This window comes from Oceanicaulis sp. (assembly GCF_965284345.1).
In the GTDB taxonomy this organism is placed as follows: Bacteria; Pseudomonadota; Alphaproteobacteria; order Caulobacterales; family Maricaulaceae; genus Oceanicaulis; species Oceanicaulis alexandrii_A.
Genome location: NZ_OZ260073.1, coordinates 2,877,901 through 2,989,240, shown reverse-complemented (window position 1 = coordinate 2,989,240; position 111,340 = coordinate 2,877,901). Strand labels below are relative to the sequence as shown.

The 111,340-nt window shown below is 60.6% G+C and carries 109 protein-coding genes and 6 tRNA genes (2 of these 115 running past the window's edge); 42 read left to right on the top strand and 73 right to left on the bottom strand.

Translation table 11 applies throughout. The features are described 5' to 3' along the window. The 3 genes from ACQ66J_RS14510 to ACQ66J_RS14500 form a co-directional block, all read right to left on the bottom strand. On the bottom strand, positions 1-143 hold the start of the coding sequence (locus ACQ66J_RS14510; protein ID WP_430432181.1) for a CinA family protein. The gene continues 343 nt to the left of window position 1, outside the view; only the first 143 of its 486 coding nucleotides appear in the window; its start codon is at positions 141-143; the stop codon falls past the left edge of the window. Further along, on the bottom strand, positions 140-1,279 hold the full coding sequence (locus tag ACQ66J_RS14505; RefSeq protein ID WP_430432180.1) for a bifunctional 2-C-methyl-D-erythritol 4-phosphate cytidylyltransferase/2-C-methyl-D-erythritol 2,4-cyclodiphosphate synthase: 1,140 nt from the start codon (positions 1,277-1,279) through the stop codon (positions 140-142). The genes ACQ66J_RS14510 and ACQ66J_RS14505 overlap by 4 nt, the downstream gene beginning before the upstream one ends. Positions 1,280-1,416: 137 nt before the next feature. Beyond that, complete coding sequence (locus ACQ66J_RS14500; protein WP_375549042.1) at positions 1,417-1,620, bottom strand: hypothetical protein; 204 nt, start codon at positions 1,618-1,620, stop codon at positions 1,417-1,419. Positions 1,621-1,788: 168 nt separating this feature from the next. Between ACQ66J_RS14500 and dusB the strand changes: the two genes are divergently transcribed. The 9 genes from dusB (at position 1,789) to hflX (ending at position 13,324) form a co-directional block, all read left to right on the top strand. After that, a complete protein-coding gene (dusB, locus tag ACQ66J_RS14495) occupies positions 1,789-2,817 on the top strand; it encodes a tRNA dihydrouridine synthase DusB (RefSeq protein WP_430432179.1) in 1,029 nt (342 codons plus the stop codon). Further along, the gene (locus ACQ66J_RS14490) at positions 2,814-3,860 is read left to right on the top strand and encodes a two-component system sensor histidine kinase NtrB (protein ID WP_430432178.1); all 1,047 of its coding nucleotides are present in this window, start codon (positions 2,814-2,816) and stop codon (positions 3,858-3,860) included. Before dusB ends, ACQ66J_RS14490 begins: the two co-directional genes overlap by 4 nt. Further along, the gene (locus ACQ66J_RS14485; RefSeq protein WP_430432177.1) at positions 3,860-5,131 is read left to right on the top strand and encodes a response regulator; all 1,272 of its coding nucleotides are present in this window, start codon (positions 3,860-3,862) and stop codon (positions 5,129-5,131) included. Before ACQ66J_RS14490 ends, ACQ66J_RS14485 begins: the two co-directional genes overlap by 1 nt. Before the next feature lie 72 nt (positions 5,132-5,203). Continuing rightward, a complete protein-coding gene (locus ACQ66J_RS14480; protein WP_375549046.1) occupies positions 5,204-7,426 on the top strand; it encodes a sensor histidine kinase in 2,223 nt (740 codons plus the stop codon). A 5-nt stretch (positions 7,427-7,431) separates the two neighbouring features. Further along, a complete protein-coding gene (locus tag ACQ66J_RS14475; RefSeq protein ID WP_375549047.1) occupies positions 7,432-8,841 on the top strand; it encodes a sigma-54-dependent transcriptional regulator in 1,410 nt (469 codons plus the stop codon). A 20-nt stretch (positions 8,842-8,861) separates the two neighbouring features. Beyond that, entirely contained in the window at positions 8,862-10,235 is a 1,374-nt protein-coding gene (trkA, locus tag ACQ66J_RS14470; protein WP_375549048.1) for a Trk system potassium transporter TrkA, read from the top strand. A 4-nt stretch (positions 10,236-10,239) separates the two neighbouring features. Next, positions 10,240-11,634, top strand: coding sequence for a potassium transporter TrkG (locus ACQ66J_RS14465; RefSeq protein WP_430432176.1), 1,395 nt, complete (start codon positions 10,240-10,242; stop codon positions 11,632-11,634). A 104-nt stretch (positions 11,635-11,738) separates the two neighbouring features. Next, positions 11,739-11,996 (top strand): RNA chaperone Hfq, encoded by a 258-nt coding sequence (gene hfq, locus ACQ66J_RS14460; protein ID WP_009800894.1) that lies wholly within the window; start codon positions 11,739-11,741, stop codon positions 11,994-11,996. Further along, positions 11,993-13,324 (top strand): GTPase HflX, encoded by a 1,332-nt coding sequence (gene hflX / locus ACQ66J_RS14455; protein WP_430432175.1) that lies wholly within the window; start codon positions 11,993-11,995, stop codon positions 13,322-13,324. Before hfq ends, hflX begins: the two co-directional genes overlap by 4 nt. Positions 13,325-13,329: 5 nt before the next feature. On the opposite strand, the gene mazG is transcribed toward hflX, so the two are convergent. Continuing rightward, positions 13,330-14,181, bottom strand: coding sequence for a nucleoside triphosphate pyrophosphohydrolase (gene mazG, locus ACQ66J_RS14450; protein WP_430432174.1), 852 nt, complete (start codon positions 14,179-14,181; stop codon positions 13,330-13,332). Positions 14,182-14,320: 139 nt separating this feature from the next. Between mazG and ACQ66J_RS14445 the strand changes: the two genes are divergently transcribed. Together ACQ66J_RS14445 and ACQ66J_RS14440 are read left to right on the top strand one after the other, a co-directional pair. After that, the gene (locus tag ACQ66J_RS14445; protein ID WP_430432173.1) at positions 14,321-16,612 is read left to right on the top strand and encodes an ATP-binding protein; all 2,292 of its coding nucleotides are present in this window, start codon (positions 14,321-14,323) and stop codon (positions 16,610-16,612) included. A 12-nt stretch (positions 16,613-16,624) separates the two neighbouring features. After that, positions 16,625-17,020 (top strand): response regulator, encoded by a 396-nt coding sequence (locus ACQ66J_RS14440; RefSeq protein ID WP_430432172.1) that lies wholly within the window; start codon positions 16,625-16,627, stop codon positions 17,018-17,020. On the opposite strand, the gene ACQ66J_RS14435 is transcribed toward ACQ66J_RS14440, so the two are convergent. From ACQ66J_RS14435 to ACQ66J_RS14400, 8 genes are all read right to left on the bottom strand, one after another. Then, the gene (locus ACQ66J_RS14435) at positions 17,017-17,823 is read right to left on the bottom strand and encodes a response regulator (protein WP_430432171.1); all 807 of its coding nucleotides are present in this window, start codon (positions 17,821-17,823) and stop codon (positions 17,017-17,019) included. The genes ACQ66J_RS14440 and ACQ66J_RS14435 overlap by 4 nt on opposite strands. Positions 17,824-17,893: 70 nt before the next feature. Further along, positions 17,894-18,775, bottom strand: coding sequence for a response regulator (locus ACQ66J_RS14430; protein ID WP_430432170.1), 882 nt, complete (start codon positions 18,773-18,775; stop codon positions 17,894-17,896). 149 nt (positions 18,776-18,924) lie between these two features. Further along, positions 18,925-19,788, bottom strand: a complete 864-nt coding sequence (locus ACQ66J_RS14425; RefSeq protein ID WP_430432169.1) for an MBL fold metallo-hydrolase — start codon at positions 19,786-19,788, stop codon at positions 18,925-18,927. Continuing rightward, a complete protein-coding gene (locus ACQ66J_RS14420; protein ID WP_430432168.1) occupies positions 19,785-20,567 on the bottom strand; it encodes a TatD family hydrolase in 783 nt (260 codons plus the stop codon). The genes ACQ66J_RS14425 and ACQ66J_RS14420 overlap by 4 nt, the downstream gene beginning before the upstream one ends. A 7-nt stretch (positions 20,568-20,574) precedes the next feature. Continuing rightward, entirely contained in the window at positions 20,575-21,615 is a 1,041-nt protein-coding gene (locus tag ACQ66J_RS14415; RefSeq protein ID WP_430432167.1) for a DNA polymerase III subunit delta', read from the bottom strand. Continuing rightward, positions 21,612-22,247 carry a dTMP kinase gene (gene tmk / locus ACQ66J_RS14410; RefSeq protein ID WP_430432166.1) on the bottom strand — a complete coding sequence of 212 codons (636 nt, stop codon included), beginning with the start codon at positions 22,245-22,247 and terminating at the stop codon, positions 21,612-21,614. The genes ACQ66J_RS14415 and tmk overlap by 4 nt, the downstream gene beginning before the upstream one ends. A gap of 5 nt (positions 22,248-22,252) precedes the next feature. Continuing rightward, positions 22,253-23,401 carry a D-alanyl-D-alanine carboxypeptidase family protein gene (locus ACQ66J_RS14405; RefSeq protein WP_430432165.1) on the bottom strand — a complete coding sequence of 383 codons (1,149 nt, stop codon included), beginning with the start codon at positions 23,399-23,401 and terminating at the stop codon, positions 22,253-22,255. A 55-nt stretch (positions 23,402-23,456) separates the two neighbouring features. Then, positions 23,457-23,861 carry a septal ring lytic transglycosylase RlpA family protein gene (locus tag ACQ66J_RS14400; RefSeq protein ID WP_430432164.1) on the bottom strand — a complete coding sequence of 135 codons (405 nt, stop codon included), beginning with the start codon at positions 23,859-23,861 and terminating at the stop codon, positions 23,457-23,459. A 361-nt stretch (positions 23,862-24,222) separates the two neighbouring features. Between ACQ66J_RS14400 and ACQ66J_RS14395 the strand changes: the two genes are divergently transcribed. Next, positions 24,223-24,310, top strand: a tRNA-Ser gene (locus ACQ66J_RS14395). Positions 24,311-24,447: 137 nt separating this feature from the next. On the opposite strand, the gene ACQ66J_RS14390 is transcribed toward ACQ66J_RS14395, so the two are convergent. Continuing rightward, complete coding sequence (locus tag ACQ66J_RS14390; RefSeq protein ID WP_430432163.1) at positions 24,448-25,659, bottom strand: NAD(P)/FAD-dependent oxidoreductase; 1,212 nt, start codon at positions 25,657-25,659, stop codon at positions 24,448-24,450. A gap of 142 nt (positions 25,660-25,801) precedes the next feature. Here ACQ66J_RS14390 and ACQ66J_RS14385 point away from each other — a divergent pair, with 142 nt between their 5' ends. From ACQ66J_RS14385 to ACQ66J_RS14360, 6 genes are all read left to right on the top strand, one after another. Further along, on the top strand, positions 25,802-27,235 hold the full coding sequence (locus ACQ66J_RS14385; protein WP_375549062.1) for an NfeD family protein: 1,434 nt from the start codon (positions 25,802-25,804) through the stop codon (positions 27,233-27,235). 56 nt (positions 27,236-27,291) lie between these two features. Beyond that, a complete protein-coding gene (locus tag ACQ66J_RS14380) occupies positions 27,292-28,083 on the top strand; it encodes a slipin family protein (protein ID WP_375549063.1) in 792 nt (263 codons plus the stop codon). Positions 28,084-28,151: 68 nt separating this feature from the next. Then, on the top strand, positions 28,152-28,826 hold the full coding sequence (locus ACQ66J_RS14375) for a fumarylacetoacetate hydrolase family protein (protein ID WP_430432162.1): 675 nt from the start codon (positions 28,152-28,154) through the stop codon (positions 28,824-28,826). Between the two features lie 130 nt (positions 28,827-28,956). Further along, entirely contained in the window at positions 28,957-29,805 is an 849-nt protein-coding gene (kynA, locus tag ACQ66J_RS14370) for a tryptophan 2,3-dioxygenase (RefSeq protein ID WP_430432265.1), read from the top strand. Between the two features lie 20 nt (positions 29,806-29,825). Then, positions 29,826-30,092, top strand: a complete 267-nt coding sequence (locus ACQ66J_RS14365) for an Lrp/AsnC ligand binding domain-containing protein (protein WP_430432161.1) — start codon at positions 29,826-29,828, stop codon at positions 30,090-30,092. Positions 30,093-30,095: 3 nt separating this feature from the next. Next, positions 30,096-31,481 carry an L-serine ammonia-lyase gene (locus ACQ66J_RS14360; protein ID WP_430432160.1) on the top strand — a complete coding sequence of 462 codons (1,386 nt, stop codon included), beginning with the start codon at positions 30,096-30,098 and terminating at the stop codon, positions 31,479-31,481. 73 nt (positions 31,482-31,554) lie between these two features. Here the strand turns inward: ACQ66J_RS14360 and ACQ66J_RS14355 are convergent, their stop codons facing one another. The 4 genes from ACQ66J_RS14355 to ACQ66J_RS14340 all read right to left on the bottom strand — a co-directional run bounded on the left by ACQ66J_RS14355 (position 31,555) and on the right by ACQ66J_RS14340 (position 35,157). Beyond that, positions 31,555-32,202 carry a CoA transferase subunit B gene (locus tag ACQ66J_RS14355; RefSeq protein WP_430432159.1) on the bottom strand — a complete coding sequence of 216 codons (648 nt, stop codon included), beginning with the start codon at positions 32,200-32,202 and terminating at the stop codon, positions 31,555-31,557. Between the two features lie 17 nt (positions 32,203-32,219). Then, positions 32,220-32,915, bottom strand: a complete 696-nt coding sequence (locus ACQ66J_RS14350; protein ID WP_430432158.1) for a CoA transferase subunit A — start codon at positions 32,913-32,915, stop codon at positions 32,220-32,222. 76 nt (positions 32,916-32,991) lie between these two features. After that, positions 32,992-33,915 (bottom strand): YihY/virulence factor BrkB family protein, encoded by a 924-nt coding sequence (locus ACQ66J_RS14345; protein WP_375549069.1) that lies wholly within the window; start codon positions 33,913-33,915, stop codon positions 32,992-32,994. Positions 33,916-34,008: 93 nt separating this feature from the next. Further along, positions 34,009-35,157, bottom strand: coding sequence for a CaiB/BaiF CoA transferase family protein (locus ACQ66J_RS14340; protein ID WP_430432157.1), 1,149 nt, complete (start codon positions 35,155-35,157; stop codon positions 34,009-34,011). 103 nt (positions 35,158-35,260) lie between these two features. On the opposite strand from ACQ66J_RS14340, the gene ACQ66J_RS14335 reads away from it, so the two are divergent. Beyond that, a complete protein-coding gene (locus ACQ66J_RS14335) occupies positions 35,261-36,496 on the top strand; it encodes a diguanylate cyclase domain-containing protein (protein ID WP_430432156.1) in 1,236 nt (411 codons plus the stop codon). Here ACQ66J_RS14335 and mfd read toward each other — a convergent pair. Both mfd and ACQ66J_RS14325 read right to left on the bottom strand, forming a co-directional pair. Then, complete coding sequence (gene mfd, locus ACQ66J_RS14330; protein ID WP_430432155.1) at positions 36,493-39,981, bottom strand: transcription-repair coupling factor; 3,489 nt, start codon at positions 39,979-39,981, stop codon at positions 36,493-36,495. The two genes, ACQ66J_RS14335 and mfd, sit on opposite strands and share 4 nt — an antisense overlap. A gap of 193 nt (positions 39,982-40,174) precedes the next feature. Then, a complete protein-coding gene (locus tag ACQ66J_RS14325; protein WP_375549073.1) occupies positions 40,175-40,498 on the bottom strand; it encodes a succinate dehydrogenase assembly factor 2 in 324 nt (107 codons plus the stop codon). An 80-nt stretch (positions 40,499-40,578) separates the two neighbouring features. Between ACQ66J_RS14325 and recG the strand changes: the two genes are divergently transcribed. Then, the gene (gene recG / locus ACQ66J_RS14320; RefSeq protein WP_430432264.1) at positions 40,579-42,672 is read left to right on the top strand and encodes an ATP-dependent DNA helicase RecG; all 2,094 of its coding nucleotides are present in this window, start codon (positions 40,579-40,581) and stop codon (positions 42,670-42,672) included. A 186-nt stretch (positions 42,673-42,858) separates the two neighbouring features. Further along, entirely contained in the window at positions 42,859-43,071 is a 213-nt protein-coding gene (locus tag ACQ66J_RS14315) for a cold-shock protein (RefSeq protein WP_107713215.1), read from the top strand. Between the two features lie 79 nt (positions 43,072-43,150). Here ACQ66J_RS14315 and ACQ66J_RS14310 read toward each other — a convergent pair whose 3' ends face one another. Beyond that, positions 43,151-43,879 (bottom strand): DUF502 domain-containing protein, encoded by a 729-nt coding sequence (locus ACQ66J_RS14310; protein ID WP_430432154.1) that lies wholly within the window; start codon positions 43,877-43,879, stop codon positions 43,151-43,153. A gap of 118 nt (positions 43,880-43,997) precedes the next feature. On the opposite strand from ACQ66J_RS14310, the gene ACQ66J_RS14305 reads away from it, so the two are divergent. Beyond that, positions 43,998-45,212, top strand: coding sequence for a DUF3089 domain-containing protein (locus ACQ66J_RS14305; RefSeq protein WP_430432153.1), 1,215 nt, complete (start codon positions 43,998-44,000; stop codon positions 45,210-45,212). 3 nt (positions 45,213-45,215) lie between these two features. Here ACQ66J_RS14305 and rfaE2 read toward each other — a convergent pair whose 3' ends face one another. Next, on the bottom strand, positions 45,216-46,682 hold the full coding sequence (gene rfaE2, locus ACQ66J_RS14300; protein WP_430432152.1) for a D-glycero-beta-D-manno-heptose 1-phosphate adenylyltransferase: 1,467 nt from the start codon (positions 46,680-46,682) through the stop codon (positions 45,216-45,218). Between the two features lie 17 nt (positions 46,683-46,699). Continuing rightward, complete coding sequence (gene kdsA / locus ACQ66J_RS14295) at positions 46,700-47,560, bottom strand: 3-deoxy-8-phosphooctulonate synthase (RefSeq protein WP_430432151.1); 861 nt, start codon at positions 47,558-47,560, stop codon at positions 46,700-46,702. A gap of 123 nt (positions 47,561-47,683) precedes the next feature. Between kdsA and ACQ66J_RS14290 the strand changes: the two genes are divergently transcribed. From ACQ66J_RS14290 to ACQ66J_RS14275, 4 genes are read left to right on the top strand one after another with little or no spacing between them, the layout of a single operon-like run. Further along, positions 47,684-49,126, top strand: coding sequence for a cryptochrome/photolyase family protein (locus ACQ66J_RS14290; RefSeq protein WP_430432150.1), 1,443 nt, complete (start codon positions 47,684-47,686; stop codon positions 49,124-49,126). Continuing rightward, the gene (locus ACQ66J_RS14285) at positions 49,123-50,484 is read left to right on the top strand and encodes an NAD(P)/FAD-dependent oxidoreductase (protein WP_430432149.1); all 1,362 of its coding nucleotides are present in this window, start codon (positions 49,123-49,125) and stop codon (positions 50,482-50,484) included. The genes ACQ66J_RS14290 and ACQ66J_RS14285 overlap by 4 nt, the downstream gene beginning before the upstream one ends. A 1-nt stretch (position 50,485) precedes the next feature. Then, on the top strand, positions 50,486-51,307 hold the full coding sequence (locus tag ACQ66J_RS14280) for a DUF1365 domain-containing protein (protein ID WP_430432148.1): 822 nt from the start codon (positions 50,486-50,488) through the stop codon (positions 51,305-51,307). A 47-nt stretch (positions 51,308-51,354) separates the two neighbouring features. Next, a complete protein-coding gene (locus ACQ66J_RS14275; RefSeq protein ID WP_430432147.1) occupies positions 51,355-52,596 on the top strand; it encodes a class I SAM-dependent methyltransferase in 1,242 nt (413 codons plus the stop codon). A gap of 21 nt (positions 52,597-52,617) precedes the next feature. Here ACQ66J_RS14275 and ACQ66J_RS14270 read toward each other — a convergent pair whose 3' ends face one another. Genes ACQ66J_RS14270 through ACQ66J_RS14255 form a run of 4 tightly spaced genes read right to left on the bottom strand, consistent with a single transcriptional unit; the run spans position 52,618 to position 56,343 of the window. Beyond that, complete coding sequence (locus tag ACQ66J_RS14270) at positions 52,618-53,421, bottom strand: SDR family NAD(P)-dependent oxidoreductase (RefSeq protein WP_430432146.1); 804 nt, start codon at positions 53,419-53,421, stop codon at positions 52,618-52,620. Positions 53,422-53,430: 9 nt separating this feature from the next. Beyond that, complete coding sequence (locus tag ACQ66J_RS14265; RefSeq protein WP_430432145.1) at positions 53,431-54,960, bottom strand: cryptochrome/photolyase family protein; 1,530 nt, start codon at positions 54,958-54,960, stop codon at positions 53,431-53,433. After that, positions 54,960-55,661 (bottom strand): DUF6134 family protein, encoded by a 702-nt coding sequence (locus ACQ66J_RS14260; RefSeq protein WP_430432144.1) that lies wholly within the window; start codon positions 55,659-55,661, stop codon positions 54,960-54,962. The genes ACQ66J_RS14265 and ACQ66J_RS14260 overlap by 1 nt, the downstream gene beginning before the upstream one ends. Before the next feature lie 22 nt (positions 55,662-55,683). After that, entirely contained in the window at positions 55,684-56,343 is a 660-nt protein-coding gene (locus ACQ66J_RS14255; protein WP_430432143.1) for a cupin domain-containing protein, read from the bottom strand. Between the two features lie 141 nt (positions 56,344-56,484). On the opposite strand from ACQ66J_RS14255, the gene ACQ66J_RS14250 reads away from it, so the two are divergent. Beyond that, positions 56,485-57,492: a cysteine synthase A gene (locus ACQ66J_RS14250; RefSeq protein WP_430432142.1), complete on the top strand. Its 1,008-nt coding sequence runs from the start codon at positions 56,485-56,487 to the stop codon at positions 57,490-57,492. A gap of 9 nt (positions 57,493-57,501) precedes the next feature. On the opposite strand, the gene ACQ66J_RS14245 is transcribed toward ACQ66J_RS14250, so the two are convergent. After that, a complete protein-coding gene (locus ACQ66J_RS14245; protein ID WP_430432141.1) occupies positions 57,502-58,563 on the bottom strand; it encodes an amino acid ABC transporter substrate-binding protein in 1,062 nt (353 codons plus the stop codon). A gap of 67 nt (positions 58,564-58,630) precedes the next feature. Between ACQ66J_RS14245 and metC the strand changes: the two genes are divergently transcribed. Next, the gene (gene metC, locus ACQ66J_RS14240) at positions 58,631-59,776 is read left to right on the top strand and encodes a cystathionine beta-lyase (protein WP_430432140.1); all 1,146 of its coding nucleotides are present in this window, start codon (positions 58,631-58,633) and stop codon (positions 59,774-59,776) included. Positions 59,777-59,799: 23 nt separating this feature from the next. Here the strand turns inward: metC and ACQ66J_RS14235 are convergent, their stop codons facing one another. From ACQ66J_RS14235 to ACQ66J_RS14220, 4 genes are read right to left on the bottom strand one after another with little or no spacing between them, the layout of a single operon-like run. Next, positions 59,800-60,975, bottom strand: a complete 1,176-nt coding sequence (locus tag ACQ66J_RS14235) for an ABC transporter permease (protein ID WP_430432139.1) — start codon at positions 60,973-60,975, stop codon at positions 59,800-59,802. Between the two features lie 5 nt (positions 60,976-60,980). Then, positions 60,981-62,138, bottom strand: a complete 1,158-nt coding sequence (locus ACQ66J_RS14230) for an ABC transporter permease (protein WP_430432138.1) — start codon at positions 62,136-62,138, stop codon at positions 60,981-60,983. After that, the gene (locus tag ACQ66J_RS14225; RefSeq protein ID WP_375549092.1) at positions 62,135-62,827 is read right to left on the bottom strand and encodes an ABC transporter ATP-binding protein; all 693 of its coding nucleotides are present in this window, start codon (positions 62,825-62,827) and stop codon (positions 62,135-62,137) included. The genes ACQ66J_RS14230 and ACQ66J_RS14225 overlap by 4 nt, the downstream gene beginning before the upstream one ends. 35 nt (positions 62,828-62,862) lie before the next feature. Continuing rightward, positions 62,863-63,903 carry an efflux RND transporter periplasmic adaptor subunit gene (locus tag ACQ66J_RS14220; RefSeq protein WP_430432137.1) on the bottom strand — a complete coding sequence of 347 codons (1,041 nt, stop codon included), beginning with the start codon at positions 63,901-63,903 and terminating at the stop codon, positions 62,863-62,865. A 279-nt stretch (positions 63,904-64,182) separates the two neighbouring features. On the opposite strand from ACQ66J_RS14220, the gene ACQ66J_RS14215 reads away from it, so the two are divergent. Further along, positions 64,183-65,820 carry a SulP family inorganic anion transporter gene (locus tag ACQ66J_RS14215; protein ID WP_430432136.1) on the top strand — a complete coding sequence of 546 codons (1,638 nt, stop codon included), beginning with the start codon at positions 64,183-64,185 and terminating at the stop codon, positions 65,818-65,820. 5 nt (positions 65,821-65,825) lie between these two features. Here the strand turns inward: ACQ66J_RS14215 and ACQ66J_RS14210 are convergent, their stop codons facing one another. From ACQ66J_RS14210 to ACQ66J_RS14190, 5 genes are all read right to left on the bottom strand, one after another. Next, positions 65,826-66,245: a hypothetical protein gene (locus ACQ66J_RS14210; protein ID WP_430432135.1), complete on the bottom strand. Its 420-nt coding sequence runs from the start codon at positions 66,243-66,245 to the stop codon at positions 65,826-65,828. 23 nt (positions 66,246-66,268) lie between these two features. Continuing rightward, a tRNA-Arg gene (locus ACQ66J_RS14205) sits at positions 66,269-66,345 on the bottom strand. Between the two features lie 96 nt (positions 66,346-66,441). Further along, a complete protein-coding gene (locus ACQ66J_RS14200; protein WP_375549096.1) occupies positions 66,442-66,747 on the bottom strand; it encodes an ETC complex I subunit in 306 nt (101 codons plus the stop codon). Between the two features lie 70 nt (positions 66,748-66,817). Beyond that, positions 66,818-66,894 (bottom strand) — tRNA-Pro (locus ACQ66J_RS14195). 44 nt (positions 66,895-66,938) lie between these two features. Continuing rightward, positions 66,939-67,502, bottom strand: a complete 564-nt coding sequence (locus ACQ66J_RS14190) for a DUF192 domain-containing protein (protein WP_430432134.1) — start codon at positions 67,500-67,502, stop codon at positions 66,939-66,941. A gap of 162 nt (positions 67,503-67,664) precedes the next feature. Here ACQ66J_RS14190 and ppa point away from each other — a divergent pair, with 162 nt between their 5' ends. After that, positions 67,665-68,195, top strand: a complete 531-nt coding sequence (gene ppa / locus ACQ66J_RS14185) for an inorganic diphosphatase (RefSeq protein ID WP_430432133.1) — start codon at positions 67,665-67,667, stop codon at positions 68,193-68,195. Between the two features lie 130 nt (positions 68,196-68,325). On the opposite strand, the gene ACQ66J_RS14180 is transcribed toward ppa, so the two are convergent. From ACQ66J_RS14180 to ACQ66J_RS14160, 5 genes are all read right to left on the bottom strand, one after another. Continuing rightward, positions 68,326-68,400 (bottom strand) — tRNA-Glu (locus ACQ66J_RS14180). A gap of 168 nt (positions 68,401-68,568) precedes the next feature. Beyond that, a tRNA-Glu gene (locus tag ACQ66J_RS14175) sits at positions 68,569-68,643 on the bottom strand. An 89-nt stretch (positions 68,644-68,732) separates the two neighbouring features. Further along, the gene (gene recJ / locus ACQ66J_RS14170; protein WP_430432263.1) at positions 68,733-70,514 is read right to left on the bottom strand and encodes a single-stranded-DNA-specific exonuclease RecJ; all 1,782 of its coding nucleotides are present in this window, start codon (positions 70,512-70,514) and stop codon (positions 68,733-68,735) included. Between the two features lie 5 nt (positions 70,515-70,519). Next, a complete protein-coding gene (gene glpX / locus ACQ66J_RS14165) occupies positions 70,520-71,416 on the bottom strand; it encodes a class II fructose-bisphosphatase (RefSeq protein ID WP_430432262.1) in 897 nt (298 codons plus the stop codon). A 96-nt stretch (positions 71,417-71,512) separates the two neighbouring features. Next, entirely contained in the window at positions 71,513-71,821 is a 309-nt protein-coding gene (locus tag ACQ66J_RS14160) for a hypothetical protein (protein WP_375549100.1), read from the bottom strand. Positions 71,822-71,914: 93 nt separating this feature from the next. Between ACQ66J_RS14160 and phaC the strand changes: the two genes are divergently transcribed. Continuing rightward, positions 71,915-73,918, top strand: a complete 2,004-nt coding sequence (gene phaC, locus ACQ66J_RS14155; protein ID WP_430432132.1) for a class I poly(R)-hydroxyalkanoic acid synthase — start codon at positions 71,915-71,917, stop codon at positions 73,916-73,918. Here the strand turns inward: phaC and ACQ66J_RS14150 are convergent. Next, positions 73,915-74,541 (bottom strand): class I SAM-dependent methyltransferase, encoded by a 627-nt coding sequence (locus ACQ66J_RS14150; protein ID WP_430432131.1) that lies wholly within the window; start codon positions 74,539-74,541, stop codon positions 73,915-73,917. The two genes, phaC and ACQ66J_RS14150, sit on opposite strands and share 4 nt — an antisense overlap. A gap of 102 nt (positions 74,542-74,643) precedes the next feature. Here ACQ66J_RS14150 and ACQ66J_RS14145 point away from each other — a divergent pair, with 102 nt between their 5' ends. After that, positions 74,644-75,567: a LysR family transcriptional regulator gene (locus ACQ66J_RS14145; RefSeq protein WP_430432130.1), complete on the top strand. Its 924-nt coding sequence runs from the start codon at positions 74,644-74,646 to the stop codon at positions 75,565-75,567. Positions 75,568-75,608: 41 nt separating this feature from the next. Further along, positions 75,609-77,039 (top strand): alkaline phosphatase PhoX, encoded by a 1,431-nt coding sequence (locus ACQ66J_RS14140; RefSeq protein ID WP_430432129.1) that lies wholly within the window; start codon positions 75,609-75,611, stop codon positions 77,037-77,039. 69 nt (positions 77,040-77,108) lie between these two features. On the opposite strand, the gene ACQ66J_RS14135 is transcribed toward ACQ66J_RS14140, so the two are convergent. From ACQ66J_RS14135 to rplM, 3 genes are all read right to left on the bottom strand, one after another. After that, positions 77,109-77,939, bottom strand: coding sequence for a TauD/TfdA dioxygenase family protein (locus ACQ66J_RS14135; protein WP_430432128.1), 831 nt, complete (start codon positions 77,937-77,939; stop codon positions 77,109-77,111). 127 nt (positions 77,940-78,066) lie between these two features. Next, complete coding sequence (gene rpsI, locus ACQ66J_RS14130) at positions 78,067-78,570, bottom strand: 30S ribosomal protein S9 (protein WP_028284845.1); 504 nt, start codon at positions 78,568-78,570, stop codon at positions 78,067-78,069. Between the two features lie 5 nt (positions 78,571-78,575). After that, positions 78,576-79,040: a 50S ribosomal protein L13 gene (gene rplM, locus ACQ66J_RS14125; RefSeq protein ID WP_375550210.1), complete on the bottom strand. Its 465-nt coding sequence runs from the start codon at positions 79,038-79,040 to the stop codon at positions 78,576-78,578. Between the two features lie 262 nt (positions 79,041-79,302). Between rplM and ACQ66J_RS14120 the strand changes: the two genes are divergently transcribed. Continuing rightward, positions 79,303-80,328, top strand: coding sequence for a hypothetical protein (locus tag ACQ66J_RS14120; protein WP_430432127.1), 1,026 nt, complete (start codon positions 79,303-79,305; stop codon positions 80,326-80,328). Here the strand turns inward: ACQ66J_RS14120 and ACQ66J_RS14115 are convergent. Beyond that, positions 80,325-81,401 carry a COX15/CtaA family protein gene (locus ACQ66J_RS14115; protein ID WP_430432126.1) on the bottom strand — a complete coding sequence of 359 codons (1,077 nt, stop codon included), beginning with the start codon at positions 81,399-81,401 and terminating at the stop codon, positions 80,325-80,327. The genes ACQ66J_RS14120 and ACQ66J_RS14115 overlap by 4 nt on opposite strands. A gap of 163 nt (positions 81,402-81,564) precedes the next feature. Here ACQ66J_RS14115 and ACQ66J_RS14110 point away from each other — a divergent pair, with 163 nt between their 5' ends. Then, the gene (locus ACQ66J_RS14110; protein WP_430432261.1) at positions 81,565-82,746 is read left to right on the top strand and encodes an acyl-CoA dehydrogenase family protein; all 1,182 of its coding nucleotides are present in this window, start codon (positions 81,565-81,567) and stop codon (positions 82,744-82,746) included. Positions 82,747-82,776: 30 nt separating this feature from the next. Beyond that, complete coding sequence (locus ACQ66J_RS14105) at positions 82,777-83,901, top strand: acyl-CoA dehydrogenase family protein (protein ID WP_430432125.1); 1,125 nt, start codon at positions 82,777-82,779, stop codon at positions 83,899-83,901. Positions 83,902-83,957: 56 nt separating this feature from the next. Here the strand turns inward: ACQ66J_RS14105 and ACQ66J_RS14100 are convergent, their stop codons facing one another. The 7 genes from ACQ66J_RS14100 to ACQ66J_RS14070 all read right to left on the bottom strand — a co-directional run bounded on the left by ACQ66J_RS14100 (position 83,958) and on the right by ACQ66J_RS14070 (position 88,324). After that, entirely contained in the window at positions 83,958-84,500 is a 543-nt protein-coding gene (locus tag ACQ66J_RS14100; RefSeq protein WP_375549109.1) for a MarR family winged helix-turn-helix transcriptional regulator, read from the bottom strand. 73 nt (positions 84,501-84,573) lie between these two features. Next, positions 84,574-84,651 (bottom strand) — tRNA-Pro (locus ACQ66J_RS14095). A 126-nt stretch (positions 84,652-84,777) separates the two neighbouring features. Beyond that, positions 84,778-85,266, bottom strand: a complete 489-nt coding sequence (locus ACQ66J_RS14090) for a MerR family transcriptional regulator (protein WP_430432124.1) — start codon at positions 85,264-85,266, stop codon at positions 84,778-84,780. An 8-nt stretch (positions 85,267-85,274) separates the two neighbouring features. Beyond that, positions 85,275-85,577: an integration host factor subunit alpha gene (locus ACQ66J_RS14085; RefSeq protein ID WP_022702219.1), complete on the bottom strand. Its 303-nt coding sequence runs from the start codon at positions 85,575-85,577 to the stop codon at positions 85,275-85,277. Positions 85,578-85,667: 90 nt separating this feature from the next. Further along, positions 85,668-86,636 carry a beta-ketoacyl-ACP synthase III gene (locus ACQ66J_RS14080; RefSeq protein WP_375549111.1) on the bottom strand — a complete coding sequence of 323 codons (969 nt, stop codon included), beginning with the start codon at positions 86,634-86,636 and terminating at the stop codon, positions 85,668-85,670. Next, positions 86,633-87,691, bottom strand: coding sequence for a phosphate acyltransferase PlsX (gene plsX / locus ACQ66J_RS14075; protein WP_430432123.1), 1,059 nt, complete (start codon positions 87,689-87,691; stop codon positions 86,633-86,635). Before plsX ends, ACQ66J_RS14080 begins: the two co-directional genes overlap by 4 nt. Positions 87,692-87,790: 99 nt before the next feature. Then, complete coding sequence (locus tag ACQ66J_RS14070; protein ID WP_430432122.1) at positions 87,791-88,324, bottom strand: ubiquinol-cytochrome C chaperone family protein; 534 nt, start codon at positions 88,322-88,324, stop codon at positions 87,791-87,793. A 127-nt stretch (positions 88,325-88,451) separates the two neighbouring features. Between ACQ66J_RS14070 and ACQ66J_RS14065 the strand changes: the two genes are divergently transcribed. Continuing rightward, entirely contained in the window at positions 88,452-88,949 is a 498-nt protein-coding gene (locus ACQ66J_RS14065) for an outer membrane protein assembly factor BamE (protein WP_375549114.1), read from the top strand. 76 nt (positions 88,950-89,025) lie between these two features. Here ACQ66J_RS14065 and ACQ66J_RS14060 read toward each other — a convergent pair whose 3' ends face one another. From ACQ66J_RS14060 to glyA, 10 genes are all read right to left on the bottom strand, one after another. Continuing rightward, complete coding sequence (locus tag ACQ66J_RS14060; protein WP_430432121.1) at positions 89,026-91,176, bottom strand: sodium-translocating pyrophosphatase; 2,151 nt, start codon at positions 91,174-91,176, stop codon at positions 89,026-89,028. A gap of 163 nt (positions 91,177-91,339) precedes the next feature. Continuing rightward, positions 91,340-91,870: a hypothetical protein gene (locus ACQ66J_RS14055; RefSeq protein ID WP_430432120.1), complete on the bottom strand. Its 531-nt coding sequence runs from the start codon at positions 91,868-91,870 to the stop codon at positions 91,340-91,342. Positions 91,871-91,893: 23 nt separating this feature from the next. Continuing rightward, positions 91,894-92,889 (bottom strand): thiamine-phosphate kinase, encoded by a 996-nt coding sequence (gene thiL / locus ACQ66J_RS14050; RefSeq protein ID WP_430432119.1) that lies wholly within the window; start codon positions 92,887-92,889, stop codon positions 91,894-91,896. A 5-nt stretch (positions 92,890-92,894) separates the two neighbouring features. After that, the gene (gene nusB, locus ACQ66J_RS14045) at positions 92,895-93,371 is read right to left on the bottom strand and encodes a transcription antitermination factor NusB (protein WP_375549118.1); all 477 of its coding nucleotides are present in this window, start codon (positions 93,369-93,371) and stop codon (positions 92,895-92,897) included. Next, a complete protein-coding gene (gene ribH, locus ACQ66J_RS14040) occupies positions 93,371-93,808 on the bottom strand; it encodes a 6,7-dimethyl-8-ribityllumazine synthase (protein ID WP_430432118.1) in 438 nt (145 codons plus the stop codon). Before ribH ends, nusB begins: the two co-directional genes overlap by 1 nt. A gap of 11 nt (positions 93,809-93,819) precedes the next feature. Further along, a complete protein-coding gene (gene ribB / locus ACQ66J_RS14035) occupies positions 93,820-94,941 on the bottom strand; it encodes a 3,4-dihydroxy-2-butanone-4-phosphate synthase (protein WP_430432117.1) in 1,122 nt (373 codons plus the stop codon). Continuing rightward, positions 94,938-95,570, bottom strand: coding sequence for a riboflavin synthase (locus ACQ66J_RS14030; RefSeq protein WP_430432116.1), 633 nt, complete (start codon positions 95,568-95,570; stop codon positions 94,938-94,940). Before ACQ66J_RS14030 ends, ribB begins: the two co-directional genes overlap by 4 nt. Positions 95,571-95,574: 4 nt before the next feature. Beyond that, complete coding sequence (locus tag ACQ66J_RS14025; RefSeq protein WP_430432115.1) at positions 95,575-96,225, bottom strand: RibD family protein; 651 nt, start codon at positions 96,223-96,225, stop codon at positions 95,575-95,577. Continuing rightward, positions 96,222-96,701 (bottom strand): transcriptional regulator NrdR, encoded by a 480-nt coding sequence (gene nrdR, locus ACQ66J_RS14020; protein WP_022702206.1) that lies wholly within the window; start codon positions 96,699-96,701, stop codon positions 96,222-96,224. Before nrdR ends, ACQ66J_RS14025 begins: the two co-directional genes overlap by 4 nt. Positions 96,702-96,710: 9 nt before the next feature. Next, positions 96,711-98,015: a serine hydroxymethyltransferase gene (gene glyA / locus ACQ66J_RS14015; protein ID WP_375549123.1), complete on the bottom strand. Its 1,305-nt coding sequence runs from the start codon at positions 98,013-98,015 to the stop codon at positions 96,711-96,713. 252 nt (positions 98,016-98,267) lie between these two features. Here glyA and ACQ66J_RS14010 point away from each other — a divergent pair, with 252 nt between their 5' ends. Continuing rightward, a complete protein-coding gene (locus tag ACQ66J_RS14010; protein WP_028284842.1) occupies positions 98,268-98,690 on the top strand; it encodes a MucR family transcriptional regulator in 423 nt (140 codons plus the stop codon). Positions 98,691-98,708: 18 nt separating this feature from the next. Here ACQ66J_RS14010 and ACQ66J_RS14005 read toward each other — a convergent pair whose 3' ends face one another. From ACQ66J_RS14005 to ACQ66J_RS13985, 5 genes are all read right to left on the bottom strand, one after another. Then, positions 98,709-98,954, bottom strand: a complete 246-nt coding sequence (locus ACQ66J_RS14005; protein ID WP_430432114.1) for a DUF6898 family protein — start codon at positions 98,952-98,954, stop codon at positions 98,709-98,711. Further along, the gene (gene hemA, locus ACQ66J_RS14000) at positions 98,954-100,168 is read right to left on the bottom strand and encodes a 5-aminolevulinate synthase (RefSeq protein WP_430432113.1); all 1,215 of its coding nucleotides are present in this window, start codon (positions 100,166-100,168) and stop codon (positions 98,954-98,956) included. The genes ACQ66J_RS14005 and hemA overlap by 1 nt, the downstream gene beginning before the upstream one ends. Positions 100,169-100,320: 152 nt before the next feature. Further along, entirely contained in the window at positions 100,321-101,214 is an 894-nt protein-coding gene (gene mmsB, locus ACQ66J_RS13995) for a 3-hydroxyisobutyrate dehydrogenase (RefSeq protein ID WP_375549125.1), read from the bottom strand. A gap of 56 nt (positions 101,215-101,270) precedes the next feature. Continuing rightward, a complete protein-coding gene (locus ACQ66J_RS13990; RefSeq protein ID WP_430432112.1) occupies positions 101,271-102,320 on the bottom strand; it encodes an enoyl-CoA hydratase/isomerase family protein in 1,050 nt (349 codons plus the stop codon). 101 nt (positions 102,321-102,421) lie between these two features. Beyond that, complete coding sequence (locus ACQ66J_RS13985) at positions 102,422-103,558, bottom strand: isobutyryl-CoA dehydrogenase (RefSeq protein ID WP_430432111.1); 1,137 nt, start codon at positions 103,556-103,558, stop codon at positions 102,422-102,424. Positions 103,559-103,648: 90 nt separating this feature from the next. Here ACQ66J_RS13985 and hemB point away from each other — a divergent pair, with 90 nt between their 5' ends. Beyond that, the gene (gene hemB, locus ACQ66J_RS13980) at positions 103,649-104,635 is read left to right on the top strand and encodes a porphobilinogen synthase (protein ID WP_430432110.1); all 987 of its coding nucleotides are present in this window, start codon (positions 103,649-103,651) and stop codon (positions 104,633-104,635) included. Then, positions 104,628-105,764 (top strand): trans-sulfuration enzyme family protein, encoded by a 1,137-nt coding sequence (locus ACQ66J_RS13975; protein WP_430432109.1) that lies wholly within the window; start codon positions 104,628-104,630, stop codon positions 105,762-105,764. Before hemB ends, ACQ66J_RS13975 begins: the two co-directional genes overlap by 8 nt. On the opposite strand, the gene ACQ66J_RS13970 is transcribed toward ACQ66J_RS13975, so the two are convergent. The 5 genes from ACQ66J_RS13970 to ACQ66J_RS13950 are packed head-to-tail and all read right to left on the bottom strand — an operon-like array spanning position 105,761 to position 109,146. Further along, a complete protein-coding gene (locus ACQ66J_RS13970; RefSeq protein WP_430432108.1) occupies positions 105,761-106,393 on the bottom strand; it encodes a trimeric intracellular cation channel family protein in 633 nt (210 codons plus the stop codon). The two genes, ACQ66J_RS13975 and ACQ66J_RS13970, sit on opposite strands and share 4 nt — an antisense overlap. Then, complete coding sequence (locus tag ACQ66J_RS13965) at positions 106,390-107,397, bottom strand: TIGR00341 family protein (protein WP_430432107.1); 1,008 nt, start codon at positions 107,395-107,397, stop codon at positions 106,390-106,392. Before ACQ66J_RS13965 ends, ACQ66J_RS13970 begins: the two co-directional genes overlap by 4 nt. A 5-nt stretch (positions 107,398-107,402) precedes the next feature. After that, positions 107,403-108,272, bottom strand: coding sequence for an NAD(P)-dependent oxidoreductase (locus ACQ66J_RS13960; protein ID WP_430432106.1), 870 nt, complete (start codon positions 108,270-108,272; stop codon positions 107,403-107,405). Between the two features lies 1 nt (position 108,273). Further along, on the bottom strand, positions 108,274-108,663 hold the full coding sequence (locus tag ACQ66J_RS13955) for a cupin domain-containing protein (protein ID WP_375549133.1): 390 nt from the start codon (positions 108,661-108,663) through the stop codon (positions 108,274-108,276). Positions 108,664-108,675: 12 nt separating this feature from the next. After that, positions 108,676-109,146 (bottom strand): flavin reductase family protein, encoded by a 471-nt coding sequence (locus ACQ66J_RS13950; RefSeq protein ID WP_430432105.1) that lies wholly within the window; start codon positions 109,144-109,146, stop codon positions 108,676-108,678. 84 nt (positions 109,147-109,230) lie between these two features. Between ACQ66J_RS13950 and ACQ66J_RS13945 the strand changes: the two genes are divergently transcribed. Continuing rightward, positions 109,231-110,142 carry a flagellar motor protein MotB gene (locus tag ACQ66J_RS13945; protein WP_375549135.1) on the top strand — a complete coding sequence of 304 codons (912 nt, stop codon included), beginning with the start codon at positions 109,231-109,233 and terminating at the stop codon, positions 110,140-110,142. Positions 110,143-110,262: 120 nt separating this feature from the next. After that, a protein-coding gene (locus ACQ66J_RS13940) for an SLC13 family permease (RefSeq protein WP_375549136.1) crosses the window boundary here: on the top strand, positions 110,263-111,340 show its 5' portion. The gene runs 755 nt beyond the window's last position; the window shows 1,078 of its 1,833 coding nt (coding positions 1-1,078); the start codon lies at positions 110,263-110,265; its stop codon lies off the right edge, out of view.

The window sequence follows — 111,340 nt, the reverse complement described above, 5'->3', positions numbered from 1 at the left end:
TCCACGACCGCCGACGAGCCCGGGATTCCGGTCAATTCCCCTGCGATCAGCCCGCCCGTGCACGATTCCGCTGTGGCGATCATGACGCCGCGCGCCTTGGCTCGTTCGATGACCTTAAGTGCATGGCTGTGCGCCGGGCTCATGACAGCGCCGCCGTTACAACAGCTTCCGCGGCCAACCCTTCGCCACGCCCAGTAAAGCCGAGCTTTTCAGTGGTCGTCGCCTTGATGTTCACCCGCCTGGGATCAAGGTCCAGAATCTCGGCGACACGCGATTTCATGGCGGCTTTGTGCGGGCCGATCTTGGGGCGTTCGCATATCAACGTCACATCCACATGGACCGCACGCGCGCCAGCCTCGGCGGCGATCTGGGCGGCGTGTGTAAGAAACATCGATGAATCCGCGCCTTTCCATTGGTCGTCGCTGGGCGGGAAATGGTCGCCGATATCGCCAAGCCCGGCGGCGCCCAAAAGCGCATCGGTAATGGCGTGCAGGCCCGCGTCGGCGTCCGAATGCCCGATTAGCCGGTAGGGGCAGTCAATGAACACCCCGCACAGATGTACGCCGTCGCCAGGCGCCATCCGATGCACGTCATACCCTATGCCGGTGACGGTGAGCGAGGCAGATGATGCGTCGCCAGCTAGCGCCTGCTCAGCGCGCTCGAAGTCGTCTGCATAGGTCACTTTGAAATTGCTTTCTTCACCTTGCGTCAGAACGATCTCAAGGCCGCTGGCGCGCGCGAGCGACACTTCGTCAGGATAATCAGATGACGCGGCCTGAAAAGCCTCGCGCAAAAGCGTAGTTTGAAAGGCTTGCGGTGTTTGAAGGCGATACAGGCCATCACGGCTGACAGGCACGACGCCGGTGTCATCTGATCGCGCCAGAGCGTCGGCGACAGGTAAAGACGGCGCTGCCCCTGGAGCGCTGTCCAACGCCGCGCGCAAACGTGCGATGATCGCATCCGTCACCAATGGCCGCGCAGCGTCATGGATCAGCACCTGATCGTGCGCCACATGGGCGAGGGCGTTGCGCACCGACTGGGTGCGCGTCTCGCCGCCTTCGACAAGGACAGCGTCGGCCCCGTTCAGACAGGCGCGCACCCTATCGGCCTGACCTGGCGCGTGGGCGATGATGAGTTGCGCACAGGCTGGATCCTGGGCGAACCGGTCGATGCTGTAGGACAGCACGGGGCGACCCGCCAAAATGCGAAACTGTTTTGGCGTGCCGCCGCCAGCGCGCATTCCGCGTCCGGCAGCGACGATGCATGCGCTATAACCCATGGAGTGTTCGCCTGGAGCTTTGACAATACTGAAGTCAGCGATAGGCAATTCAGGCAATGAGGTCCAGCGACCCTGCACATGAATACGCCCCGGACTCAATGGCCGGGGCGTATCGGGTTCAGATCGAGGATCTGGTTTTACGGATTGAGCGGGCAGGTGTCGCTGAAGACGTCATAGATAATGCCGTCGTGAAAAATTCTGACGCTGTAGAAAGGGCCAACTGCGGTGCAGGACAGCACCACAGCGTCTTCGGGAATCGTCGAGGCCTGTGCGGCCGGAGTGGCGAGCAGGCTGGCGAGACCCAGCACGGCGGCGCTCAGCATGAAGCGAACAGATTTCATTTTATCCTCCAAAGAGACAATCGATTTAGAAAATCAACTGTAGGGGGAATTTCATGGGAGTCAAAACTCGTCGAGGCGATCGCTGTCTGCAGGACGTGCAGGATATCTCAGGGACACGAGTTGCGAGTCACAGTGTCACTGGAAGAGCTGTGAGAGACGCGGTATCTCATGAGTATGACTCATGTTGATCATCTCAATCTGACGGGTTTTGACATCGGCCCGGTCCGTGTCGACCGGCCCGTTTTGCTGGCGCCGATGTCGGGCGTGACCGATTGGCCGATCCGCAAACAGGCGTTCAAGTTCGGCGCGGGCCTGGTGGTGAGCGAGATGGTCGCGTGTGAGACCCTGGCGCAAGGGCGTGAGGACGTGATCCGGCGTATGCGCGCGGATGGCGATTGTGGTGCGCACGTCATTCAGCTGGCGGGCCGCGAAGCGACATGGATGGATGTGGGCGCGCGCCTGGCTGAAGAGGCGGGCGCGGATGTGATCGACATCAATATGGGCTGCCCGGCGCGTCAGGTGACGCGCGGGCTGAGCGGGTCCGCCTTGATGCGGGATCTTGATCATGCCCTGACCCTGATCGAGGCGACGGTGAAGGCGGTGTCAGTGCCGGTGACGCTGAAAATGCGTCTGGGCTGGGATCATGACTCGCTGAACGCGCCTGAATTGGCCCGTCGCGCCGAAGACGCTGGCGTGAAGATGGTCACCGTGCATGGCCGCACACGCCAGCAATTTTACAAAGACCAGGCCGATTGGGCCGCAGTCGCGCCCGTCAAAGCCGCGGTGACCATCCCGCTGATCGTCAATGGCGATATCAGCACGCCCGATGAGGCGCGTGAGGCGTTGAGACAATCGGGCGCTGACGGCGTCATGGTCGGGCGCGCGTCCCAAGGGCGGCCCTGGCTGCCGGGCGCCATCGCGGACGTATTATGTAACGGCGCCGCTTTTCGCGAACCTGATCTGGCGATCGGGGCGCAGTCTCTATCTGACGCCTTGCAAGACAGCGTGACGCTCTATGGCGAAGCCTTGGGCGTCCGGACCATGCGCAAGCATTTCGCCAGCTTTGTGGATTGGGCGGTGTCAGATCCGGATGACGCACGCGCCTGGCGCGGCCGGTTGTGCCGGGCGAAAAGCGAAACGGAGGCGCGGTCTGAACTGATGGCGTTCGCTCAGAGCCGTCAGGCGAGCGCAGCTTGAACGGCGGCGAACCTACTTTGTCGGCGCGTGCGGCCGAGGCTGCGCCGATCGCACTGGTTTTGCTGGACCCAAATGGCGTAATTGTTTTCGCCAATGCACGCGCTGAGACTTTGTTCGGGCAATCTCGCAAGCGACTGGCCGGTAAAACACTTGAGGCGGCAGGCCCTGTGGGCGAAGCATCAGCAGAGCTCGCGCGTCGCGCTCTGGACGAAAACCGCTCAGTGTACGCGCATGATCTGCCTGTGAGGCTTACCGATCGCGCCTTACGCCTTTCTGTGGACGCTTCCCCGGATGAGGCTGGCGTTTGCGTGTGTCTCAGGCCCTGGCCTGAATCGGGCGGCGGGGCGCGCAGCGATGTGGCCGCCAATGCCGCGGCGGGCTTTGGCATGATGTTGTCGCATGAGCTCAAAAATCCCATGGCGGGCGCGCGCGGCGCAGCGCAACTCATCGCCCAGAGTGAAGATGAGGAAAGCCGCGAGCTCGCGGCCCTGATCATCACGGAACTTGATCGCGCACGCCGTATTGCGGAACGCTGGAGCCGCGTGGGCGATATCGGGCCGCCGCGTCTGGGGCGGGTCAATCTTCATGCGCTCGTGCGCGAAGCCGTGCGGTCCGCCCGGGCGTCAGCCTCGCCTGATGTGGTCTGGCTTGAGTATTTCGATCCGTCCTTGCCCGATGCGCTGGCGGATCGCGATCTGGTTTCCCAGGCGGTGCTCAACCTTCTGATCAATGCCGGTGAAGCGGCCTGTCAGGGGGGCGGTCGGGTCAAGGTCTATACGCGCTATCGCCAGCCACGACCGGGTGGTCCGGCGCCGGACGCCCGTCTTGAAATCGCCATCGAAGACGATGGGCCTGGTGTGGATGAAATGCTCAGAGAAGCGATTTTCAATCCTTTCGTCACTGGTAAGCCGGCGGGGGAAGGGCTGGGGCTGGCGCTTGTCAGCCGCGTTGCAGACCTTCTCAATGGTGGTGTCGAGTTTGAGACCCGTCCGGGACGAACGGAGTTTCATTTCTACCTGCCTGTAGAGCGTAAGGACGGCTGATGGCGCATCGGGTTCTGATACTGGAAGATGATGAATCCCTGCGTCTTGTGATTGCAAAGGCGCTGTCGCGCGCCGGGTTTGAAGTGCGCGCGACTGCATCGGTTGACGCGGCGCTTGAGCGTCTGGCGCGTCGTGAGGTTGATGTCCTGCTCGCTGACGTCTTGCTGGGACGGGAGAGTTTTCTGGATCGTCTGAGCGAGGTCACCCGCGTCAGGCCCGATATTCCTGTCATCATCATGAGCGCCCAGACCACCGCGCGCACTGCGATCGAGGCCGGTAAGGCCGGTGTGTTTGAATACTTGCCAAAGCCATTTGATCTCAATGAGATGGTGGCGGTCATTAAGAGGTCTCTCGAAGATCTGGGGCCGGTCATTCCTGTTTCCCCGTCTCAGGGCTTCGGCGGGTTGGTCGGTCGGTCACCCGCCATGCAGGAGGCGTTTCGCGCCCTGGGGCGTCTGGCGCGCACATCGTCGCCGGTTTTATTCACCGGGCCAGACGGAAGCGGGCGCGCGCACAGCGCGCGTGTGCTGGTGGCGGAAAGCGGGATTGCAGGGCCGGTCATCGAGGCGGGTCCTGCCCGCATGCGGCGAGAAGGCCCAGCGCTGCTGGAGACTGCGGCAGGCGGCGCGTTGATCCTGCGCCGGGCCGAACACTGGGATGACGAGACACAGGACTGGGTGATCGAGGCGCTTGAAACGCCTCGGGGCGATAGTCCGCGCATTCTGGCGACTGGGACGCCTGATATTGGACAGCATGTCAGGCCAGCCTTGTTGTCACACCTGGCGATAGGTCGGGTCCAGCTGCCGCCCTTGCGCGAACGCGGTGAAGACCGGGCGCTTTTGTTCGCCCATTTTCTGGCTGAACACGCCAGTCCGCGAGAGATGCATGATCAGCTGCGGGCTTTCATCAATACCCAGGTCTGGCCGGGCGAAGTGCTCGGTCTGAAACGGGTCGCGCTGCATCTCAGCATGCAAGGCGCGCGCGGTCCCTTATCAATCGAGGAAGTGGAAGCCGCCATCCATGAGTTTTCCAGCCGGGACCCCGGTGCGGATCTGAGCGAGGCCGCCGCCCGATTCTTCGGGGCGGCTTTGGCGTTGGGAGAGAGCGGGATCGGTGAAAAAGCGCAGATCGCCGTGGATCGCGGCCTGTTCTCTGCGGCTCTGGAATCGTCAAACGGTGTGCGCCAGGATGCCGCGAAGTTACTGGGTTTAAACCGGAATACGCTGACAAGGCGGCTATCTGCTCTGAGCGCAGACAGCGATGAGACCTAGAAGCCACACCCGTTGAATTTCCGTCACATATAGGCCAAGCTGTCGCTGAGGGGACGCAAGGAGACACGCAACTTGCCAAAGTTTGCGGGCAATCCAGCTTGGCGACAATCCACGCTATTTTTACTCGGCTTCGTTGTTGCGGCGCTGGGCGTGGTTTTGCTCGCGCTGCTGTCAGTTTTCCACGAGGGCCGGTTCGGTCCCGGCGGATGGGGGTTCATCACGCTCATGGCGCTGGTGGCCGCCTTGCTGGGCGTGCTCGCCGTGGCGGTTTATCTGCGCGTCATGCAACAACTCAAAGGCACGCAAGGGGCCGCATCCGCCGCGCCCCGTCTGCAAATGCGTTTCATCACCCTGTTCGCGGTCGCGGCGGTCGTCCCGGCGGTTTTGATGGCCGGGTTTCAGGCTTTGGTGCTCAATCGCGGCGTGGAGTTCTGGTTTGCGGAGCGTGTGAACACGCTGGTGGAGACGACCGCGGAGCTGGGAAATGAGTGGCCGCAAGTGGCGTTGAGCCAGACAGGCGATCATATGCGCGGGATCGTCCAGGATTTGGCGGCGCCAGAAGCGGTCAACTCTCTTCAGGATCAACGTATTCTGTATAGCGGCTATCTGACGAACCAGGCGCGATTGCGCAATTTGCCGGCGCTGTATGTCATCGACAGTCAGGCGACGATCCTGGCGCGCAGCGACGAGGCGCCGGAAACGCCGGGCTTCGCCGCACCGTCTCAATCCTTGTTCGAGATCGCCAATGAAGGCGATATCAGCGCCTCAGCCCCTGTGCGTCGTGATGACGGGCCTGACTATGTGCGCGTCTTGCTACGTATGCCGGAATACGAAGACGCCTATCTGTATTCGCTGGTCTTCGTTGATTTCAGCCTATTGAGCGCAGCGCTGGAAGCCACCCAGTCTTTCCGCGAGGCAATCGCCAGCGAACAGCAGATGCGGATCAGCTTTTTCTTCGTTTACGCGCTGGCGGCGGTCCTGGTGTTTCTGGGGGCTGTATGGCTGGCGCTGAGCGCAGCCGCGCAAGTGGTCTCCCCCGTCAGTCGGTTGGTGGCGGCGGCTGAGCTGGTGCGGCGCGGCGAATTGAGCGCGCGTGTCCAAGTGGCGCGAGACAATGACGAGATCGCAGCCCTGAGCCGAGCCTTCAACCGGATGACCCGGCAACTGGAAAGCCAGCGTGGCGCGCTTTTGGAAAGCAATGCTGAATCCGAGCGCCGTCGGGCGTTTATCGAGGCCGTCCTCACCGGCGTCAGCGCCGGCGTGATCGGTCTGGAGCCTGATGGCCGCGTCTCTTTGGTCAACCGGTCCGCTGCGCAACTTCTGGGGCGCGAACCGGGCGCTCTGGTTGGCGATATGATCGAGACGGTTATGCCGGAGTTCGCGGAAGTTTTTCAGGCGGTCCATCGGCGCCCTGATGAAATCGCCGAGCGTCAGATCGACCTGATGGAGGAGGGCGGCGCCACAGTCAGCCTCAGCGTCCGGGCGGCGCAGGATGATGATGGCGGCGTGGTGATCACGTTTGATGATGTCTCCCGACTTGTCGCCGCGCAGCGCAGCGCCGCTTGGCGCGATGTGGCGCGACGGATCGCGCATGAGATCAAAAACCCTCTGACTCCAATCCAGCTCTCCGCAGAGCGATTGAAGCGTCGGTATCGCAAGCAGATTGACGAAGACGGCCTGGAGACGTTTGACAAATGCGTCGACACCATCGTGCGTCAGGTCAGCGATATTGGCCGCATGGTGGATGAATTCTCCGCTTTTGCGCGCATGCCCGCGCCCAAGATGGAGGTCGCGGATCTGGTGGATGTCGCCAATGCCTGCGTCTTCGCTCAGCGCGTTGCGTCTCCTGAGCTTCAGGTTCTGCTGACAGTGCAGGGGGGGCCGATTTCGGTGGAATGCGATTCCCGGCTGATCGGGCAGGCTTTGGCCAATGTGCTCAAGAATGGCGCCGAAAGCGTTTCGGCCCGCATGGAGCAAGACGGCTCGAAGGCGGGCGGTCAGCTCGCGGTTTCAATCGGCTCGGAGACGGGACAGGCGATTATCGAGATCACCGATAATGGTCTGGGCTGGCCCGAGCATGACCGGGCGCGCCTTACAGAACCCTATATGACCACGCGCGCGAAGGGCACGGGCCTTGGCCTGGCTATTGTTCGCCGCATCATGGAAGACCATGGCGGGCGACTGGAGCTGGATGATCGTCCAGACCTGGTGCGGGGCGCCGTCGTCCGGTTGGTCCTACCCTTGCTTGAACCCGATACGAACGCGCCGGACACGCCGGCGCAGGCGGAGGCTTGAACGCAATGTCGCTCGATATTCTGATAGTTGATGATGAAGCTGATATTCGAGAGCTCATTGGCGGGCTTCTGGAAGATGAAGGCTATGAACCCCGTTACGCCGGGGATTCCGATACAGCGCTGGAAGCTGTAAGGCGACGCCAGCCGGCTCTGGCGGTACTTGATGTCTGGTTGCAAGGCAGCCGCCTGGACGGGATCGAGCTGCTCGCTGAGATCAAGCGAGTCGCGCCCGATCTTCCAGTGGTGGTGATTTCCGGACATGGCACGATTGAGACGGCGGTCGCAGCGATCCGGAAAGGGGCTTATGACTTTATCGAAAAGCCCTTTAAGTCCGATAAGTTGCTGCTGACTGTTGAGCGGGCGCTTGAGGCCAGCCGGTTGCGGCGCGAGAACGCCGAGCTGCGCGCCAAGTCTGAAATCCACAATGATCTGATCGGGGATTCAGCCGCGGCGGTTCAGCTACGGCAGACTGTGGACCGGGTGGCGCCGACCAATTCGCGTGTGCTGATCGCAGGTCCGTCTGGATCCGGCAAGGAGCTGATCGCCCGCCTCATCCATACTCAATCCACCCGGGCGGACGGCCCCTTCATTCCGGTCTCCGCGGCGATGATGGCGCCGGAACGTGTCGAAGCTGAATTGTTCGGCGCGGAAACAGAGAGCGGCGTGGAGCGCGTCGGCTTTCTGGAACAGGCCCATGGTGGGACGCTTTTCCTTGATGAGGTCGGCGATATGCCGATCGCGACCCAGGCCAAGCTTTTGCGGATGTTGGTTGAGCAGCGCTTCCGTCGGATCGGCGGCGCACAGGATGTTCAGGTCAATGTTCGGGTCCTGTCGTCCACCGCGCGGGATCTGCAAGGCATGATCGAGCAGGGCCTGTTCCGCGAAGATCTCTACCACCGTCTGGCGGTCGTGCCGCTGGACGTGCCGTCTTTGTCGCAACGGCGTGAAGATATTCCGCTTCTCGTCAACCATTTCCTCGAGCGCCTGACGGCGATGTCGGGCCTGCCCATGCGCAAGATCGGCGAGGACGCCATGGCGGCGCTGCAGGCTCATGACTGGCCGGGCAATGTGCGTCAGTTGCGCAATAACGTCGAACGCCTGCTCATTCTCGCCACGGGGTCTCCCGATGAGCCTGTGACGCTGGATTCCCTGCCGTCTGAAGTGGCCGGACGCGCGACCAGCGCCGAGACGGGTCTCGACGCCGAACGCATGATCGCCTTGCCCTTGCGCGATGCGCGTGAGAATTTCGAGCGTGAATATCTCAAGGCGCAGATCAACCGGTTTGGCGGTAACATCTCGCGCACGGCCAATTTCATCGGCATGGAGCGCTCAGCGCTCCATCGCAAGCTGAAAACCCTTGGCGTTGCGAGTTTGAACCGCAAAGGTGATGACGTCGATACAGAGGACGCTGGCTAGTCGCTGGCTGAAATCATCTCATGAAAGCTGTTGTGTGTGGGGCCGGCCGTGTGGGTTACGGCATCGCCAGAGAGCTCGCCTCAGAAGGCAACGCCGTCACCGTGGTGGATTGGTCGCGTGAGTTGATCGACAAGGTCACCACCGATCTCGATGTGCGCGGCGTGGTGGGGCATGGGTCTCATCCAGACGTTCTGGACCGCGCCGGTGTTCGGGATGCGGATTTGCTTGTGGCGGTGACATATTCTGACGAGACCAATATGGTCGCCTGTCAGGTGGCGCACTCCTTGTTCAACACCCCGACGCGCATCGCGCGGGTGCGGGCGCAGAGCTATCTCGACAAACGCTGGGGTGATCTTTTTTCGATGGGCGCCTTGCCGATCGACGTGACGATTTCTCCTGAACTCGAGGTGAGCCGCTCGATCTTGCAACGGCTCGAAACGCCGGGCGCCTTCGCGACCGCGCCTTTCGCCAATAGCCGCGTTCAGGTGCTGGGCCTGCGGGTGGACGAGCAATCGCCTGTCGCCGCCAGCACGCGCGCCCAGATGGCGGAGCTGTTCCCCGATCTGGGATTTGACATTGTGGGGGTGCAACGCGACCAGACCCTGTTCATTCCGCAAGATGACGACCCTTTGATGCCGGGCGACAATATCTATGTCAGCCTGGCTGCAGGCCATGTGAAGCGTGCGCTGGATGTGTTCGGCCGCGCCGCGCCGCGCGCCCGCCGGGTTGTAATCGTCGGAGCGGGTAATATCGGGCTTTATGTGGCCAAGGCGCTTGAGCGCGTGGGCGGCGTGCGGGTTCGCCTGATCGAAAATGACAAGGCTCAGGCCGAACAGGCGGCGGACGCCCTGCGCCGCACCGTGGTTCTGCATGGCGACGGGCTGGATCGTGACGTGCTGAGAGAAGCCGGTGTTGAAGACGCCGAGCTGGCGTTGTGTCTGACCAATGACGACAAGGTCAATTTGCTCAGCGGCGTCATGGCCAAGAAAGAGGGCGCGGCGCGTTCGCTATGCCTGGTCAATAATCAGGCGTTCCATCCCGTGCAGGAGGCTCTGGACGTGGATGTGATGATCGATCCGCGTGCCGTGACTGTTTCCACCATCTTGCAGCATATCCGGCGTGGACGGATCACGGGGCTTCAGACCATGGGCGACGGCATGGCCGAAGCCCTGGAAGGGGTCACGCTGTCCACTTCGCCTCTGGTGGGCCAAAATCTCAGCACGCTTGAGCCGCCCGAAGGCGTAGCGGTCTGCGCCATGGTGCGCGGGGATCGGGTCTATTTCCGAAGGGATTCCGTCGTCATTCAGGAGAATGACCGTGTGATCTTCTTTGCTTTGAAAGCCTCTGTGCCGAAAGTGGAGCAATTGTTCCGCGTCAGCCTGGAATATTTCTAGGCCCATGAAATGGTCGCCTCGATTTTTCCGCGCTCTGGCCTGGTGCATGATCTTCATCAGCCTGGCCGCTCTGCCCTTCATCTTGTTCGCAGGACTTGAAGGGCGCGGCGACATCGCGCGTGGGTTTACGGTCACTGTGGCGATCGGCGCGTTTATCGGCGGCATCGTTCTCGCGGGGACCGGACGGGTCAATCGCCCAGCCGGCGCCAGCGCGGCCTTGCGGCTGGCGTTTTTTGGTTGGGTTCTGGTCCCGCTGCTGGCGGCCCCGCCGCTGATCGCCGCGACAGGCTCCATGTCGTCAGGAATTTTCGAAGCCTATTCGGCTTTGACCACCACGGGCGCGATCATACAAAGCCCGGAAGAGGCGGGCCTCTCCATCACCTTGTGGCGATGCATTCTGGCCTGGCTGGGCGGGTTGGGAAGCCTGGTTCTGGCGGCGACCGTGTTTGCGGCGCTCGACCGCCGCGGGGTCGGATTGCGCCGGACCTATCTGCTGACGGTCGAACATTCTGATCTGTTCACGAATTTCGGACGTGCGCTTCGCCGGTTCGGGGCCATTTATGTCGGCGTGACCCTGGCGGGATTTGTTCTTCTGATGTTGCTGGGCACGGCCCCGTTTGACAGCCTGTGTCTCGCGCTGTCCGGCATCGCCACCGCAGGCCTCGCCCCGCAATCGGGGGCGCTTGATGTCTGGTTGTCGCCCGCTGCTCAAGGCGTTCTCGCGATATTATGCCTGATGGGCGCCTGGAACATGGCGGTCCAGTACGACCTGGCCTCGCGCCGCCGGATCAGTCGCGGTACGGGCGAATTGCGCGCCATGCTGGTGCTGGGATTGGGCGCGGCGCTTTATTCGGGCCTTACAGGCGATATAGGCCAAGCCTGGGCGTCCGGTCTCGACATGCTGTTCGCGATCACCACAACCGGTTACCAAACCGCGTCAACGCCGGTTTTACCTCTGACTTTACTGGTTCTGTTGGCCATGGCGGGCGGTTCCACCATCTCGACGTCGGGCGGAATAAAGATGCCGCGCATCTTGCTGCTTCTGAGACGCGCCGGCGGCGAGCTGTCCAGCCTCAGCCATCCCTCTGCGGCCGTTCGCACGCGCTTTATCGGCAGGCCGGTGAGCGATTCGGCGCTGACAGGGGTCTGGGTGTATGCGCTTGCCTATCCGACGGCTTTAGGGCTCGGCGCGGTCGCTCTTGGGGTGTCCGGCGCCAGTTTTCATGACAGCTGGGCTGTGTCTGCGGCGTCCCTGGTCAATGCAGGCCCCCTGGCAGGCGTTGATTATGCTACGCTTTCCCCTGTCACGCTTGCCGTTTCCACCGCCATTATGGTGTTGGGGCGTCTTGAAGTTCTGGCGGCTGCGGCGGCGATTTACGTGATCTTCGCCCGGGACTGACAGAGACGCTTGCAGGGCAAGCCGGTTGCAGCCGGGCGAAGGTATGTTTACCTAGCTTTAGGGGGCGCACGGACTGCGCCGGGAACTTTTGTGCGATAAGGCCAATGTCTAACGATAAGAAACAAAACCTGCAGGACGTTTTTCTCAACACCGTTCGCAAGGGCAAGACTCCGCTCACCATCTTTCTGGTCAATGGCGTTAAGCTTCAGGGCGTTGTGACCTGGTTTGACAATTTTTGCGTGCTGTTGCGCCGCGAAGGTCAAATCCAGCTTGTCTACAAGCACGCCATTTCGACCATCATGCCAAGCCAGCCCGTCCAACTGTTTGACAAGGACGAGGCCGAAGGAGACGCCGAGGATTGATCGACCGAAAGCCCGCGCCGCAAACCGCTCTCATCCTGTCTCCGCAACATCCGGGGACAGACGCCAATCGCGCTCAGGCGCGCCTGGAAGAGGCCATCGGGCTGACGCAAGCTCTGGATCTGGTCACCGCTGAAGCGCGTATAGAGCCCTTGCGCCGCGTCGAAGCCGGCGGGTTTTTTGGTTCAGGTAAGATCGAGCAGATCGCCCAGCGCGTTGGCGAGCTTGAGGTTACGGTCGTCATTGTTGACGCCGCTTTGAGTCCTATTCAGCAACGCAATCTCGAAAAGAAGCTCAACGCGAAGGTCATCGACCGGACCGGTCTGATCCTTGAAATCTTCGGTCTGCGCGCGCAGACCCGGGAAGGGCGCTTGCAGGTCGAACTGGCGCGTCTGGCGTATGAGCGGTCACGCCTGGTGCGGACCTGGACGCACCTCGAGCGTCAGCGCGGCGGCCGAGGCTTCCTGGCCGGGCCGGGTGAAACCCAGATCGAGACTGACCGCCGCTTGCTGGCGGACAAGATGGCCAAGCTCCGTCGGGAGCTCGATGAAGTCAAACGGACCCGTAAACTGCATCGCAAGAAGCGTCTGGCCGCACCGTGGCCGACGGTGGCGCTCGTGGGTTACACGAATGCAGGCAAATCCACTCTGTTCAACCTGTTGTCGAACGCGCAGGTTTTGGCCAAGGACATGCCTTTCGCCACGCTGGACCCCACGGTGCGCGGTGTGAAGCTGCCCTCGGGGCGGCGTGTCCTGATGAGCGATACGGTGGGTTTCATCACCGACCTTCCGACCGAACTGATCGCCGCCTTCCGTGCGACGTTGGAAGAAGTGATCGAGGCGGATGTGCTCATTCACGTCCGTGATATGGCGGATCCTGATCATGAGGGCCGCAAGGCGGACGTGGAACAGGTTCTGGCCGCCCTTGGCGCGGGCGCCGAGGCGGATCAGCATGTGATCGAGGCGTGGAACAAAGCCGACCAACTCCCCGCTGACGATTGCGAAGAGCTGGTCTGGCGCGCCAAATTGCCCAAATCACAGGATGCGCCTGTCTGCATCGTCACCTCTGCGGTGACGGGGCAAGGCATTGACGCCTTGCTCGATCAAGTCGAGCTGGCGCTGTCGGTGGATGATGTCGCGCTGCAGCTCGAGTTCGGCCCCGCCGACGCCGAAGCGCTGGCTTTCGTGCATCGCCATGGCGCGATCTTGTCAGAGCAAACCGATGCGGACACCGGGCGCGTCAGCGTTCACGCCCGATTGAGCGTGGCTGATGCGGGCCGGCTCCGACAGCGTTATGGCGCGCTCAACGGTCTGGAAGCGCCCGCCGAGTAAGGCGCTTATTCGGTGGTTTTCACCTCAAGCCAAAGAGTCTCCATGGTTTCAAGGTCTGCCTCCTGAACCGAGGCCCCTTGCGCGTTGAGCCGGGTTTCAATGGCGCGAAAGCGCCTGTCAAATTTGGCGTTGGTTCCGCGCAGCGCGGTTTCCGGGTCGACCTTGAGCTTGCGTGCAAGATTGGCGACCGCAAAGAGCACATCCCCGATTTCTTCCTGTATATGCTCAGGGTCACGCTCTTCGATCGCCTCTTTGACTTCGTCGATTTCTTCCTCGATTTTGTCGAACACCGAGCTGAGATCCGGCCAGTCAAACCCCACGCGGGCGGCCCGTTTTGACAGTTTTTCGGCTCTCAGCAAGGCGGGCAGGGCGGTGGGCAAATTGGCCAGGACCGAGGTGTCGGTCTTGCCGCTTTTGGCGCGTTCTTCCGCCTTTACAACCTCCCAGGCGTGGATCTGGTCCTGAGCGTCCCGCGGATCCGCGCCTGCAAACACATGTGGGTGGCGACGCAGCATTTTTTCGCTGATTGCGTCCGCTACGTCTTCAAACTGGAACAGGCCGGCTTCCTGGGCCATCTGGCTGTGGAACACCACCTGAAACAAGAGATCGCCGAGCTCGTCTCTGAGATCGGTCATGTCGTGGCGTTCAATGGCGTCAGCGACTTCATACGCTTCTTCAATGGTGTAGGGCGCAATGGTTTCGAAGCTTTGCTCCACATCCCACGGGCATCCGCCATCGGGATCGCGCAGCCGGTCCATGATCGCAAGCAGTCGATCAAGAGCGCTAGTCTGAGGTGAACAGATCGCGTCTCGGTTTCGATGAGGAAAGCCGTTTTTCGTCGTTGTTGAGTGGGTCATGGACGCCTTCAAGGGAGGTTTTGGGGAGCGGAATTTGTCCGCCAGAGCGGTCTGTTTTGATGGTTTAAAGTTTCTTTAGCGCCGCAAACGACTCTGACTGCGTTCACTGGTTGTGTTTGCTGCAAGTCTGTTTGTCCGCATGTCGGTTTCATTGAGAACCAGAATATTAGTGTTGGTGGTCACAATCACCGTATCGGTGGCTATGGTTGTCGGCTTCGCTAACTTCATCCAGGCGCGATCGATGAGCCGCACTGCGGCTGAGGCAGAATTATACGCTGAAGCGAGGGCGATTTCAGCGCATGTCAAAAGCGCGTTTCAGATCGCCAACGACAATGCCTTAATTCTCAGAAACACCCCTCCGATTGATGGTATTATCCGGGCGCAGGCGAATGGCGGCGTCGATCCATACGACGGCAGCCTGATACAGGCCTGGCGCGAACGGCTCGAAGCGATTTTCACGTCTCACCTTCAGGTTCAGAGCGAGTACACCCAGTTGCGGTTTATCGGGCTGGCGGATCAAGGACGTGAAATTGTCCGCGTCAATCGAATGAATGGTGAGATTCGCGTTGTACCTCCGTCCGACCTTCAGCGCAAAGGTGACGAATTCTACTTTCGAGCCGGACTCGAGATGGAGCCAGCGTCGATCTATACCTCTCCCATAACCGTCAATAGAGAGCAGGGCGCGCCAACTCCTGACCTGATGCCGACTGTCCGAACGGTTCTTCCAGTCTTTGCGACCGATGATCATCTATATGGAATGCTTGTGATCAATGCCGACATTCGCATCGTTCTTGAGAATGCGCTGGCGGCTGCAACGCCCACATATGACGTATACATCTCAGATTCTCACAACAATTACATTCATTTCAGCCCGACCGATGGAATCATGCATTCTGAGTTTTCTTTCGAAGAGAGGTTTGATCCGCCAGAGCTTCTCAGTCGGGACGGCGATGACCTCTTTGATACGGAAGGGTTCACATACGCTTCTTATCGATTTCATACGGGGCGAATTGGGGAAGGGCTCGAATTCCGAGTCCTGGTCGGCGAACCCACCCATGAACTGATGAGCGGGGCGTACGCCATTCGCCAGCAATCCATCTTGCTCGCGGTCAGCCTGCTTGTGCTGACCGCGATCGGGTCTTTGTTGTTTGTGACCAGTCTGACACGTCCTTTGGGGCAGTTGACCCAAGCGGTCCGCAGTTACGGCCAGAACCGCACTCCTATGGATCTGGATGTTAGCGACAATGATGAAATCGGTGAACTCGGGCGTGCTTTCTGCGACATGATCGAGGCGTTGGAAGAGAACGAGCTGACCGCCAACACATTTGAAAACATCATTGATGGACTGATCCTGATTACGCCGGACGGCGCCATTCAGGCGATGAACCCGGCCGCGAGCTTCATGTTCGGATACGCCGAGAACGAGCTGGTCGGACAGGATGTTTCGGTGCTGCTTCCCGACGGCGCGCGTCTGGAGCGTGACGGCGCTGTCAAACACATTCCCTGCTTCATAGACCACCACCTTGTGGGGGAAACGTTTGAGGCTGTCGCCAAACAGAAAAACTCAACCCCGCTGCATGTGGAGCTGACGCTGAGCGAAGTGCAGAGACCTGACACATTGATGTTCAGTCTGCTGATGCGCGACATCAGCGCGCGAAAACAGATGGAGGTGATGAAGGATGAGTTTGTTTCAACTGTGAACCATGAGCTCAGAACACCTCTGACATCCATGCTCGGCTCCCTGAGCTTGCTGAAGAAGCAGCTCGAAACAAAGCTCAATGATGATGACAAAGCCTCGATGCTGTTGAGCATGGCGCAGCGCAGCTGCGATCGCCTGACTCTTCTGGTCAACGATATCCTGGATTTGGAGAAGATCGCCGCCGGAAAACTTGAATACCGCATGCAGGTCGTGCCTTGCGATGATCTGGTTCAGGATGTGGTGGAAAGCCATCGCATGCTTGGCGAAGAGCATGGCGTGACCTTCAAACTGGATTTGCAAGCTGAGGATCCGCCGGTGCGCCTTGACGTGTCGCGCTTCAACCAGGCGCTTGTGAACCTGATGTCGAACGCGGCGAAATACTCGCCAAATGGTGAGGTGGTCACAGTCTCGACGCGAACACTCTCAGATGAGAGCATTCGCATCTCAGTCTCAGATAATGGCCCGGGCATTCCTGAAGATTTTCAGGCTCGCTTGTTTGACCGGTTTTCCCAAGCCGATAGCTCCACCACTCGCCGTGTTGGCGGCAATGGGCTGGGGCTCAACATCACCAAAACCCTCATTGAAGCGTTTGATGGCGAGGTCAGTTTCGACACCACTGTCGGAGTGGGAACCGTCTTTCACATCACGCTGCCGATTGCATCCCCGGCGCTCGCCCCCGTCTCAGACGAGATGGATGAGCATTTCGCAAAGCTCTATCAGGGCATTGGTTGAGGCATACAAGTGATGACTGAGCTAGAACGGATTTGTTGCGTCGAAGACGATTTCGATATCCGCACCATACTTGAGCTCTCATTGAGCGATATTGGCGGGTATCAGGTTCAATTGTTCGAGGATGGCCCCAGTGCGTTGGAGGGGCTGCCGGAGACCCGTCCGCAGATGATCATGCTTGATATGATGATGCCAGGCATGAACGGACTTGAGGTGCTGGGCGCGTTGCGCAAAAGCGAGCAATTCGCGACAACGCCAGTCGTGTTCATGACGGCCAAGGCGCAATCGCATGAGCTCGACACCTATATCGGAGCCGGCGCACAGTCTGTCATCGTCAAACCTTTTGACCCCATGACCTTACCCGAACAGGTGAGGGAGATATGGTCTCAGCTTGAGGCCGCGAAGCGCTAATGCGTGCGATGGTTTTGTTGCACGACGCGGGAAATCGCGCGGGTGACCACTGAGCGATTAAACGGTTTGACCAGCACATGGTCGACGCCATTTCGAATAACGGTATGAATCTTTTCAGCGTGGTTTTCAGAGGTCAGAAAAATTACCGGCGTCTGCACCTTCAAGGGCGTTGCGCCTGAGCGGACCTGCCTTAGCAAAGCCAGCCCATCCACCGGTTTCATATGCCAGTCCGATATCACGATTGTCGGCGTGAAGCTGCGCATGACTTCCAGAGCTTCCTGACCGGAGTTCGCCATCCGGATTTCGCCGACGCCCATATCGGACAGCAACTCACGAACAAGATTGCGCACTGATATATCGTCTTCGACAAATAAAATATGCTGGGCTTTCAATAACTGCTTCAGGGCCGCTGCATCGGCGTCGTCCAAAGTTTGGCTGGCCGGGTTTTCAAAACTCTGAACAAGTTTGGAGTGTTCAGGGTCAACACTGCGCCGCAATTTGGCGATCCTGGACAGGTCCAGGTAAATACGCTCCATCAATTTGGGCGTGACGTCTTCTTTGGAGTCCAGAAGGCGTTGCGTATCTTTCTCGAGCTTGAAGAATTCTGCACCGATCCGTGGAAAGCCCATGCAATAGCTTGCGCCTTTAAGGCGGTGGCTTTCTTCATGCAGCTTTTTCAAGTTGCGCTTGATTTGGAATTGGGACGCTTTGTCATCCCCGATGATACGAGTCAGGCTGACCAGCTGATCTGGAAATCTTGTGCAGAACTGTTCAACAACGCGTCTTGGATTGGCGCCTGGCATGCGTATCTCCAACTTGTATGAGGATAGCGTATGCGAGTGTTGTATTTGAAACGTTACACAAGGTGTTTGATCAGTTCATCAAGGCGCGCGCCAGCACGCCATGAAGGCGCTGTGCATCAAAAGGCTTGAGCAGATAGCCGTCAGGACGGTAGAGCCCCGCGCGTTCAATAGCTTGCTTGGAGGAGGGCACCGTCATAAAAATGAACGGGGTCTCTTTTGACGGACGTAATCCGCCAGATCTCAGCTTTCTCAAAAGATCCAGCCCGGTATCACCTTCGAGCTGCCAATCACAGATAATGGCGTCGACAGGGTTGTGTGAAAGGTAGTCTGCGGCGTCTTTGGCGCAAGTTTCGTAGGCGATCGCGGCGTAACCTTCCTCTTTTAGGAACATTTCTGCGAGGCCGTGCAGGGCTATGTCATCATCTACAAACAGGATGCTCTTCTGGTCTTCACGATCCACGAGCGGGGTATGGCTCGCCTCAACCGGATGCGGCTCATAGCCAAGGTTCTCAAGCAAGCTGGCTTGTTCCACCATGTCGGCGATCATGCCGGGCAGGCGGGTGCGCGCCAGAATGGGGAGTTCGCTCGTGTATTCAGACATCTGGCTGAGCGCGACGTCTTCAATCAGTTCAAAATTGCGCGCCATGGCCGGAAAGCCAAACGAGCCATAAGACCCCAGAAGACGATGAGACAACTGGGCGATTTCATTGAGAAGCTCGTGCGATGTTGCAGTATCGTCGGCGTCATCGAGGCGTGCACGGAGCGCCAGAATGTCTTCGTGCGCGCGACTGAGGAAGTTGCGGCGCAGTACTGAAAGTTGAGTGGCGGACGACATATGCATCTCCAGACCCCAAGAAATCTTGATGTGAGCTTGATGGGGTTCTGCGAATATCAAGATAACGATCCTGATTAACGCAGGGTTTTGCACGAGGTCGAAAGCCGCCGTCAGCACAGGCTGGGCAAGGGTCTGTGTTTGATCTTCAAGATCAATTCACGTCGCGTTTCCGATAGGGCATGGACACGCAAAGTGCGGCATTTCTGGATAGCAGCCACATCAATATTGCGCATAAGATATATTATGAGAAATAAGGTGTGACGATGCTAGGCGCGTGACGTTTCGAGAATGGCGCCATCTGACAAGGAGAGCGAAAACTCAAGGCCGTCATAGGCCGGCCTGACGCCCTCTGGCAGGCGCTGTGAAAGCGCTTTGTAATCGAGATCGATATGAAGGTTGGTCAGGATGCCGAGCGCGGGCTTGATCTGAGCAAGCCAGTCGAGCGCCTGGCCGACATGGGCGTGGCTCGGATGGGGTTTGTCGCGCAAGGCGTCGACGATCCAGACGGTCGCGTCGCTCAACGCCGTCATCGCATTGCCGTCCAGGCCGTTGACGTCAGGCGTGTACGCCAGCGGCCCGATACGCACCCCGCTGCAGGGTTCACGGCCGTGGACCACATCAAAAAGAGACAGTTCGATATCGCCGCCTGCCCCTGAAATGATGGCGGTCTTACCCGGGTCAAGCGCCCGGTCGTGCATTAGCGGCGGATAGCCTGATCCGTCTGGGGTTTCAAAAATATAGTCAAAGCGCTCTCGCAACAGCTGACGCGTCTGCGGGCTCATGATCGCGGGGAGCTGTTCGCCGCGGCGATAGACGTACGCGCGGACATCATCAATGCCATGGGCCTGGTCAGCGTGGGTGTGCGTGAAGGCGACGCCGTCGAGACTGGGAATGCTCGCATCCAGCATTTGCTGCCGCAGATCCGGAGATGTGTCCACGAGCAGTCGTGTGACTTCGCCGGCGTTCAGCGCGTTCAGAGTCTCAGCGCGCTCGACCAGCAAACTGCAACGCATGCGGCGGTTTTTCGGATTTTTCGGGTCGCAATCGCCCCAATCGCCATCAATACGCGGCACGCCGCCGGATGATCCGCAGCCCAATATGCGCGCGCGTAAAACCGGCCCGTCACTCATGACATTGCAATCCGGTCAAACAGCCTCAAGGCAGCTTGCGTCGTACGCTGCGCACCCTCGTCCACACCCCAGCCCTTTACCTCGCACAACTTCTCAAGAACATGGGGCAAATAGCTTGGTTCATTGCGTCTTCCGCGATGAGGAACTGGAGCCAGATAGGGGCAGTCCGTTTCAATGATGACGCGGTCTTCGGGCACGATATCGCTGAAAACGGCGCGGACATCTTCGGCTTTTTTAAACGTGATGATGCCGGATGCCGAGAAATACGAACCCAACGCTGACGCGCGTCGCGCCAACTCGGCCCCGCCGGTATAGCAATGAAGCAGTGGGCGAAACGCCCCCTTCCCCATTTCCTCTTCCAGCAAATCCGCCATCTGCGTGTCTGCTTCCCGGCAGTGCAGAATGATCGGCAGATCGGCGCGTCTCGCCGCCTCGATATGGGCGCGCAAGGATGGATACTGATCTTCGGCCGGGCTGTGATTATAGTGAAAATCCAGCCCTGTTTCACCTATCGCCACGACTTTGGGGTGCTTGGCGATCTCCAGCAACTCATCAGCGGTGATGTCGGGGCGGTCTTTGGCGTGATGGGGGTGCGCGCCGATGGTGCAGTAGACATCGTCATGCTTTTCCGCGATCGCGGCGACCTCTTCAAATTCATGAAGCCGGCAACAGATGGCGATCATCGGCGACACGCCCGCCACCCGGGCGGCGTCCAGAACCTGATCGAGATCCTCGGCGTACGCGTCGCCGTGCACATTGATATGAGTGTCGATCAGCATGTCTGCCTTATTCGGTGCGGGCTGCGTCCTGCATCAGGCTGAACGCAGCGTAGAGAGTTTGTTTGGCGTCGAGATAGAGCGTTTCGCTTTCTCTCGCCAGACGGGTCAGTCGATCCGCTGCATCCACCCAGGCGCCGGCCTGATCCGCACCGCCGTTTTGCAAAGCCATGGCTCTGGCCCGGTCCTGGGCGTTGGCGATTAGAAAGTCGAGCGTGATCGGCTTGATCTGCTCGCCGCCCTTGCGTCCGGCGGCGGCGGTGATCTGGGCGATTGCGCCCCGATCCAAGCGCGGCAGGCTTTCAAGCGCGGCGTCAATCGTCGCTTTGATGGACGGCGCATCTGTTTCCGCCAGAGCCAGGGCGCGCCCAGGCGCGCCATTGGCCAGCGCCGCGGCTCGCTGGGCGTCATCCACGTTCATGGCGTGAGTTTCAATCAGCCATTGGGTCGTGGCTTCGATGCTGGGCGCGCGCAAGATCAGGCGGCGACAGCGGGATCGGATGGTCGGCAGCAGGCGTCCGGGCGTATTGACGATCAGAATGAGGATGCCGCGCTTGGGCGGTTCTTCAAGTGTCTTCAGCAAGGCGTTGGCTGAGTTGGTGTTTAGCTCGTCAGCGCTGTCGACGATGCAGACCCGCCAGCCCTTGCCGCTGGCGCTCTTGGAGAAAAACTCCGGCGCACGCCGTGCTTCCTCAACCGGGATTTCCCCCTTCAACTTGCCTGTCTTGTCATTGTAGGGGCGGCGGATCAGCAAGAAATCCGGATGCGAGAGCGCTTCAAGTCGGCGGCAGACCGGATCGTCAGGTGCGCTGGCCAACCCGTCTTCACCTTGGGCTTGCGCGCCCAACAGGCGACGCGCCAAGCGGTAGGCGAAGCTGGCTTTGCCCACGCCCTTGGGGCCTGAAATCATCCAGGCATGGTGCATCCGGCCACTGTCGATCGCGGCTTGCGCGTCTTTAAGCGCCTTGTCCTGGCCAAACAGCTCATAAACCCGTCTGGGATGGGGCAGCCCCCCTTCCCGGTCCGCTTCGGGCCGTTCGTCATCACTCACGCGGGGACCTCCAGACGGTCCTGAATCTTCATTAGCGCACGTTCGAAGACGATGTCTGGGCTTTGAGACCCGTCCAGGATCACACAGCGGTCAGGGTCGGCGTTTGCGATCTCAAGAAACGCCTGACGCAGGGCATGGTGAAAGGCGCCGGGTTGGCGTTCGAACCGGGTCGCGTCTTCGCCGCGCGTTCGGGTGCGTTCAAGCCCCAGCTCAGGGTCGAGATCGACCATGAAGGTCAGATCCGGACCAAAGCCGTCAAGACAGGCGGCGTCGATCTGGGCGATGCGTTCAGCGGCCAGTCCGCCTGCCGCGCCTTGATAGGCGCGCGTGGAGTCTGAAAACCTGTCGCAGATCACCCAGGTTCCAGCCTCCAGGGCCGGTTTGATCAGGCGTTCCACATGGTCGGCCCGCGCCGCATAGAGCAGCAAGGTTTCCGCCAGCGGCGACCAGCGTCCCGTTTCGCCCTCCACCAGCAAATGGCGCAGCGCTTCGGCATTGGGGGTGCCGCCAGGTTCGCGGGTGATCAGGGTTTCCAGGCCTCGGGCCTGGAGCCCGGCCGCGAGCGCTTTGGCGAGCGTGGTCTTGCCAGCGCCCTCGCCGCCTTCAAGGGTGATGAAGCGTCCGTGCGTCATGCTATTCAGCCGCCGCGGATAAGTCGCGCGAACGCGGCGCCTGCCCGCCCGAGCGCGCCTTTGCGAGCCACGGACTGGGCGGCTTCTACCGGCACGCTGAGCTGACGGCCATCAGGCAAAGTTACGTCAAGCCGACCCACAATATCGCCTTCCTGAACCGGCGCGTGCAGCGGCCCTTCATACACCAGCTCGGCCGTGACGCCGTCGCGATCGCGACGATGCAATCCAAAAGACAAGGCCTCTGACGTGCGCAGCTCGACCGAAGGCTCAAGCCCCAGATACACCTCAGCGCGGCCCAGACCATCGCCAGCGGCCACCAGATCCACGGTCAAAAATTCAGAGAAGGCGGCGCGCATCAGGCGCTCGGCCTCGTCAGCGCGGTCCCGATTGGACTCCATGCCGTTGAACACCACGATCCGGCGCTCGCCGTCGCGCTCCGCCGAAGCGACCAGCCCATAACCGGATTCTTCGGTATGGCCGGTTTTCAGCCCGTCCGCGCCTTCGAACACGCCGAGCAGCGGGTTGCGGTTGAATTGACGGATGCCGTTATAGGTGAACTCACTTTCCGCATAGATGTCATAGTATTGCGGGTAGTCTGTGACGATGTGGCGGGCCAGTCGGGCCAGGTCGAGCGCCGAAATGCGATGCTCGGGGTCAGGCCAGCCCGTGGAGTTGGCGAAGTTGGCGCTATCAAGCCCCAGCTCATGGGCGCGTTCGGTCATCATCTGGGCGAAATTCTCTTCAGTGCCGCCAAGCGCCTCTGCAACCACGATGCAGGCGTCATTGCCGGATTGGACGATGATCCCGCGGATCAGGTCGCCCACCGCGGCGCGTGAGTTGACCTCCAGAAACATGGTGGAAGAGCCGGACGCCGCCCCGCCCCGGCGCCAGGCGTTTTCGCTTACCGGCAAGGTCGTTTCCAGCGTCAGGCGTCCGTCTTCAAGCGCTTCAAACACCATCAAGGCGGTCATCAGCTTGGACATGCTGGCGGGCGGCATGGGCGTGTCGCCATTTTTGGAGAACAGCATGTCCCCGGTCTCATGATTCAGGATCACCGCATGTGAGGCGCGCGTATCAAACGCGCTCTGGGCCAGCGCTGTTGCGGGCGTCAGGCTCAGGATGATCAGGGCGAACAGGCAAAGCAGTCGACGCATGAGTGGAGTCCCGGGTTGGCGGTTGCAGCGGAATCGGTGAGCGATCGGAAACACCCTAGCCTTCATCGGAACCAGGCTGAAGCGTATCGCCCAGATTTTGGGTGTTTCCTGGATTGTGGGCGCCAGGCGGTCCGATTTCAGGATCAAAAAAGACGGGGGGCGCTTCGCGGTCTTCGGGATCGGCAGGGCCGAGCCCTTCTACGCGCACCTCAGCCAACCCATCATGCTCAAACCCCAAGGCCTGAGCGGCGGCATGGCTGAGATCGATCAGGCGGCCGTCGATATAAGGGCCGCGATCATTGACCCGCACAATGATGCTCTTGCCGGTGTCCAGCCGTGTGACGCGGGCGCGACTGGGCAGGCGCATGGACCGGTGTGCCGCCGTGAGCAGCGAAGAGTCGAAAATTTCGCCATTGGCGGTCTGACGGCCTTCAAACCCCGGACCATACCAACTGGCCACGCCTGTCTGTACGCTCTGCGGGGCGTGCGCCTGAACGGGGTCGGGATATGAGGACGCTGTGTTATGTCTTGCCGGGGCTTGTGTGAAGTCCGGCCGCGCTTGTGGCGGCGGCTGGCCTGAACATGCCGATAGAGCCAAGGCGCTGACAAGCCAAAGACCCTGAAAGGCCCGGGTGCGAAATTGTGCGTGCATGAGCTGACCTTGAATGCTGAGGCCAGTCTAATTCATCGTCAGTGTGGCGAAAGTGCGCAAGACACGGGGCCTGAATGCAGCCTTTGCTGCATCAGCTGCAGGAACTACTGCATGGCGCTCCAGCGCCAGCTTGTGTCCGGCCCCCATCGCAGGCTAGTAACTGTGTGACGGAGGGGTGGCAGAGTGGTCGATTGCGGCGGTCTTGAAAACCGTTGAGCCGCGAGGTTCCGGGGGTTCGAATCCCTCCCCCTCCGCCATCATCTTACCGGTTTCAGCTTTTTCTTACCGACCGCGTTGAGAGCTCGAATAATCAGGGCTTGGGAAGACTCTTCGCCTTCAGTCGGCTTTTTAGCCCTGACGCGAGATAATAAGGCGCTGAATTCAGGGGCGCGCCCTAGAACTGGCTTTCAAAGCTCGCTTGTGCGGCGGCGTAGGCGCTGGCCCAGGCCCATTGGAAATTATAGCCGCCCAGCCAGCCCGTCACGTCCACGCATTCGCCGATGAAATAGAGCCCCGGACACTTTTGGCTTTCCATGGTCTTCGAAGACAGGCCCGCCGTATCAATGCCGCCGAGCGTAACTTCAGCGGTGCGATACCCTTCGGTGCCAGCGGGTTTCAAGCGCCAGTGAGACAGAGCGTCAGAGAGATCTTCTAGATCGGCGTGCGACACATCGGCCAGGCGCGGCCAGTCCGGCAATTGACCGCTTTGGTCCAGATGCTCGACGAGGCGTTTGGGCAGGATGGTTTCGAGCGCCTTGCCCAGAGATTTCATGGGCATGTCTTTTTTCAGCGCTTTCAGGTGTTCGGCGCCCTGCCCGCCTGCGAACAGATCGATCTCAACTGCTTCGCCCGGCCGCCAATAGGACGAAACCTGCAAAATCGCAGGCCCTGACAATCCGCGATGGGTGAACAGCATCCCTTCTTCAAACCTACCATCGCCAGCACTGGCGATGACCGGGGTGGAGACCCCGGCCAGGCTGGCGAATTCGGCCTTGGCCTCGCCCTCAAAGGTCAGCGGCACAAGCGCGGGTTCAGGCGTGATGATCTCATGCCCGAACTGGCGCGCCAGATCATAGGCGAAGCCGGTCGCGCCGATCTTGGGAATGGACAGCCCGCCGGTGGCGACCACCAGCCGGCGCGCCCGAACGGGGCCGTCGGACGTGGTCAGCTCGAACAGATCATCAGTTTTGACGACTTGGGTGATCTCGACGCCAAGTTTGAGAACCGCGCCCACATTGCGCATTTCATCGAGCAGCAGGGTGATGATTGCGCCCGATTTCTGGTCGCAGAACAGCTGCCCCAAGGTCTTTTCGTGCCAACTCAGGCCATGGCGCTCCATCAGCGCCAGAAAGTCAGTCGGCGTGTACCGGGCCAGAGCGGATTTGGCGAAATGAGGATTGCCCGACAGAAAGTTGGACGCTCGGGTTCCCAGATTGGTGAAATTGCAGCGTCCGCCGCCTGAAATGCGGATCTTTTCAGCGGGCTTCTGCGAATGGTCGAGCACCAGGACGGACAGTCCCAGAGCGCCAGCTTGCCCGGCATAAAACAGTCCGGCGGCGCCGCCGCCCAGGACCACGGCGTCATAGGGAGTGGAAGATCGGGTCATGGCCAGTGCGATGGCGCATTCAGACGGTTCGCGCAAGACGCAAGCATGCAATGAAAGTCTAGCTATCAGCTCTGCTTTTCCTTCATGCGAGCCCCGAACTGGGTTAGGCTGCATCCACTTAAGGACGTAAAAAAGGACGCTGATGATGCGCCGCCCTGCCCGATTTGGACTTCGCGCTCTGGCGCTGACCTTGATTTTGATCGGGGGCCTGGTCTGGGTTGGAGACGGCGTAGCGCGTCAGGCCGAAGAGGATCAGGCGCGTGTGATGAGCGCCGAGATCATCGGACCGATCGGTCCGGCGACGTCCGCCTATATCCAGCGCGCCATTTCACTCGCCGGTCAGGAAGGCGCACAAGCCCTGATCGTGGAAATGGATACGCCGGGTGGGCTGGACACTTCCATGCGCGACATTAATCGCGCCATTTTGTCCAGTGAGACGCCGGTCATCGTCTTTGTTCACCCCGCCGGTGCGCGAGCGACCAGCGCGGGCGTCTATATCCTCTACGCCAGCCATCTCGCCGGCATGGCGCCGGGCACGTCTTTGGGCGCGGCGACGCCAGTCCAATTGGGCGGAATGCCGGGCGGTGATCCGGCCCCGGCGCCTGAAGGGACCGATCCCGCACTTGAGCGCGCTGCTGAAGGGTCAGTGGAAGAAGCAGGTTCAGCGCCGCAAAACGCGACTGGAAATGCTCAGGCCTTGCGCAATAAAGCCGTCAATGACGCGGTGGCGTATATCCGGTCTTTGGCCGAATTGCGCGGGCGCAATGCGGATTGGGCGGAACGCGCCGTTCGTGAGGGCATAAGCGCGACGGCGGATGAAGCGCTCGCGCTGGGCGTGATTGAAATTCGGGCGGATAATCTGTCAGACTTGCTGGCGCAGGCTGACGGTCAGCCCGTGCAGCTGAGGTCCGGAGATGAACGCATCTTGTCGGTGGCTGAGGCGCAAATCACCCGGATCGAGAAAACCGCCGCCGAAGACATCCTCTCGGTGATCACAGACCCCAATATCGCATTCTTGCTGGTCAACCTGGGCTTTGTGGGCCTTTTGGTGTCTTTCTATAACGGGCTTGAGCCCGTCACGGCCATTGCAGGAGTGATCTGCCTGATCGTTGGGTTTTACGCCCTGAACACCCTGCCCGTGAATTATGCGGGCGCAGCCCTGGTGGTGCTGGGGCTCGCCCTTTTGGTGTCTGAAGCGTTTTTCGCTTCATCAGGGTTGTTGGCGCTGGGCGGGCTGGTCGCGTTCGTCCTGGGCTCCTTGATGCTGATCGAGACTGACGCCCCCGCCTTCCGCATTGACTGGCGTTTGATCGCTATCATGGCCGTGGCGCTCGGCGGAACGCTGTTTGCGATGCTCAGCTATGGCCTCGCCGCTCAGGCCCGCAAAGTCACCACAGGCGGTAAAAGCCTCATCGGCGCTCAGGGGCATGTGCTTGAATGGTCGGGCCAGGCCGGATTTGTTCAGGTTCAGGGCGAACGCTGGAAAGCGGTGTCCAAGACAGTGCTGAACCCGGGTGACGCCATCGTGGTCACCAAGCTGGTCGGACTGACCCTTTCTGTGAAGGCGACAAGATGAAGCCTCAGCAAGCAATCGAACCCGCCACTCAGATGGCGCAAGACGGAGTATGGAACATGGCAGAACTTGGCGTGAATCTCGGCGTCTGGATCGCCTTGGCGTTTGTCGCCTTCGGCGTGATTTCCTCATCCTTCAAAATCCTGCGCGAATACGAGCGGGCGGTGGTCTATACGCTGGGCCGCTATACCGGGACGTCCGGACCCGGCCTGATCATCCTGATCCCGTTTATCCAGCAGATGGTGCGCGTAGATATCCGGACCGTGGCCGAGGATGTGCCCAGCCAGGACGTGATCAGCCAGGACAATGTCTCGGTGAAGGTGAACGCGGTGCTTTATTACCGCATCATTGATCCCGCCAAGGCGATCAACCAGGTCGAGGATTTTCGCATGGCCACCAGCCAGCTCGCCCAGACCACGCTGCGCTCGGTTCTTGGCAAGCATGAGCTGGATGAAATGCTGACCGAGCGCGACAAGCTCAATGTTGATATTCAGCAAATCCTTGATGATCAGACCGAAGCCTGGGGCATCAAGGTCGCCAATGTCGAGATCAAGCATGTGGATCTGGACTCTTCCATGATCCGGGCCATTGCCCGCCAGGCTGAGGCCGAACGCGAACGTCGCGCCAAGATCATCTCCGCAGAGGGCGAACAACAGGCTTCCATCAAGCTGGCCGAAGCCGCGAAGGTCCTGTCATCGCAGGAAGGCTCCCTGCAGCTGCGCTATCTGGGCACCCTGTCCGAGATGAGCAATGAAGGCACGCAGACCATCGTCTTTCCGATGCCGATCGATCTTCTGAGCCAGTTGTCCAAGGCAGCGACGCCCGCTAAGCCAGACGCAGTCGAGGGTTAGACCCGAGCTTTGCAGGTATTGGCAGGCTCGCCAGGTGTCTGGCCGAGCCAGAAATAGGGTGCGCGTCCATGACCGCTTATGTCATCAACCCGCCGGTCGAAACACTTATTCCGGTGGAAGGCGGCGGTCAGTTTCCGGTCCGGCGTATTTACTGTGTCGGTCGCAATTATGCGGATCACGCCCGTGAAATGGGCGCAGACCCGGATCGCGAAGCGCCCTTCTTTTTCTCCAAACCCCGCGATGCGGTCACCAGCCGTAGCGAAGTCGCCTACCCGCCCGCGACCCAGGACCTTCATCATGAGGTGGAGCTAGTACTGGCGCTTGGAGCCGGCGGTGCGGATCTGAGCCCGGACCGCGCGAAAATGATGGTCTATGGCGCGGCGGTCGGCGCGGACCTGACGCGCCGCGACCTGCAGTCCGAGGCCAAGAAAAACGGGCGGCCTTGGGATGCCTCGAAAGGTTTTGACCAATCTGCCCCCATCGGCCTGATCCGTCCCGGGCAATCGCCGTCCGAAGGATCAATTGCGCTGACTGTGAACGGTGAAACCCGGCAATCGGGTGATCTGGCGCAGATGATCTGGTCCAGCGCTGAAGTGATCTCACATCTGTCGAGCCTGTTCCGCCTTGAGCCGGGGGATCTCATTTATACCGGGACGCCGGCAGGGGTCGGGCCTGTCGTCCGAGGCGATCAGATTGAGGCTTCCATCACAGATCTTCCGCCGCTGCGCTTCACCCTGGTCTAGGAACAGCGCTTCTGGGTGCAACACCATCGCATTTGAGCTTTGCGGCTCTGGCGAAGAGGAGCCCCCCTGGCTTGCCCGCTTGGCTCAGCCTGTCTACATGCGGGGCGATGTGGCGGCGAACGGGACCGGTATGAGCGATCAGTTCAAGACATCTGTCGACCTTCAGGGCGAGGATATCCATTGGGATCCTGACGCCGGTCTGTCCTATGGCCGCTATCTGGGACTCGATCGGGTGCTCAGCGCGCAGACGCCGCTGACAGATGAGCATGATGAGATGATGTTCATCATCATCCATCAGGCCTCTGAGCTTTGGCTCAAACTGTGCCTGCACGAGCTCAACGGCGCGCTCTCCCATCTGCAGAACGATGAAGTCCGCCCCGCCATGAAAATGCTGGCGCGCATCGCCCGCATCCAGGAACAGCTGACACAGTCCTGGTCTGTGCTGTCCACCATGACGCCAGCCGATTATCTGAAGTTTCGCGATGCGCTGGGCCAAAGCTCGGGCTTTCAGAGCCATCAATACCGCATTCTCGAATATCGTCTGGGAAACAAGAATGCGGCGCTGGCGCGCGTGTTCGCAAACGAGCCAGAGGCGCACGCCGCTGTCACGGCTGCGCTCAACGCGCCGTCTCTATATGATGAGACGCTGAAACTCGCCGCCCGTCAGGGCGCGGCGTTGCCTGCCGACGTGATAGAGCGCGACTGGTCAAAAGCCTATGCGCCGAACATCGAGGTCGAAGCGATGTGGCGTGAGGTTTACCTCGACACCGCAAAATGGTGGGAGCTCTATGAATTCGCCGAAAAGCTCGTGGATCTGGAGCAGAAATTCCAGCAATGGCGCTTCAATCATATGAAAACGGTTGAGCGGATCATCGGCTTCCGGCGCGGCACCGGCGGCTCCGGCGGCGTCAGCTATCTCGTCAAGGCGCTCGATCTGCGCCTCTTCCCAGAACTCTGGACCGTTCGCACACAGCTTTAATCTCGCCTCGGGAGTCCTTCATGCGCAGCTTTTACATCTTCATCAAATGCGAACTGGGCCGCACCTATGACGTGGCGTCCGCCATTGTCGATACGGTCAGCGAAACCCGCCAGGTGCATTCAGTCTCGGGTGAGTTTGATCTGCTCGCCCAGTTCGCTGTCGATGATGACGCGGATATCGGGCGGTTCGTGAACAAGTCGGTGCAGACCATTGACGGCGTCAAAGATACCCAGACCTTGATCTGCTTTAACGCCTTTACGCCTGATCGCGGTCAGGGCCTGGATTAAGTCATGCATTTCGGCGTTTTCGACCTGTTCAAGATCGGCGTCGGCCCGTCGAGCTCTCACACTGTGGGGCCGATGAAGGCGGCGCGCCTGTTTCTTGAACGCGTGGATGAAGAGCATGGCTTGTCGAGCGTCACACGCGTGCAGGCGGAAGCCTATGGCTCGCTAGCGCTGACGGGATCTGGCCACGCGACCGACAAGGCGATTTTGTGGGGGCTGGAAGGCGTGACGCCCGAAGGCGCGGATCCGGACGCCCTGCCCGCCCGAATTGACCGGATCAAAGCTGACAAGACCCTGAAACTGCTCGACGCGCACGAGATTGCTTTCAACATGGATGCTGATCTGGTCTTTAACGGCTCCAAGCGTCTGCCCTTCCACTCCAACGCCATGAAGTTCATGGCTTTTGACGCGGCGGGCGAGGCTCTGCGCGAGGAGATCTGGTATTCGATCGGCGGCGGGTTCGTGATTGACGAGGCGGAAGCGGGTCGTAATTCCGCGGCCGAAGCGCTGAAAGGCGAGCCCTACCCGTTTAATTCCTGTGATGAACTGCTGGAAATCTGTGACCGCGAAGGCCTGACCATCCCTGAGCTGATGATGGCCAACGAAACCGCCTTCCGTGAAGAAAGCGAAGTGCGCGGCTGGATCTCCAGCGTGACGCAGACCATGGAAGACTGCATTGAACGCGGCGTGCGCCAGCGCGGGGAATTGCCCGGCGGGTTGAACGTCAAACGCCGTGCGCCCCTAATGCGCGACAAGCTGATGGCCGAAGCTGCGCGCGCGGAGACAGACCCCCTCGCCTCCATGGAATGGGTCAATCTGTGGGCGATGGCGGTGAACGAAGAAAACGCCGCCGGCGGCAAGGTCGTCACCGCGCCAACCAATGGCGCAGCGGGCATCATCCCGGCGGTCTTGCGCTATTATGATCGCCACCATCGCCGCTCAAACGATCCGGACGCGATCGCGCGCTTTTTTCTGACCTCCGCCGCCATTGGCGCGCTCTATAAACAGAACGCGTCGATCTCTGGCGCGGAAGCGGGCTGTCAGGGTGAAGTGGGCGTCGCCTGCTCCATGGCGGCTGGCGGATTGGCTGCGGCGCTGGGCGGGACGAACCGTCAGATCGAGAACGCCGCCGAGATCGCCATGGAGCATAATCTGGGGCTGACCTGCGATCCCGTGGGCGGGTTGGTGCAAATTCCTTGCATCGAGCGCAACGCCATCGGCGCGATCAAGGCGATCAACGCCGCGCGTCTGGCGCTGATGAGCGAGGATGCGGATTACAAGGTCAGCCTTGATCAGGTGATCGAAACCATGGCCCAGACTGCGGCGGACATGAATGATAAGTACAAGGAGACCTCCACCGGCGGTCTCGCGGTAAACGTGCCGGTGTGTTGATCCGATCCAGGTCATGACAAAAGAAAAACCCCGGAGCGGTGCTCCGGGGTTTTTTGTTCGTGCGGGGAGCTGATTAAGCCGCCAGCCCCTCCGCCACCGAATACTTGGCTTCGGTCTTTTCTGCGATCTCATCGAGCGTCACGCCATCCGCCAGCTCCACGAGCTTGAGGCCGTCCTCGACCACGTCAAACACGCCCAGAGTGGTGATGACGCGATCCACGCAACCCTGGCCGGTCAGCGGCAGGGTGCAGGCCTTCAGAAGCTTGCTGTCGCCCGCCTTGTTGGTGTGATCCATGATCACCACGACGCGCTGGACGCCAGCGACCAGATCCATCGCGCCGCCCATGCCCTTGACCATTTTGCCAGGGATCATCCAGTTGGCGATGTCGCCGTTCTCGGCCACTTCCATCGCGCCCAGAATGGACAGGTTGATGTGTCCGCCGCGGATCATGCCAAAGCTGTCCGCCGAGCTGAAATAGCTGGTCTTGTCCAGCTCGGTGATGGTCTGCTTGCCCGCGTTGATCAGGTCGGCGTCCACCTCGTCTTCAGTCGGGAACGGACCCATGCCCAGCATGCCGTTCTCGGACTGCAAGGTGACGTCCATGCCGTCGGGGATGAAGTTCGCCACCAGGGTCGGAATGCCGATGCCCAGATTGACGTAAAACCCGTCCTGCAGCTCTTTGGCGGCGCGTTCAGCCAGTTGTTCTCTCGTCCAAGCCATGTGTGAGATCCTCCTGCTTACGCGCGCACGGTGCGTTGTTCGATGCGCTTTTCGAAAGTGCCCTGAACAAGGCGCTGAACGAAAATGCCCGGCGTGTGGATATGATCAGCGTCAAGTTCGCCGTTCTCGACGATTTCCTCGACCTCGGCGATGGTCACCTTACCTGCGGTCGCCATCATCGGGTTGAAGTTGCGGGCGGTCTTGCGGAAGACGAGATTGCCCGCCTTGTCCGCTTTCCAGGCTTTCACGATGGAGATGTCAGCCACAAGGCCGGTCTCCATGATGTAGGTCTCGCCGTCAAAATCCTTGTGCTCCTTGCCGTCCGCCACCAGCGTGCCGACGCCGGTTTTGGTGTAGAAGCCCGGAATGCCGGCGCCGCCTGCGCGGATGCGTTCAGCCAGCGTGCCCTGGGGGTTGAACTCGAGCTCCAGCTCGCCGTTCAGATACTGTTTTTCGAAGGTCTTGTTCTCACCCACATAGGAGGAGACCATCTTCTTGATCTGGCGGGTATGCAGCAGCAAGCCCAGGCCGAAATCATCAACGCCCGCATTATTAGAGATCACCGTCAGGTCCTGAGCGTTGCTGTCGCGCAGCGCCAGGATGAGGTTTTCCGGAATGCCGCACAGCCCGAAGCCGCCCGCCATTACGGTCATGCCGTCAAAAGTCAGCCCGTCGAGGGCCGTTTTTGCATCTGGGTAGACTTTGTCCGCCACCGCGCGGTCTCCTTCCCTGAGTTTTTCAACGATCGTTTAATTTGGGTTTGCGTTATAGCCGATATCGCCCTTGAGGCTAGTCCTTTTCCTCTGGCGCCGGCTTCTGATCTGGGTGGGCTTCACCTCTGTGGCGATCGATCTCGATCGCGAGCGCCCCACCGAAGAAGACGGCGTATGCCGACCAATAGACCCATAACAGGAACACGATCAGCGTGCCTAGCGGACCGTAGGTGCTGGGATTGACGATGGTCGCCACATAGAGGGTGAAACCTTTGGAGGCGATCAGCCACAAGGTCGCTCCGGCGCCGGCTCCGATGAGCGAGGCGGGCCAGCTGGTCTCACCGGCGCGCTGCATCACGAAGCGATAGAGCAGCGTCAGAGCCGTCAGCATGGCGAGATAGGAAATCGACCATTCATTGATCAAGCTGGCGCCAAAATCCGCGGCTTCGCTGCCGAGCAGGCGCAAGGCGGGGCGGATCATGTTGGGGATGGTCAGAATCGCCAGATTGGCCAGGACCAATAAGGCGCCGCCCGCGATCACCGCCCCCATGGCCAAGAGGTTGAAGTGCAGGATGTTGCGCAAATCGCCGCGCCGCGCGATCTGATTGAGGCCTGCGATCATCGCTTTGGCCCCGCGCGCGGCGGCGAACCAGGCGATGAACAAGGCCACAGCGCCCTGCAAGGTCAGGGAGGCGTTTGACGTTCCGGCGAGTTCAGACAGCTGGGTGGTCAGAAAGGTGTTGGCGGACGGGGGCAACACGTCCGTCACCTCAAGCCGGGCGACCTGATTGACGGCGTCATCCGCTGAAAACCACAAACCATAAATGGACGCCGCCACAAGGACGGCGGGGACCAGCGCCAGAAGGCCGAAGAACCCGGCTCCGCCGGCGAACAGCATCACTTCACGGGCCATCATGCGATCTATGGCCCGGACAGTGATCTTCAGCGCCGGGATTTCCCAGGCGCGGCGGATCAGGGATTTGATTTTGACCAGCGGCATGGCGCCTAGCGTTCAAACCTGTTCGAGCATAATGACACCGAAGGCCGGACGCCCGCGATTTTGAGCCTGTTTAGCGCCTATTGCCTCACTGTGTCAGCCTAAACCCCCGGCGTTTTTCAGCGTACCGATCTCGGCCTCGGAAAACCCCCAGTCGCGCAGCACGTCTTCTGTATGCTCGCCGGGCTTTGGCGCCGCGCCTTGAATGGCGCCGGGCGTGCGAGAGAAGCGCGGCGCCGGCGCGGCTTGCCGCACGCCCTCGACCTCAACAAACACGTCTCTGGCTTTCATATGCGGATGGTCTGTCGCGTGCTCAGTGTCCAGCACAGGCGCGAAACAGCAATCCGTGCCGTCCAGAAGCGCCGTCCAGTGTGATTGGGGCTCGCTTTTAAAGGTGTCTTCAAACGCCTCCCGCATGGCTGGCCAGGTCTTGGCGTCATATTGCGCTTGCATGGCGGGATGGTCAGACAGGTTCAGCTTGTCGATCAACAGCTGAAAGAATTCCGCCTCCAGCGCGCCGATCGAGACGAAAGCCCCGTCCGCACAGGCATAGACGTCATAAAAGGGCGCGCCGCCATCCAGCAGGTTTTCTCCGCGCGGCTGGCTCCATAATCCCATGGCGTCCAGCTGATGCACCGCGCCCATCAAATGCGCAGCCCCATCTACAATCGCAGCGTCAACGACCTGCCCTTCGCCCGTCGCGCGCGCATGATGCAAGGCCGACAGAACGCCGACGGCGAGATACATCGAGCCGCCGCCGAAATCGCCCACCACATTGACGGGCGGAACAGGTTTGTCCTTGGGACCAATGGCGTCGAGCGCGCCGGTCAAAGCGATATAATTGAGGTCATGGCCTGCGGCGTGGGCGAGCGGGCCGTGCTGCCCCCACCCTGTCATGCGGCCATAAACAAGCGCCGGATTGGCTTTCAGGGCCTCTTCCGGTCCCAGCCCCAGACGCTCCATCACCCCCGGGCGATAGCCTTCGAGTATGATGTCAGCGCTTTTCATCAGCTTCAGGCACGCTTTCACCGCGTCCGAGCTTTTGAGATTGAACGCTGCTGACCGCCGACCGCGCGCCAGGATCTCCGCCGGACCGCCGCCGCCGGCATGCGGGCGGTCGATCCGGATGACCTCTGCGCCCAAATCGCTGAGCAGCATGGCGCAGAAGGGCGCGGGCCCCAATCCGACAAATTCCAGGACTTTAACGCCACGCAAAGGGCCTTGTGCTTTTGTATCGGTCGGCATGGTGCTGAATCGCTTTGTGACAATTTCAGGAATCAAAGTTTTGACACTGAACTCAGAACGACACAATCTTGCTGCCTCGGGTCGAGGGGGGCAGACAGGGCGGATGTTTTCCATTGCAGTCATGGGCGGTGACGCCGCTGCGCGTGAAACCGCTGAGCTCTTGGCTCAAATGGGGTTTCAGGTCGCCACTCATATTGAACCTGGGTGCGAAGCCGTTGTGAGTTTCGGCGCTTTTGACGCCGACCTGCCTTCAGAAACCCTGCATCTGGCGATTGGCGAGCATGATTGCGCCCAACTGGATGCTCGACTGCCCGTGAACGCACATCCCATTCAGATCGCCTCGCGTCTGCGCGCCCTGTCTCGCCTCAAAGTGCTTGAGCATACGGCGCAGCTCAGATTGCAAAGCGCGCTGGAAGCCGGGTATCAGCCCGCGCCGGTTCCGGTCAATGACGACGACTCGACGGTCTTGTTCGTCGGCGCGCCCGGCCCCTCTTTCATGCGGCTGCAGTTTGCGATGTCCAAAGCCGGCATTCAGACCATCGCCGCTTTTTCGACCTTCAACGCCTTTGATTACCTGCACGAACGCACGTTTGACGCGGTGATCCTGAACACCCGGCCAGAGCCGGGACTGGCGCATACGGTCTGTTCGGCCATGCGCCGCAATACTAGGCTCTATCACACGCCTGCGATCTTGCTGACCGCCGAGACCGATTATGCGGGCGCGGATGAAGCGTTCGCGCGTGGCGCATCCGATATTCTCTCTGACGCCGCCAGCAATGACGACATGCGCGATCGCGTGATGGCGCTGGCGTCAGAACGCCGCCGCCGCCGCTTGGCCAAGGCGCGGCTGGAAGCGTGCCGTTTGCCGAGCCTGCTCGACGAAACCTCCGACCTTTACAATGAACGCTTTGGCCGCGTTCACCTGCAAAGCCTGATGGACCAGGCCGCAGCGCGGGTTGAACCGCTCAGCCTGATCATGTTGACCGTCAGCGCGCCGCAGGAAGCGGGCATGAACGGCTTCGCCAAGGCGTCCAACCAATTCGCCGGCATGCTGCGTCATTGCGTGCGCGCGGAAGACTTCGTCGTGCGTCTGGGTCAGGATCGCTTCATTATCGCCCTTCCCAAAACGCCCAAGGTCGAAGCGATGATGGTGTCGAACCGCGTCTCCGCTATTGCTGAATGCACGGCCTATGAGGGCGCAGATCCGCTCAAGCCCTTCCGGCTCGAGCTGAGCCCGTCTATCGAGGAAGCCGGCGGTGAAACCAGCGCTGAAGCCTTGATCGACCAGATGGTGCGGCGCTCTAACGTCTTGCCGTTCAGCTCCGCCAAAACCGGTTAGGCCGCTTCCTTGGCCCGCCGGGCGGCGTCGGCCACCGGCGCCAGAAGCCGTAGCGCGCCTTTCAGCCGGTCCATCGGATCAGGGAAATCGCCCTTGAGCACCAGCGTGTTGTCCGGTCGCAGCTTGTAGTCGGCCGGGCGCTTGGTCATTAGCTCAATCAGAGCCGCCGGATCGCCGAAGCCATGCTCTCGGAAGGTCGCGACCGCGCCTTTGGGACCAGCATCGAGCTTGGCCACATTCGCCCTTTTACACAGGGCTTTAAGGGCAACAACCTGAAGCAAACTCTCAACTTCATCAGGCAATTTGCCGAACCGGTCGATCAGCTCAGCGGCGAAGCCCTCGCGCTCTTGCTTGGTGTCGAGCGACGACAAGCGGCGATAGAGCGACATGCGGACATCAAGATCAGGCACATACTCTTCGGGGATCAGCACCGCCGCGCCCACATTGATGGCGGGCGACCAGTCGCGTTCTTCCAGGCTCGTATCGCCCTGCAGGCTCGCCACGGCTTCTTCCAGCATGGATTGATAGAGCTCCACGCCCACATCCTTGATATGTCCTGATTGCTCTTCGCCCAGCAGATTGCCGCCGCCGCGCAGATCCAGATCATGGCTCGCCAGGGTGAAGCCCGCGCCCAAACTATCAAGCGATTGCAGCACCTTCAGGCGCTTGTCGGCCGTGGAGGTGAGTTTCTGGTTGGCGGGAGTGGTGAGGTAAGCGTAAGCGCGCGCCTTGGCCCGCCCCACCCGGCCGCGCAGCTGATAGAGCGGCGCCAGGCCGAACATGTCGGCGCGGTGGATGATCATGGTGTTGGCGGTCGGGATATCGATGCCGGATTCCACGATGGTGGTTGAGACCAGCACATCGTACCGGCCCTCATAGAACGCCGTCATGATGTCTTCGAGCTGGCTGCCGGACATCTGGCCGTGCGCGACAACGAAACTGACTTCGGGCACCTGTTCGCGCAGGAAACGCGAGATTTCATCGAGATCTGTGATGCGCGGGGCCACATAATAGCTCTGCCCGCCGCGATAGCGTTCACGCAGCAGGGCCTCACGCACCGTCACGCTGTCAAACGGCGTCACATAGGTGCGCACCGCCAGACGGTCCACGGGCGGGGTGGCGATGATGGACAGATCGCGAATGCCGGCCATGGACAGCTGCAGGGTGCGCGGGATCGGCGTCGCAGTCAGCGTCAGCACGTGGACGTCTGATTTCAGTTCCTTGAGCCGTTCCTTGTGCTTGACGCCAAAGCGTTGCTCTTCGTCGATCACCAGAAGGCCCAGATCGGCGAATTTCACGGTTTTCGCCAGGATGGCGTGGGTGCCGATCACGATCTCGCACGTGCCCTCCGCCAGCTCCTTGCGCGTAGCGGTCGCTTCTTTTGCAGGTACGAGCCGGGAGAGCTGGCGCACTTTCACCGGCCACCCCTTGAAGCGTTCCTCAAAGGTCTTGAAGTGCTGGCGCGCGAGCAAAGTGGTCGGCGCGACGATGGCGACCTGACGTCCGCTCATGGCGGCCACGAACGCCGCGCGCAACGCCACTTCGGTTTTGCCAAAGCCCACATCGCCGCAGATCAGGCGGTCCATGGGGCGGCCCCGGGCGAAATCCGAGAAGACATCATCAATGGCGTGAAGCTGGTCGTCGGTCTCCACATACGGGAAGCGCGCCGCGAACTCGTCATAGAGCCCGCTGGGCGGGGTCAGCACTTCAGCGTCGCGCGCATTGCGCGTGGCGGCGATCTTGATCAGCTGATCGGCCATGTCGCGCAGGCGTTTCTTGGCCTTGGCCTTGCGCGCCTGCCAGGCGCCCGCCCCCAGACGATCAAGCTGCGCGGTTTCGCTGTCCTGTCCGTAGCGCGACAGAAGTTCGATATTCTCGACCGGCAGGTAGAGCTTGCTGGCGCCGGCGTATTCAAGCTCCAGACAATCGTGCGGCGCCTCGCCCACTGACAGGGTTTTCAGGCCCAGATAGCGCCCGAGGCCATGATCGGCATGAACCACCAGATCACCGGGCGTCAGCGCACCGGCTTCAGCGATCACATCGGCGGTTTTCTTCTTGCGGCGCGGCCTGGCCAGACGGTCGCCCAGAACATCCTGTTCGGCGATGACGACGAAATCGGGCGTTTCAAAGCCATGTTCCAGCGGCAGCACGATGCGCGAGATCGTCTGACCGCTCATCTTGTGGGCGGCGCGCCAGTCATCGGCCGCCATGATCGGTTTCAGGCCATGATCGCCCAGCACGCTGGCGAGACGGTCCGAGCCGCCTTCAGACCAGCTGGCGAACAGCACGCGCTTGCCCGATGAACGCAGCGCGACGGCATGCTTGGCGGCGGCGTCAAAGACGTTCTGGTCGGCCTGGCGTTCAGCGGCGAAGCTGCGCCCTTGCTTGCCGCCCATATCGATGACGGCCTCGCCCGCTTCCTGAAACGCGGTGAAGCGGCGGGCGGCGCGCCCGTCAATTTCATGCGCCCATGCGTCTTCATCGAGATAGAGCGTTGTGGGCTCCAGCGCGCGATAGGCCGGCGCGCCCATGGCCCCTGCCCCGGATTTCGACGCGGCCTGGCGCGCATCATAATAGTCGCGGATCTGCTCAAGGCGCTCATCGAGCGCGTCTTTCACCAACGGGTCGAGCCCCACGAGAGCGCCTTCGCCCACATAATCAAAGACCGTATCGAGATGATCATGAAACAACGGCAGCCAGTGCTCGGCGCCGTTCGGGCGCGCGCCCGCGCTGACGGAGTCATAGATCGGATCGCCGGAGCCGACCGCGCCGAAATTCTTCAAAAAGCCCGAACGGAAACGCGAAATCGCATCGGCGTTGAGCACAATCTCGCTGACCGGCGCAAAGCTGACCGATTTGAGCTGGGCGGTGGTGCGTTGGGTTTCAGGATCAAAGCCGCGCACGGTTTCAAGCACATCGCCGAAGAAATCGAGCCGCACCGGCTCTTCGGCGTCCGCCGGGAACACATCGATCACCCCGCCGCGCACGGCGTAATCGCCGCGCTCAGTGACGGTGGCGGTGCGCACATAGCCGTTTTCCGCCAGATGCTGTTTGAGCACTTCAGAATCCAGAACGCCGCCGGGCTTGGCGCTGAGGCCCCCGCCTGATAGCGCCGCTTTGGGCGCGCAGCGCTGAAGAGCGCCCGACACGGTGGAGATCACCAGAAGCGGTTTTGTCTCTTTTGGGTCGCGTTGCGCCAGCGCATGCAGCGCCCCGGCGCGCCGCGCGGCCGTGCGCGGGCTGGGGCTGATCCGGTCATAGGGCTGACAATCCCAGCCCAGAAGCCGCAATTGTTCGAGGTCTGGCGCGAAGAACCGCGCCGCAGCCGCAAACGCGCTGGCCCGCGCCTCGTCGGTGGCGATGTAGAGCCCCACCCCGCCGCGCGCCCGCAAGGCGTCGCAGAAGATCAGGGCGTCAAAGCCTTCAGGCGCGCCGCAAACGGTCAGCGATTGGGAAGAGTCTGCAAGCGCTTTGAAATCGTTCACGGCCGGGCGTCCTCAATACAATTTCGCCCCCGCGCCAGTTTGACGGGGGGTGTTCAGGTCTCAACTCACTGCTCTTCCCCGGCCCCCAAATCGCGTTGAGGGTGAACTCCAGCCGGGGTGCGGAGCAGGAAACGTCGCGCTCGACCTTCTCTGGATCCCGGTCTTCACCGGGAAAGAGAGAAAGGCAAACGATTTAGCTCGACGGGCCGTCGCCCTCGGCGGCGAGCGCCTCATAGTCAAACGTTTTCAGTGCATTCAGCACCGGGCCCTCATAATTGGCCGGGGTCTCGATCGTGCCGCAGATCCAGGCGTAAACCTCGGTGTCGGGCGCATCCAATAGACGCTCAAACTCATCCACCTCGTCTGGCGACAAGTCGTAGAGTTTGGTGTCCGCGAAGCGTCCCATGATCAGGTCGGCTTCCTTGAACCCCCGCCGCCAGGCGCGAAACGTCAAACGCTTCAGCCGCGCTTCAGGGTCGAGGGGCGTGTTCGGATCGGAGAAAGGATTATCACTCATGACAGCGCATATAGCGCGCAGGTGTGGTTGGGTGAAGGGTGAGACTTTCGCGAATCCAGTTCACGGGCGATGTTAGCGGCATGCGCCCTCAATCGCTCTTCCCGCTGTTTGCTGACCTGACCACGCTGAAAGGCGTGGGGCCTCGGCTTGCGGCGTTGATGGAGAAGGTGGCGGGGCCGCGGGTGAAGGATCTGATCTTCACCGCGCCCACCGGGCTGGTGGACCGGACGCACCGGGTGTCGATCTCTGATGCTGGGGACGCCGGCAATCAGGTGCTGGTGAGCATTGAGGCGGAGGTGGAAGAACACATTCCCCGCCCCACGATGAAGCAGCCCTATAAGGTCCGCATGCGCGACGAGACGGGCTGGCTGCATCTGGTGTTCTTTAACGCAAAGTCTGATTATCTGCGGCGCATGCTGCCTGTCGGGGCCACCCGGCTGGTGTCGGGCAAGGCGGAGCGTTTCGCCAGCGAAATCCAGATGGTGCATCCCGATCTGATCGCCGACCCCAAAAAGGTCGAGGACAAGGATCTGCTGCAGCCGGTCTATCCGCTGACGGCGGGCCTGTCGGTCAATGTGATGCGCAAGGCCATGGCTGAGGCGCTGAGCACCCTGCCCGATCTGCCCGAATGGATCGATGGGCCCCTGAAGGCGCGTGAGGACTGGCCGGGGTGGCGCGAGGCCTTGCTGGAGCTGCATGCCCCGCAATCAAATCTTGATCTGGAGCCGACCGCGCGGGTCCGTAAACGCCTCGCTTTTGATGAGCTGTTCGCCCACCAGCTGGCGCTGAAACTGGCGCGGCGGGACCGCAAAGCGCGCAAAGGCCGGCCGCTGACGGGGGATGGCGCCCGCGTAGCGCAGCTCCTGGAGCATGCCCCCTTCACCCCGACCGGTGCTCAGATGCGGGCGTTTGAAGCCTGCAAGACTGATATGGACAGCGCTCAGCGCATGATGCGGCTGGTGCATGGCGATGTAGGCTCGGGCAAGACCTTCGTCGCCGCGCTCTGCGCCGCTCATGCCGCCGAGGCCGGGGTTCAGACCGCCTTGATGGCCCCCACCGAAATCGTTGCTCGCCAGCACGCCAAGGTGATGAGCGATCTGCTGGCGCCCGCCGGGATCAGCGTGGTGGCGCTGACCGGGCGCGACAAAGGCAAGGCGCGCAAAGAGCTGGAGGCGCAGCTCGCCTCGGGCGAGGCGCAAGTGGTGTGCGGCACTCACGCCTTGTTCCAGGATAGCGTCGACTTCGCCGATCTGGGCCTGGTGGTCATTGATGAACAACACCGGTTCGGGGTGTCCGATCGGCGTAAGCTGACCATGAAAGGGCGTGCGCCAGACGTGCTCGCCATGTCCGCCACCCCTATTCCGCGCACGCTGACGCTCGCAGCGTTCGGGGATCTCGATGTCAGCCGGCTCGATGAAAAACCCGCCGGGCGCATCCCGCCCGACACCCGCGTCGTCTCCGGCGAACGGCTCTATGAGATCATCGAAGGGCTCAAGCGTGCTCTCGCCAAGGGTGAGCGCGCCTATTGGGTCTGTCCGTTGGTGGAAGACAGCGACACCTCCGACCTCGCCGCCGCCGAGGCGCGCCACCACATGCTGTCTGAAATGTTGCCGAACGCGCGCATTGGTCTGGTGCATGGGCGCATGCTGGCGCGCGACAAGCAAAAAGCCGCCGAGGATTTCCGCGCCGGCGAGATTGACGTTCTGGTCGCCACCACTGTGATCGAGGTCGGCGTGGATGCGCCGGACGCCACCATCATGGTGATCGAGCACGCCGAACGGTTTGGTCTGGCGCAGCTTCATCAGTTGCGCGGACGCGTGGGTCGGGGCGACAAAGCCTCCACCTGCCTGCTGCTCTATCATGGCCAGCTGGGCGAGACGGCGCGTGCACGGCTCGAGATCATGCGCAATTCTGATGACGGCTTCGTCATCGCCGAGGAAGACTGGCGTTTGCGCGGTTCAGGCGATCCGCTGGGGCTCAAACAATCGGGCCTGCCGGATTACCGAATCGCGGACCTGGCGGCCCATGCCGACCTGTTAGAGCTCGCAAGCGACGCCGCTCAGTACGAAACCGCGCGCGAGGACGTGTTCGCCGGGGAACGCGGAGAAGCCCTTCGCACCTTGCTGTACTTGTTTGAACGCGATGAAGGGGTGCGGCTGATGCGGTCCGGTTAGACCGAGCCGCAGATTTCACTGGAAATCGGGTTGGGCCTGTAGTACATAGTCGCTATCGATACATGGCCAGGTTTTAGGTCACTAGCGTTTAGGCGCTGATTCCACTCCCTCCAAATGTCGATGTCCGCCATGCTCTTATTCGGAGGGCGTGGTGATTAACTCTTGTCTAAAAAAGGACATTCATCAATGGCTACCGGCATTGTGAAGTGGTTCAACTCCACCAAAGGCTACGGCTTCATTCAACCTGACGACGGTTCCAAGGACGTGTTCGTGCACGCCTCTGCCGTTGAGCGTGCGGGCATGCCCGAGCTGACCGAAGGTCAGCGCATTTCTTATGAAGAAGAGCGCGACCACAAAAGCGGCAAAACTTCCGCAGGTTCGCTTGCGAAAGCCGACTAATCTGATCTGAAAAGATTGGATGAAGAGCCCCCCGGATGGATCATCCGGGGGGCTTTTTTATGGTCGACGTCCTGCGCGTTCAGGACGGTTTCGGATCTGTAGGCTCAGGATCAGACGCTGACGCGTCAGAGCTGTCATCCGGCATCAATCCTGCGCCCGCCTTGCCCGGCTCGGCTTGCGGGATCGCGCCGTCAGGCAAGCGATCGGGCGTCACCATGCCGAAGGAAATGATCAGCTTCGCCGCCTCCTCCACCGACAGGTCGAGCGCGATCGCCTTGGCGCGCGGCACGAAGAGCAAAAAGCCCGATGTCGGGTTGGGCGTGGTGGGGATGAAGACGCCGATCACGTCATCGCCCTGGCCCACCACAGAGCGGATCACGCCGCGGCCCGTCGAGGCCACGAAGGCGACCGCATAGCTGCCCGCCATCGGGTATTCCACCAGCACCACTTCCTTGAAGGAGTTCTGTTGGCCCTGAAAGACGGTCTCCACGATCTGTTTGAGCGCGGCGTAGATATTGCGAATCAGCGGCACGGAATTGAGCACGCGCTCACCCAGATCGAGCAGGCTACGGCCGAAAATGTTCGCCGCCAGCGCCCCAAGCAAGGTCAGGCCCAGCACTGCAATCAGAAGCCCCATGCCGGGTATGGCGAAGGGCAGATAGCTTTCAGGGTTGTAGCGGGACGGAACCAGGGGCTTGATCACCTGGTCCACAAAGGTCACGAAGCTGTAGATCAGCCAGAATGTGATACCGATCGGGGCGGCGACAACGACGCCGGTCAAAAAGCGATTGCGTAGCCAGCGAAGCACGTCGCTCAACTCCTGTTACAGCGCCCAGATCGGACGCCTCTCTGCAATGCCCGCGAATATGGGAGGAATCAAGGCTCCCCCTTGCTGACGTCCCAGTTGCACGCGTATGAGTGTGAGCATGAACGGCCCTTTCAACATTCCCCTCACCGCCTGGTTGCGCTGGCTTTTGTTTGGCGCTTTGGGCGGCTTCGTCGCGTTGTCCGCGCTCAGCGCTTTGGTTTTGCGCGATCAGATTTTCCAGACCTTCCTGGATCCCGGCGTGCCGTTTCAGACCTATCAACGCCCTCCGGCCCCTGACTACACACAGGATGAAGCCTGGGCGGCCCGACCGGATGTGCGCCTGCCTGACGAAGCGGGCCATCCGGCGGTCTTCTTCATTCATCCGACCACCTATGACGGCGGCAGCCATTGGAACGCGCCCTATGACCGGCCCCAGGAGGCTGTGGAAGTTTCCCAGATCATCCTGCCGAATTATGCCGCGCCCTTCCTGGTTCAGGATGTTGAGCTTTATGCGCCGCGCTACCGTCAGGCGTCGCTTTATACCTTCATGAACAATCGCGAGGATTCCGTGCTGGCCCGAGAGCTGGCGCAAATGGACATCCAGCGCGCCTTCACCCAATTCCTGCGCGAAACGGATCCGGAACAGCCGTTCTTCCTTGTTGGCGTCGGTCAGGGCGGCGCGATCGCGCTGGACATTCTGGCGCGGCGCGTGGCGCCTGATCCGGCTGTGGCCCGGCGCCTGGCCGCCGCGTACATCATTGAGTCTCCCACGCCGCTCGACCTGCTGGCGGGGCCGCTCTCAACCATTCCGGTCTGCACTGATCCGTCAGAGATTCGCTGTCTTGTCGGGTGGATCGCCGTGCGTCCGCAAGAAACGGCGCGTATTGAGGCCCTGACGCAACGCTCTCGGGCGCTTGACGTCCGGGGGCGCCTGACCGCGGTCGAGGACCGGGCCTTGTTGTGCGTCAATCCTGTTCTCTGGACGGCGAATGAAGATTACGCGCCTGCACGTTTGCACCGGGGGGCTGCCGCTGCAGAGGGTCTGTCGCTGACGGATGCGCCCTCGCCCATGACCAACCAGACAGGCGCGCAATGTCAGAGCGGTCTGTTGATGATTGACCAGCCGCGGGCCCGTGCCTTGCGCCGTTCTGGGCGCTTGGCGGAGGACCGCCGTGTCCGGTCGTCCAACCTGTTCTACATGGATATCCGCGCCAATGCCGAAGCTCGGCTCGATACGATCCGTGCTGTGATGGCGGATGAGGCGCGCTATGCGCCCGCACTGGATGCGCCCGTGGAAGTGGACGTCGCGCCCATCACACCGATTGACGGCTAGGCTCTAGCTGTCCTGACGCAGGCGATTGACAATATTTGTGGTGGACAGCCCGTCCATGAGCGGCGCAAGGACGATTTCCCCGCCAGACTGACGGATGAAGTCTGCGCCAGGCAGTTCTTCCGCCACGTAATCGGCCCCCTTGATCATCACATGAGGGCGGATTTCCGAGATCAGCTCTGCGGGGGTGTCTTCGTCAAAGATCACGACGCGGTCCACCATTTCGAGCGAGGCCAGCATGGTCGCGCGCGTCGCCTGATCATTGATGGGGCGGTTCTCGCCTTTCAAGCGCTTGACCGAGGCGTCCGCGTTCAGTCCGACGATCAGGCGATCACACACCGACGCGGCATGGCGCAGCACCGACAAATGCCCCGGGTGCAGCAGATCAAAGCAGCCATTGGTGAAGCCGACTTTCAAGCCGCTTTCGCGCCAGTCTGCTGACAATTCCGCCATGGCGGGGCGGGACATGACACGCCAGTCTGGCGCTTCCTCACCCGCTTGCGCGGCGTCCAGAATTTCTTCTGGCGAAACGGTGGCGGTGCCAGGTTTGCCGACCGCGACGCCGGCAGCAAGATCGGCGAATTCCATGGCGTCCTTCAAAGAGGCGCCCGCGGCCATGGCGAGCGACAATCCGGCCAGTGCCGTATCGCCCGCGCCTGAAACATCATAAACATCACGCGATCTGGAGCGGTGGTGATGAATGACGCCGGTTTCGTCCAGCAAGGTCATGCCCGCGCCGCCGCGTGTGACCATGACGGCCTGGGTTCGCGTCAATTGCGCCTTGAGGGCTTTCAGCGCTGCTGCCGCCTCGTGATCACTGGAGACAGTCAGTCCGGTTTCGGCTTCAAGCTCGCCGGCATTGGGCTTGATAATGCTGGCGCCGTCATATCGGCTGTAATCATGACCGCGCGGATCGACGCTGACTGGTTTGCCGGCGTCGCGCGCCAAAGCGATGGCGGCTTGCACCAAATCACGCGTCACCACGCCGCGTCCATAATCTGAAATAATCAATATATCAGATGTTTCGAGCGCTTCCCTTATGTGATCTAGGAGATCTGACGCCGTATGGGCCTGAATCGCCTCGGTCGGGTCGCGATCCACGCAGAACATCTGCTGGTTATTGGACACATAGCGGATTTTCGACGGCGTCGGGCGTTCGGGCGTTCGTACGACCCCCGTCGCATCGCCACAGGCGGCCTTGACCAGCTCAATCGCGGCTTCACCGTCTGCATCGGTCCCGGCGACTGAAATCAGGCGCACCTCTGCTCCGAGGCTTGAGAGATTGCGCGCGAGATTGCCGGCGCCGCCTAGCATGGCCGTGCGGCGTTTCTCCGACAGGATCGGCACCGGCGCTTCACGCGAAATGCGATGCGTGTCGCCATAAACAAAGCTGTCATACAACAGATCGCCCAGCACAACGGCGCGGCGGTTTTGAATGGCGGCAAGAAGGTGCGCAGCCCGTTCACGCAACATGGCGCTCTCCAGAGCGATTAGAGTTGAATGACGGGATTGGACTTGGCCAGCGCGTCAAAAGCCATCAGATCGCGCACAACCTCTTCAAACCGGTTGAGCGGGATCATGTTCGGACCGTCAGAAGGCGCATTGTCCGGATCCGGGTGGGTCTCCATGAAGACGCCTGCAATGCCCAGAGAGACCGCTGCGCGCGCCAGATGCGGTGCGAACTGACGCTGCCCGCCGGAAGAGCCGCCCTGACCGCCGGGTTGCTGTACGGCGTGGGTGGCGTCCATGACGACAGGCGCGCCGGTCTGCTTCATGATCGGGAAGCTGCGCATGTCCACCACCAGCGTATTATAGCCAAAGCTGGCGCCGCGTTCGGTGGCGATCACATTGGGGTTCCCGGCCCCGGTGAGTTTGCCGATCACATTGGGTATGTCCCACGGCGCCAGGAACTGGCCCTTTTTGACATTGATCACCTTGCCGGTTTCCGCAGCGGCGATCAGCAGATCGGTCTGGCGGCAGAGAAAGGCCGGAATCTGAAGGATATCTGCAGCTTCGGCGACGATGGCGCACTGTTCCGCCGTGTGAATGTCAGTCAGCAGCGGCAGGCCGCTGGTCTCACGGATTTCATTAAAGACCTCCAGAGACGCTGACAGACCCAAACCGCGCTTGCCGGACAGGCTGGTGCGGTTCGCTTTGTCAAAAGAGGTCTTGTAAACAAGGCCCGCGCCTGTGCGATCCGCGATCTCCTTGAGCGCCATCGAAACCTCAAGGCCATGCTCGCGGCTTTCAAGCTGGCAAGGCCCCGCGATAATGGTGAGCGGCTTCTCATTGCCCATTTCCAGCACGCCGCCTTTGGGCAGCGGAATTTCGACGACGGCGTTCGGATTCATGAGAAACGCTTCTCCACTTGGCGCTAGGACAGACGGCTATGTGTCAGCCCCTGATCCAGAGGATATAAAACACCGTATAGCCAGACACCATACTTCGTCCCAGAACGCGTGCATTGCAAACCCATGACTGATTTGAAAAAGCCTGTAATTGTTTGGTTCCGTCAAGATCTTAGACTGGCAGATAATCCTGCCCTGCAAGCCGCGGCCGCGACGGGCGCGCCTGTTCTGCCCGTGTATATCCTCGATGATGACGCGCCTGGCGCATGGAAGCCTGGCGGCGCGAGCCGGTGGTGGCTGCATCATTCGCTCGCGTCGCTGGCTCGCGATATCGAGCAATTGGGCGGGCGATTGATTTTTCAGCAGGGGCCGGCACAGGCCTGCCTCGACGCGCTGATTGAAGATACGGGCGCAGGAGCGGTGTTCTGGAATCGCCAGTATGAGCCCTGGGCGCGCAAGCGCGATGAAGCCATCAAGTCAGCGCTGAACGAGGCAGGCGTGAAAGCGCGCTCGTTTAACGGTTCGCTGATTGTAGAGCCTTGGGAGATCGCGACGAAAGCCGGTGCGCCCTATAAGGTGTTCACGCCTTTCTGGCGGTCCCTGAAAGCGGGACATACGCCGTCTGAACCGACCGCTCGCCCTGACGCGCTGACGTTCCACGACCATCAAGACGGTTGCACGCTGGAGGCGTTAAAACTCTTGCCGACCAAGCCTGACTGGTCAGGCGGGCTCAAGGATAACTGGACGCCTGGCGAGGCGGCGGCCCATGGGCGGCTGGGTCAATTTCTCCAGCATGGCGTCACTGAATACTCAGATCGCCGGAACTTGCCGGCGGAACATGGCACTTCGAAACTGTCGCCGCATCTGCATTTCGGCGAAATCAGTCCGCGCCAGGTCTGGCACGCGGTCAAACGCTCGGCTCACGCTCAAGCAGAGGGCGCTGACACCTATCTGAGTGAGATTGCCTGGCGTGAGTTCAGCTATAACCTCCTTTATCATTTCCCCGACCTGCCCGAGGCGAACTTCCAGTCAAAATTTGACGGATTTGAATGGACGGGCCAGGCGAAGGATCTGGAAGCCTGGCGTCGAGGGCGCACAGGATATCCGATTGTGGATGCCGGCATGCGCGAGCTTTGGGCGACCGGCTGGATGCACAATCGCGTCCGCATGATCGTCGCCAGCTTCCTGATCAAGGACCTGATGATCAACTGGCGCGAAGGCGAAGCCTGGTTCTGGGACACTTTGGTTGACGCAGACCTGTCGAGCAATTCTGCTTCTTGGCAATGGACAGCCGGGTCCGGCGCGGACGCAGCCCCTTATTTTCGGGTCTTCAACCCCGTTGGGCAGTCAGAAAAGTTTGATCCAGATGGTGAGTATCTTCGTAGGTGGTTACCAGAGCTGACGAATTTACCGAACAAGGCGATTCACGCCCCCTGGACGGCGGATCAGTCGGTGTTGAAAAAAGCTGGCGTCCACTTGGGTGAAACCTATCCCGAGCCGATCGTCGACCATGGTGAAGCGCGCAAACGCGCGCTCGCCGCCTTTGAAAAGATCAAGGACTCCGCATGAGCCCGATTACGCCTTTGCATTCCCGTCCCTTGCGCGTCGCTGTGATCGGCGCGGGCGTATCCGGTCTCGGCGCGGCCTGGGCGTTGCGCAATGTCCACGACGTCACGGTGTTTGAAAAGCGAGAGCGGCTGGGCGGTCACGCCAATACTGTGCGTATCGATTATGACGGCGCGGAAATCGACGTGGACACGGGCTTCATCGTCTTCAATCCGCTCAACTATCCCAATCTGATTGCGCTGTTCGCCCATCTTGGCGTGGATAGCTATCGCACCGATATGAGCTTTGGATTCAGCCTGGACCGGACGTTTGAGTGGTCGTCAAACGGGCTCAAGGGCCTCTTCGCCGACCCCTCCAACCTGTTTAACCTGAGCTATCTGCGCATGCTGCGCGACATCTTGAAGTTCAACAAAGCCGCACAGAAAGATCTCGAGGCCGGCGGCCTTGAGGGCTTGAGCCTGGGTCAATATCTCGATCGTCTCGAACTGGGCGACGCGTTTCGTACGCAATACCTGCTGCCGATGGGCGCTGCGATCTGGTCCACGTCCGAAGCGGGCATGTCGGATTATCCGGCTGAAACCTTTATTCGTTTCTTCAAGAACCATCGCCTGATGCACGCCAGTCGGCCGAAATGGAATACGGTGAAAGGCGGCAGCCGCACCTATGTCAAAAAGCTGGAAGCGGATCTATTGGCCGCGGGCGTTGATTTTCAATCGCAGGCGAGCTCCGTCAATCGCACATCAGAGGGCGTGACGATTGAGGACGAAAACGGTGAGACGCATCAATTCGACGAAGTGATCCTCGCCTGCCATTCCGATCAGGCTTTGGCCTTGCTGAAAGATGCGGATGAGGACGAGCGTCAGCTTCTGGGCGCAATCCGGTATGGCGCCAACGAAGCGGTTCTGCATTGCGATACGAGCCTTACGCCAGCTCGCAAGGGCGCTCAGGCGGCCTGGACCTATCTGCGCGAAGGCGGAGCCGATGCAGCAGTCACCTATGATATGAACCGTTTGCAGGGCATTCGGTCCGACAGGCCGCTCTTTGTGACGCTGAACCCGGTTCGCCAACCCCGACCGGAGACCGTATTCGGCCGGTATCAGTACGACCATCCGCAATTCAATGCGCCCGCTCTCGCCGCGCAGCGGATCTTCAATTCCATCCAAGGCGTGCGCAACACCTGGTTCGCGGGCGCCTGGCTGGGCTACGGGTTTCATGAAGATGGATTGCGCGCCGGTCTGCGCGTAGCGTTGCGGCTGGGCGGTCAAATCCCGTGGACCTTCGCAGAGGGTGACGTGGATGGCGGGGCTTGGTCGAGACCCGCTGAGCCGTCTCGTCTGAAAGCTCAAGTCGCGGCTGAATAAGATGACTTGCGACACTCAACCTGCGGGCAGTCTGTACGTCGGCAAGACGGTACATGAACGCCGCGCACCGTTTCTACACCGGTTCAGCTATCGGCTCGGCTCAATCCTTCTGGACCTGGATCAGCTCGATGCGGCGGATCGCCTCAGCGCGTTCTTCTCGGTTGGACGGTTCAACCTTTACAGTTTTTATCCCAAGGATGTCGGGCCGCGCGACGGCAATGATCTATCGTCATGGGCGCGTAACTTGTTTGCGACATCCGGAGTTGAACTGGATGCGCAGGACCGACTGTCCCTGCTCTGCGCCCCGCGCGTGCTGGGCTATCAGTTCAATCCTCTCTCGATCTATTTCGCCCATGACGGCGACGGCCGACTGAAAGGCCTGATCTACGAAGTCCACAATACTTTCGGCGACAGCCATTGTTATGTGGCGAAGTCCAGTGAAGGGTCCCGACAAACCCATGACGCCGAGAAAATCTTTCACGTCTCCCCCTTCTTTGATCTGGGCGGACGCTATGAGTTCACGCTGCGCGAACCTGACGATACCTTCCATCTGACCATCTTCAAACAGCGTGAAGACGGGCCGGATTTTCTGGCGACCATGGCCATGAAGCGCGCGTCGTTAAACACCGCTCAGCTCGCGCGGTTGTTCCTCACCCAACCGTTTTCGAGCTTGAAAACTATCCTCGCCATCCATTGGGAGGCTTTGCGGCTCTGGATCAAGGGCGCGGTCTATCACAAGCGCAATCCTTCACCCGCAGATGCGTCTTTGGCGCACCCCGTATCCCGTTCCTCGCGCGCCGGATTTGGCGCCGAGCAGGATTAATTGTAAACTTGGCGTTACACGCAAATGCGTAACCGACGGAGCCGCCAATGACCGACTTCGCCGCTAGCCCGCTGGTGCGGGCTGACTCTCCGGCTGTGATCGACCGCCTTCAGGGCGTGCCGCGGGGGGTGCGTTTAACCCTGCGCATGCTGTTGAAACTCAAGGTCGGAACACTGACTGTCGTGCTGCCTGACAGCCGAGCCGTCAAGTTTGAAGGCCAACGTGAAGGCCCCGACGCCGTGATTGAACTGGCCAATTATGCTGTCGTTCGAAAAGTGATTTCGGGCGGCGATGTCGGCTTTGCGGAAAGTTATATGGATGGGGATTGGACGACGCCGGATCTTGCGGCTGTCCTGACCGTGTTTTCCGCCAATCTCGACGAAATGGCGAATATCACCCGCGGCGGACCGATCACGCGCTTCTTCCACTGGCTGTATCATTTGCGGCGCGCCAATACGAAAAGCCAGGCGCGCAAGAACATCGAAGCGCATTACGATCTGGGCAACAGTTTTTACGAGCTGTGGCTGGACGAAACGATGACCTATTCGTCGGCCCGGTTCACCGACGGGCTCACATCTCTGAAAGATGCACAGACCGAGAAATACGCCGCCCTCGCCCGGTCCATGGACTTGCAGGCGGATCATGAGGTCCTGGAAATCGGCTGTGGCTGGGGCGGGTTCGCGGAATACGCCGCCGGAACGGTTGGCGCGAGCGTCACCTGCCTGACCCTGTCGCCTGCACAGCGCGATTACGCTCTGACGCGGATTGAGCGTTTGGGGCTGACTGACAAGGTGACGATCAAACTGCAAGATTACCGTGACGAGACGGGCGTTTATGACCGGGTGGCCTCGATCGAGATGTTTGAGGCTGTCGGACAGGAATTCTGGCCCAGCTTTTTCGATAAGGTGTCTGCGGTTCTCAAGCCGGGCGGGAAAGCCGGCCTTCAGATCATCACCATTCGCGACGACCTGTTTGAGACATACTCAAAACGCGCAGACTTCATCCAGCGTTACATTTTCCCCGGCGGCATGATGCCGAGCGTGGAAAAGCTGGAAGCCTGTTTTGAAACGGCGAAGCTTGAGCTGGTTAAAACCGATCAGTTCGGTCTCGACTATGCGGACACCCTGAAACTCTGGAAAGAGCGGTTCGACGACGCCTGGCCCAGCATTGAACCCATGGGGTTTGACGATCGGTTCAAATGCATGTGGGATTTCTACCTCGCCTATTGCGAGGCGGGGTTTCGAACCGGGCGCATTGATGTGGGCCAGTTCACAATTCGCCGCGCCTGATAAGACACGAAAAAGCCCGCATCATGCGGGCTTTTTTTCTTCCGGCGGCTTGTCCCAGCCCGTCTGTTTGCGAACCAGGGCGATGTGCCAGTCTCGCGGCAACGCATAGATCAGTTTCAAGATCCAGGTGAAGCGTTTTGGGAAGGTGATCTCGAAGCCGGTGCGGTTCATCCCTTTGCAAATGCGTTTGGCCGCAGTTTCCGCGCTGACCATGAAGGGTTTGGGGAAGGCGTTGTCATCCTGAGCCGGGGTGTCCACGAATCCGGGCGTGACGCACTGAACCTTCACCCCATAGCGATAAAGCTCAATGGCGAGCCCTTCCGCCATGTTCAAAAGCCCTGCTTTTGTGGCCCCATAGGCGGTCGCAGTGGGCATGCCGCCAAACGCCGTGGCGGATGAGACGATCACCAGCTGACCTTTGCCGCGCTCACAAAAGCGCGGGGTCAGCGCGCAGACACATGCGGCCGCGCCCTTCAGGTTCACATCAAATGTCTTGGCGTAATCCTCAAATCGCGGGTGTTCCGCCTCGATTGAGATGTAGACGCCGGCGTTCAGGATCGCTCTGACGATTGGACCGTGATCAGACTCAATTTGAGCGACCGTTGTAGCAACGGCGCGATCATCACTGATATCTACGGGATAGGCGAAGACCTTGCCGGGGTGGCGTCGCGCCAGCGCATCGAGCTTGTCTTTGCTTCTGGCCGAAATCGCCACGCGCCAGCCTTCCTTGACCAGATCGGCCAGCAAGGCTTCACCGATCCCGGAGCTGGCGCCAGTGAGCCAGCACAGCCCGTCAACGGGCGTCGGAATTACAGGCGTTTTCATGTCCAGTCCTCACTCGGCGATGCCGATGCGTTTGAAAAAACGTTGGCTGTCTGCGGCGATCGCATCGGTTTTCTCATCCGTCATCCGATCCAGAGTTTTGTAGATCATGGACAAACGGTGATTGCCCTTCAGGCGTGCCCGATTTTCAATCAGGAAGTTCCAATACAAATAGTTGAATGGACAAGCCTTGGGCCCATTTTTCTTGGTCACTGCATAGCTGCAGGATTTGCAGCTATCACTCATCTTGTTGATATAGCTTCCCGATGCGGCGTACGGCTTGGTCGCCATCAAGCCGCCATCGGCATAAAGCGCCATGCCATGGGTGTTGGGCGCTTCCACCCATTCATACGCGTCTGCGTAAACGGCGAGATACCAGTCATTGACCGCCTTGGGATCAATCCCGGCCAGCAAGGCGAAGTTTCCCGTCACCATCAGCCGCTGAATATGATGCGCGTAGGCGTGTTTGCGGGTCGTGGTGACGACGTCGCGCACGCATGCCATATCAGTGTCGGCCGTCCAGTAGAAGTCCGGCAAAGGCCGTCTGGCCTCAAGCGCATTGCGCTCAAGATAGTCCGGCATGAACCGCCAATAGATACCACGCACATATTCACGCCAGCCCAGAATTTGCCGGATGAAGCCTTCCACGGCGTTCAGCGGCGCATCACCGCTTTCATACGCGGCCTCCGCCTTTCTGCAGACTTTGAGCGGATCAAGAAGGCCGATATTGAGATAGAGCGCGATGACCGAGTGAAACAGGAATGCGTGCTCCAGCTTCATCGCATCTTGATAGTCTCCGAAATTGGGCAGGCCGTTGTGTAGGAACCAATCCAGTTGCGCGTCCGCGTCTTCGGCGGTGACTGCGTAGCCAAAGGGTTCAAGGTCACCGAATTGATCAGGAAACTGCTCCGCGACAAGATCGATCACCTGCCGGGTCATCGCATCGGGTTCGACCCAGGCGCGGTCGGGAGGGGTCAGGTCAGCGGGCAGTGATTTGCGATTGTCCTGGTCAAAATTCCATTGATCCCCAGTCGGCTTGTCTCCCTCCATCAAGATGCCGGTCTCCCGTCGCATCTCGCGATAGAAATACTCCATGGTCAGGCGCTTGCGCCCGTCCGCCCAGGCGTCAAACCGGTCCAGCGAGCAGATGAAGCGATCATCGCGGCGGATCTGAACCGGCAGATCGAACGTGTCAGACCAGCGCTCCATATCCGTCTTCAATCGATACTCGCCCGGCGCGGTCAGGACGAGTTTATCGAAAGCTTTTGTCTCAAGCGCCCGCTTCACCTCAGATTTCAAAGCGCCGGTGTTGTCGGCGTCATCAAGCCTCACATAGCGCACGGCCTTCCCGCCCCCTTCCAGGCTGGAGGCGAAATGGCGCATGGCGGAGAAGATGAAGGCGATTTTTTTGGCGTGATGAGGGACGTAAGACGCTTCTTCAGCGACTTCCGCCATCAAGATCAGATCGCCATCGCTGTAATCAGCAAGGCTGGAGATGGAGGCGCTGAGCTGATCGCCAAGAACAAGTCTGAGTGCTGACATCAGCCCCTCAACGGGTCAGCGCGGCGTTCATAGCGAATGGTCTGGCCCCTGGCTTCGAACTGACAGCCGGCCCAGCGGCCATTTTCATCATACCAGAGGTCCACGGTCAGTTCGCTGGAGAGCCGATAGCGATGAGCGGTAATGCGCGCGCCATCGGCCGCCAGCATTTCCTCGCCCAGATAATCCACCGTCACATCCAGCTCGCTGCCATGTTCGGTGTTCAAAATGTCGTATGCGCCGGTGCGATAGCCGCGCCAGTGCGAGCTGGGCAGCACCGAGAGCGGAAATTCGAGGGCAATTGCGCCCATATCCGGCGTTTCGCCCTCCACATCCAGCCCGTCTTGGGTGGACTGAGCCTCCACACGATAGGTCTCGCCATCTTTGAGAGTCTCAGCGTTCAGCCCAATCAGCTGGCCTTCACGCCAGCGTTCCGTGGACTGGTGCTCATAACGAAAGACGGTGATCGGCCCCAAACCGGCGCGAAGCTCGATGTCGACGGATACCAGCAAATCGCCGCCGTCTTGCTCGAAATGGACCGCGTGCGTGCCCATGCGTTTATCGCCATCGCGATAGACGTCAAAGACAATGCTCTCGCCTGGGTTCGGCGAAGGGGTGATCGAAGGCGCGTTATCAGCAAAGCCCCATGCAGGGCTCGATAGCACAGCGCCTGCGCTCAAGGTCGTCATGATCAGTCTCAGCATGGTGAAGACTCCAGACAAAGGATCAGGATCGGTCCCAGCCTAGCATGCGGCTGGCCAGAGAAATGACCGGGTGGGTGAATTGTAAACGCCCCATTTCAACAGACAGACAAACACAAGGCCCGTCCGCATGCGCGCGCGGGTTGTGGGTCAGGGACGGATCAGCATGGCAGACATCGCCCGCGCGATAGTCGGCATGTCCATCATTGAAACCGCCTTGAAGCACCAAAGTCAGCTCTTCAGCCTGGTGGGTGTGTTCAGCGACGCCGCGTCCCGAGGGAAGGCTGAGAAGGCGCACATGGACGCCGTCTTCTTCCAAAGTCTCAAGCGGCATCTCCTGAAACCCGCCCATCTTGTTCATCCAGATAGGATGCGGGTGATCGCTCAATACGCGCTTGAGGGTGTCGGGGAGGTCCAAATTCAATTGATCTGACAGGCGCCGGCGAGGCGTGACAGCCGCGGGCGGCAGGCCGCCCAACTTCTGAGACAAAGCCTCAAACGCGCCGACACTCATGGCCACCGGCTCAGTGTCTTCAAGAAATCCGCCCATGACGTGCTCAGCCTGATGCAGCAGGGCGCTGGCGCTCGCATTCATCTCTGCGTGGCAAGCGGCGAGCACCTGCACCGCTTTGGGCGCTGCGCCGCTGGCCACATCCACCATCCATGCTGCGTCAAGCGTATGCATTTCAGTTACTCCGACTGTTCGTATCTTCTTACGCAAACGCGACGAAAACGGATCACGCCTGCGTTAAGGCGCGCCCCTTTGATTGCAGCGATCTCAGACAGCTCCTAACTTGGCGATCAGAATGCTGAAAAGAGGCTCGCCATGACCCCCCGCCCCGCCCGCTCCGTCATTGATCTCATCGGCGATACGCCGCTGCTTCGTCTGAACAAGGTGTCGGACGAAACCGGATGTGAAATCCTGGGCAAGGCCGAGTTCCTCAATCCGGGCGGTTCGGTGAAGGACCGCGCGGCTCTTGGCATCATTCGCGAAGCGGAAGCCAGCGGCGCGCTCAAGCCGGGCGGGACGATCGTGGAAGGCACCGCTGGCAATACAGGTATCGGCCTGGCCATGGTCGGACGCGCTTTGGGCTACAAGGTGGTGATTGTGTTTCCGCGCACCCAGTCACGAGAAAAGGCCGACGCTATCCGACTGATGGGCGCTCAGCTGATCGAAGTGGATGCGGTCCCCTACTCCAACCCCAACCATTACGCGCGCTATTCAGGCACGTTGGCGGAAGAGCTGAACGCGACTGAACCCCATGGGGCGATCTGGGCGAACCAGTTTGACAACACCGCCAACCGCCGCGCCCACGCCCAGACCACGGGCCCTGAAATCTGGGAGCAAACCGGCGGCAAGGTGGACGCCTTTGTCGCTGCTGTCGGGTCCGGCGGCACGATCGCCGGCGTATCAGATGCGCTCAAAGCCAAGAATGACGCCATCAAGATCGCTCTGGCGGACCCTGGCGGCGCGGCGCTGTACGGCTATTACGCCCATGGCGAGCTGAAAGCAGAAGGCAATTCAATCACCGAAGGCATCGGGCAAAGCCGCATCACCGCCAATCTTGAGGGCGCTCAAATCGATGAGGCCTTCCGCATTCCTGATGAGGAAGCGCTGGCAATTCTCTATGATCTCGTGATGGAAGAAGGCCTGTGCCTGGGCGGCTCAGCCGGCGTGAATATCGCCGGCGCGGTCCGTCTGGCGCGCAAGATGGGGCCAGGTCACACCATCACGACCATTTTGTGTGATCATGGCTCTCGCTATCAGTCCAAGCTCTACAATCCCGACTTCCTGCGTGAAAAAGGCCTGCCGACCCCGCCTTGGCTCGACTAGGCCGATCGATCAGCGCACGGGCGGCGCGTAAAGCAGACCGCCCTGGTTCCATTGGGCGTTCAGTCCCCGCTCTAGCTGAAGCGGGGACGCCTCACCCAGGTTACGTTCGAACAGCTCGCCATAATGGCCACCCGCAGCGATAGCGCGACGAGCAAAGTCTTCATCAACACCTAGGCTTGAGGCGATATCTTCATCTAAACCCAGAAGTCTGCGAACTTCCGGGCGGTTTGAGATTTGGCCCGGCTCTGACAGCTGGCTTTGCGTCACACCGTATTCTTCGGCCGCAATCAGCGCCATCAGCACCCATTCCACCGCCATTTCGAATTGAGGGTCGCCCGCTTTCACCACCGGGGTCAGCGGTTCCTTGGAGATGACGTCGGGCAAGACCATGTGCCGGTCGGGTTCTGTCAGGCTGCGTCTGAAGCCGGCCAGGCGTGAAACATCACTGGTGAACGCATCGCAGTCACCCGCCTCGTACGCGAGGCGCGCGTCCGCGACGGTTTCAACGGACACCGTGGTGAAATTCAGACCGTAGCGTTCTGAATAATCGTCGAGATTGAGCGCGCTGGTCGTTTCCGGCTGCACGCAGATGCGCGCGCCGCTCAATTCCTGCGCCGAAGTCAGGCCCAGATCGGCTGGGGTCAGAAAACCTTGCCCGTCATAATAATAGACGCCGGTGAAACGCACCGTTTGAGTCGCGGCGCGCGACAAGGTCCAGCTGGTGTTGCGCAACAGGATGTCCACATCACCATTCCGCAAGGATTGAAACCGATCGAGCGTTGTCGTCGGGAGAAACTGAGTGCGGTCGGGATCGCCGAGAAACGCGGCGGCGTAGGCGCGACAGAGATCGACCTCGAACCCGCTCCAGACGCCGTTTTCGTCCGTTTCCGCGAAGCCTGTCAGGCCTGTATCAACGCCGCATCTGAGCACGCCGCGGTTCTGTATGTCGGCCATGTGAGAGCGGGACGCCGCCACATCGCTCTGAGAAACCGCGAAGCCCAATGCAAACGCGGTCGCCCCTTTTGCGAGGCGCCGCGGGTCCATCAGGTCGAACAAAGACGCTGGCGTCATCGGTCCAACCGCCTTACATGCTGAAAACAATACCTCAGGTGTAACGAAGAGAAGGGAGCGCGTCGACATGAAACGCGACACCCGACTGATCCATTCCGGTCAGCCCCGCCGCAGCGACGATCTGGTCAACCCGCCGATCGAGCGCGCCTCGACCGTTGTCGCGCCGTCAACCGCCGAGCTTTACAACCCCACACCGCCGCGGCGTCATTACGGGCGTGGGGGCCTGAGCCCCAATACCGAATTGCGTGATGCGATCGCTGAGCTGTATGAAGCGGACCATGTGGCGCTGGCGCAATCGGGGCTAGCGAGCGTGATCCTGGCGCTTCGCACGGCCTTGCCCGATCAGCCTTCGGGCCTGCAGGCGTTGATCACCGATTCCGCTTACGGTCCTGTGCGGCGCTTTTGCGATGAGGAATTGCCGCGTTATGGCGTGACGCCTGTGTATTACGACCCGCGTATCGGCGCGGACATCGCGCGCTTGCTCGAACAGCCCACCGCGGTCGTGTTGCTTGAAGCGCCCGGATCGTTGACGTTCGAAGTGCAAGACATCGCCGCCATCGCCGACGCAGCCCGAGACGCCGGCGCCGCCAGCGTCATCGACGATACCTGGAGCGCGGGCCTGCTGATGAACCCGCTGGAATTGGGTGTGGATTATGCAGCTCAGGCGCTGACCAAATATGTCGGCGGGCATTCTGACTTCCTGATGGGCGCGGTTGCGGCGCGCGGGGACGCGGCGGCGCGCCTGAAAAACAAGGATGTCTTGTTCGGCGGCCATGTCTCGCCCGATGACGCCTATCTGTGCTTGCGCGGCCTGCGCACCCTGTCCTTGCGGATCGAACGTTCCGGCGCGTCAGGACTGGCTCTCGCCCGCCAGCTTGAAGCGCACCCCAAGGTCTCGCGGGTCTTGCATCCGGGTCTTGAGAGCCATCCCGACCATGCCTTGTTCAACCGCCAGTTCAGCGGCTCTTCAGGCTGCTTCGCCTTTGTGTTGGATGGCGTGGATGCGCGGGCGGGCGAAGCGATCGCAGAAGCCTTGCATCTGTTTCGGCTGGGTTTCAGCTGGGGCGGATATGAGAGCCTGATCCTGCCGTGCGATCGCCAGATTCGCCGCACCGCCGTGCCCTGGACAGCCGAAGACGCCTTACTGCGCCTGTCAGTGGGACTTGAGGATGTGGACGACCTTTGGGCGGATCTGGCTCAGGCTTTGAGCTGAAACCAGACCCGCCGTAAAGGCGTCTAACCGTGCACTTCGAGGAGCGGCACGCGAGAGGCGCGCAAGGCCGGGAAGAACCCGCCCAGCAAGCCCACCAGCAGGGCCAGGACGACCCCGCTCACCACCGCTGCGGGCGTCACGGCGAACGAGAACACTACTTGTGTGAAGCTGCCGCCAAGGGTGGATGCGCTGACGCCGTCAAAGACGAAATAGGTGATCACGGCGCCCACAAGGCCGCCGATGAAGGCGAGCATCAGCGACTCCACTAGCGTTCCCACAAAGGCGGCGAAGCCTGAGAATCCCAATGTGCGCAAGGTGGCGATCTCGCGAATGCGCGAATCCACCGAGGCGTACATGGCGTTCCAGGCGCCCGCGAGCGCGCCGACCGCCATGATGATCGCCAACGGCCAGCCCAGATACATGATCAGATTGGACAGACCGCCTGCAGACTGGGCGAAGAAGTCTTTTTCCGTCTCCACATCGAGATCGAGCCGCGGCTCGTCCTCAACATATTGACGCAGCGCTTGAAGACCGCCCTCACCGTCCAGTTCAACCCGGATCGACTGATAGCTCGCCCCGCGTTGATAGAGGTTCTGGACGGTGCCGATATCGGCCCAGATCTCAGAATCAAAGACCGAACCGCCCGTCGAGAAAATGCCGACAATGCGCCATTCATTGGGTCCCATGCGGATGGTGCTGTCCAAGTCGAAACCTGAGAACTCCCGAATGACCCCTTCGCCCACAACGATCTCGTTGGAGCCTTCAGCGAACATGCGGCCTTGAACGATCTGGAAGTTTTCCCGCAGGCGCGGCGCAGCGTCGTCCACACCCCGCAATGACAGGCTGGCGTCATTGCCGGTCGAGCGTTTGGTCGCGTCGGTGATGACATAGAGCTCGGCCGACAAGATGGCGTTTCCGTCCACATCCCGCGCCACGCCGGGGGCGGTTTCGATCAGGCGTACCGTATCCCGGCCAAAGCCGGAATTAAGCTCGGCCTGAGAGCCGGACCGCAAAAGTACGGCGATGTTTTCCGATCCAGTCCCGCTGACCGTGGCGCGAAAGCCGTTGGCCATGGCGAGAAAACCCAGAAGCACGCCCACCACCAACGCGATGGACAGAATGGTCGCCAGCGACATGCCCCAGCGTTGCGGGATGGAGCGCAGATTGATCGAGGTGACCGCAAGAATTTGCGAGATCATGGCGATTACTCCTTACCCAAAGCGTCGACGATTTTCAGACGCATGGCGTTGAGGGCCGGCACAAAGCCGGTGACGAGTCCGAAACCGATCATGAGCAAGAGCGCCTGGAGCCAGGTCTCTCTTGAAACGCCCAGTCCGGGCAATTGGCCGCCTGCGACCTCGGCGATCCCGCCGAGCATGAGCACCGCGACCCCCAATCCCAGCAGCCCTCCCACAAGGCTCAAAAGCACCGATTCCGACAGCACATGGGTGAAGATGCGCGAGGATGAGAAGCCAAGCGTCTTCATCACGCCCACTTCCTTGGTCCGCTCATTGATGGCCATCACCATGGTGGTGCCCACGATCATCAAAATGGTGGCGAAAGCGGCGCTGACGACGAGGCTCAGGATCAATCCGATATTGCCCAGCTGTTCGACAAACGCCTGGGAGAACGCGGCTTCAGTAGTGGTTTCGGTTTCAGCCGGCGAATTGGCGAACATGTCGTCAATGCGCTGAGACACCGCATCATTGATCACCGGGTCGCCCGTTAGCATGATCATCCAGCCGATCTGGTCACGATTGAACGCCAGCGCTTCGTTATAATAGTCGTACTGCATCAAGAGATAATTGGTCGGGATGTCCTGGTCTTCAGTGGTCATGATCGCGCAGACCTCCACATCCCAGGCGCTGGAGCTGTCGTTCTGACGCCAGATGTTCGAGCTGAGCGGGAAGCGGTCTCCGACGCTCCACTCATACTGCTCGGCGAGATCAGCCCCGACAGCGACACAGTCGCGTCGCTCAGAGAGAGCGGCGCGCTGATCTGCGGGCATTTCCAGCTCGGGATAGACGACCAGATAGCTGTCCATATCCACGACGAAGGATTGCACGAAATTGCGCACATCCTGGAAATAGCCGCCAAACCAGGACGCATGCGTGATGGCTTGCACGCCGTCCACACCTTGAACCCGGCCCCAATAGGCGAAGGGCATGCTTTGGGTGAAATTGATCTTGTTCACGGTCACCAGGCGGTCCGCCCGCGACAGCTCTTCAGACGAGTTGAGCACCCGGTCGATGGAAGCGAGTGCGCCGAAAATCAGGAAGGCCGTCATGATCGAGAGGATCAGCAGGATCGCGCGGGTTTTCTTCCTGAACAGGGATTTGCGTATCAGCGTGAGGTCATTCATGCCATCGCTCCGGATTCAATGAAGCGGCCCTTATCCAGATGCAATTCGCGGCGAGCGTATTTGGCGGCCGCCGGGTCGTGGGTCACCATGACGATGGTCTTGCCCAGCTCGGAATTCAGAAGCTGAAGCGTCTCTAGGATTTCGTCGGCCGTGGTGCGATCAAGATCGCCCGTCGGCTCGTCACACAGCAGCACATCCGGGTCAGCCACCAGAGCGCGGGCGATGGCGACACGCTGCTGCTGACCGCCCGAGAGCTGGCGGGGCCGGTGCTTGGCGCGTTCGGCGAGCTTGACCACTTCAAGAGCGGTTTGCACCCGGCGCTTGCGCTCCTTGCCGGACAGGTTCGTCAGCAGCAGCGGCAGCTCCACATTCTGGGCCGCCGTCAGGGTCGGCATCAGATTATAGAACTGGAAGATGAAACCCACATGGCTAGAGCGCCATTTGGCGAGTTTGGCCTGGCTGAGATTGTCGATCCGAAGACCGTTGCAGACAACCTGTCCGCCCGAGGGCTTGTCGATGCCGCCCAGAAGATTGAGCAAGGTCGTCTTGCCAGAGCCTGACGGCCCCATGATCGCGATGAAATCGCCGCGATTGATGGTCATCGTCAGGTCTTCAAAGATCGCGACGCTTTCTTTGCCGCGCGTGTAACGCTTGGAGAGGTTCGTCAGTTCGTAAAGCACGTCGGTCATGATCTGTCCCTATCGCCTGGTGCTGAGATCGGTGTTCAGTCTTGTTCGAGAAACGTCACGCGGGCGGCCATGTCCGGCAAAACCCGGTCATCGCGTTCACCCAGGGCGACGCGGACTCGAATGGTGGCGCGCGCCCGGTCCGCCGTCGGAATGATGGCTTCCACATGAGCGGGAATGCGCCAGTCAGGATAAGCGTCCAGAATGGCCTCGACGCTTTGGCCGGCGCGCACGCGCTGGATCTGGCCTTCATTGACATCCACTTCCAGCTCCAGGCTGTCCATGTCGACCAGGGTCGCGATGCCGGTCCGGGTGAAGCCGCCGCCCGCTGACACGGGTGAGAGGATTTCTCCCACCTGAGCGTTCTTGGCGATCACCACACCCCCAAATGGCGCACGCACCACATGACGGTCTACATAATCGCGCTGACTGCGCACACGCACGCGGGCGGCGGCAAGGTCCGCGCGCGCCGCGCTGAGTTGAGCTTGCAGGCTGTCGACCTGAGCCTGTTCAGCGGTCCGCCGTGAATCGGTGGCGTAGCCAGAATTGATGAGTTGTTCTGTACGGGTCAGCTGTGTACGCGCTTCGGTCACCTGCGCAGAGAACGATTGCGCGCGTTCGGCGGCGGCGGCTTGTTGAGCTTCATACAGGTCGAGATCGATGCGGGCGCGATCATCATCAAGATAAGCGAGCACCTCGCCCTCCTCCACGACTGCCCCTTCTTCAATGAGCACATCGCGAATGCGTCCTGTGATTTCCGCTGAGACCGTCGCCTGCCGACGCGCCACCACATAGCCTGACGCCACAAGTCCGGAGCTGGGCGTCGGACGGGGTGACGCCACTGGGTCTGCAGCAGGTGTTGTTTGCACTGTTTCTGCGTTGGTTTGAGCGCTCTGCGCCACCATTGACGGCGCGGGTTCGGTTCTGGGAGTGAGGAACCAAGCCGCGCCAGCGCCGCCGCCGCCCGCCAGGACGATTGCGATCAACAGCGCCGCCCATCCCGGACCGCCTGAGGCGTGCGTGTCCTCGGCTCGCTCTATGGTGAGAGAGTGCAATTGCTCTTTACGGTCATCATTCATTCGTCTCGTCCCCTGTGCGCCATTCGCGCGAGCAGTGTACCATTTCCCGTCTCGGGCGCCGAAAACAGGCGCGGCCCAAATCATTGCGCCTATGCTTCATCAATAGTCGCAGCGTTCGATCACGCGTTAGTGACAGGTGTCACCCGACGCACAATCCGTTCAATGCGCCAAAAATAATCAGGCTTGAGTGTTGCGTTGCAGCAAGGCCCGTGTCAGAGCACGCAGCTTGCTTGCAGCCCTAAGGCGCAACACTGTCTCATCCAGCCGGGATCTATCGTGATGGTCAAAGCCACTCTTACTGCGCTTGTGGAGCGTCTTTCGCTGACTGAGCAGGACGCAAACCTGTCGCTGACCAATCCTAACCGACTGAAAACCGAAGTGCTGGCCGGCCTGACGGTGGCGCTGGCGCTGGTGCCCGAAGCGGTGGCCTTCGCGTTTGTCGCGGGCGTCCATCCTTTGGTGGGGCTTTATGCAGCGTTTATCGTCGGCCTGATCACCGCGGTGTTCGGCGGCCGTCCGGGCATGATCTCAGGCGCAACGGGCGCGCTTGCGGTCGTTATGGTGGCGCTGGTGGCCGAGCATGGCGTTGAATACCTGTTCGCGACCGTGGTGCTGATGGGCGTGCTGCAGCTCGGGGCCGGCATTTTCAAGCTGGGCAAGTTTATTCGACTGGTGCCGACCCCGGTAATGTTGGGCTTTGTGAATGGCCTCGCCATCGTGATTTTCCTAGCCCAGCTGAGCCAGTTTCAGGTGCCGGGATCCGACCATGGCGGCGGCGGGCATGGTCTGGCGGGCGGCGACTGGCTGACGGGCGTCCCGCTGATGGTGATGCTCGGACTGACGGCGCTGACCATGCTGATCATCTGGGGCCTGCCGAAATTCACCAAGGCGATTCCCGCCCCGCTCGCCGGTATCGGCATCACCGCCGCCATCGTGATCGGGTTCGGACTTGAAGCGCCGCGCGTCGGCGACCTCGCCAGCATCCAAGGTGGTCTTCCCGGCTTCCATATTCCGACTGTGCCTCTCAACTTCGAAACGCTGAAGATCATTTTCCCCTATGCGCTGGTTCTGGCCGCCATTGGCCTGATCGAAAGCCTTCTGACGTTGAACCTTGTGGGCGAACTGACGGGCAAACGTGGCGGCGCATCCCAGGAATGCGTGGCTCAAGGCGCAGCGAACGTTGTGACAGGATTCTTCGGCGGCATGGGCGGTTGCGCGATGATCGGCCAGTCCATGATCAATGTGCAATCAGGCGCGCGCACGCGTCTGGCCGCCATCATGGCGGCGCTGTTCTTGCTGAGCTTCATCCTGTTCGGCGCACCGCTGATCGAGCAGATCCCCCTCGCCGCACTGACGGGCGTGATGTTCATGGTTGTGATCGGCACGTTCGCGTGGAACTCGCTGCGGATCATGTTCAAGATCCCGCGCTCTGACGCGCTGGTGATCGTTCTGGTGACGGTGGTGACCGTTCAGTACGACCTGGCTGTGGCGGTCGTCGCCGGCGTGATTGTCTCCGCGCTGGTCTATGCGTGGCGCTCAGCCAAGCGCCTGCACATCTCAGCCCATGACAGCCATACGGTGCCCGGCGCGAAAACCTATGAACTGGACGGTCCGCTGTTTTTCGCTTCGACCGACAATTTCAGCGAGCTCTTTGACATCGAGAACGACCCAGATGTGGTGATCGTGGACTTCAAGCGCTCGCGTGTGGTCGACCAGTCCGCCTTGCAGGCGATTGAAGATCTGGCGATGAAGTACGAGACGAGCGGCAAAGAGCTTCGCCTGCGCCATCTGTCACGCGACTGCCATCAGCTGCTGACGAAAGCCGGTCAGCTGATGATCGATTCAGATGATGACCCGGAGTATCAGATCGCGACCGATTATTCGGTGAAGACCGGCGCATTCGGCGGCGGTCACTAAGCCCGTTATCGGGCCAACCGCCCCATCAGCCAGTACAGCGCGTCATGGCGCTCTTCAAACAGGCGCATTTCCACGGCGCCGCCGCCTGTGGGGAAGAACCGTGTCCAGGCGTCGACGGGTTCGCGGATGCTGTCCTTCACCCCATAAAACGCATTGAACTGGCGCGTACGGGACTTGTCGCCGAAATCGCGCGCGCGTTGATTGGCGAAGCTGACGAGATCAGCGGAAGTCAGTGTGATCTCTTCAACCTCGGTAAGATTGATCAAGGTCCGGCCCTGGTTTGAGATCGGGCCTGTCTGCATATAGGCCATGGCCTCGCGAACGGCCTCAACATCCATGCAGGTCGGATAGACGACTTCCAAAAGGTCGCGTTCTTCGTCGAAGACGAAACGCAGCCGTCCCTGCCCTTCACTATCGCCTGACATGATTGCCCCCGTCCCTCCCGCCATGGCGACCCCGGTAGGACTCGAACCTACAACCGTCGGATTAGAAGTCCGGTGCTCTATCCAGTTGAGCTACGGGGCCTGACCGTCACCCTCATTAGAACGGAACGCCGCATCCTGTGAAGACACGGCGTTACGGGAAAGGGCGATGCGGAGGTCTGATTGGGGCGTTAGCGGCCTAGTGAGACCAGGGTTCTTTACGATCCGCATCGAAATTGGCGGCGTAGGTTTTGATCTTGCGCGGGGTTTCTCGCACGTCGCGGACCTGGAACGCGATGCCGTAACGCTGGGCGTAAGACACAGCGGCGTCCTTGGTGTCGAAATGAAGATGGATCTGACGGCGCGTATCGCCGCTGGACGCCCAGCCCATCAAGGGGTCGGGACGCTTGGCCATGGCCGGTTCAAACTCCAGAACCCAGTCCTGAGACTTGGCGCGGCCTGACTGCATGGCGGTTTTTGAAGGGCGGTAGATCTTCGCGAACATGATTCTCGTCCAGACTTGGCTGTCGACAGTCCTGTCTCACCCAAAGCTTCCTAAAAAGCCCTGAAGATAATGGTCGGGGCGGCAAGATTCGAACTTGCGACCCTCTGGTCCCAAACCAGATGCGCTACCAGGCTGCGCTACGCCCCGACATGCAAATCGTTTAGGGGGCTGCGCCGTCTGGCGCAAGCTCCCTAGCGCTGCGGATCTGTTTCTTCCGCAGTGTCATCGGCCGCGATCCCGGTCTCTTCGTCCGAGACATTGCCGAACAACGGGTGACGCACCAGGTCGCCCGGTTCGATGCCCAGCTCCAACGTGCGTCCGCCATTGAGCTCCACCACCGCGATCACGCGATAGTCTGACGACATGGGACGCCGGGAAAACGGCTGCGCCCCTGTGACGATCTTGGCGATCTCGCCATTGGCCCGCACATAGAGAATGTCGAGCGGGATGATGGTGTTCTCCATCCAGATCGAGATGAAGTCCTCACGCCCGAAATCAAACAGCATGCCCGCATCGGGATCCATGGAGTCGCGGTGCATCAGACCGCGCTCACGAGAATCATCGGTGTTTGCGACCTCAACCGTGAAGGTGTGCGATCCGAAATCCCCTTCGATGGTCAGCGGGTCAGGGCCGCCATACTCAACGACAGCGTCAGGCGCGGTGGGGTCGACAGACTGCGCCAGGGCGCAGCCGGCGGAGCCGAAACCGACAAGTGCGGCGGCAGCCAGGGCAAGAATGCGAGTTCCGATCATCATGGGCGGCAAGCTAGCTCCGCCCGCCTTTGCGCGCAATCTCTCAACGCGCCTGTAGACGGTCTGAAAATCAGAAATTGTCTTGCACCGCACAAATCACTTGCAGCTGGGCGCTCAACACGGTTTTTTGCGCGCCAACATTCGCGTTTCGCTGGAGGACTATTCGTGCGCATTGATAAAATCAGCGCCGGCGTGAACCCGCCTGAAGACATCAACGTCATCATCGAGGTTCCCGTCGGCGGCCAACCGGTCAAGTACGAGCTGGATAAAGACTCAGGCACGGTGTTCGTCGACCGCTTCCTGCACACCCCGATGCGCTATCCGTGCAATTACGGCTTCATGCCGCACACCCTGTCTGACGATGGCGATCCCATCGATGTGATGGTGCTGGGTCAGACCGAGCTGGTGCCGGGCTGCGTCGTGCGCGCCCGTCCGATCGGCGTGCTGATGATGGAAGACGAGAGCGGTCAGGACGAAAAAATCCTCGCAGCGCCGCACGCCAAGCTGACCCCGTTCTATGACGACATCAAAGACTTCAACGATGTCCACGGCGCTCAGCTGGCGCGGATCACGCACTTCTTTGAGCACTACAAGGATCTTGAGCCCAATAAATGGGTGAAGGTTCAGGGCTGGCACGGCGTCGAGCGCGCCCGCGAGATGATCACGGCCGCCATGGAGCGCGCCAAGAAGGCCTAAGCCCTCTTGCCAATGAATACTTGAAGACGGCGCATGGGTCTCTCGTGCGCCGTTTTTCATGCGTACGCCGTAAAGTCACGTCCTTACGCTGACGCTGTTCTGAGACGATCGTGAAGGGAGGCGACGCGCGTGGCAGGCCCTAGGGGAATCGAACCCCTCTTTCCAGGTTGAAAACCTGGCGTCCTAACCGATAGACGAAGGGCCCGCAGCGCGTCGGGAGCGGTCGTATACCGGTCCCCATAGTGTGTGGCAAGCGACCATTTACAGGCTGCGTCCGCCAGGTGCAGAACTGAAGACATTTGGCCTGAAACAGTCTGCTCAAAAAAGAAAAACCGCCACAAGGGCGGTCAGTCCGTTTTGATTATCACACCGATGGCAGGCCCTAGGGGAATCGAACCCCTCTTTCCAGGTTGAAAACCTGGCGTCCTAACCGATAGACGAAGGGCCCGCATCGGTGTGGAGGCGGTGATATATCTGTCCCGGCGATGTCATGCAAGCATGTCTGTGTAGGTTTTACAGCAATCGGTGCAGATCGTTTCAGTCCGCCTTGGCCAGATCTTCCAGGTGCAGTTCCGCCTTGCGGCCATAGCGATTATCTTCGGCTTTCAACTTGCCCGCCACGTGCCACAGCCCGTCGGGACCATTGAGCAAGGCCTGCCCCATCGGACCGTCGGCGGTGCGAAAGCTGATTCCGGTCAGACGTCCGCCGCCCGGCGATTCAAAGGAGAAACGCACATGATCGGTCCCGACCCGTTGCGCATAACTGCGCCGCAGGGAGGAGAACGCGAATCGCGGCTCAGGATTGCCCGCCCCATAGGGCGCAGCGGCGGACAGGGCCTCGCAAAACTCAAAACTCACGGCAGACGGGCTGACCACGGCGTCCACCTGATAGGTGCGCGCTTCATCCGCCCTCGCCCATTCACCCTTGAGCGTGTCAGACAGAAATTCAGTCAGCTCGCCAATTCGCGACACCTGGATCGTCAGGCCGCAGGCCATGGCGTGACCGCCTCCCGCTTCCAAAAGTCCCGCTTCGCGCGCCGCCGCCACCGCGCCGCCCAGATTGACCCCGGCGCAGGAGCGACCGGAGCCTTTGCCCAGCCCCGTTTCAGGATCAATGCCGATAACGATGGCGGGGCGATTGAAGCGTTCCTTGATCCGCCCTGCGACAATGCCGATGACGCCGGGATGCCAATGGTCGCCCGAAGCGACGAGGATAGACGTGTCATCTGCGATGGATTGCGCTTCGACCTGGGCCTGCGCCTGCTCCAAAACATCAGATTCAATCGCCCGGCGTTCCGCGTTGAGCGCATCCAGCGTCTGGGCGATGTGAGCGGCCTCGGCCGGATCGGTCGTCATCATCAGGCGCGCGCCAAGATCTGACTGCCCCACACGGCCGCCTGCATTGATGCGCGGTCCCAACAGGAAGCCCGCATGATAGGGCGAGGCCGGCCCTGTGACGCCCGCAGCCGCGGCCAAAGCCGCCATGCCGGGACGCGACCACGCGCTCATTACTTTCAGCCCCTGGGTGACGATCGCGCGATTGACCCCTGTCAGCGGCACCACATCACAGATCGTTCCAAGCGCGGCGAGATCCGCGTAGTCGAGGATGTTGGGCTCGGCTTGATCCTTGAAAGCGCAGCGTTTGCGCCCTTCCCGGTTCAACGCCGCCAGCAGAACGAACGTCACGCCCGCCGCGGCCAGATGCCCGCAGCCAGAGGCGTCGCCAGGCTGGTTGGGGTTGACCAAAGCGTCAGCCGGGGGAATTTCCCCCTCCATCAGGTGGTGATCAATCACCACCACAGGCAGATCCATCTTGTGCGCCGCCGTCAGCGGGCCGACGGACGCCGCTCCGCAATCAAGCGTGATTACCAGACGGGCGCCCTGCTCCTTGAGATGTTTGAGCGCCGGAGCGTTCGGGCCATAGCCCTCCTCAATCCGGTCAGGCACGTAAATGATGGGTTCTGCGCCTAGAGCCCGCAACCAGCCGCCAAGCTGGGCGGCGGAGGTGGCGCCGTCCACATCATAATCTGCGAACAGAGCAATGCGATCGCCGGCCTCAACGGCGTCCCAGATGCGCACCGCGGCCTCGTTCATGCCTTTCAGGCTGGTCGGATCGGGAAAGCTGTCGCGCAGTTTGGGGGCGAGGAAAGCCGGGGCGGTGTCAGCGGTCAGTCCACGCGCCGCCATCAACCGCGCCAGAGCGTCAGAGACGCCCGTAGCGCGGGTGATCGCCTGTATGGCTGCGTCGTCAGCCGCTTTCAGCCGCCAGGTGCGCCCGCCCAAAGAGTGGCGGACCCCGAAAAGCGGCTCGGCGGTCATCGGGCTCAAGACTGGTGCGGGCGCCGGGTGGTGATGACGCGGCGCAGCCCGGACGCGGACGAGAAGACGAGGGATTGCGTCTCGACATACCCTGAACCGAACGTGACGCCGGAGACCATCTCGCCATGGGTCACGCCCGTCGCGATGAACAGGCAATCCTGAGACGCGAGCTCGTTGAGATCATATTTGCGATCGAGATCAGCAATCCCGACGCGCTTGGCGCGTTCGCGTTCGTCGTCCGTCCGGAAATACAGACGCCCTTGCATCTGGCCGCCCAGGCATTTCAGCGCCGCTGCGCTCAACACGCCTTCAGGCGCGCCGCCACGGCCGATATAGATGTCCGCTTCGCCGTCTGCGGCGTTGATGCACCCGGCGACATCGCCGTCGGTGATGAAGTTGACGCGCGCGCCAGTGGAACGGATCGACTCGATGATGTCTTCATGGCGTTCACGATCCAGCACGCAGGCGGTCATGTCAGACGGAGCGACGCCCTTTGATTTTGCGAGCGCTTTGACATTGTCCGCCGGGCTGGCGTCCAGATCGATGACGCCTTCAGGATATCCCGCGCCAATGGCGATCTTGTCCATATAAGTGTCAGGCGCATTGAGCAGGCCGCCACGCGGCGCCAGAGCCAGCACGGCCAGGGCGTTCGCCATGCCTTTTGCGGTCAGGCTGGTGCCTTCCAGCGGATCCAGGGCGATGTCGATTTCAGGCCCCTCGCCCGTTCCCACTTCTTCACCGATGTAGAGCATGGGCGCTTCGTCGCGCTCGCCTTCGCCGATGACGATGCGGCCTTTCATCTCGGTCGCATTCAGCCCGGTGCGCATGGCGTCCACAGCGGCCTGGTCGGCGGCGATCTTGTCGCCCCGTCCCACGAGGGCGGAGGCGGCGATCGCGGCCATTTCAGCCGCATTCAGCGCGCCAGTGACAAGACGATCGAGGGCGAAACCATCGGACATGGAGAGTCTTCCTTCAGGCAATCTGGAGTAAATCGGTGTTTATTGAGGCGGTTGCGTGCGCGCACGCTGTTCGGCGGCGTAGCGTTCAGAATCAGGATCAGGACCGCGTAGAGCCTGGCCATCTGCAAGCACGGCGCGTCCACTTTCAATGACGTCAGCTTCCTGTGCGCGCATTGAGGTGCGTTCATCGGCGGACAGGCGCAAGGTCGGCACGAAAACCGGCGCCTCATGAGGCGGTTGCGCCGCCAAAGCCTCATCCGTCCAGCGGGGATCTTGCCGGGCTGGCGCCATCATGCAGCCAGCGAGGAACAAGGGCGTCAGAAGAAGAAGTGTTTTTTTCAGTGTCATGAGCTTGCAGCGACCTCCTGACCGGTGGACGCGGTCGTGGCTTTCTATACGCTTTGTCCCGTGGCTGTCACCCACTGTAAGGAGTCCGGGCGAATGACAACGCGCAAATCATCTTCCAAGTCCTCTGACGGATCGCAAACCGAACCGAAAAAGACAGCGACTCCGAAATCCGCCGCCTCCAACGCGAAGAAGCCGGCAAGCAAGCGGGCTCCCAAAGCCTCCGCCGCCAAGGCTAAAGCCAAGAGCAGAACTGAAGCTGACGCGTCGCAAGCGCCAAAGCAAGATCAGCTGGACGAACATTTGAGCCATATGCCGCAAGCGTATCTGGAGAAGCTGGACGAAATTTCGCGCAATGTGCTCAAGGCCTCATTGGGCGGCCAGAAACTCTTGAGTGAACGCGTGCGCCGATCGCTGGAAGGCGATCCGTCCATGATGCCGCAGGCTGATCCGCTTCACGCCAATCCCGAAGTGCTGAACACTTGGGAGCATATCCTGTCTGACCCTGAATTGCTCATGCAGTCCCAGGCGGACCTATACGCGGGATATCTGGATCTATGGTCGAACGCCACGCGTCGTATGATGAGCGGTGAAGTCCCGGACCCGGTGATAAAACCGGACCCAGCTGACAAACGCTGGAAGTCTGACGCCTGGCGCGAACATCCGCTGTTTGACGCCATGAAGCAGTCCTATCTGCTCAATCAGCGGTTCCTGATGGGCCTGGTGGATGGCGCGAAGGGCGTGGATGAAGCGACCAAACGCAAGGTCCAGTTCCTGACCCAACAATTGGTGGACGCCCTCGCACCGACCAATTTCGCCCTCACCAACCCCGATGTGCTGGAAGAAATTGTCAAGACAAAGGGCGAGAACCTCACGCGCGGCCTGATGCGTCTGGTGGAAGACCTGGAACGCGGCGAGGGTCGCCTGGCGCTCAGCCAGACTGACATGACCGGGTTTGAAGTCGGCATGGACCTCGCCACGACGCCCGGCCAGGTTGTTTACCGCAACCGGGTCATGGAACTGATCCAGTACGCGCCTGCCACAGAACAGGTTCGCAAGCGTCCCTTGCTGATCGCACCGCCATGGATCAACAAGTTCTATATTCTCGATCTGCGCCCGCAGAGCTCGATGATCCGCTGGCTGACCGAACAGGGCTTCACGGTTTTCCTGATTTCATGGGTCAACCCTGACGCCGCGATGAAAGACGTGACCTTCCAGGACTATATCAAAGAGGGATTGTTCCAGTCCCTTGAAGTGATTGAAGAGGTGACTGGCGAACGTCAGGTGGACACGGTCGGCTATTGCATTGGCGGAACCATGCTGGGGACAGCGCTGGCCTGGATGGCGGCCGAGCACGATGACCGCATCGCCTCCGCGACCTTCTTTGCGGCCCAGCATGACTTCAAGCTGGCTGGCGACCTGCTCGTCTTCGCGGATGAAGAATGGATCGCCGAAATCTCGCGCCTGATGGATACACAGGGCGGCGTACTGGACGGCCGCACCATGGCGGACACGTTCAACATGCTGCGCTCCAACGATCTGGTCTGGTCGTTCGTGATCAAGAACTACCTCTTGGGCCGCGAGCCACAGGCGTTTGATCTTCTGTACTGGAACGCCGATCAGACTCGCATGCCCAAGGCGCTGCATCTGTTTTATCTGAACGCGTTCTATCGCCAGAACTTGCTCGCGCAAGGCAAGCTGGAGCTGGATAGCCATGTGCTGAACATGAAAGACATCCAGATCCCGATCTTCATGCAGGCGAGCCAGAAAGACCATATCGCGCCAGCTGATAGCGTGTACCGATCGGCGCGCCTGTTCGGCGGTCCGGTGGAATACATGATGGCCGGTTCAGGTCATATCGCCGGCGTGGTGAACCATCCCGACGCCCAGAAATATCAGCATTGGGTCAATACCAAGCTGCCTGAAACGCGCGAAGACTGGATGAAGGATGCGGTCGAGCATCCTGGCTCCTGGTGGCCGCACTGGCGTGACTGGCTGATGGCGCTCAGTGATGAAATGGTTCCCGCCCGGCAACCGGGCGGCGGCGTCAGAGAGCCGCTCTGCCCGGCGCCGGGGGAGTACGTGAAAGTTCGAAGCTAGAGCGAAGGCTTTCTGGCGATGACAAAAACGGTCGGCGCTTTTGCTGGCCGATGGCTGTAGGCGATTTCAAATCCTGCCTGCCGCATTTCGTCGATCAGTCGCGCCTCTCGGAAGATCTGAAAATCCGGCCAGCCGCGAAACAGACGCATGATCGGTTTGATCAGCGCCAGGAACCACATCCCGTCTCCCAGACAGGCTGTGCTGGTGATGAACGCCCCGCCTGGTTTGAGCAGATCATAACTCTGCGTCATCACTTCGCGCCTATTGGGCAGGAGGTGCAGGACGTTCAGCCCCAACACCACGTCAAAGCTCTCATTGGGTTCTGCCAGGTCTGCAACGTCGACAGCCTGAAACCGCACATTGTCCACACCGGCCTCAGCCGCCCGTTCAAGCGCGATCTCGATCATGCCGTCAGACAAATCCGTCGCGATGATATCTTTGACGAAGGGCGCGTGAAGCAGAGCGGTGGACCCGGTGCCGCAGCCAAACTCAAGCACGCGCGAGTCGGGCGTAAAGCATTCGCGCGTCTTTTCGAGCTTGTGTTGATAGGTCGCTTCATCGGCGATGGGATCGGCGGCGTATTTGCGCGCAATGCGATCCCAGAAGGCTTTATCGTTCGACATGGAGAGGTCCTGACCGTCTTTATAGTATTATTGTCCTCTCGATAGCGAAGTCTCCCCTATTTGGATATTGAGTAAATAAGCGCATCTGATATACGCAAATCAATGAAGTGGTCAGCCCTCGATTATGACTGGAACCAGGTGCGGGCCTTCGTCGCCACAGCGCGGGAAGGCTCTTTCTCCGCCGCCTCCAGAGCTTTGGGGCTCACGCAACCCACATTATCGCGGCAGGTCAGCGGTTTGGAAGCGCGGCTGGGCGTGACCTTGTTTGAACGCGGCAAACGCTCAATGGCCCTGACCCAAGCCGGCGCGGCGATGCTGGAACCTGCTGAAATCATGCTCGATGGCGCCTTCGCCCTCTCGCTCGCTGCTGATGGACAGGCGTCCACTTTGCAGGGCGTCGTCACCATCACGGCGACAAGCCTCATCGCCATGCAGCACCTGCCCCCGGTTGTGGCCCGGTTGCGGCGCATCGCCCCGGATCTGCAGCTTGATGTGATCGCCTCCAATTCAGTGCAAGATTTGAAACGCCGTGAAGCCGATATCGCCATTCGGCACGTTCGGCCTGAACAAGACGATCTGATCGGTAAGCTGGTATGTGAGCACGCTGCGGGTCTGTTTGCATCGCCGGACTATCTGGACCGCGCCGGTCGTCCACTCACCCTTGCTGAGCTTGAAGGGCACGATTTTATCGGTTTTGACGACGCGGATCGCTCGTTTGAGTATTATGAGGACATAGGGATCACGGTGCCCAAAGACCGGATGCAAGTGCGCAGCGGCTATGGTGAAGTGCTGGTGTCGCTAACCCGAGAAGGTCTTGGCATATGCATTCTGCCCTGCGGAACATATTGCGAGGGACTTGAGCGCGTATTGCCTGAGGCTGTGAACATCCAGTTCCCGGTCTGGCTGGTGACGCATCGGGAATTGCAAACCAATCCGCGCATTCGGCTTGTCTTTGATCATCTGACCTCAGCGCTTCAACACGAAGTCGATGAAACGACAGTGTCACACTCCTCACCTAAAGTGTGATGAGAGCGTTATGTAATAACACCGCACTTCAGGAGCCTCTCATGTCTCTGTCACGTCGCAGCTTTCTCTCGAACGCCGCCGCCATCAGCACCGCCTTCAGCGCCCTGCCTTTGCTGAACGCCCGCGCGCTGGCGCAAGGCTCTGCCGCCTATATCAATCAGGTCCAGGGTTATGGCGATCTGCACTCCGATCCGAACGGGCTGTTCGATCTTCCGGCCGGGTTTGATTACGTGACGTTGTCGGAAACCGGTGAGCCCATGGATGACGGCCTGATCGTGCCGGGCGACCATGACGGCACGGCCTGCTTCCCCGGGCTGGAAGACGGTCAGGTCATTCTGGTCCGCAACCACGAGCTCTCTCCCGACCAGATTAATGAATCCCCTTTCGGTCCGGACGGCGGCGGGCTCGCCCGGATCGACGCCGGCAAACTCTATGATCATGAAGAAGGCGGTCTGACGCATCTGGGCGGCACCACCACACTCCATGTGGATCTGGCCACACGCCGCGTCGTCCGCCAGTTCCTGTCGCTGGGCGGCACAGAACGCAATTGTGCAGGCGGACCGACGCCCTGGGGCAGCTGGATCACGTGCGAGGAAAGCCTGACGCAAGCCGGCGCAGGCTATGGGCTGCGCGATCATGGTTATGCGTTTGAAGTGCCCTCTCAGGCGATGGGGCTTGTGACCGCCGAACCTCTGACCGCCATGGGCCGGTTCAACCGTGAAGCGTGCGCGATCGATCCACGCACCAATATTGTTTATCAGACCGAAGATGCGCGCCCGTCCTTGATCACGCGTTTCCTGCCTGAAGTCGGTGATGAACTGCATCAGGGCGGTCGCTTGCAGGCGCTCGTCGTTCGCGGTCGTCCAAGCCTGAACACGCATAACTGGGACGCCGACGCGCAGACGGTTGATGTGGGCGAAACACTGGCGTGCGAATGGATTGATGTGGATGGCGTCGACAACCCGCACAATGATCTCGCCAGCCGCCTTGTGGACGCTGGCGCTGCGAACTTCACCCGCGGGGAAGGCATGTGGTTTGGTGATGGCGAGATGTTTTTCTGCTGCACCGATGGCGGCCCAGAACGCATCGGTCAGATCTGGCGCTACCGCCCCTCGCCCGACGAAGGACAATCGGGCGAAGCCGACCAGCCCGGCGAACTGACCTTGCTGGTCCAGACGACCGACCAGCGCATCTTGGAAAAGTGCGACAACATCACTGTCGCGCCCTGGGGTGATCTGATCGTGGTCGAGGATGGCCGCAACGAGCAGTTCATTCGCGGCGTCACGCCGGATGGCCGCGTCTATACGATCGGCCGCAACGCCGCGTCTGACGCCGAGGGCGATTATAGCGAGATCACCGGTCCCTGCTTCTCTCCCGACGGCTCAACCTTGTTCTTCAATGTCCAGAACGGCCCGGGCCGGACCTTTGCGGTGAAAGGCCCCTGGCAGACGCGATCGCTTGCAGCGGTCTAGAGCTGCGCGTCTCAGGGTGTGCGAAACAGGCGTGGGCAGAATTACTGCCCACGCCGCCGCCCTTTGTATTTAGTAGAGCGTGATGCGGTGTAGTTCGCGGCGATGGCCTTCATAGCCGCCGGTCGCCTTGTGAACGACGCTGCGATTGTCCCACATGACCAGCATGTCCTTTTGCCATTTCTGGGCGAAGACGAATTCTTCTCGTGACTGCCAGGCGTTGAGCTCCAGGATCAGGTCGAGCGCGGTCTTGTCGTCCACGCCCTCAAAGCCGATCAGATAGCCGATTCCGCTGAGAAACCCGCGACGGCCCGTTTCAGGATGAATGGGCGCGAGCGGGTGTGTGTAACGAATGTGGGCGGCTTCTTCGGACGGGCGAATATCCATGGCGCCGTTTTTCGTTACATCGCCATAGGCGCCCTGAAGAGAATACCCCATGACCGGGGAATGGATCGCTTTGAGATCTGCGAACCGGGCGCGCATCTCGTCGGGCATGGCGTCAAAGGACAGATGCTGGTTGGAAAACAGCGTGTCGCCGCCCCGGGGCGGAATATCGAGGCTGTAGAGCACGGTCCCCTTGGGCGGATACGCGAGAAAGCTCCAGTCTGAATGCCAGTGCTCGGCGAAGATCGGGTTGGTGTCGCTGGCTTCGCGTTTCACGGCGGCGATATGGGTTCGGCCCGGAATGGGATTGAAATACGGATCCTCGCCAAACTGGCCAAACTGAAGGGAAAAGGCTTCAAGTTCGTCGTCGTCGAGTTTCTGATCGGGAAAAGCGAGCACATGATGATCCAGCCAGGCCGTTTGTATCTCCGCGATCTCGCTGTCTGAGAGCGGCTTTGACAAATCCACGCCGCGCACCTCTGCGCCACAGGACCCGCCGCTGGGCGTCACCTCGATCATGATCTCTCCTCCCGTTTTATGTTTTGGGAGATGAGAGCATGAGCGCCGCGATCATGAAAGCGCAGCGCGAACGAAAAAGGGCGGCCCAAATGAGCCGCCCTTCCCCAAAGTCGATTTGAAAACCGTCTTAGCGCTTCGAGAACTGGAAGCTACGACGGGCTTTCTTACGGCCGTATTTCTTACGCTCAACCACACGGGAGTCGCGGGTGAGGAAGCCGCCAGCCTTGAGCACGCCGCGCAGGGAGGGCTCAAAATAGGTCAGCGCACGGGAGATGCCGTGACGAACCGCGCCAGCTTGACCAGACAGGCCGCCGCCTTTGACCGTGCAATACACGTCAAATGCGTCAACGCGTTCAGCCGTTTCGAACGGTTGGGCGATCAGCATGCGCAGAACCGGACGTGCGAAATACACTTCCTGTTCGCGGCCATTGACGATGATCTTGCCGGAGCCCGGCTTGATCCAAACGCGCGCCGTGGCGTCTTTACGACGACCGGTCGCGTAAGCGCGGCCGAATTCGTCGATTTTCGGTTCGGCGAGCACTTGCTCTTCCGGAGCTTCCGGAACGATTTCAGAACCTGCATCCTGCAGTGCAGACTTCAGGTCTTCCAGGGAACGAGCTTCATCAGCCATGTTCATTAGCCCCGCGCGTTCTTGGTGTTCATGGACTTGAAGTCGATGACTTCAGGATTTTGTGCTTCATGCGGATGCTCCGCGCCAGCGTAAACGCGCAGTTTGGTGAACTGCCCGCGCGCCAGGGAGCTATCCTTGGGAAGCATGCGCTTAACGGCCATCTCGACCACGCGCTCAGGGAAACGGCCTTCCAGCACTTTACGCGGAGAGGTTTCCTTGATGCCGCCCGGGTGACCGGTGTGGCGATAATAGCGCTTGTCTTGGAATTTACGGCCCGTGAACACCACCTTGTCAGCGTTGATGACAACCACATGGTCGCCCGTATCAACGTGAGGGGTGAATTCAGGACGGTGTTTGCCGCGGAGACGCGTGGCGATGTACGCTGCAAGGCGGCCGACAACGGCGCCTTCTGCGTCAATCACGACCCACTTTTTCTCAACGTCCGCGGGCTTGGCGGTAAAGGTCTTCATCGCTCTGCCTTGGTGTCCGTTCGCCATGACAGGGCCCATCCCCGTCACGAAGGTGAGCGGCTTCTACGCGGACCAAACAGTCGCGTCAACACCTGTTGTGAAGTTGACTGTTTTTCAGCCACTTACGGATAAGGTATTCAGTTACCGCATCCTTTGGGCGTTGCGGAGGTCTGATAGGCTGCACGCGTCATGTGACGGCGTCATGGATTGAATATAGTGTGCGCTCACACACAATTTCGCCTGTTCATCTCTGAGGCTGATCATGACCGCACGTCGCTCCCGCCTACTCCTCACCGCAGCCCTGTCCGGCGGACTGTTCTGGATGGCGGGCTGTGAAGCGCCGGAAGAAACCGATGATGGCGCGGCTTCGTCCCAGGAAACCCGGAGCGCGATCGTTACGGGTGCGTTTGAGTCTGCGGGTCGCGCTGAATCGCTTTTGTTCCTGCCCAATGCGGATGCGCCCTGGACGGGCTTGCTGGCGGCGTCCCTGTCGGGCGGCGGTTTTGACATCTTCAATGTCGACGGCCAGGTGCTGATCAGCGCCGGCGGCCCGCAATTGCGCGGCCTCGCCGGCGTGCCTGATTTCGCCTTACGCGGCGAGACCTTTCCGATGCTGTTTGGCGTTGATGATCTGGGCATGCTGCGCAGCTTCGTCGTGGTGCGCGAAACCCGTGAAGTGATCGAGCTGCCGCTGGAGTCGGAAGCAAGCCTGTCCACCGCTGCGGGCGTCTGCCTGTATGATCAGGGGATCGGATATGTGGAGCTGGCGCTATTGGGCGAAGACTCGTCCGCCCAGCTCGTACGCATCCGGGATGCAGGCGGCGACGGCCTGACCCTTGAGCCTCGGGAGGCGCGCGCTCTGCCCTTCCCGGCCCGGTCTTGCGCGGCGGCGAATGATGATCTTCTGGTCGCGGGACCGACCGCAGGGCTTTCACGCGTCTCACCGAGCGGCGAGCAATCCGCATTTGCGGCCGGTCTGTCAGTGGCGGACGTGGCCTATACCGAGCTCTTGGGACGCCCCGTCGCGCTGGTCGCTTCGTCCCAAACCGGTCTTGTCTCGGTTTATGACGCACGTACGCTGGATCTGATCACGGACGTTCAGTTTGAAGACGGGTTCAGCGCCCCGGCCTTTGTCCGGCCCACCGCGCTCGCGGTCACCGAAGACAATTATGGCGGCATGGCGTTTTCGAGCGGGATCCTGGCGACTTATGACGCGGCGGATTCGCGGATCAAGCTGGTCGCTCGCGAAGTCCTGTCTCGGACGGTGGTGAACCCGGACGACGCCTAGCGCGTCGTTTCGGGCTCAACCGGAAGCGCGCCACGCGCCGCCGTCCAGGCCAGCCCGCCGCTGGCCAGGAACAGGATGATCGCGCCCGCCTGGTGCATCAACGACAGCGAGAGCGGCGCCACATAGATCAGGGTGACGATGCCCAGCACGACTTGAACGATCAAGGCGACCGCCACGACCTGCCCCATGCGCTTGAGCTCGGGCGCCGGGCTTTTGATCACCGTCCAGCAGAGCCACAGCCCACCTGCCAGCAGAATATAAGCGAACCAGCGATGCTGGAATTGCACCGCCGGGCGGCTCTCAAAAATCGCCTGCCAGAACGGCATGCCGCTGAGATAGTCATCGGGGATCAGCTGGCCCTGAAAGCCCGGCCAGGTGTTGAAAATCCGGCCTGCATCGAGCCCTGCGACAAACGCGCCGAGCGCGATCTGCACCAGCACCGCAGCCCAGAAGATCCAGGCCCATCTGAAAAGCCGGGACCGGGTCAGCGCTTTCGCCTGGCCATAGCGCAGTTCCAAAGCGGTCCAGAGCGTCAGCCCCAGAATGATGAAGGCCATGCTCAGATGCGTGGCCAGCCGGTACTGGCTGACATCCAGCCGGTCTACGAGCCCAGAGGACACCATCCACCAGCCGATCGCGCCTTGAAGCCCGCCCAGGCCGAACAGCACCCACAAACGCGGCAGCAAACGGCGCGGCGCCTGACGGGTGGCCAGAAAGAAGACGAAGGGCGCAAAATAGACGAGACCCAGCGTTCGACCCAGCTGACGATGGCCCCACTCCCACCAATAGATGAACTGGAACTCGGCCATGCTCATGCCGCGGTTCTGTTCCTGGTATTCGGGGATCTGGCGATATTTTTCGAGTTCGGCTTCCCAGCCCGCTTCCGTCAGCGGTGGGAGCGCGCCGGTGATCGGCTGCCATTCGGTGATCGACAGCCCTGAATCCGTCAGGCGTGTCGCTCCGCCCACAACGATCATGGAGCAGACAAACAACCCCACCACGACCAGCCACCAGAACATGCCGCGATGCGTATCAGCGGCGGTGAAAGGCTTGGGTAAGGCGTGCGCAGTCATTTCAGATCCTGATCGAACCAGTCGTCTGATTAGCTACATATCTGACAGACGCCCGGGGGCAAGGCGTCCGTGCGGCGAATGGTCAGTGCATGAGGTATTCGATCAGGACTGGTCAGAAACTGCTTAGCGCCTTACCTTTCTACCAAACGCAAGGGAGGAGCGCATCATGTCGCTTGAGAATTTCCGCAAGGAAACAAAAGATTGGCTCCAGGCCAACTGTCCTGAGAGCATGCGTCAGCCGATCCGGTCCGAAGCCGATATCTGCTGGGGCGGTCGCAATTGGACCTTCGCCAGCGAAGATCAGAAACTCTGGCTTGAGCGTATGGCCGAACGCGGCTGGACCGTGCCGACCTGGCCGACAGAATATGGCGGCGGTGGCCTGAGTAAAGACGAAGCCTTTGTCCTTAAAGAGGAAATGAAGGCGATCAACGCTCGTTCACCGCTGGACAGCTTCGGCATCTGGATGCTTGGCCCGGCGCTGCTGAAATATGGCACCCATGAGCAGAAGCTGAAATTCCTGCCGCCGATCGCTCGTGGTGAAATTCGCTGGTGTCAGGGCTATTCAGAACCGGGCGCCGGCTCCGACCTCGTCTCCCTGCGCACCAAGGGCGTGCTGGACGGCGATCATTACACCGTCAATGGTCAGAAAGTCTGGACGTCTTACGCCGATCAGTCTGACTGGATCTTCGCGCTGGTTCGCACCGAAGCGGATGCGCCGAAATATAACGGCATCTCCTTCTTGCTCATCGACATGGACCAGCCGGGCGTCACCACCAAGCCCATCAAACTGATTTCAGGCAAGTCGCCCTTCTGCGAGACCTTCTTTGATGACGCCAGGGCTCTGGTGGATAACCGCGTCGGTAATGCCGGCCAGGGCTGGGAAATCGCCAAATACCTGCTCAGCCACGAACGCGCCGGCATTGTGTCTGAAGCCGCCTTTGGCGGGCTGAACCCGGTCACCGCCGCGCATCAGTCCGGTGAAGTCGAGGCGGACGGCACAATGTCTGACCCGATCCTGCGCGGCGATGTGGCGCGCCTGACCATTGATGGTCTGGCGTTTGAAGCCACCATGCGCCGGGTCAAGGAAGAGGCCGACCATGGCGAAGGCGTCGGCGCTCGTGCATCCTTGCTCAAATATATGGGCACCGAGCTCAACAAGCGCCGCAACGAGCTGAACATGTCCGCTCTGGGCTCTGACGGACTATTGTGGGAAGGCGAGAAGGATAGCGATGGCGATCCGGCCCGCTCCTGGTTGCGCTCGCGCGCCAACTCCATCGAGGGCGGCACCAGCGAAATCAACCTCAACATTGTCGCCAAGCGCGTTTTGAACCTGCCGGGCGCGTAAGCCGCGTCTTCCAGAGTAAGGATTTTACCGATGAGCTTTGTTCTCAACGAAGACGAACAGATGCTGCGTGATTCCGCGCGTGCCTTCCTTGGCGAATCCTCGCCCGTGACCGCCCTTCGCGCCTTGCGTGACGAGAAGAGCCCGACCGGCTTCTCAGCTGACTTGTGGTCGTCCTTCGCGGAAATGGGCTGGAGCGGCGTTCTGGTCAGTGAAGACCATGGCGGCGTGGACATGGGCTATGCCGCAGCCGGCCTGGTGCTGGAAGAGATGGGCCGCACCCTCGCCTCCTCGCCCTTCCTGTCCACGTCGGTTCTGGCGGCCACCGCCTTTAATCTGGCGGGGACCGACGCGCAGAAATCAAATTGGCTTCCGAAAATCGCGTCCGGTGAAACCGTCATTGCGGTTGCATTGGACGAGCGGGCGCGACACAATCCAGACCACATCCAGACCCGCGCGAAGAAAGACGGGAACGGCTTTGTTCTTTCGGGTAAAAAGCGTTTCGTGAATGAAGGCGCTGGCGCGGATATGCTGATCGTCGTCGCCCGGACGGATGACGACCAGATTGGCCTGTTTCTGGTGGATCCCAAAACCAACGGCGTGACGCGCACCGATCGCCGGACGGTGGACAGTCATGTGCCCGCCGATTTTGACTTTGACGACGTCAAACTCGATGGCGACGCCTTCCTGTCTGGCGCGGACGATCTCGATGCGGCCTATCGCCGTCTTCTGGACGCTGGCCGGGCCTGCCAGGCGGCGGAATCGCTGGGCGTCGCCGAGCAGGCGTTTGACGACACCATCGCCTATATCTCTGAACGCGAACAGTTCGGCGTGCCGATCTCCAGCTTTCAGGGCCTGCAGCATCGCGCCGCCCATCTTCTGGGCGAGCTGGAGCTGGCGCGCTCTCTGGTGCGTCGGGCGCTGACCACGCTCGACACCCAGCCTAGCCAGGCGCCGCTCTGGTGCGTCGCGGCGAAGGCCAAGGCGACCCAAGTCTCACGTCTCGCCGCCGCCGAAGGCATCCAGATGCATGGCGGTGTCGGCATGACCGACGAGTATGATATCGGCTTGTATTACAAGCGCGCGCAGGCGGCCGGCGAATTCATGGGCGATGACGCCTTCAACGCCGGCGAAGTGGCGCGGATGAGCGGCTACTAGCGCGCCGCTTTACTCCAGATCAAGGCGGGGCCGTTTCGCGGCTCCGCCTTTTTTGTTCATGAGGGATCGGTCTCAGTCTCAGTCGTCGTGTCGGTTTGCGCCTGGGCGGTCTCCGGCGCCATTTCATAAAGCTGCTTCATCTCGCCCGCCAACAAGATGGGCGAAGCATCAATATCCTCAGCGTCCATAAGCTCGGCCACCCGCTGCACTGAGGCGATCAGCATATGCTGCTCCCAGCTGGGCAGTTCGCGGAACGCGCGCAAAAAGCCTGCTTGCAAAAGTTCCGGCGCACTGTCGGCTTTCTCAAGCCCGGCGGACGTCAGCCCAACCATGACCACCCGGCGGTCGTTCTCGCTGCGGCGCCGGACGACATAGCCGTGGTTCTCGAGACGGTCGAGAATGGAGGTGATTGTCGCCTGGCTCAAAGACACCGCTCGAGCAATCGCGCTTGGGGCCAGCTCGCCATCCTTGCGCAAGGCCTGGATCACGACGAGCTGCGGCGCCGTCAGCCCTGAGCTTTTCACCAGGCGTTTGGAGTGAATATCAATCGCCCGCGTAATACGACGCAAAGCGATCAGGATTTCATCATAATCAGTCATCGAACCCATCATGGACATGCGCGGACGCGAAAGCACCCGATTGGCTTACCATGAGTTTGTTCAGAAAGGGAAATGGTCGGAACGGCGAGATTCGAACTCGCGACCCCTGGTCCCCCAGACCAGTGCGCTAACCGGGCTGCGCCACGTTCCGACGTTTCAGTCTCCGAACAGGTCCCGGCGTTCGGAGAGGAGAGACGTATAAGGGCCAAAAAGCGGACAGGCAACCATTCAGCGCGGTGTGTCGCAGACCTGTTGCAGCCCTGCGCCAGCGCTGTGCTCAGGCCGTCTTCTCAAGCACTTCAGAGAGCCGCGCCCTCGCCTGCTCCAGACGTGACAGCGCGCTGCGCGCCAGGTCAACTTGGCCACCGGACAAGCTCGCGGCCTGTTGCGGCTCATCTCTATGGGGCGTCACCGGCGCATCCGACTGGACCGCAACTTGAGTCGCCACCTTCGAAGTTTTGATATCCTGAGCGGGGTCCGGGCTGGGCGTGCTGGCCTCGGCCAAGGCCGCGACAGATGCGACGCCATGTTCGCGCAGATATTTTTGCGCGCCCTTGATCGTGTAGCCGTCATCGTAAAGCAGCCGGCGCAAGCCTTTGAGAAGTTGCACGTCCTGGCGGCGATACATGCGTCTACCGCCCGCGCGTTTGACCGGTTTGAGCTGGGCGAACTTGCTTTCCCAAAATCGCAAGACGTGAGGGGGCAGTCCCGCCTCCTCCCCGGCTTCGGAAATGGTCCGGTAAGCGTCTGGCGATTTATCGCTCATGGCGTGTCCTATTTGGACAGGGCGGCGTCGACCCGGTCCTTGAGCACCTGGGAGGGTTTGAACACCAGAACCCGGCGCGGCTCGATCGGCACTTCTTCGCCCGTCTTCGGATTGCGTCCGACTCGTCCGGTCTTGTCGCGCAACAGGAATGACCCGAAGGACGACAGCTTGACCGATTCCCCGCCCACAAGTTTGTCGGAGATCATGTCGAGGACGGCTTCCACCAACTCCGCGCTTTCGTGTCGGGACAGGCCGACTTCGCGATGGACGGCATCTGACAGATCTGCGCGCGTGACAGTCTTCGAACCCATGTTGGCCCCCATTTAATGTCTGCGATGAAGACGTTACGTCGCAAACCGCTCACTGGTCAACGTTAACCATAGGTCGCACAATGAACGCGCTTAATAACGCACTAACGCGGCGCCCCAGGTAAAGCCTCCGCCAAGCGCTTCCATCAGCACTGTATCGCCCCGCTTGATGCGGCCGTCCTTGACCGCGGCGTCAAAGGCGAGCGGGATGGACGCGGCGGAGGTGTTGCCGTGTTCAGCGACAGTGGAGATCACCTGTTCCACTGAAATCCCTAGCTTTTTCGCGACACCCAACAGAATGCGCTGATTGGCCTGATGCGGCACGACCCAGTCGATATCCGCAATATCAACGCCGGTCTGCGCGCACAAGGTGGTCATGGCGTCCGAGATTTTCGTCACGGCATGACGGAACACCTGATTGCCCTGCATACGCAAATGGCCGACCGTTTTTGTCGCAGAGGGACCGCCATCGACGTAAAGCAAGTCGCAATACTCGCCATCCGAGCGTAGATGCGTTTTCAAAACGCCTTTGTATTCTTCCGGCTCGCCATCTTCCGCCGTCAGCACCATGGCGCCCGCGCCGTCCCCGAACAGGACGCAAGTGGTGCGGTCCGTCCAGTCGAGAATGCGCGAAAACGTCTCTGCTCCTATGACCAGAGCGCATTTGGCCTGGCCGGTGCGGATGAAAGTGTCCGCCGTCGCCAGGGCGTAAAGAAAGCCTGAACAGACGGCGTGAACGTCAAAAGCGAAGCCGTTTTTCACGCCGAGCTTGTGCTGAATGATGGTGGCGGTCGCCGGGAAGGTCAGATCGGGCGTGGCGGTGGCCACGATGATCAAATCCACGTCGTCCAAACTCAGTCCGGCATGCTCGACCGCCCTGCGTGCGGCGGCTTCGCCCAAATCAGAGGTCCGCTCGCCCTCACCGGCGATATGACGCTTGTTGATGCCTGTGCGCTCGCGAATCCACTCGTCGCTGGTTTCGACAATCGCCTCCATGCCCTTATTGGTGAGAACTTTCTCAGGCAGGTAGGAACCGATCCCGGCGATGCGTGAATAGGTCAAGCGGTTTCCCCCTCGGAAACAGTATCCGCTTGCAAAGCAGACAGTCTTTCAAGATTGCGTTCGATCTCGGACAGAAAGCGGCTATCGGCCATTTCCAGTGCAATGCGCAAGGAGGTGGCGAAGCCGAGCGCGTCCGTGCCGCCATGGCTTTTCACCACGACGCCGTTCAGCCCCAGAAAGACGCCGCCATTGACGTTGCGCGGATCCATCTTGGCGCGCAACTGATTGAGCGCGCCCAGGCTGAGCAGGCCCGTGGCGATCTTGGCGATGAGAGAGCTGGTCAGCGCTTCGCGCAGCCAGCCGCCCACGAGCCGCGCCGTACCTTCGGCGGTCTTCAGCGCCACATTGCCCGTGAAGCCGTCCGTGACGACCACATTCGTGGTGCCGGCGGAAATATCATCGCCCTCGATGAAGCCGCGATAATCAAGGTCGAGCTCGGCTTCGCGGATCAGGGCGTCCGCGTCGCGGATCGTCTGGCCGCCCTTGAGTTCTTCCTGACCGACATTGAGCAAGCCCACCGTTGGAGCCTTTTCGCCATGCACGGCGCGATGGAAGGCCTCGCCCAGAACGGCGAATTCGACGAGCTGAGAGGGAGAGCAATCCACGTTCGCGCCCACATCAAGAACGGTGGAAAATCCTTGCGGCGCTGGCCAGCTGGCGGCGATGGCGGGACGGTGAACGCCCTTCTTCATCCGCAGGATAACCTTGGAGATCGCCATCAGGGCGCCGGTATTGCCCGCCGAGATCGCGACCTGGGCCTCGCCGTCTTTCACAGAGCGGACCGCGTTCCACATGGACGAGCCGCGCGCCCGGCGCACCGCTTCAGACGGCTTGGCGGACATGTCCACTTCGCTGTCGGAATGGCGAATGTCGCACACCTCGGCCAAGCCTTCATGGCGGGCGAGTAAGGGCGCGATCTGCGATTCGTCGCCATGGAGCAAGAACCGCACCGCGCGCTTGCGGCCTTTAAGAAAGTGCGCGACGCCGTCAACGACGATTTCCGGCGCGTCATCGCCGCCCATGGCGTCAATGGAAAGGACCAGCGCTGAGCTCATAGACAATCCGTCTTAAAACAACTTATGCGCCGGCAGGCAGCCGACGGCGGGCGAACCTTACCCATTGACCCTCTCTTTGCAAGCGACGCAAGCCGCAGCTCACGCCGGGGCGAAGTGCGGCGCCTCGCCAGCCATCAGCGCGTCGATCGATTGCGCCTCCAGCGTCGCCACACTGGCCAGTGCGTATTCAGCCAAACGCGCACAGACATCGGGGCGCGGCGTGCTCTCCTCGAACATGTTGCGTTCCAGCGCCTGGGTCAGCGCGGCCTGATCACCCTCCGCCAGCGGCGTTTCATAGGCTGTGGCGCGGCCGTAAAACGCCTCGCCCATTTCCTTGATCTTCTTGCCGACGCTGAGATCTCCAGTGCCCATTTCCCGTAAAGCCGCGTCCAAGTCGTCAAACATGACGTCAAACACACGCTGTGCGAGATCACGACCGAGATCGCCGCCTTCACGCAGGCGGCGCATCACCAGAACCGCGTGCAAGACGATCATGTCATAGCGCCCATCCACGCTGTCCTCCACGCCGTCAGGGCCGTAAAACGCTGATCGACGCGCCGAGCGCACGAGGGAATCATAAAGGCTGCGAGCGATCTGCTTGCCGCGATCTTTCCTGAACAAACCACTGAACATGTATTAACAGGCTCCCCTCACTGAGCGCTTGCAGCTATGCTTCCACCCGGTTACGTCAAGCAGATAGTCCTGCGCAAGCTGACTGACCACTGACGTATACGTCTCGAACGCTATCAATGGAGCCCTTATGCGCCTCAGCCGAGTGATCCTCGCCGCCACTGTCGCCCTCAGCGCGACGCTGGTTACGGCCTGCAATCCGACCCTGCGCAGCCATGGCTTCCGCTATCCCGATGGCGAAGTGCCCGAATTGACGGTAGGCGTGGACAGCCAGTCCACCGTGCTCGCCACGCTGGGCAATCCGTCCACCCGCGGCACATTTGAGCAAGATACCTGGTATTACATCTCCGCAACGCGCGAATATCTCGCCTATCTGCGTCCCGACACCCGCGAGCGCCGCATCATCGCCGTACGGTTTGACGATGACGGCACGGTCAGCGCCGTGGACGAGTTCGGCATGGAAGATGGCCGGGTCGTGGCCTTTGTGGATCGCGAAACCCCGACCCGCGGACGCGAGCTGACCATTCTTGAACAGCTTCTCGGGAATGTGGGTCGTCTGCCGAGCGAACAATTCGGCGGCGAGCAGAACCTGCCCGGCGGCGCCGGCGGCCCGCGCCCGGGCGGCTAGACGCTTACATCTTCAGAATACAAAAAACCCCCGACGCTCGGCGTCGGGGGTTTTCTTTTGACGGGCAAGACCGAGACTACATCCCCGCCAGAACCGCCAGCATCAGCAAGGCCACGATATTGGTGATCTTGATCATCGGGTTCACGGCCGGTCCTGCCGTGTCCTTATAGGGATCGCCCACGGTATCGCCTGTCACGGCGGCCTTGTGGGCTTCGGAGCCCTTGCCGCCATGATGGCCGTCCTCGATGTATTTCTTGGCGTTGTCCCAGGCCCCGCCCCCGGCGGTCATGGAAATCGCCACATAGAGGCCGGTCACGATCACGCCCAGAAGCATGGCCCCGACGCTGGCGAGCGCTTCGGCGCGTCCGGCGATGAAGTTGACCACGATGAACAGCACGATCGGGCTGAGCACCGGCAGGAGCGAGGGAATGATCATCTCCCGGATCGCCGCCTTGGTCAGCAGATCCACCGCGCGACCATAATCAGGCTTCACCTCGCCTTTCATGATGCCGGGATTTTCGCGGAACTGACGACGCACCTCCTCGACGACGGCCTGGGCTGCGCGTCCCACAGCCGTCATGGACATGCCGCCAAACAGGAAGGGCAACAAGCCGCCAAAGAGCAGACCGACGACCACATACGGGTTTGAGAGCGAGAAGTTCACAGTCAAACCGGCAAAGAAGGGATAGGTCTCAGGGTTTGATGCGAAATACGCCAAGTCCTCGGTATAGGCGGCGAAGAGCACGAGCGCTCCCAGCCCCGCCGATCCGATGGCGTAGCCCTTGGTGACGGCTTTGGTGGTGTTGCCGACCGCATCCAGCATGTCGGTGGTCTCGCGCACCGCGCCTTCCAGCCCCGCCATCTCGGCGATGCCGCCGGCATTGTCCGTCACCGGTCCAAACGCATCGAGCGCCACCACCATGCCCGCCAGCGCCAACATGGTCGTCACCGCAATGGCGATTCCAAACAGCCCCGCCAGGTTGAAGGTCAACATGATGGCGCCGATGATCACCAGAGCCGGAAGCGCCGTCGCCTCCATGGAGACGGCGAGGCCCTGAATGACGTTCGCGCCATGGCCGGACTCAGACGCCTTGGCCACAGATTTCACCGGACCGTAATTCACGCCCGTATAGAACTCGGTGATCCAGACGATCAGGCCCGTCACCACCAAGCCGGTCAGGCCGCAATAAAACAGCGACATCGCTGTGATCTGCAGACCGTTTGCGCTTTCAACAACGCCGTCAAAGCCCAGGACGAAATGCGTGGCGATCGCCAGACCGACAGCCGAGAAGAGCGCAGCAGCGAAAAACCCCTTGTAGAGCGCGCCCATGACATTGGTTGAACCCTTGCCCAGACGGACGAAGTACGCGCCCAGGATGGACGCGACCATGCACACCCCGCCAATGGCGATAGGGTAGATCATCATGGCGTCCAGCGTGATCGCGCCAGCCGCATCGCGGAAATAGATCGAGGCGAGCACCATGGTGGCCACGATGGTCACGGCGTAGGTTTCAAATAGATCCGCCGCCATGCCGGCGCAGTCACCGACATTATCGCCCACATTATCAGCGATGGTTGCGGCGTTGCGCGGGTCATCTTCGGGAATGCCGGCTTCGACTTTGCCGACCATATCCCCGCCCACATCGGCGCCTTTGGTGAAAATGCCGCCGCCCAAGCGCGCGAAGATTGAGATGAGCGACGCGCCGAACCCTAAGGCCACAAGCCCGTCAATGATCTGTCTGGGGTCCTCGGCAGCGCCGAATGACGCGCCCTGTGTGAGCCAGAGATAATATCCGGTCACCGACAACAGCGCCAAACCCGCCACCAGCATCCCGGTGATCGCCCCGGCGCGAAACGCCATGGACAAGCCCGCCTGAAGCGATTCCATCGACGCTTGTGTCGTCCGTACATTCGCCCGGACGGACACCAGCATGCCGATGAAACCGGCTGCGCCGGATAACAACGCCCCGATCAGGAAACCCAAGGCGACGACCGGGCCGAGCAAAAACCCGACCAGAATCAAAATCGCCGCCCCAACGGCGGCGATCGTCATATATTGGCGTTTAAGATAGGCGTTTGCGCCCTCCTGGATGGCGCTGGCGATTTCCTGCATGCGCTCCGATCCCGCGCTCGCCGCGAGAATGGACCGGATCTGAACCGCACCGTAGAGAACCGCAAGGCCTCCGCAGGCTAAGGAAATCCATAGCCAGATATACACTGATTGCATGACACCCTCCCCGAGCGTCTAAAGGCTTCTTGCAACGCCGCATCGAGTTCTTGGAAGCCTCCAAGACATGGGCGGCTATTGCTTTGACAAAGAAAGCCTAGTCCCGGTTTTCAGGGAGATGCAACAGTAAAGAGAAATGCTGCGGTGCAGCTATATTCTCAATTCAATGCATGGGGCGAATGTCTGAGCCTAGAAGATCAAGACGTTCGATCTGGGTCGGGTCCACAACTTCACCGATCGCTGCGTACAGAATCTGACGCGTGGATTCGCGGTCGATCTCACCCGCATCATCCATCACAAACGGATGGCGATGAGCGGAGCGGACCATGGTGTCGACCAGGAAGTGTATGTCTTCGATGAAGCGGGTCGCACTCACACCGCGCGCCAGGCAAACGCGAGGCGTTACAAATGCATAGCCATACAAATGGTGGTGAGATTCAATCGGCACCACGATCGAGGGCACGTCCACTCTGCGCGGGCAGGTTTCGTCTTCGCCAAACTCCGCCATGAGCGCCTGGGTGGCTTCTTCGACTGAGTTGTAAAGCGGCAGGTCCGTGGACGCCACAGCGCCGGGGCCGCTGGAGCCACCGCCACCGCCGCCACCCCCTCCTCCGCCACCACCGCCGCCTACGGCGAGCGCAGGCGTGGCGAGCAGAAAAGCGGTGCAGAGTGCGTATGCGAAAGAACGAATCATAGATCCTGCTTAGCAGGCAAGACTCAAAAATGCGTAAACCCAAAAGACGAAGGCGTGATGGGCTCGCCATCGACTTGAACGATCAGACCCCCGTCTGAGTCGCCTCCGAAGGTCACCTCGCCCAAGCGTGTCACTGCAACGCCGAGACGGCTCGCCGCTGTGATGAAATCGGTCACGGTGTCCGCCGACATGGTCAGCACCAGCTCATAATCATCACCGCTTGAAGCCAGCTCCAACAAGGCCTGTGACCGATCCGGCTGTTGCGTCAGCCAATGGCGAGCTGGATCTGAGAGGGGGATTGCATCCAGGTTCAGTTCGAGCATGCAGCGTGATGCTTCAGCGATGTGTCGGGCGTCGGCCAGCAACCCATCAGAAACATCAATCGCTGCGTGAGCATACTGGCGAACAAGCCCGGACAGCGCACATCGCGGCTCAGGCAGGGTGAATCGCTGGGCCAGCCATTCAACGTCCGCTTTCGGGGGCGCATATATGCCCTGTCTCGCTTTCAGACCGAGGCCGGCATCGCCAATGGCTCCAGTCACCAGAAGCTGATCCCCCGGCTGAGCGCCACTTCGCCGGACCGCCTGTCCTTTGGGGACCGAGCCAAAAGCGGTGATGGAGATCATCCAGGGTCCGGGCGCGCTAGTGGTGTCGCCCCCCGCCAGATGGACGCCGAAAATGTCCTGGTCCAGAGCCAGCCCATCCGCAAAGCCGCTCATGCGTGCCTCGCGGCCCGTATCTGGCCAGACCACGCACGCCATATACGCATGCGGATCAGCGCCCATCGCGGCGAGGTCCGACAGATTTGCCCGCAGGGCCTTTCGGGCGGCGAGCGCAGGGTCTTCATTGTGTGGAAAATGACGGCCTTCGATCAGCGTATCCGCCGTCACCGCCCAGTCACAGCCCTCAGGCGGCGTCAGAACAGCGCCGTCATCCGTGAGTGCGGCGGCTCCGGGCAATCCGAGGCTGAGCGGGGCGAGCCGCGTTCGTATGTAATCAAACTCGCCCGATCCGCTCATATCAATCAGGCGTCGCGCACCTGCTTGGACAGGGCGTCCAGCGTCGCGTTGACGAACCCGGATTCAGAACCGTCAAAAAAGGCGTGTGCGACATCGACATATTCGTTGATGACCACGGCGGCGGGTACATCCTTGCGCGCAACCAGCTCATAGCCGCCTGCCCGCAGGATCGCGCGGACGGTGGCGTCCAGACGCGAGAGTTTCCAGCCTTCTTTCAGAACGCCGGACAAGCGTGTGTCGACATCCGACTGGTGGGAGATGATCCCTGTCACCAGGTCCTCAAAGAAGACTTCATCGGTCTCGACGAAATCGCCCGGCTCGCCTTCATAGCCGAACCGGTGATCGCGAAATTCCTTTACGACCGCAGCGGCGCCGGAACCGGATGTCTCCATCTGGTAGAGCGCCTGCACAGCGCTGAGACGCGCGGCGCGACGCAATCGGGCGTGTCGGTCAGATGATGCTTCCTGTGACTTGCCGCTCATCAGGCCGCCCCGAACTTCTTCTTGAGGCTCAAAAGCACCAGAGCGGCGTTTGCGGCGTCACCGCCCTTGTTTTTCTCATGAACATGAGCGCGAACACGGGCCTGCTTGATGTTCTCAACCGTCAGAATGCCGTTGCCGACCGGAACGCCCTTAAGCGTCAAATCCATAAGGCCGCGTGCAGATTCCCCGCAGACATAGTCAAAATGACTGGTTTCACCGCGAATGACGCACCCTAAAGCCACATAGGCGTCGTATGGCGCCTTGCCCTGCTCGGAGAGCGCGATCACAGCCGGGATCTCCAGTGCGCCAGGCACTTCAACCACGTCTGCCGTCACGCCTGCCGCGTCACAGGCGCCCTGAGCGCCAGCGACCAGCTGCTCGGTGATGTCTTCATAAAAAGGCGCTGCGATCAGCAGCACACGGGTTTCAGCGCTCACAAGCGCCTCCTTTAATCAATTTCGCGTTGCTCGACGACTTCTAGACCATAGCCGTCCAGCCCCACAATGTTTTGCGGCGCAGTGGACAAGAGGATCATCTGGCGCACGCCCAGATCCAGTAATATTTGCGCGCCCAGACCATATTCACGCAAGCGACGTTCTTCACGCGTATCGGGCGGATCTGACGGCGCTGCGCCAAACCGCTCGGTGATCGCAGCGCGATTGGTCTCGCGGATGAACACCATGGCTGCCGGGCCATCATGCTCGGACAGCGCTTTCACCCCCTTATCCACCAGACCCGTGCGTCCGCCAAGCGCGCCCAACACGTCGTCCGCGAAGCTGACCTTGTGCATGCGCACCAGAGCCGGCGCATCAGCAGTGATTTCGCCTTTATGCAGCGCCACATGCTCCACATTATCCACGAGCGAGCGGAACACGGTCAGCTTGAACGGACCGCCCGCCTCAGTAGACACGTCCGTGTCCATGCGGCGCTCGACAAAGCGGTCATGCTGACGGCGATAGGCGATCAGATCGGCGATCGCGCCGATTTTCATATTATGCTCTTTGGCGAATTCGATGAGGTCGGGAAGACGGGCCATCGTCCCGTCATCCTTCATGATCTCACAGATCACGCCAGACGGGTTCACGCCCGCGAGACGCGCGATGTCCACCGCCGCCTCGGTATGACCGGCGCGCACCAGCACGCCGCCATCACGCGCCACCAGCGGGAAGACATGGCCCGGAGACACCACGTCTTCAGAGCCCTTGGAGGGATCGATTGCGGTCGCGACCGTCAACGCCCGGTCATGGGCGGAGATGCCGGTGGAGATGCCTTCTCGCGCTTCGATCGACACTGTGAAATTGGTGGAGTGTCGCGACTGATTGCGCTGGCTCATAAAGGGCAGCTGCAGGGTCTTGGCCCGGTCCTGGGTCATCGACAGGCAGATCAGGCCGCGGCCATAACGCGCCATGAAATTGATGACGTCCGGCGTGGCGAACTGGGCGGGGATGATCAGATCGCCCTCATTCTCACGGTCCTCGGCGTCCACCAGGATGAACATGCGGCCATTGCGGGCCTCGTCGATGATCTCTTCCACTGGCGACAGCGCGGATTGGGGGGCGGATTCGCTCACGACTGGACCTCATTATTCGCGGCGCCGTCTGCACGGGCCTCCATTAAACGCGCGGCGTAGCGCGCCATGACGTCAACCTCAAGGTTGACGCGCGTCCCGGCCTGCAAAGATCCCAAAGTCGTGACCTCGGCGGTGTGGGGAATGATCATCAACTCGAACTCATCACCGGCGACCCGGTTCACCGTCAGGGAGACGCCATCCACCGTGATCGAGCCCTTATAGGCGATGAAGGCGCACAATTCTGTAGGGGCTTTTACGACAAAGCGGATCCAGCCGTCTTCGTCTGATCGCGAGACCACACGCCCGACGCCGTCCACATGGCCTTGCACGATATGTCCGCCCAGCTCGTCGCCGACTTTCAAGGCGCGCTCGAGATTGACCGCATCCCCGGCTTCCCAGCTCCCAAGCGTGGTTTTCGAGAGCGTCTCGGGCGACACGTCGAGATCATATTGAGCCCCGCCGTCCAGTTCGCGGCAGGCCACCACCGTCAGGCAGACCCCGGCATGGGCGATGGACGCCCCAAGCTCAATGGATGACGCAGGATACGGGCTCGACACCGTCATGCGGCGCACATCGCCTTCGGAAATAGACACGATCCGCCCCAGAGCGGAGACAAGGCCGGTGAACATGGGATCATCCCCGTTGATAGGTTTCCCAGAGATCCGCGCCGCATGCGCGAACAGATATGCGTTGGAATGTGGGCGCGAGCGCCAGTTCCTCAAGGCCAAGCCCTGCAATACACGCGCGTCCCTCTGCGCCGATCAGCATGGGCGCGCGAAACCATTCGATATGCGTGACGAGCCCGGACCGGATCGCCGAGCCTGCGATCTCGGCCCCGGCTTCGATCATGAGGCTTTGAACACCTCGTTCTTTGAGCGTTTGGATTACGGCCTTGAAAGACGCACGCCCGTCTGCGTCCGCCTCCGTCTGGATCAGTTCAGCTGCGCCTAACCCGGCCGGGGCTGCTGCGACATGAAACACCCACACCGGAGGCCCCTCAAGCATCACCGCATCGGTCGGCATGCGAAGCTGAGAATCGAGCACTACGCGTTGCGGCTGGTCCCCGCTCGCAACACCGTCCGGACGCGCTGTCAGTTGTGGATCATCGGCGAGAACGGTCCCGATGCCGGTCAGGATAGCGTCATGATCCGCGCGCATTCGGTGGACTTGCCTGCGCGCCTCAGGGCCTGTGATCCATTTGGACTGGCCATTGGCCAGAGCGATGCGGCCATCAAGGCTGGTGGCGAGTTTCAACGTGACGCGCAGGGTTTGCGCCGCCGTCATTGATCTGCGTCCAGATCATCCTCATGCCCGAGTTTTTCGCCCTTGATGAATTCTGAGAAGTCATCAACTTCCTGAAAGTCCTTATAGACCGAGGCGTAGCGCACATAGGCGACCGTATCGAGATTGCGCAATCCATCCATCACCAGCTCGCCGATGACGCTGGCGGGAACGTCGGGATCACCCAGGCTTTCGAGACGCCTGACAATGCCGGAAATCATCTGCTCGACGCGTTCGCGCTCAATGGCGCGTTTCTGGGTCGCCAGCAAAACCGACCTCGCCATCTTGTCGCGATCAAACGCTTCACGCTTGTTATCGGACTTGAGCACATGAAGATCGCGCAGCTGCACGCGCTCGAACGTGGTGAAACGTCCGCCGCAGGCCGGGCAATGACGACGGCGTCGGATCGCCTGGCTGTCTTCAGCCGGGCGCGAATCCTTCACTTGAGAATCAGGGTTGGCGCAAAACGGACACCGCATGCGCTTACCTTAGCCGAGCGCCGGGTAGATCGGGAAGCGTTCGCATAATTCGATCACTTCATCGCGCACCCGCGCCTCGACTTCAGCGTCACCGTCGCGATTGACCGCCAGCGCATCCAGCACTTCCGCCATCATCTCACCCACGCGGCGGAACTCGGCCGCGCCGAAGCCGCGGGTGGTGCCCGCGGGCGCGCCGACGCGCAGACCGGATGTCACGGTGGGCTTTTCCGGATCAAACGGCACGCCGTTCTTGTTGCAGGTCATATGCGCGCGCTCGAGCGCAGCTTCGGAAATGTCGCCCGTCAGCGATTTGGGGCGCAGATCCACCAAAGCGAGATGGCTGTCAGTGCCGCCCGACACGATGTCGTATCCCGCTTCCACCAGCGCGCCAGACATAGCGCGGCAGTTCTCAATCACGGACGCGGCGTAGGCCTTGAATTCGGGACGCAGCGCTTCGCCGAACGCGACCGCTTTTGCGGCGATCACATGCATCAAGGGCCCGCCTTGCAGGCCAGGGAAGACGGCGGAGTTGAACTTTTTGCCCAAGGCTTCATCGCGACTGATGATCATGCCGCCGCGCGGGCCGCGCAGGGTTTTGTGTGTGGTGGTGGTGCACACATCGGCGAGCTGAACCGGGTTGGGATAAACGCCGCCGGCGACCAGACCCGCAAAGTGCGCCATGTCCACAAGCAGATAGGCCCCAACTTCGTCGGCGATATCGCGAAACGCCTGGAAATCGATCTCGCGCGGGTATGCGGAGCCGCCCGCAATGATCATCTGCGGCTGGATCTCTTTGGCCTGCTCGCGCAGCTTGTCATAGTCGATCAGCGCATTGTCTTCACGCACGCCATAGGCATGGGCTTCAAACCATTTGCCGGACAGGTTCGGCCGCGCGCCATGGGTTAAGTGCCCGCCCGAAGACAAATCCAGCCCCAGAATTTTATCGCCAGGTTTCAGAAGCGCCAGGAACACCGCCTGGTTGGCCTGGCTGCCGGAGTTGGGCTGAACATTGGCATAGGCCGCGCCAAACAATTTCTTTGCGCGCTCGATTGCAAGCTCTTCAGCGATATCAACAAATTCACAACCGCCATAATAACGACGACCTGGATAGCCTTCGGCGTATTTATTGGTCAGCGGCGAACCCTGAGCCTCCAGAACAGCGCGGGAGACGATGTTCTCGGATGCGATCAGTTCAATCTGGGTCTGTTGGCGCTGAATTTCCTTGCTGATCGCCGAGGCGAGCTGAGGATCGGCGTCAGCCAGAGACTGAGCAAAGAAAGAGGTGTTCTGGGCGGTCGATTGCACGTCAGCCATCTCGCTCGCACTCCATATAGCGGATCTTGATAGCTACATACGGCTGGATAGGGTCGCGGACAAGGCGCAGACCAGGCGTATTTTCATCTCATTGCACCAACAAAGTTTGAGGGGTGCATTCAGCAACCTTAAAAATGCTATGGTATCTGCAGATTTCTCAATTCAATACTTGTATAGCGAATATACTATCATTAAACACAAGACATCTCGTTTTCAGACGCAAACGTCATAATGTTGCGCAAGGATCAGAATATGACTGAAGAGACACTGCTGCCCGTCGATAATGAAGAATTGATGCGGATGACCACAGACATCATCGCGTCTTTTCTCTCGCACAACTCTGTGCCGGCGGAGAGCGTCCCGGATATGATCAAATCGGTCTACGCCACCATGAAAGAAATTTCCGGTGAGCCGGCCAAACCTGAGCCTAAAGCCAAACCGGCTGTGCCCGTCTCTCGCTCAGTCAGCGATGATTACATCGTTTGCCTGGAAGACGGCAAAAAGCTGAAAATGCTCAAGCGCTATCTGCGCTCGCAATACGACATGTCCCCGGAAGATTACCGCCGGAAATGGGGCCTGCCGGCTGACTATCCGATGGTGGCGCCGAATTATTCCAAGCGTCGCTCGGAATTCGCCAAGGAAATCGGCCTCGGCCGCGGCGCTCGCAAGAAATAAGCGCCTCGAACTGACGTGCTAGACAATGACGCCTCGGCCGCCTGGCCGGGGCGTTTTTGATTCTGGCGTCACGCCCTCTTGCGTCAGACGGCGCACCAACTTGCGCGCGGCGAGACGCTGGAGATCATCCTGACGTGTTTTGATGGGGCCGAAGACGACCACCTCTATACCGGTTTCGACATCGACCGCCGCCACCCGGACAGAATCGCCCACGGAAACAAACTCAAATATAAACTCACGATCCTGACCGGGATCGCCAGACATTATGCGACCTTCAGGCCGACATGCTTGGCATAGACGGTTTTCACCGCATCCAGCAGTTCGTCCATCATGGCGTCATCATGCATGGGCGTCGGCGTCAGGCGCATCCGCTCCGTACCTTTGGGCACAGTGGGATAATTGATCGGCTGAACATAAATGCCGTGAACATCCAAAAGTTCATCGGTCATCCGCTTGCACAAAACCGGATCACCCACATGAACGGGTACGATATGGGTCACGGATTCCAGCACCGGAATACCCGCTTCTTGAAAGCGCGCTTTCAAGGTGGCGGCGCGTTCTTGATGCTGCTCACGCAGATGATAGGCGCTCTTGAGATATTCAACGCTGGCGCGCGCGCCCGCCGCCAGAGCCGGCGCCAAGGAGGTGGTGAAGATGAAGCCCGGCGCCCAGGAGCGGATGGCGTCGACGATCACTTCATCCGCAGCGATATAGCCGCCCATAACGCCAAACGCCTTGCCCAGCGTGCCTTCGATGATGTCAAACCGATCCAAGAGGCCGTCGCGTTCAGCGATGCCGGCTCCGCGCAGGCCATACAGGCCGACCGCGTGCACTTCGTCGAGATAGGTGAGCGCATTATATTTGTCCGCCAGATCGCAAACGGCTTCGAGCGGGCCGATATCGCCATCCATGGAATAAACAGATTCAAGCGCGATCAGCTTGGGCGCGTCTATCGGCGCAGCTTTCAGAAGCTCTTCCAGATGCGCGACGTCATTGTGCCGCCACACATGCTTTTCGCATTTCGCTCCTTTCACGCCTTCGATCATCGACGCGTGATTGAGCTCATCTGAGAAGATGATCAGTCCTGGCAGGATCTTGCCAAGCGTGGCGAGCGTCGCCTGATTGGCGATGTAGCCAGACGTGAACAGCAGCGCGCTTTCCTTGTGATGCAGATCGGCGAGGCTGGCTTCCAGCTCCACATGATAGTGAGTCGTGCCGGAGATATTGCGCGTACCGCCAGCGCCGGCGCCCACATCCTCGATCGCCTGCTTCATGGCGCCGGTGACGCACGGGCTCTGCCCCATGCCCAGATAGTCATTGGAGCACCACACCACCACATCACGGGTATCGCCTTCATCGGTGCGCAAGCGCGCTCGGGGGAACTGCCCCTTCACACGACGCAGATTGGCGAACACACGATAACGGCCCTCGGCGCGGACGCGCGCGACTGAGGCTTTGAAAGCGCTGCGGTAATCCATTGTTCTTGCACTCGCATTTCAGCGCGAGCGGCTCTCCCTAAAGATCAGCATGTCATCAGCACAATGACATAGGATTCTGAGCTTGTCTTATCACCGGTCAGGGACCAAAGGTCGCGGTTCAACTGATAGCGCCTCGCAAACTCAAGTGTGCTTTACTTCATCTCTCCAGCAAGCCATTTGATCACGCCGGAGAAATCCATCTCCTCACCGCCCTGCCCGACGAACGCGTCATAAATGGTTTGCGCTTTTTCGCCCATGGGCGTGTTCACGCCGGCCGTTTTCGATGTCTGCATGGCAAGGTTTAAGTCTTTGAGCATCATCGGCGCCGCGAAGCCTGGCGTGTAGTCACGATTTGACGGTGCGGCCGGAACAGGTCCCGGCACCGGACAATAGCTGGTCAAAGACCAGTTCTGACCTGACGCCTTGGAGGCGATGTCAAAGAAGTTCTGCGGATCAAGGCCTAGCTTGATCGCCAGATTCATCGCTTCACATGTACCGATCATATGGATGCCGAGCAGCATGTTGTTGCAGATCTTCGCCGCCTGACCGGCGCCGGCGTCGCCTGCGCGAATCACGGCCTTGCCCATATTGGACAGGATCGGCTCGGCCTTTGCGAAGGCGTCTTCAGGACCGCCGACCATGAAAGTCAGCGTGCCTCCTTCGGCCGCCGCCACACCGCCCGACACAGGCGCGTCCACAAACGCAAAGCCCGCCTCTGCGGCCTTTTCGGCCACGGCGCGGGCGCTGTCCACGTCAATGGTGGAGCAATCGATCAAAACGGCGTCAGGGCGCGCAAGCGACAGCACGCCCCCGTCATCAAGATACACGCTGCGCACATGCGGGCCCGCAGGCAACATGCTCACCACGGCGTCCGCGCCGGTGACGGCATGGGTGAGATCAGAGGCCGCCGTCGCGCCTTTGTCGACCAGCGCCGCCACAGCGTCAGCGTTCAGATCAAATGCACGCACCTCATGGCCAGCCTTCACGAGGTTGGCCGCCATGCCGGAGCCCATATTTCCAAGGCCGATAAATGCAACAACCGCCATGCGGTCCTCCCTTGTGTTCGCTAGGGCGAGCGGTTGGTCCGCCCTGCCCGGTGTTCCTAATCGAGGAACGTCATTTCCTTGTCCGCGTCGAGCGGTTCGAAATAGGCCGCAACTTCAGCGTCAGAGATCGGTTCTGACCAGTTCGGCGCATTGTCCTTATCAATGATGACGGCGCGAACGCCCTCATAAAAATCAGACCCCTCTTTGAGGAAGCGGCTCGACACACGAAGGTCCTGAACCATGACGTCCCGCAACGACAGGTCTGCGCCCTTGCGCAGCGCCGCCAGCGTCACCTTCACGGCGGTGGGCGACTTGCCAGAGAGGATTTTCAGCACGGCCTTGGACCAGGCGTCGTCAGCGGTTTCCAGCCTTTTGAGAATGACGGTCAGATCATCACCTTCGAACGCCGCATCTATCAGCGGCTGAACCATGCCGAGGTCTGACTGGCCCGGATCTCCCGCGAACTTTTCAAGGATGGCGTCGACCTGTTCGCCGTCATCATCCAGCGTTTCGGTCTCCAGCGCCTCGATCAGGGCCGGATGGGAGTCGGTCGGCACATAATGCGTGGCGACCCCTGCGGCGATGCAATCGGCCGTTTTCAGGCGAGCGCCGGTCAGGCCCATCCAGACCCCCAGCTCCCCCATGAGACGCGGCAGGAAAAACGCCCCACCCACATCGGGATGAAAGCCGATACCGGTTTCAGGCATGGCGAACATCGTCCGGTCGCCCGCGACGCGGAATTCGCCATGAATGGAAACGCCGACGCCGCCGCCCATGGTGATGCCGTCGATCAAAGCCACATAAGGCTTGGGATATTCCGCGATCAGGGTGTTGAGTTGATATTCGTCGCGCCAGAACGTCCAGGCGCGATCATCGCCCGCCTGGCCGCTTTCCGCCAGCATGCGAATATCGCCGCCTGCGCAGAAACCTTTCTCGCCCGCGCCATCCACGACCACGGCCTTGACGCTGTCATCATCGCGCCAGGCTTTGAGCGCTTCGACCATGGCGGTGACCATGTCCTGGTTAAGCGCGTTGAGCGCCTTGGGGCGGTTCAGCGTGATGCGGCCGACCGAGCCGACTTTGCGAGTGATGACGTCTTCAGTCATGAGAGACTTCTCCGGACGGAAATTTTGCTCTTTGCCCTGGTGAGATGACAGGGCCAATTGATGCTCTTTGTAAGCGTAATCGAGTCTGACGATACCGCGACCTAGCGCAGCACGTCCTTGGCGATGATCACGCGCATGATTTCATTGGTGCCTTCAAGGATCTGGTGAACCCGCAGATCGCGCACGATGCGTTCCAGCGGGTAATCCTTCAGATAACCGTAGCCGCCATGGATCTGCAAAGCGTCATTGGCGATCTTGAAGCCCATGTCAGTCGAGAACCGCTTGGCCATGGCGCAATATTTAGCCGCTTGCGGATCCTTGCGATCGACCGCATCGGCGGCGCGAAGCAGCATCATACGCGAGGCGTCGAGCTCGGTGACCATGTCGGCAAGCTTGAACTGGGTCGCCTGGAAATCCGCGATATGGCGTCCGAACTGGCTGCGTTCCTTGGCGTAGTCGATGGCGAGATCCACCGCTTCTGCCGCGCCGCCCAGCGAACACGCCCCGATATTGATTCGGCCGCCATTGAGGCCCTGCATCGCAAAGCCGAAGCCCTGGCCTTCTTCGCCGATGCGGTTTTCAACCGGCACGCGGCAATCTTCAAACGTGACAACGCGCGTGGGCTGGGAATTCCAGCCCATCTTGCGCTCATTGGCGCCGAACGACAGACCGGGCGTGTCCTTCTCGACGATGATTGTGGAAATGCCCTTGGGGCCATCTTCGCCCGTCCGGCACATCACAGCGTACAGATCGCTGGTTCCTGCGCCGGAGATGAAGGCTTTTGAGCCATTGAGCACATAATGATCGCCGTCGCGCACGGCCTTGGTGCGCAGATTGGCGGCGTCAGAGCCTGCGCCCGGCTCGGTCAGACAGTAAGACGCGATGGTGTTCATCGCGGTCAGGTCCGGCAGCCAGCGCTGGCGCTGCTCTTCACTGCCCCAGCTGTCAATCATCCAGCTAACCATGTTGTGGATAGAGATGAAGGCCGCCGTGGACACACAGCCACGCGAGAGCTCTTCAAAGATCAGCGCCGCGTCGACCCGGCTCATGCCAGATCCACCCACATCATCGCGGGTGTAGATGCCCGCAAAGCCCATGGCTGCGCTTTCTTTCAGCACGTCCACGGGGAAGATTTTTTCCTCATCCCATTTCTCAGCATTGGGCTTGAGACGATCATTGGCGAACTTGCGTGCGGCGTCTTGTATCAGCGCTTGCTCTTCAGTCAGCTCGAAATGCACGGGGAAACCTCCTAAACAGACCGGGTTGAACCGGTTCCGACCGCATGAAACGCGATGTGTTCTGATTTGCTGCAAGCGAGATAGACCAAGATGGCCGCTTTTCCCACCACCCGTATGCGCCGAATGCGCGCCAATGACTGGTCGCGCCGCCTGATGCGCGAGAACACATTGACGCCAAATGACCTGATCTGGACGCTTGTGGTCTCCGACACCGCCAATCCCACAGAGCCTGTCGCCTCCATGCCGGGCGTAGAGCGTTTGAGCGTCAAGGCCGCAGCCGACGCCGCCCGGCGGGCGCGCGATCTGGGCATACCCGCCATCGCTGTCTTCCCGCATCTCGACCCGTCGCTCAAAGACGAGAACGGACGCGAGGCGGACAATCCTGACGGTCTGGTGGCGCAAGCGATCAAGGCGATGAAAGATGCAGCGCCCGAAGTGGGGATCATTTGTGATGTGGCCCTCGACCCGTTCACCGATCATGGCCATGACGGGCTGATGGAGGACGGCGTCATTCTCAATGACGCCAGTGTCGAGCGGTTGTGCAGCCAGGCGCTGATGCAGGCCGCATCCGGCTGCGATGTGGTCGCGCCATCGGACATGATGGACGGGCGAATCGGCGCGATCCGCGAGGCGCTCGATTCTGAAGGCTTCCAGGACACGCTGATCATGTCCTACGCGGCGAAATACGCCTCGGCGTTCTACGGCCCCTATCGCGACGCCATCGGTAGCGCCAAGGCGCTGCAGGGCGACAAGAAGACCTATCAGATGGATCCCGCCAATTCAGACGAGGCGATCCGCGAGGTCGCGCTCGACATCGATGAAGGCGCAGACATGGTCATGGTCAAACCCGGCCTGCCCTATCTTGACATTGTCGCGCGCCTGAAAGCGACCTTTGAAATGCCCACTTATGCGTTTCAGGTGTCGGGTGAATACGCGATGATCCAGGCCGCTTCGCAAAATGGCTGGATCGACGGTGAGCGCGCCATGATGGAAAGCCTGCTGGCGTTCAAACGCGCCGGCGCAGACGGCATTCTGACTTATTTTGCACCCAAAGCGGCGGAACTGCTCAATGACTAAACGTCCCGAGACCCTCGCCGCTCAGGCGCTGCACCAGACAGACCGGGAAACCGGCGCGGTGATCCCGCCCATCCATCCCTCGACAACCTTCATGCGCGACGCGAAAAATGCGCTCGTCGGCGAGATGGATTATCGCCGCCCCAAAGGCCCGACCGAAATGCAGGCGGCGAGCGTGCTGGCGGCCTTGGAAGGCGCGGCGGACGCCCGGCTGTTCAGCTCGGGACTAGCCGCTATTGCGGCTATTCTGGATACGCTGGAGATTGGCGCGCATGTGGTCGCCCAGACCGAGATGTATTACGGCGCCAAGAAACTGCTGCATCATCTCGCCGCCAAAGGGCTAATCTCGCTCACCTTCTTTGAACCTCACGACAAGATGGGGCTCAAGCAGGCGGTGCAGGCTGGAAAGACCGAGCTTGTATGGATCGAAACCCCCGCCAATCCCAGCTGGGCGGTGGTGGATGTGGCCTATGCGGCCGAGATCGCCCACGCCGCCGGCGCGATCCTGGGCGTCGACGGCACGTGTTCGCCGCCCTGCACCACGCGCGCGCTCGATCTGGGCGCAGATCTCGTCATGCATTCGGCGACCAAATACCTCAATGGTCATTCAGACGTTCTGATGGGCGCGGTGGTCACCAAATCTCAGGATGAGCGGTGGGAAAAGCTCTGCACCGGTCATCATCTGACCGGCGCGGTTCCGAGCCCGTTTGATAGCTGGCTGATGATGCGCGGCCTGCGCACGCTCTTTGTCCGCTTTGAACGTCAAAGCGCGAACGCCCTGAAAGTTGCTGAAGCGATGAAAGCGCATGGGGAGGTCAGCCATGTGCTCTACCCGGGACTGGAAGACCATCCCGGCCATGCCATCGCAGCCCGCCAGATGACGAACGGGTTCGGCGGCCTGCTCTCTATCCGGCTCAAGGGCGGCGCGGAGGCTGCTCGCAAGCTGTGCGCGTCGACAGAGGTCTTCTTGCAAGCCACCTCAATCGGCGGGGTGGAAAGCCTGATCGAGCACCGTAAACCGATCGAAGGCCCCAGCAGCCCAACACCCGATAATCTGGTGCGACTATCGTGCGGGATCGAGGCGGCGGATGATCTGATCGAAGATCTGAAACAGGCTCTGGATCGGACTTAATCCACACGTCCGATCGGCGGAATCGACCATTTGAAAATGATCGCGCAGCCCCGCAGCACAAAGGCTGCGAGGGCGGCGCCGACCGCCGCAGAACCTGTGGGCACGCCGAATTCGAGCGCTCCCACATAAACTACAGCGCCGAACAGGGCCGCCAGTGCGTAGACGTCCGCCCGCAAGATCAGCGGTACGTCATTGAGGATGATATCGCGCACCAGGCCGCCGAAGGCGGCGCTCATCACGCCTGTGACCAAAGCAATCGACCAGTGCGCCCCCGCGATGAGGCCCGCCTGAGCGCCCAAGACGCAAAACACAGCCAAGCCGGCGCTATCCGCCCAGATAAGGGCGCGATAGCGTGCGCCCTCCTCGCCTCGGATCAGTTCAGAGCCGTAATACCCGACTACGCCGCCGACGAGCGCCAGAAGCAGATAATGGGGCGCGTCGATCCAGTAGACCGGCAAGCGGCCCAGCAAAACATCGCGCATAGTCCCGCCGCCCATGCCCGTCACCGCGCCTATCACGGCCGCGCCGAACGGATCAAGATGCTTGCGCGCCGACAGAATGCCGCCAGACAGGGCGAACACGAAAATGCCGATATAGTTGAGGATGATGAAGACGAGCGTGACGTTCACAACTGCACGACCTCTCCGCCCGTGGCGGCGAAATGGGCGGCCAGCGCCGAGAGCAACAAGATCATGGTGATCCATACCCCGGCGTTCACATAGACCGAGCGTTTGGCCGAGCGCCGTTCAAGCCAGGTCCGCGGGCGCACGCCCTTGAAATAATACACCATCAGGGCGCTCAGATTGACCGCGACCACATTTATCGACAGCAGGAGCGCCGCCCGCCCCGCCAGATCCCAGGACCCGCTGCCCGCCAGAAGCCCCGCTGCTGAGGCGGGCGGCAACAACGCGACCGCCACCATCACGCCCACAAGCGCCGCCGGCAAACCCGTGGCGATTGAGAGCGCCGCCGCGGCCCCGGCCGCCAAAGCCAGAGCAGCGGAATCAGGGCCCACCACGGTGCGGCTCATCAATTCATTGGAATACAAGTTCGGCTCATAAAACAGGCCGACCAAAAAGCTCAGAGCCAAACCAAGCGCGAGCCCGGTCACAGCGGTTCGCGCCGCTTTCAGCATCAGGGGCAAATCGCCCAGGGCAGACCCGAATGAGAACGCCAGGATCGGCCCCAGAAGGGGCGCGATCACCATGGCGCCGATCACGGCGGCGACATTGTCAGCGGACAGACCAAACACCACCACCACCGTTGAGAGCGCCGTCAGCATCAGGAAATCGGAATTGATCTCCGCGCCTTTGGCGATGTCCTGGAACATCTCTTCACGCAGGGCGAGCCGGCGCTTCTTACGGGTGGCTTCGTCGGGGTCTTCATCAATCCGCGGGACGCTGGCTTCAATGGGTATGACGACCAGACGCCAATTCTGTTCGCCTTCCATGATCGCCTGCACGGCGTCGATGGCCTTTTGTCCGTCGCCGTCGCGAAATGTCAGGCGCAACAGCCGTTTCCCCTTAGCATCCGGCTCGGTCAGGCGATGGTCCAACGGCTCCGTCTTCAGCGTCGCCTTGAGGATGGGCTGAACCTTGTCGCCATCGGGGAAAGTCACTTCAATCAGGCGCATCGCGCTCAGGTCCGTTCCGCGTTCTCAAGCCGGGCGATCAGGCTGGACGTGTCCCAGCGTCCGCCGCCCATGGCTTCGATCTCAGCATAGAACTGGTCGACCAAAGCTGCAGCGGGCAAGCGCGCGCCATTGGTGCGCGCTTCCTCAAGCGCTATGCGAAGATCCTTGCGCATCCAGTTGACTGCGAAGCCAAAGTCAAATTCGCCCTGAACCATGGTGCGCCAACGGTTCTCCATCTGCCAGCTTTGAGCCGCGCCTTTGGAGACGGCTGAAATCACCGTTTCGGGATCAAGCCCGGCGCTTTTGGCGAAGTGCAGCCCTTCCGCCAGCCCCTGCACCAGACCTGCGATGCAGATCTGGTTGACCATTTTGGTCAATTGTCCAGCGCCTGCGGGGCCCGCATGCACGATCGCCTTGGCGTACGCGTCCATGATCGGCTCAGCCTTCGCGAACACGCTGTCATCGCCGCCGCACATGATCGAAAGCTGACCGTTTTCCGCGCCGGCCTGCCCGCCTGACACCGGCGCGTCCAGAAAGCCGATCTCTGACTCATTCGCTATCTTATAAAGATCTCGCGCGAGCTCAGCGGAGGCCGTCGTGTGGTCCACCAGCACTGCGCCTGCTTTCATAGCGGGCAGCGCAATCTCGGCGACCGCACGCACATCAGGGTCATCGCCCAGGCACATCAACACGCAATCCGCATCTGTCACGGCCGCTTCTACACTGTCACAGGCCTGGCCTTGATACTGCCCGGCCCAATCGTGTGCCTTGGCGGCGGTCCGGTTCCAGACCCTGACCACATGACCGGCTTTCGACAAATGCCCAGCCATGGGAAAGCCCATAACGCCCAGCCCCAGAAACGCGACACTCGCCATATTATGCTCCCTCAAGGCCGCTTCCGGCCAATTGTTCGTCCAGACTGCGCGTCTTGTCCGCCATCACATCGCCAGTGTGTTTGGTGGCGACAGGCTCGACCAGCATGACCCAACACTCGTCTTGCGCCACCGGATTATGACGGACGCCCTTCGGCACGACGTGCATATCCCCTTCAGACAGGGTGACCGAGCCGCCTTCATACTGCATCTCTAGCCGGCCCTTCACGATGAAGAACAACTCATCTTCATCCGCATGATCATGCCAGACAAATTCACCCTTGAGCTTGGCGAGCTTGACGTATTGGTCATTGACGCGAGCGATCACCCGCGGCGACCAGAACTCTGAGATCTGGTCAAACTCGGCTTCAAGCCGTTTGACGTCCGCGATCATGCGCGACTCTCCTCAAATCTTTGAATAGCCTGAGCGCACAAAGACCAGTGCTTCTGCATCTCTGGGACGATCCACGTTCAAGACTTCACCGAGAATGATCTCGTGATCTCCACCTGCAAACACCTGATGCCTGCGACATTCAAACCGCGCGATGGCGTCCTCGACCAGTGGCGCGCCATTACTAGCGGGCGTCCAGCGTCCGCCGTTGGCCTCCAGATCGTCAGAGCGCGCGCACGCCGTCGATAGCTCCGCCTGGTCCGCCGCCAGGATGTTCACGGCGAAATCCCGTGCATTCAGGAAGCGGTCATAGCGATGACTGTCCTTGGCGAGAGACCACAAAATTAGGGGTGGATCGAGAGAGACGGACGAAAAGGAATTGATCGTCATTGCTCGCGCAGATCCGCCATCCATGACCGTGATCAGGGCCACGCCTGTGGGGAATCGTCCCAGGCAATCGCGAAATTCGCGCTCAAAAAGTGACAAAATTCGCTCCTGATTCGTTTTGACAACGCAGATTTAACCCTGTTGCTCCAGAGTGTCCGCCAGAAATGCCGAAGGTGGGTGGATATGAGCTCGGATCAACCGATCGTCATCAAGAAAGTCAAGAAGGGCGGCGGCCATGGGCACCATGGCGGCGCCTGGAAAGTCGCCTATGCCGATTTCGTGACGGCCATGATGGCGTTCTTCCTCATGATGTGGCTGATCAATAACACAGAACCTGAACAGCGACAGGGTATTGCGGACTATTTCGCACCCGCCAGCGTCAGCCGCACCACATCGGGCTCCGGCGGCGTTCTGGGCGGCACCAGCTTTGGCGATGACGGCGCACGCGGTTCCGGCTCGTCCTCTGTCGTCGAACGCCTCGCACCCCGTTCGGAACAGGATGTGTCTCGCGAACAGGAAGCTGATGAGGCCTCCGGCGCAGCCGGCGGTCAGCCGCAAGCCTCAACGGACGCGCTCGCCAGCGCCCTCGCTCGCCGGGAAGCGGCTGAATTCGCCAGCGCCGAGCAATCCTTGCGTCAGGCCCTGCAAGACATGCCCGAACTTGCCGAGCTGTCGCGCCATGTCCTGATTGAAGAAACGCCGGAGGGCCTACGCATCCAGCTGATCGACCAGGAAGGCCGTCCGATGTTTGAACCGGGCGCGATCGAGCCCAACAGCCGCGCCCGCGTCCTGCTGCGGACAATCTCTGAGATTGTTCTGCGTCTGCCGAACCGCATCACCCTGTCCGGGCATACCGACGCCAGCCCGGCGCCGGTGGGCGGCCCGTCGAACTGGGAGCTTTCGTCGGCCCGCGCCAACGCCGCGCTGAACATCATGGCGAACGCTGGCGTCCCCGATCATCGGATTGCGGAAGTCCGCGGCAAGGCTGGCGCTGAGCCGCTCTTCCCCGACGACCCATACCTGCCGGGCAATCGCCGCCTGTCGATCACCTTGCTGCGCGAAGCGCCGGCCATTCCGCCTGGCCATTCGCTTTAGCCCAATGCAGAGGCTCTTCTAAAAGAGTCTCTGCGTACAGCGCTTCACGCTCGCATCACGCTGCAAAGGCGTTAACCTGCTCACTTTGGCGCGAATCCGCGCGGGGCATGAGTGACGGGCATGGACGACCTCTCCGTATTATCGGACTGGCGAATGTGGGCGGTTCTGGCCGGTGTCGGCGGAGCCATCGTTTTTTATTGCTGGGAAAAGTTCGCTCTAGAGCTCGTCTCGGTGGTGATCCTGTGTACCGCGCTGGTCTTTTTTGAACTGTTCGGCGCTGATGACGCCCCTACAGCCGCCGCATTGCTGGCCGGTTTCGCCAACCCGGCTCTTTTAACGATCATGGCGCTTCTGGTCGTGGGTCAGGGCATTTTTCATACGGGCGCGCTGGATGGCCCGACCCGAACTTTGCTGTCTATGTTCGATGTGCGGCCCAAGCTGACCATCGTTACGCTGTTCGCGTTGGTGTTCGGGGTCTCCGCCTTCATCAACAATACGCCCGTCGTGGTGATGTTCATTCCCATTCTGGGCGCTGTGGCGGCGCGAATGGGCGGCTCGGCCTCGGTCTTCATGATGCCGCTCAGCTTTGTGTGCATCTTCGCCGGCATGACGACGCTGATCGGCTCGTCCACCAACCTTCTGGTGGCGGACAGCCTGCTGGCGAGCACGGGGGAGACTCTTGGCTTCTTCCAACCCGCTAGCATGGGCGTCATGCTCTCGGTCGTCGGCATGATCTATATCGCCTTCATCATGCCCAAGCTGCTGCCTGAGCGTGAAGAATCTGAAGACGACAAGGCGGGTTCGCCGGGCAAGCAATATATCGCCCAAATCGAAGTGACCGCAGGCCATCCGCTGGTCGGGGCCAAGCCCGTGGCCGGCATGTTCACTGAGCTGGGCGACATCACTGTGCGGATGGTTCAGCGCAATGAAGATGCGTTTTTGCCGCCTTTTGATTCCATCGAACTGAAACAGGGCGATCTGATCATCATCGCCGCCACCCGCAAGAAACTCACCGAACTTCTGTCCAGCCGCGCTGAATTCGTCGAAGGCGTTCTGCGCTCCGCCGGTCCGGCGGATCTGCCCACGCGCGGCGAACGCCTGGCGCTGACTGAGGCTGTGGTATCGCCCGGCTCGCGTCTGATTGGCCGCACCGTGCGCCAGATCGGGTTTCGTCACGCCGTCGGGGCGATTGTTCTGG

Excerpts from the sequence above, each read along its gene's own strand:
- ACQ66J_RS14505 (WP_430432180.1), bottom strand. The coding sequence starts at position 1,279 with ATGGGTTATAGCGCATGCATCGTCGCTGCCGGACGCGGAATGCGCGCT.
- ACQ66J_RS14500 (WP_375549042.1), bottom strand. The coding sequence starts at position 1,620 with ATGAAATCTGTTCGCTTCATGCTGAGCGCCGCCGTGCTGGGTCTCGCC.
- dusB (WP_430432179.1), top strand. The coding sequence starts at position 1,789 with ATGAGTATGACTCATGTTGATCATCTCAATCTGACGGGTTTTGACATC.
- ACQ66J_RS14485 (WP_430432177.1), top strand. The coding sequence starts at position 3,860 with ATGGCGCATCGGGTTCTGATACTGGAAGATGATGAATCCCTGCGTCTT.
- ACQ66J_RS14475 (WP_375549047.1), top strand. The coding sequence starts at position 7,432 with ATGTCGCTCGATATTCTGATAGTTGATGATGAAGCTGATATTCGAGAG.
- trkA (WP_375549048.1), top strand. The coding sequence starts at position 8,862 with ATGAAAGCTGTTGTGTGTGGGGCCGGCCGTGTGGGTTACGGCATCGCC.
- ACQ66J_RS14465 (WP_430432176.1), top strand. The coding sequence starts at position 10,240 with ATGAAATGGTCGCCTCGATTTTTCCGCGCTCTGGCCTGGTGCATGATC.
- hfq (WP_009800894.1), top strand. The coding sequence starts at position 11,739 with ATGTCTAACGATAAGAAACAAAACCTGCAGGACGTTTTTCTCAACACC.
- mazG (WP_430432174.1), bottom strand. The coding sequence starts at position 14,181 with ATGACCCACTCAACAACGACGAAAAACGGCTTTCCTCATCGAAACCGA.
- ACQ66J_RS14445 (WP_430432173.1), top strand. The coding sequence starts at position 14,321 with ATGTCGGTTTCATTGAGAACCAGAATATTAGTGTTGGTGGTCACAATC.
- ACQ66J_RS14440 (WP_430432172.1), top strand. The coding sequence starts at position 16,625 with ATGACTGAGCTAGAACGGATTTGTTGCGTCGAAGACGATTTCGATATC.
- ACQ66J_RS14435 (WP_430432171.1), bottom strand. The coding sequence starts at position 17,823 with ATGCCAGGCGCCAATCCAAGACGCGTTGTTGAACAGTTCTGCACAAGA.
- ACQ66J_RS14425 (WP_430432169.1), bottom strand. The coding sequence starts at position 19,788 with ATGAGTGACGGGCCGGTTTTACGCGCGCGCATATTGGGCTGCGGATCA.
- ACQ66J_RS14420 (WP_430432168.1), bottom strand. The coding sequence starts at position 20,567 with ATGCTGATCGACACTCATATCAATGTGCACGGCGACGCGTACGCCGAG.
- tmk (WP_430432166.1), bottom strand. The coding sequence starts at position 22,247 with ATGACGCACGGACGCTTCATCACCCTTGAAGGCGGCGAGGGCGCTGGC.
- ACQ66J_RS14405 (WP_430432165.1), bottom strand. The coding sequence starts at position 23,401 with ATGCGTCGACTGCTTTGCCTGTTCGCCCTGATCATCCTGAGCCTGACG.
- ACQ66J_RS14390 (WP_430432163.1), bottom strand. The coding sequence starts at position 25,659 with ATGACCCGATCTTCCACTCCCTATGACGCCGTGGTCCTGGGCGGCGGC.
- ACQ66J_RS14385 (WP_375549062.1), top strand. The coding sequence starts at position 25,802 with ATGATGCGCCGCCCTGCCCGATTTGGACTTCGCGCTCTGGCGCTGACC.
- ACQ66J_RS14380 (WP_375549063.1), top strand. The coding sequence starts at position 27,292 with ATGGCAGAACTTGGCGTGAATCTCGGCGTCTGGATCGCCTTGGCGTTT.
- ACQ66J_RS14375 (WP_430432162.1), top strand. The coding sequence starts at position 28,152 with ATGACCGCTTATGTCATCAACCCGCCGGTCGAAACACTTATTCCGGTG.
- kynA (WP_430432265.1), top strand. The coding sequence starts at position 28,957 with ATGAGCGATCAGTTCAAGACATCTGTCGACCTTCAGGGCGAGGATATC.
- ACQ66J_RS14365 (WP_430432161.1), top strand. The coding sequence starts at position 29,826 with ATGCGCAGCTTTTACATCTTCATCAAATGCGAACTGGGCCGCACCTAT.
- ACQ66J_RS14360 (WP_430432160.1), top strand. The coding sequence starts at position 30,096 with ATGCATTTCGGCGTTTTCGACCTGTTCAAGATCGGCGTCGGCCCGTCG.
- ACQ66J_RS14355 (WP_430432159.1), bottom strand. The coding sequence starts at position 32,202 with ATGGCTTGGACGAGAGAACAACTGGCTGAACGCGCCGCCAAAGAGCTG.
- ACQ66J_RS14345 (WP_375549069.1), bottom strand. The coding sequence starts at position 33,915 with ATGCCGCTGGTCAAAATCAAATCCCTGATCCGCCGCGCCTGGGAAATC.
- ACQ66J_RS14340 (WP_430432157.1), bottom strand. The coding sequence starts at position 35,157 with ATGCCGACCGATACAAAAGCACAAGGCCCTTTGCGTGGCGTTAAAGTC.
- ACQ66J_RS14335 (WP_430432156.1), top strand. The coding sequence starts at position 35,261 with ATGTTTTCCATTGCAGTCATGGGCGGTGACGCCGCTGCGCGTGAAACC.
- ACQ66J_RS14325 (WP_375549073.1), bottom strand. The coding sequence starts at position 40,498 with ATGAGTGATAATCCTTTCTCCGATCCGAACACGCCCCTCGACCCTGAA.
- recG (WP_430432264.1), top strand. The coding sequence starts at position 40,579 with ATGCGCCCTCAATCGCTCTTCCCGCTGTTTGCTGACCTGACCACGCTG.
- ACQ66J_RS14315 (WP_107713215.1), top strand. The coding sequence starts at position 42,859 with ATGGCTACCGGCATTGTGAAGTGGTTCAACTCCACCAAAGGCTACGGC.
- ACQ66J_RS14305 (WP_430432153.1), top strand. The coding sequence starts at position 43,998 with ATGAACGGCCCTTTCAACATTCCCCTCACCGCCTGGTTGCGCTGGCTT.
- rfaE2 (WP_430432152.1), bottom strand. The coding sequence starts at position 46,682 with ATGTTGCGTGAACGGGCTGCGCACCTTCTTGCCGCCATTCAAAACCGC.
- kdsA (WP_430432151.1), bottom strand. The coding sequence starts at position 47,560 with ATGAATCCGAACGCCGTCGTCGAAATTCCGCTGCCCAAAGGCGGCGTG.
- ACQ66J_RS14290 (WP_430432150.1), top strand. The coding sequence starts at position 47,684 with ATGACTGATTTGAAAAAGCCTGTAATTGTTTGGTTCCGTCAAGATCTT.
- ACQ66J_RS14285 (WP_430432149.1), top strand. The coding sequence starts at position 49,123 with ATGAGCCCGATTACGCCTTTGCATTCCCGTCCCTTGCGCGTCGCTGTG.
- ACQ66J_RS14280 (WP_430432148.1), top strand. The coding sequence starts at position 50,486 with ATGACTTGCGACACTCAACCTGCGGGCAGTCTGTACGTCGGCAAGACG.
- ACQ66J_RS14275 (WP_430432147.1), top strand. The coding sequence starts at position 51,355 with ATGACCGACTTCGCCGCTAGCCCGCTGGTGCGGGCTGACTCTCCGGCT.
- ACQ66J_RS14270 (WP_430432146.1), bottom strand. The coding sequence starts at position 53,421 with ATGAAAACGCCTGTAATTCCGACGCCCGTTGACGGGCTGTGCTGGCTC.
- ACQ66J_RS14265 (WP_430432145.1), bottom strand. The coding sequence starts at position 54,960 with ATGTCAGCACTCAGACTTGTTCTTGGCGATCAGCTCAGCGCCTCCATC.
- ACQ66J_RS14260 (WP_430432144.1), bottom strand. The coding sequence starts at position 55,661 with ATGCTGAGACTGATCATGACGACCTTGAGCGCAGGCGCTGTGCTATCG.
- ACQ66J_RS14255 (WP_430432143.1), bottom strand. The coding sequence starts at position 56,343 with ATGCATACGCTTGACGCAGCATGGATGGTGGATGTGGCCAGCGGCGCA.
- ACQ66J_RS14250 (WP_430432142.1), top strand. The coding sequence starts at position 56,485 with ATGACCCCCCGCCCCGCCCGCTCCGTCATTGATCTCATCGGCGATACG.
- ACQ66J_RS14245 (WP_430432141.1), bottom strand. The coding sequence starts at position 58,563 with ATGACGCCAGCGTCTTTGTTCGACCTGATGGACCCGCGGCGCCTCGCA.
- metC (WP_430432140.1), top strand. The coding sequence starts at position 58,631 with ATGAAACGCGACACCCGACTGATCCATTCCGGTCAGCCCCGCCGCAGC.
- ACQ66J_RS14235 (WP_430432139.1), bottom strand. The coding sequence starts at position 60,975 with ATGATCTCGCAAATTCTTGCGGTCACCTCGATCAATCTGCGCTCCATC.
- ACQ66J_RS14230 (WP_430432138.1), bottom strand. The coding sequence starts at position 62,138 with ATGAATGACCTCACGCTGATACGCAAATCCCTGTTCAGGAAGAAAACC.
- ACQ66J_RS14225 (WP_375549092.1), bottom strand. The coding sequence starts at position 62,827 with ATGACCGACGTGCTTTACGAACTGACGAACCTCTCCAAGCGTTACACG.
- ACQ66J_RS14220 (WP_430432137.1), bottom strand. The coding sequence starts at position 63,903 with ATGAATGATGACCGTAAAGAGCAATTGCACTCTCTCACCATAGAGCGA.
- ACQ66J_RS14215 (WP_430432136.1), top strand. The coding sequence starts at position 64,183 with ATGGTCAAAGCCACTCTTACTGCGCTTGTGGAGCGTCTTTCGCTGACT.
- ACQ66J_RS14210 (WP_430432135.1), bottom strand. The coding sequence starts at position 66,245 with ATGTCAGGCGATAGTGAAGGGCAGGGACGGCTGCGTTTCGTCTTCGAC.
- ACQ66J_RS14200 (WP_375549096.1), bottom strand. The coding sequence starts at position 66,747 with ATGTTCGCGAAGATCTACCGCCCTTCAAAAACCGCCATGCAGTCAGGC.
- ACQ66J_RS14190 (WP_430432134.1), bottom strand. The coding sequence starts at position 67,502 with ATGATGATCGGAACTCGCATTCTTGCCCTGGCTGCCGCCGCACTTGTC.
- recJ (WP_430432263.1), bottom strand. The coding sequence starts at position 70,514 with ATGACCGCCGAGCCGCTTTTCGGGGTCCGCCACTCTTTGGGCGGGCGC.
- glpX (WP_430432262.1), bottom strand. The coding sequence starts at position 71,416 with ATGGCCGCGATCGCCGCCTCCGCCCTCGTGGGACGGGGCGACAAGATC.
- ACQ66J_RS14160 (WP_375549100.1), bottom strand. The coding sequence starts at position 71,821 with ATGACACTGAAAAAAACACTTCTTCTTCTGACGCCCTTGTTCCTCGCT.
- phaC (WP_430432132.1), top strand. The coding sequence starts at position 71,915 with ATGACAACGCGCAAATCATCTTCCAAGTCCTCTGACGGATCGCAAACC.
- ACQ66J_RS14150 (WP_430432131.1), bottom strand. The coding sequence starts at position 74,541 with ATGTCGAACGATAAAGCCTTCTGGGATCGCATTGCGCGCAAATACGCC.
- ACQ66J_RS14145 (WP_430432130.1), top strand. The coding sequence starts at position 74,644 with ATGAAGTGGTCAGCCCTCGATTATGACTGGAACCAGGTGCGGGCCTTC.
- ACQ66J_RS14140 (WP_430432129.1), top strand. The coding sequence starts at position 75,609 with ATGTCTCTGTCACGTCGCAGCTTTCTCTCGAACGCCGCCGCCATCAGC.
- ACQ66J_RS14135 (WP_430432128.1), bottom strand. The coding sequence starts at position 77,939 with ATGATCGAGGTGACGCCCAGCGGCGGGTCCTGTGGCGCAGAGGTGCGC.
- rpsI (WP_028284845.1), bottom strand. The coding sequence starts at position 78,570 with ATGGCTGATGAAGCTCGTTCCCTGGAAGACCTGAAGTCTGCACTGCAG.
- rplM (WP_375550210.1), bottom strand. The coding sequence starts at position 79,040 with ATGAAGACCTTTACCGCCAAGCCCGCGGACGTTGAGAAAAAGTGGGTC.
- ACQ66J_RS14120 (WP_430432127.1), top strand. The coding sequence starts at position 79,303 with ATGACCGCACGTCGCTCCCGCCTACTCCTCACCGCAGCCCTGTCCGGC.
- ACQ66J_RS14115 (WP_430432126.1), bottom strand. The coding sequence starts at position 81,401 with ATGACTGCGCACGCCTTACCCAAGCCTTTCACCGCCGCTGATACGCAT.
- ACQ66J_RS14105 (WP_430432125.1), top strand. The coding sequence starts at position 82,777 with ATGAGCTTTGTTCTCAACGAAGACGAACAGATGCTGCGTGATTCCGCG.
- ACQ66J_RS14100 (WP_375549109.1), bottom strand. The coding sequence starts at position 84,500 with ATGACTGATTATGATGAAATCCTGATCGCTTTGCGTCGTATTACGCGG.
- ACQ66J_RS14090 (WP_430432124.1), bottom strand. The coding sequence starts at position 85,266 with ATGAGCGATAAATCGCCAGACGCTTACCGGACCATTTCCGAAGCCGGG.
- ACQ66J_RS14085 (WP_022702219.1), bottom strand. The coding sequence starts at position 85,577 with ATGGGTTCGAAGACTGTCACGCGCGCAGATCTGTCAGATGCCGTCCAT.
- plsX (WP_430432123.1), bottom strand. The coding sequence starts at position 87,691 with ATGAGCTCAGCGCTGGTCCTTTCCATTGACGCCATGGGCGGCGATGAC.
- ACQ66J_RS14070 (WP_430432122.1), bottom strand. The coding sequence starts at position 88,324 with ATGTTCAGTGGTTTGTTCAGGAAAGATCGCGGCAAGCAGATCGCTCGC.
- ACQ66J_RS14065 (WP_375549114.1), top strand. The coding sequence starts at position 88,452 with ATGCGCCTCAGCCGAGTGATCCTCGCCGCCACTGTCGCCCTCAGCGCG.
- ACQ66J_RS14060 (WP_430432121.1), bottom strand. The coding sequence starts at position 91,176 with ATGCAATCAGTGTATATCTGGCTATGGATTTCCTTAGCCTGCGGAGGC.
- ACQ66J_RS14055 (WP_430432120.1), bottom strand. The coding sequence starts at position 91,870 with ATGATTCGTTCTTTCGCATACGCACTCTGCACCGCTTTTCTGCTCGCC.
- thiL (WP_430432119.1), bottom strand. The coding sequence starts at position 92,889 with ATGAGCGGATCGGGCGAGTTTGATTACATACGAACGCGGCTCGCCCCG.
- nusB (WP_375549118.1), bottom strand. The coding sequence starts at position 93,371 with ATGAGCGGCAAGTCACAGGAAGCATCATCTGACCGACACGCCCGATTG.
- ACQ66J_RS14030 (WP_430432116.1), bottom strand. The coding sequence starts at position 95,570 with ATGTTCACCGGCCTTGTCTCCGCTCTGGGGCGGATCGTGTCTATTTCC.
- ACQ66J_RS14025 (WP_430432115.1), bottom strand. The coding sequence starts at position 96,225 with ATGACGGCGGCGCAAACCCTGCGCGTCACGTTGAAACTCGCCACCAGC.
- nrdR (WP_022702206.1), bottom strand. The coding sequence starts at position 96,701 with ATGCGGTGTCCGTTTTGCGCCAACCCTGATTCTCAAGTGAAGGATTCG.
- glyA (WP_375549123.1), bottom strand. The coding sequence starts at position 98,015 with ATGGCTGACGTGCAATCGACCGCCCAGAACACCTCTTTCTTTGCTCAG.
- ACQ66J_RS14010 (WP_028284842.1), top strand. The coding sequence starts at position 98,268 with ATGACTGAAGAGACACTGCTGCCCGTCGATAATGAAGAATTGATGCGG.
- ACQ66J_RS14005 (WP_430432114.1), bottom strand. The coding sequence starts at position 98,954 with ATGTCTGGCGATCCCGGTCAGGATCGTGAGTTTATATTTGAGTTTGTT.
- hemA (WP_430432113.1), bottom strand. The coding sequence starts at position 100,168 with ATGGATTACCGCAGCGCTTTCAAAGCCTCAGTCGCGCGCGTCCGCGCC.
- mmsB (WP_375549125.1), bottom strand. The coding sequence starts at position 101,214 with ATGGCGGTTGTTGCATTTATCGGCCTTGGAAATATGGGCTCCGGCATG.
- ACQ66J_RS13990 (WP_430432112.1), bottom strand. The coding sequence starts at position 102,320 with ATGACTGAAGACGTCATCACTCGCAAAGTCGGCTCGGTCGGCCGCATC.
- hemB (WP_430432110.1), top strand. The coding sequence starts at position 103,649 with ATGGCCGCTTTTCCCACCACCCGTATGCGCCGAATGCGCGCCAATGAC.
- ACQ66J_RS13975 (WP_430432109.1), top strand. The coding sequence starts at position 104,628 with ATGACTAAACGTCCCGAGACCCTCGCCGCTCAGGCGCTGCACCAGACA.
- ACQ66J_RS13965 (WP_430432107.1), bottom strand. The coding sequence starts at position 107,397 with ATGCGCCTGATTGAAGTGACTTTCCCCGATGGCGACAAGGTTCAGCCC.
- ACQ66J_RS13960 (WP_430432106.1), bottom strand. The coding sequence starts at position 108,272 with ATGGCGAGTGTCGCGTTTCTGGGGCTGGGCGTTATGGGCTTTCCCATG.
- ACQ66J_RS13955 (WP_375549133.1), bottom strand. The coding sequence starts at position 108,663 with ATGATCGCGGACGTCAAACGGCTTGAAGCCGAGTTTGACCAGATCTCA.
- ACQ66J_RS13945 (WP_375549135.1), top strand. The coding sequence starts at position 109,231 with ATGAGCTCGGATCAACCGATCGTCATCAAGAAAGTCAAGAAGGGCGGC.